This window comes from Stieleria tagensis (assembly GCF_024129865.1).
GTDB classification, from domain to species: Bacteria; Planctomycetota; Planctomycetia; order Pirellulales; family Pirellulaceae; genus Stieleria; species Stieleria tagensis.
In genome coordinates, this window is the sequence record NZ_JAMYFE010000058.1 from 1 (window position 1) to 115,343 (window position 115,343).

Genomic DNA, 115,343 nt, shown 5'->3' on the forward strand with positions numbered 1-115,343 from the left:
CAAATGAAGTTCGGACAACGGCAACTGAACGTCGTGACTGCGTTTGCGATGACCAGTATCAGCCGCGAGTTGTGGGAAGATTCGCCCGACTTGCTGGCCAGTCAACTTACGGGTTGGCTCTCGGCGACGATGGCAGCCCAAATCGACAAGTACGGGCTCCAGGGTCACACCGGAGGCCGTCCCGTGGGGATCTTGAACACGCCGGGCATCGATTCAACCAACAGCATCGGTGGCATCGACTGGACTGACGTGGCCGCGGCCGTGACATCGATTCGCAACGCGAACCATGAACCGAACGCTGTGATCGTCAACCCAACGATTCATGACGACCTGTTCAACATCCCGACCGGCGACGGCACCAACTCGGCCCGTGGTTGGTTGGAACCACCGCCGACCATCCGTGACAAGCAGTACTTGCATACGACCAACTGCCCATTGGAACAGGCCGTTGTGGGCGACTTCACCAAGTACTTGATGGGACTGCGAACCGGTTTCCAAATCGAAACCACGACAGCCGCCGGCGAAGCTTTTGCCCGCCACCAGGTCTGGATCAAAGCCACTCAACGATTCGATTTCACAACGCTGGATGACACAGCGTTTCACAACCTATCTGGAATCACCTCGTAGGTGTGTCTCCTGTCTACCCTCGCGCCGTGGGTCACACCATGGCGCGGGGGTGACTTCTATCAGCATCGGCAGGTTCCATGAGTGAGACACCATTGTGGGTTGCACCAGGGCAAAGCCCGGCCCGGATCCAGCGATCGAGCAAACTAACAGCCGACCAACGTCAGATGATGATTGACCGTGGGTTCGGTGAGTTCTTGCCCGCCGACGATGAATCCTCTGACGATGACATAAGGGACGCCCAGAGCGACCCAGCACAACCGCCGACCGATGAGGCGGACACGATACCCAAAGCGGCTACAGAGCCGCCCAGGAAGCCCAGACGCGGACGCAAGAAGGCAGGCGAGGGATGACACCCCCGGGGGGCCTTTATTCTCAGGGCACACCGGACGCGACCAATCGGTGCCCTTTTCTGCTCGCCTGTGCAGCAAAATGATTTTTCAAGTGCCGACCGAAAAGCCGTGAAATCCCACGTTATCGACCCTGACACGGCGTTCTTGGAAGCGAACCAGCTAGTAAACCGTGGATTGCCCGCCGGTGATGCCTGTCGGTTGGCTGGTTTGCCCAGGCATCTGTTCCGACATCGCACCAGCCGAAGATACACCGATTTCATTCCGACGCCAACGGACATTGAACGGGAGACGGCGCGGATGCGTGAGCATTGGAGCGATGAGCGGTTGTGTCGATGATCGAAGCACCTATCGAAGGTGTTAAGCGTGAGCGAGCGAACTGTCCGCAGTTGGCTTTCGCGCATCGACAAGGATGCAAAGGAGCACCGCAAGCGTCGCATCTTCGACATGTGGCTGGCGGGGAACACGCAACAGGAAATCGCCGATGCGGTGGGAGTGCCGAGGAAATCCATCGACGATGTGACAAGGAGTTTTGGCGAAAACGGCAGCATTGCCAATCTCGCCAAAACTGACCAGAACGCGGCGAACCATGAAACCGACTTCGAAACGCCGATCTACAACATCTGGAAACAGCAAACCAAGTCCGAAGGCTCTACGCCGGCGGGACAATTGGCATCGCGGTGTACCGCATCACCCGAACAGTTTTTCAGTATGGGAACCCCTGAGTCGCGGTTGCGTTTTCCAGCGACCACCGACTTACCACTAAATACTGAACAACCCTCAGATACTACATTTTCTCGTGACTGCTTGCAGTATCCGGTTGCACTCCGCTACCATGGAAACACGAAGAAAACGGGGTTTTTCAGCATGAAAGACCGGCTCAAAAAACTGTTCTTCTAATCCGACGGTCGGAGGTTCGAATCCTCCTGGGCGTGCTGGTCGGGGTGGGGATTCAATGCCGCGTGGCAGTGAATTCAGCCGGGTGGGTTGAAGAACAGTGCAGCTGCGGTCCCCTTGCGTCGCCAATAGTCTCGGGGGGCATAGCGGACGTTGGTCCCGCGGTTGGGATGGTGCTGCTGTCGAGGGTGCGAATTGGATCGAAAGTAATTCACGGTCGGCCGAGTGATCGCATCAATCCGCTCTTGGAAATAGTTGTGGAAGTCACCATAGGCGGGGACGCGGCGTTTGTAAGTGAACCGCCCACGGGAATCTCGGGGATGCTCGGATTCATCCCAGCCCGAGTCGGACGATTGTGCCGGCGCCAGCGAAACCATCGCTGCCCCCATCATCACCGCAAGAAATGACCGTTTCATGTTTTCTCTCTGTTGAGTGGCCCTGCCGCTGATCCTGCCCCATCGTAGGCGATTTCACGCCGCTCGTGCCGCAGCAAATTCCCCAACAGCCAATGCTTATCAATCGGTTTGGCGCTCACCGCCATCCGGCTGACGCGGTTTAGAAAGCCGCTTTCGCGTCAGGCATTGTTTTTTGGTAACCCGAAGCGTCAGTGAGGGATCCCGTTACCACCCTCAATCCCTCGCTCGCGCGTCGGGTTACCATTCCCACGCTGATTTGCCTGAGTCCAGGCCGACTGAACCCTGGCGGGCCCAGCTACGAAAGGGGTTGTGCCGACGTGCCTTCACGACGATCAACGCTTCGATTTCACAGTCCGGTTTCTGCCAACTTGTGTTGCAAATGCGTTTTGATCGCGGGCCATTCGGTTTGGGTGATTGAATAGACACAGGTGTCGCGGAGTGTGCCGTCGCTGTGGCGTTGGTGGTTGCGGAGCACGCCGTCCAACTTCGCTCCCAATCGTTCGATCGCACGGCGACTGGGTTGATTCAGAAACGAAGTCCGATACTCCACCGCGATGCAATCGAGTGTCTCAAAGGCGTGTTGCATCAACATCCGTTTGCACTCGGTGTTCAAACCGGTTCGTTGCACACGCCGGGCATACCAAGTCGACCCGATCTCCACGCGACGATTGCCACTGTCGATGTTCATGTAGGTGGTCATCCCGACCGGTGTCCCGTCGCTGTCAAGCACCGTGAACGGCAACATCGATCCGCGCGACTGTAGCGTGAGCCGACGATCGATCTCAGCCGGCATTCCTGCGACCGTCGGCACGCTGGTGTACCACAGTTCCCATAACCCGCCATCGGCGACGGCAACCGACAGCGCTTCACCGTGCTCTGGGCGCAGCGGCACCAATGAGGCATGGCGCCCCGTCAGGGTGACAGGTTCTGGCCAAGACATCCGCACACTCGACAAATTAGGCTTCGTGGATCCAATCCCGAGCGGCTTGCGCGTCGGCGACATCAAAGTACTTGATCTTAGCGGTCGTAAAGGGGCGGCAGAAGACTGACATCCCTTTCTCCCACTTCGACTCGCCAACAATCGCCAGCCGTTCGATGTCCGCAAAATGTTTGATGTCGAACTTGATGTCTTCCCACATCGCGCCCATTTCCCAGCCATGAAAGTCATGCATCTGGAACAGAATCCGAATCTTGCCGTACTTGGCAATCGCCGCTTCGGTGGCCGGCACAAATTCTTCGTAAGCTTCTTTGCTGAGTTTGCCAGTCACGCTGACTTCTAAAATATTTCGATCGGCGACTTCGGTAAGACTGAAAGACATCGCAGTGAACCTGGGATCGGGGGAGGGAAAGTTGGCTAGCCGTCAGGGGGTAGTTTGAGCGTTCGCTGGGATGTCCACAATGGGTTTGGATTCGCCAGCTTGTACAGCGAGCGCGTCGGCGCCGCCGACGATCGGCAGGGTGATCGAGGTTGCGTCCAGGTCGATCGTCAATTGCGTGCCGGGATCGGGGTGCAACGTGAAGTCGCGGTCGCTGGAAAAAATCATCAACCCGATCTGTTGGCCTTTGGCGATCACTTGGTCGTCCGGCTGAAGATCAAAACTCAACTCATAGAACTGGCCGGGGACCAGCGGTTGGCCGTCACGAATCGAAGCATGATTTTGCGGATCCGCCCAACCGCGTGTGATCACGTTGTCGGTGATCTTGGCTTTCTTGCCATCGTTCCACGGCAGTGACACCAGCCAGACGGAAAGATTTGCCGCGGGGCGATCGCAAGCTAGTTTGAGAGTGATTCGTGGGGTACCGGACAGATGCACCGGCTGTGTCAATTCAGGGCTGACGTAGATCAAACGGTGTTGCGTCCAATCCGCTTTTGCCAAGGCGTCACCGGCGAATGAGAAATTATCGATCAGCGTCTCGGTGCCTTGATCGGGCATCCGCTGGGTCGTCAATGTCCCGCGCTGTGGTGCGCCACCTTGCAAATAGAACGTGACAGGCTCGGCAGCGGGATGGGGATAATCATCGTAGGCCGTCGGTTCGTCCGGTTTGGCGTCTTCGCGTACGATCCAAGATTTGGCGTCTTGTTCGACATCATTTTCTACGCCATGCAAATAACGCGTGAACCAACGATTCATTTGTTTCATCGGCGGCTGTCCGCCGTGGCCGCCTTGGTGGTAGTAGACCTGGACCGGAACGCCTTTCGATTTCAGTGCCTGGACAATTCGCACACTGTGCTCTGGGACCACGTTCCAATCGTTGAAGGCATGAGCCATTAGCACGGCGGCCTTTAACGGTTCCAGATCGTTGATGTAATCGCGGCCGGCCCAAAAATCGTTGTAGTCGCCGTTGACGCGATCAAATCCATCGGCCATCGCTTTGTCGCGGACCTTGTCATTGCAGTGATCGCAAAATTCTGGGTTGCCACTATGAATGAAGTCGTACAGGCAATCGATGTCTTCCCCCATGTAGCCATAGGGATGACGCACCAGGCCGTTAGATCGATAGTAATGGTAATACGACGTGTTGGGCGCGACCGGAATGATGGCTTCTAACCCTTCCACACCCGTCGTTGCGGCGGCCAAAGGAATCGTGCCGTTATAAGACGTGCCGGTCATCCCCACCTTGCCGGTGCACCAATCGGCTTCGACGCGTTGATCCCCATCGGGCGTCGTGTAACCGGGGGCACGGCCACACAACCAATCCACCACCGCTTTGGGCGCCAAGGATTCATTGTCGCCACCAACGGTCGGGCAGCCTTGCGACAACCCGGTGCCGGGGGAACAGGAATGGACCACCACGTAGCCTCGTGGCACCCATTCTTTTTCATGTGATTTTGAAATGATCGGTCGCCGAGATTTCAGTTCAACTGGCGGGCAGTGCTCGCGCGGTGGCGGCGTTTGCCCCAGTTCTTGACGCGGATTCCAAAAGTACTCCGTGCCCGATGCGCCGGTGCCGGAAAAATAAGGGCTGGAAACGTAGACCGCCGGCAATTTCAACCCTTCACTTTCAGTTTGACGCGGGCGTGTGACACTGACGTGCATCCGATCCATTCGCCCGTCATCATCCGAATCAAATTCCGTCTCAACCCATAAATCATGACGAATCCAGTAGTCGGAATCTTCGAATGCTTTGACGACTTGGGCCTGGCCATCTTTAAACACCGGCACCGCTGGCTCGGCCGGTTCGCTATCGGATGCTACCGCCAGCGGGGCGATCAACCACACGGCCAGCACAACGTTTGACAATCGCATGACTGCAGTGCAGCCCGGGCAAGATCGAAGCATGATGATCCATTTCAAAGGGAACGGCTTGGCAGAAGGGCGCAAGATGCCGCGACAGTTTAGCCCAACAGCGCCAAACCGTTGGCTCCTCGGCCGTCGTTTCTACTGCAAACGTTCACTGAAAGTTCAACACGCGCTGCCAACGCAACGATAACTGCCCGTAGTCTCGGCTATCGACGTCACCGTCACCCTCAAAGTCAACGTCTGGTTGGAATCCATCATCGCCGTCGGCCAACAAAAATGCGGCAGCGAAACGCCCATAGTCGTGTCCATCCACGTCGCGGTCGCCGTCACTGTCGCCGAACAAGCGAAACAACTGGTCGGATGGCAAGTCGCCGAACTGAAAATCGGCCGGCAAGCGATCCACCCCGCTGGCCACCACGCGTAGCTGGTAATTCCCGTCGACCAATGAGTTTCCAGACGCTCGTGTCACTACATTGGGGCCGGGCAGAAAGGTGATCGTTGCCACGGTCACGCCGGACTGGTCACTGATCAGCGTTTCGGTCGCCACCAACGTCTGGTCGTCGCGATTGCGGACTTCGAATGCTGCCGGTGTGGCGCCCGCTTCTCCATCGAACTGGACAGTCAGGGATGTCAGTTGGCTGCGAGACGCCGAGGCGTCATTGACGACTACCGATTCGACGTTGACGACCGGTTCGATGATCGAAAAATTCGTGTTCGATAGATCAAAGAAAATATTGCCAATCGCTTGGACTTTGACCCGCGCTGAGGAAGTCAATATTTCAGGCACAACAATGCTCTGAGAACCATCGTTCTCGACGCCACTGGCAAGCACGGTGTCGAACTGGTTGCCACCATCGGTCGACAACAGAATCTCGACGAACGCCACATCAATGCCGTTGGCGTTGGTCCCGGCAACGTCCCATGTGACCGTTTGCGCCGTCCCAACCAGCCAATCAACGGCGGAATTGGGACTGGTCACGGCAAACGGCGTCCCCGTATCAACGACATTCAGAACCATGGAATCCGATGCTGTTCCGCCCCGAGAGTCATTGGCGTTCAAGCGGAAATTGATTTGCCGATTGGTCGTCGGCAGCTGTTCCCCGCGTGGAGCGGTGTTGTTCAGTAGCTCGCCTAAACGCGGCAGAGTGCGTGAGAGGTCCGTCGACTTGGGGTAAGAGCGAAACAGTGGCCCCAGCCCGTCATCGGGATCACTGAGTGCCTTTTGACCGCTGCCCAAATCGCGTTGTTCCCAGTTGTAAGTGACAACGTCGCCCTGCTGGTCGACTGCCGGCGGTGCGTTTAATTCAAAGGGGGTTGCCGCCGGGATCGTGTAATCGGGGCCGGCGGAAACATCCGGCGCGGTGTTCCCCGTGTTGGAAATCGTCCCCACGCCTGGAATGACGCGGGTCACATAATCAACGATGGCATCGTAACTGACGGAATGAAAATAGAAATCACGCGACGATTGGACGTTGTCGCTGCCACAGAACCCGCCATAGGACATCAATGTCGAACCGCTTCCCGGCTCCATCGAAAAATCCGCGTTCCACTGCGATGCCGAGCAGTACCCATTGGCACCGTTCCAGGTGTGTCGGCTGTTGAATTGATGTCCCAATTCGTGTGCCGGGGTTTGAGTGCTATGGGTCAGATTGTTTGAACTGACACCACGTGCTTTTTGTCCTGATCTGCCAGCCACGCCGACGAATGCCAGCCCACCGCCATCGGTCCCAAAAACGTGGCCGACGTCGTAGTTGGCATCGCCGATGACCGCATCGATGTTGATTTGGTTTTCATTCAACATCGCGTTGTTGTCACTGTTGGTGTAGGGATCCGTTGCTGCATCGAGATAGATGATCGACGAGTTGTCGACCAACTGGAATCGAATCCCCATCTCCTGTTCATACAATCCGTTGGCATCATTGATCGCGGTGATGATCGCCGCCTGAGCCCCTGCGATGGTGCCGCCATGTCGCGCGGTGAATTCGCCGGTCGCTGCGACCGCCAAGCGATAGGTGCGCAGCTGGTCACCGGTCGTTTGCGTCAGCGGCGGATCGGCCGCCGGCGCGGAATCGGGTGCTGATGATGCGTCCGCATGTTCGTCGTGCAAGGGATCGGCCGGCACCGCATCAAGGTAATAGCTGCGGTACAACGGGTCATCGCCGCCGGTCGATGCACTCTGGCCAGACGAATCAACCATCATGGGATTGACGAAATAGACACCTTCTGTCGAACGGATTTGGGCGTGCATTCCGTCGGGCGTCACCGTGACACGCACGTTGGCTGCGGCGCCATCGATTGCCAACCCGCTGTAGGTAGCGACTTGAGGCAACCGCTGCGCCAACGACTGATCAACGATCGTGGTCCGCACGAGTTCAAACTGTTGAATGCGTCCGTCCGGCATCGGCAGCGATAGTTCGCCGTGCAATCGATTCGGACGCAAATCATCCGGCTCACGCGGCCCCAGCCAAAATTCAGGCGGTGCGGATTCCAGATGGTTTTGCAAGCGTTCGCGATTCAATCGAAAGGACGCAAACTCCGCCAGCGCGGAGGCATCCGAATGGTCGAGCGGGTCCGCCGCCACGCTATTCCACAGTGAATCGATCGTGTCGGCGGCCAGCATCTGGCGGGTTTCCAACGTTTCCAGCAGTCGACGTAGCGGTCGACGGGATGATTGGAAGCGGATTCGTCGGTGTTGCAACGGGATTGCCAGGGGAAACCTGGGGAGACTGGACAGAAAACGCCATGATGATAATGAATTCTGCCATTCAGGTGTGCAGATGGCCACCCCGCCCAAGAAAAGTTCCCTCTACGGACATCCTGGTCGATCAGCTACAATGGATGGTCCCCCGCCTCCCTAAAACACTTTGCGTCGCTAGCTTCAATGCTGGTGAGCAAAGCCCGCCCGCCCCACCCGCTCTGCCGGCCGCCTGATTGCCCAAGGAGTGAAAACGGAATCACATGAGATTGCGAACGATTCTTGCTTGCTGCGCTTGCTTGGGAGTTGCGTTTGCGACCTCCGCAGCCGACTCTGACAGTGCCGCCAACGATGTGAGCACCCCAGTTGCGGTGGAAGCTACGGCGGTTGAAGCTGCGCCCACCGAAGCAGCCCCAGCCATGCAGGCTGAAGCGGCGTTTGAATTTCTGCAAAACTACTGCATCGATTGCCACCAGGGCGAAGAGGCGGAAGCGGGGCTGGATTTTGATGCCTACACGACGGCGGCCGACGTTGGCGGCGCGATCGAAGCCTGGAATCGGGTTGCTGATCGCGTCCAGGAAGGTCAAATGCCGCCGGAACACAGCGAGATTCCACCCAACCCAACTCGCAAGGCATTTGTCACCTGGATCCGTCAAACCATCCACGCCGCGGTCTGTGACGACGGAGTTTCGCCCGGGCGGCCGATGCTGCGGCGATTGAATCGGACGGAATACGCCAACACCGTTCGCGATTTGCTGGGGATTCACATCAACGCTGGGCATGCCCTGCCGGACGATGGTGCCGGCGGCGAGGGGTTTGACAACGCAGCCGAAACGCTATTTATCTCGCCGATCTACGCCGAAAAATACCTCGCCGCAGCTCGATCCGCGCTGGGGCACGCTTTGAAGGACCCCGGAGCCCGCGGCAAGATCATTGTCGCCACTCCCGACGACAAACGCAGTCCCCAGCAGGCCGCGCGCGCAGTGCTGGAAAAATTCCTGCCACGTGCGTTTCGCCGACCACTACGCGACGGCGAGATCGATGAATACCTGGTTTTATTCGACTCGGCCTATGCCGCCGACCCTTCCTATGAATCGGCCGTTCAGTTTGCGCTCGAAGCCAGCATGGTGTCGCCAAAGTTCGTGTTTTTGTGGGAGGAACCGAACCCAACCGACCAGCCGGTCCCGGTCACTCAACATGAATTGGCATCGCGGTTGTCGTATTTCCTATGGGCTTCGATGCCGGATTCGGAACTGCTGCGATTGGCCGATCAAGGCAAATTGGCCGACGAAGCCGTTTTGGCGGAACAGATCAAGCGTATGTTACGCAGCGATGTCGATCGCAACGGCTTGCGACGCGGTGCAAAGGTGCGTGGGTTTGCCACCAGTTTTGTCGAACAATGGCTGGGAACCCGAGCACTGGGGCGGGAATTCAAACCCGATGCATCCGTTTCACGGCGCTACGACAGCGAACTGGAAGGCGGAATGAAATACGAGCCGATCTTCTTTTTCGAAGACCTGCTAGCCGACAATCGATCGCTTTTGAATTTGATCGATTCGGATTTCACCTACGTCAATCGGCGATTGGCAGACCACTACCGCGTCAAAGGAGAATTCCGCGAGCAACCCAAAAAAGTCGACTTGCCCAAGGACAGTCATCGTGGCGGATTGTTGGGGATGAGCGCGGTGCTGGCTGTGTCCTCGTTTCCGCATCGCACCAGTCCGGTGCTGCGCGGCAAATGGATCTTGGACACATTGCTGGGAACACCGCCACCGCCGCCACCACCGAACGTGCCTGAATTAGAAGAATCGGCGGCCACCGACCAACCGGCATCACTGCGAGAACGTCTGGAGATTCACCGCGCCGACCCGACCTGTGCGTCCTGTCACTCGATGATGGATCCATTGGGGTTTGGTCTGGAGAACTACGATGTGCTGGGACGTTGGCGGACAGAAGTGGATGAGATTCCGATTGACGCCAGTGGCGAACTGCCCGGTGGGATCGAATTTGTTGGTCCCGAGCAATTGAAAGCACTGCTGATGGAGCGGAAGCAACAATTCATCCGCAATCTAACCTCGAAAGTGCTCGGTTTCGCGCTGGCCCGCGGATTGACCAACGACGACGATTGTGTGGTCGAAGCGATTGGCGAGAAACTGGCACAGGACGATTACAAGGCACAAACTTTGGTCCGAGAAATCGTTCACAGCATCCCGTTCCGCTACAAACAAGGTCGCGACGCAAGTATCGGCCTAGAATTAGTCACCACGCCCCACCGGTGACCCCCGAAAGGTCGCCACCCAAACGACGCCGACGACGACGCAGCCCTCCGACGACACAGCCCACCGATCAGGATTCCGAAACGTGAACATCAACGCCAGCAAACGCACCGTTTTTTTAGATGATGATTCCAACCGCCGACTGCCGTTGTCGCGGCGCACGTTGCTGCGTGGCGTCGGGGCGGCGCTGGCACTGCCCTGGCTAGAAGCGATGATGCCCACCGGTGCGGTCGCAGCCGAAGCCCTGGCGGCGGAATCCGATGGCGCCCGTCCCAACGATTCGCCACTGCGGATGGCTGCCCTGTTTGTGCCCAACGGAGTCCGCCAAGACATGTGGACGCCGACCGGCGAAGGCCGTGAATTTGAACTTTCGCCGAGTTTGGAACCGTTGGCAGCGGTCAAAGATCAACTGTTGGTGCTGTCCAATTTATGGAACCAGGCCAGCAACGTAGGTGACGGCCACTATGTCAAAACATCTGGCTTCCTGACCTGTACCACGATCAACAAATCATTGGGCATCGACCTGAACTGCAACGGTCGGTCAATGGACCAAGTCGCAGCGGACTACTCCGGCGCGTTCACTCCGCTGTCCTCCTTGGAACTGGGTATCGATCCGGTCACCACCGGCGTCGACACCAATGTCGGTTACACGCGTGTCTATGGGTCGCACATCGCCTGGAGCGGGCCCACCAGTCCGCTGGCCCGAGAACTGAATCCGCGGTTGGTGTTTGATCGACTGTTTCACGCAGCGAATCCGAAACAGGGAAACCAAAAACGGGATTCAATGTTATTGGACCGCGTGCTCGGCGATGCCAATGAATTGAAGCGTCGGTTGGGCGCCGCCGACCGTCAACGGATGGATGAATACCTGCAATCGGTTCGCTCGATCGAACAGCGATTACAAAAACAAAACGACGGCAGCATCAATCGCTGGCAACCGCTGGTTCAATTGGATGTCAAACAACGCCCACCGGAAGAGCGACCGGATCAATACGTCCAACAGGTTCGGCTGATGTTGGACATGATCGCGTTGGCATTCCAAACCGATACCACGCGGGTTTGTACGTTCATGTTTGGCAATGCCGTCAGCGGACGAAATTTCTCGTTCCTCGACGGTGTGACCGGCGGCCATCACGACACATCGCACCATCAAAACAACGAAGACAAACTGCGTCAGTATCAACTGATCAATCGTTGGCATGTCGAACAGTACGCTTATTTGCTGGGCAAACTGCGTGACATGAAAGAGCGTGACGGTACGGTGCTGGACAATTCCATGATTCTGTACGGATCAGGGCTGCGAGACGGCAACAGCCACAGCCCCCATAACCTGCCGATCTTACTAGGCGGTAGCGGCGGCGGTCGAATCGCCACCGGCCAGCACCTGTCATTCGGCAAGGACACACCGTTGGCCAATCTGTACGTCGCCATGCTGCAGGCATTTGGCAGTGACAAGAAGAGCTTTGCCGACAGCACCGATGTGCTGCCAGGCGTGCTTGTCTAACTGGTGCGGAGGAGGGACCGGCAGATAAACGCAGCCCGACGCGTGAGTGGGGGCTTTAGCCGGTCGCACGTTGGTGTGGAGGATTTATTCGACCGGCTTTGTGCTTCGCAGAAGACCCTCACCGGGGTCGGATAAATCCTCCACACCAGCGCCGTTGAAGTTGCGCGATCGCACTCACCCATCGGTTAGGCACAAGGGCCTCATTCGACAGGTTCGATTTCGGCGATCACTTGACGGGCACGCTCGGCGTCGGACTCCAGCGTCTGGATGCGAACCACCCCTGGTGCTTCGGCGCGGAAACCAGAGGTGAATCCGCCGGTCGCGATGGCGCGTATCCCGGCATCTTTCAAGACAGACACCAAGATCGTTGCCGCCACTTCGGAGCTCCGCTCGGCAACGGTTTCCAATTTGGCTTCGTCCAGGTTTTCCGATGGATTCATGGCATGATCTTGGTGGAGAGTGTGATGTCAAACGGGCCGTTTACTCAAAGACGACTTTGGCCAAATAAATGGCCGTTTTCTCTTCGTGCGATGAGTAGTAACTGACCCACAGCATATCATCTTTCCAAACGAGTCCGGCATAGCTGGTGTCGCCGCCCGAGGGCAGCGTCAAACACTCGGTCAACGTTGCGTTTTCAGGATCCAACCAAGTCAGCGACGTGCGCACTTTGCCATCGTACAAACGAACGGCCGCCAGGATTCGCCCGTCTGGCAATTGAATCATATCCGGACCACCGATGCGAGCGTTCATGCTGGTCCATTGCCATTGGTCATAGGGAGGATTCGACTTGCCCAAGAACGCCATCTTGTCGCCGGTCTCATGCCGAAACAAACACAGCGCCGAATCATCTTCCAAAAACAGGATCACATCCTCGCCGACGCCGCGTTCCAAATTCACTTCGGGGATCAGTGCGTCGTAGTTTGCGCCGTCGCTACTGCGATAAAACCTTGCCGAACGTTTTTCGCGTTCTCGGCCGGTGGCGTAGCCCATGCTGTAGCAAACATCATTGTGCCATTGGGCGCGCCACAGCCAGAAACCTGGATCGCCGATCCGCTTGCCATCGGTCCATGAGTTTCCCTGGTCGGCGGAGAACCAGACCATCGAATGGTAACGGATCGGTTGGTCGGCTTGCATGCCCGCACCGTTCAGCATCAAGCGGCCGTCCGGCGTGACAGACAGTTTTGCGTCACGCAGATCTTCCACGGGGTCCGTGACCAAGGCGATCGACGTCCACGTTTCGCCGTCCTCGGATCCCAGTATCCGCAATGACCCATCGGGGGAAACATGCCGGCTGCCCTCGCGAAAGACACAGTACCAACGCCCCTGATGAAACAGCAAATCCGTGAATGCATTGTGCGGTGCCTGATCCCAAATCCGTTTGACGCTGACCAATCGCGGTTGCGACGGGCCGCCCGGATCGGCTTGATCATCTGATTCGGATTGGGCGATCACAATCGGTTGCATCCCGATCGGTGCAACGAGAGCCAATAGGAACAGTGTCGATTGCAACAGAAAATTTCGAGTCGTCGAGTTCATCAGCGGTTTTGCCTGCAGGGTGGGGGAAGGAGGGAAGCTTTGAAGCCAGCGCTTTTGCGTGGGGCATTGGTTTTTGCTAACCCGACGCGTCAGCGAGGGATCGCGTCAACCGGCGAAATCCCTCGCTAATGCGTCGGGTTAAGATCCAAGCGAAACTTCAAAAAAGGGGGGGCAGGGGAAGGCGGGCAGGTGGGACGGGACAACGTGCGTCGCCCAATTTTCTGCGAGGCATCACTACAGAAACAATCGCAGCAAGCTCAGCAGCGCACGACAAACCACTATACTGCAACGATGGATCAAGCGATTGTCATTCGAGTGTTGTTGACCGAGCGAGCGAAATTTTTGGCGCATGCTTGGTCCATCCTGCGCGATGAGCATGCTGCCGAGGACATCTTTCAAGAGGTCATGTTGCTGGCGGTCGATCGCAGCGACCAGATCGACAGCGAGCCGGCGCTGATCGCCTGGGCCAGAACCGCGACCCGGTATCGTGCGTTGCATTGGATTCGCGACCGGAAACTGGAACACTTGACACTCAGCGAAGAACTGTTGGCATCGCTGGAGACGCATTGGGAGCAATCGGACGACAGCACCAGTGAAGAAACGATTACGGCGCTGCGAGCATGCATTGAAACGATGACACCGCGTTCCCAACAGATCGTGGCGCTTCGTTACGGGCAGGGCTTGAGCGGCAAACAGGTCGCCGCAACACTTGACCGCAAGGCACAGACGGTTTATATGGCTCTTAGCCGCATCCACCAAAGGCTTAGAGATTGTGTCCAGTTACGTTTGACAAAAAACATCTAAATGCCACAGAAAGCCCACGATTCACCGAGCCGGAACGATAGTGATAGCGATTTCCTGTCGCTTTCGCTGCAGTATTTGGAAGGTGAATTGGAAGCCGCGGATGTTCGGCGGCTTGATCGGATGATGAAATCGGATCAGCAAAAACAAGCATCGTTCGTGACGCTGTGCATGCAGTCGCAATTGCTGCGTGAACCGCTACGTCATCGATTGAATGATTCCCAATTGGCCGAATCCGAGTTGTTCGAATGCTCGTTTCAGCCACCCGTTCCAACCTCATCGGTCGTTGACGATTCACGTGCCGAAGCGCTGGCCGGTTTTCCCTACGTCTGGTGTGCGCTAGCTGCGGTTGTGTTGTTGGCGGTTTCATTGACGTGGCGGATGCAGCCCCAGCCGATCACTGAATTCGATCGCATTCGCACCTCCGACGTCGTGGCCGTGGTGTCCAACGCCGTCGGCCAGGTCACGATCAACGGCAAACCCGTTCACTCCGGCAGCAAGGTCTATGCCGGCGTCACACTCCGCACCGTCAGTTCGACGTCGTCTGCGGATTTGATCTATCCCGATGGCACCACGTTCTTCATGGCGGGTCCGGCGACCTTGCAAGTGAACGGTTCCAGTGGGCAAAAGAAGCTGTTCCTCAGCAACGGCAACCTTTGCGCGACCATTCACAAGCAGCCATTTGGAAAACCCACCCTGATTTCCACGCCCGATTCCGAGTTGGAGATGAACGACACCAACTTTGGCATGTCGACATTGCCCGAGACCACCGAAGTCATGGTGACGAGTGGTTTGGCGACGCTGAGACGCACGCGTGACGGCGAAATGATCGAAGTCCGTTCGGGACAATTCGCCCGCTCGGAATCATCCGGCGGCAAACTACAGATTGAGTCTCGTCAGGGCGTTCCCGTTCAATGGCAGGCCCACCTGAACGCAAAACGGATGGAAGACTGGCCGATTGGGATGTTGGTTCAATCCGAGATTTCCGGTGCTGCGATGATGACCGCTACCGACGACGCGTCAGAGTTTTATTCCTTGGCGACCCCCAAGTGTTGGACCAGCGGAATTGTTCAAATCACGGAAACGAGCGTGCTGAACTTGCGCATCAGAATCGCCAAGCCGGGGTTCTATCAAATCATGATCGGGGTGCGAGGGTTTGATTTCAAACCGACCGCGCTGACGGGGAACTACGAATACCAAGAGCGAAACTTTGATCAAGTGCCGGCCAATCAGTGGCGAAACCTGTCGATTCCGCTCAGTCAGTTCAAAAAGGCCGGTTCCGACGGCAACCAGTTTTTCAAGGATCGCCCGGCCGTCTCGCCGGCGGCGGGAGACGTGGTGTATTTCGTCTACATTAGCTCTCAAACCGTCGACCGCGGAATCATGATCGACGAAATGTCGATCACCCAAGAGCCACCCGCGGCCCAGACCAACAGGCGCCGAGCTCGCAAAGCTCGTGATCAATCGGACCGGGTTCGCAGAGACCGGCGACAAAAGGCCGGAACAAACTGCCGCCGGGCTCGGAGAGCCCTCAAACTACCCCAATTGGTCTCGCAGTAGGCTGCGAAACGGACCCGACGTATCAGTCGGGCGCCGCTCAAGGGGCCGGTAAATCGCGTCATTTTGCCAGGGAGTGACGATCCACGCCGATGGACTTCATAAATTCTTGATTTTTGATGTCGACATCTGTGGGGTCTTTGGGATTACCACTGGGAAACCAGTCGCAGCCTCATGCAGAAACAGCCTCCTCTTGGGGAATTCGCGGCGAGCTTTCGCCGAACCATATGCACTTTTGTGCACATGGATTCGCCATTGATTGCTTCGTCGATGAATTTTTTCACCCCGTGACAGAGCCAGCGTCTGTCAATGAGATCCATTCTCAAGAAATAACGTTCTTTTTCATTGCTAATCAGACGTTTTTTGTTGTTGTGGAATATCCGGTTCTATAGACTGCGATTCAATGGGGCGATCCGCCCCTTCCCGCCGCGCCTAACGCGCATTTACTTTCCTGCCATTAATTTTGTGAGAACGCGATGAAGAGAAGGCTTAAGCCGACGTCCGGCTTTACGCTCGTTGAGCTACTGGTCGTGATCGCCATCATTGGGATTCTTGTGGGGCTGCTGTTACCGGCAGTCCAAGCGGCTCGCGAAGCTGCTCGACGGATGAGTTGCAGTAACAATTTCAAGCAACTCGGGTTGGCCATGCACAACTACCATTCGGCCTTTAAACAGCTTCCGCCGCACGGCGGGGGAACTGGAAAGGGTCTTGAAACGCCACCTGCATGGTGGCGTGCCAGTGACACCGCAAACCGGTTGAGTTTGAGTGTTCACGTGCCGATGACGGCTTACTTCGAGCAACAAGGTTTGTGGGAACAAATCTCGAACCCCAGCACTCAAACCGTCACCGGTGCACCACCACCCAACGGCGTGTGGCCGGCGATGGGGCCAAGCCCCAAGTCGTATTCAACCAACCCTGGCTACATTCCTTGGCAAACCGAGTTGCCGATGTTGCGTTGCCCCAGTGACCCCGGACAGGGATTGCCAGGACGCGGGCGAGTCAACTACGGACCTTGCTTGGGTGACGCGCCGCGAAGTTATATCACCGCGCACTATGATTTGGCGGAGATGATTCCCAGCACCAATGTGGGAAATGTCCGCAATGCCAAATCGGTTCACCGCGGATTCTTCGCTCCCTATTCCGAATTCAAATTCCGCGACGTGCTGGACGGATTGTCCAACACCATTGCGATGGCTGAAATCGTTTCCAACTTGGGTGACAACGCCATCAATGGTTCGCTTTCCTGGGACGCTGGCGGTGGCGGCAACGATTCCGCGGACGACCCGTTGCACTGTGTCAACTCGATGGAAATTGACCCCGCACGACCTCAGTTCTGGTGCAACGCCACCACCAGTGCCGGTTGCACCCCGCCGGTCAGCATCGTCAATGGCGAAACCAATGGACGCGGTATGAGCTGGGCGTCGGCATTCCGATTGTCAATCTCAGCGGTGTTCACCGTGCGTCCGCCCAACAGCGAGTTGTGCATCGGACAATGGGCTGACGGTACCGGACCATTTGGTCCCAGCAGCCATCACCAAGGTGGCTGTCACATCCTGATGGGTGATGGTGCAGTGACATTCATCAGCGATTCGATCGAAGCGGGCAACCAGAGCTCGCCAGTGCCAAGCAACGTCACCCCGGGCATCGAAAGCCCATTCGGGTTGTGGGGAGCATTGGGAACAAAAGCCAGCAAAGAGGTGATCCAAGAATCATTCCAGTGAGCCTGGAGTGAAGTTTGTGAAACCTATCCCTTGAGCCAACTTGTCTCTTCCGGCCAAGCCAGGAGAGGCAAGTTTTTTTTCTGTTTCGTTAAAATCACCCTTTCGAACAACACACTCTTTGATCTTCTGATGACAAAATACTTCGTCTATTTCGCTTTCACCGTTTGCATGTGCACGCTGTCTTTCACTGGTTGTGGATCGTCCGGTTCGAGCGTGGTCGCGCCGCCAGCCGATTCCCAACCGGAAAGCGATGTTCCCGTGCCTGGCATGAGCGAAGAAGAGTACGCTCGAGAAATGCAAAAAGCGAGCCCGAACTAAGCTGCCCAGGACAGGTGATTGCCAGGCGTGATGGACAAATTCATTTATCCCGGCCTGCTTGTGGCAATCCTGTTGCCTTGTGCTTGGCTTGTAAGTGCCTTGCCGGCGGATTCGCATTTGCGAACCGCCGCGCAAGTCGGATCGGACGATCGCACCCACGACAATTCAGCGGCTCACTTGGTTGGAAAACAAGTTTGCGCCGAATGTCATGCCGAAAACTTTCGCTTGCACCAACTGTCCGGTCACGCGGACACGTTCACGGCAAGTAACGCCCCGAATGTCTTGAAACGGTTTGCCGACAAAACCGTCGATGCCGGCCAAGGATTCGGATTCTATCACTACCAACCCACCGATCAGGGATTGGTCGTTGAGCACCAGAAGCGCGCGGTGAATGCTGACCAAGCAAAGCCGTTGTTGTTAACACAGCCGGCTGCCACCGAGCCCTCTCAGCTATTGTTTCCCTATGCTCTCGGTTCAGGTCGCAATGCGATCACCCTATTGGCGTTGGTCCCCGACGGTAACAAAGGCACCGATGCTATCGAGCACCGTGTGTCATGGTTCGGATCTCACGGTGAATTCGGGTTCACCCCCGGTCACATGGGCCACGTCCCCGCATCGCACTGGGAAATGTTTGGCAAAACGCAGCGCGGAGAAAAAATGCAGCGCTGCGTCGAGTGCCACACGACGTCTGGGCATGTCGCCAATCAAGGCATTCAAAACCTGGTCGCAAACGTGAACTGTGAAAAATGTCACGGCCCCGGCAGCGAGCACGTCAAACAAGCCAGACTTTCGGACACACCGCCGCCCTACTCGGTCGGACGTGACGATTGGGATCACGAATCAGAACTTCAACTCTGTGGCGATTGCCATCGATTGCCACGGCACGTCGATCCCAAACAGTTGCGTGATTACTCCAGCGAAATGCTACGTCTGCAACCAATCGGCATGCTGCGCAGCGAGTGCTATCTGGAATCACCAGGCAAATTGATGTGCTCGACCTGTCACAATCCCCACCAGGACGCGAAAACGAAATCGGAACAGGACTACATCCAAGACTGCCGAAACTGTCACCAACCGCAGCACGCTGATCAGGTGGTCTGTCCCGTGTCACCAACCGACGGTTGCATCGAGTGTCACATGCCGGCGATCGTGGTCGAACAGGGCATGGTGTTTCATGACCATTGGATTCGTGTGCGTGATGAACCATAGCGACGCCCCGAAACGACCGGACCGAGTGCCCCTGTCATTTGCATGGCTGGGAATTGTGATCGCGGCATTGGCCGGATGCACGCCCAAACCAACCACAATACCGGTCGACCAGAGTGCCACCGAGTCCGTGAGGGCCGAGCCCACCATCACCCTGCGCGACGCGGTCGTGGAACTTGCCCCAAGCTCTGCCACAGACGCCGAGCATGATTTGCAGCCCGCCGCTGTCGATCCGATCGCCCAGCCCACTCGCCAGCAACAATTGCAACGCGCGGTTGAACTGCAACAAGTGGCCGCGAAATCGCTGGCAGCCAACCAAATCGACGATGCCTATCGGTCGATTCGTCAGGCCCGGGCGCTGGACGACCAAAATCTCAATGGTATTTTTCTGTATGCCAGGATTTTGGGGGCCAGAAAACGTTTCCCCGAGGCGATTCGAATGTTGGATCGACTTGCCAAATCCGATCCGACGGTACGCCTTCCCGCTCTGGGACAAACGGCACAGTGGATGGTCAATGCCGGTGATTGGCAACACGCCGAACAGCGTTACCGCAGCCTGCTGGAAGTGGCGCCCAATGCAGCGATCGTTCACAACGAACTGGCGGCGTTGCTAATGCGACAGGGCAGACGTTTCGAAGCTCAGCCGCACTTGAATGCGCTGTGCCGCCAAGGTGACATCGACGAGCGGTGGTTGCGCTCGCTGCTCTGTATTGCCACCGCCTTTCCCGCTGATGCGCGTGCCCCTCAACTGGAGCCGATCGGTCGATTGGGCCAGGCAAGATTTTATCTTAGTCAAGATCAGCCACATCAAGCGACCGAAGTCCTGAACGGACCAACTCTCGATCGGATTGATTTTCCACGGCAAGAGCAAGCGTTATTGGCACGCATCGCAGCCGTCACAGACCAGGACGACACAAATAGGGATGGATCCGCCGACTCAGCAAACCCCGACGCTTGGCTGGCACGGGGCATTTTCCTGGCCGCGCATCAGCATCATGAATCAGCGGTACGATGTTTTTGCGAAGCGGTGTTGCAAGACAGCACCGATGCCACAGCTTACCAGCGTTTGGCTGATTCGCTGTCGGCGCTGGGGCAAACCGAAAACGCCGCGCGGGCGATCAGACGATCCGAACAAATCCGACGGACTCAATCGATCGGTTCCCAGTTGGCGGATTCCCCAGCCCCAGACGAGAAGTTGGTCGACGAATTGGCTGTACTTTTAGACCAATTGAATCGTCCCGTGGAAGCGATCGCGTGGCGGGCCGTGAATTTGGCGTATAATCACGCTTCCCGCCCTGACGTAGATCTTCGACAGAAGATGTCGCAGCTCAACCAACAGCGTTTGAATCTGTTGAATACAGCCTCCCCCGCCTCGGATCATTCGTTTGTCGTATGCGGTGTCGATCTTGACACGCTACGTGACAAACTTGATTCGCAATGACTGACCCGCCGATGAATCCCGCTTTGAATCTTAGTCGTCGCCAAATCCTGGCTGCCGCTCCTGCATTTCTAGTGCCGCTGACCGGCTGGTCCACAGCGGTCGGTGCGGGGCCCAACGCCAAACCTCGCATTCGCATCGGTCAAATTGGCACCAAACACGCCCATGCTGAGGGCAAACTGCAAACGATCCTCAAACACCCCGAAACATTTGAGTTTGTCGGTTTAGTTGAACCCGATGCCCAGCGACGTCAACGACTGCAACAAAAACCGCTGTATCGCGATCTGCCATGGGTCAGCGAGGACGAACTGCTAGGGAGTGATGGATTGCAAGCCGTTGCCGTGGAAACGCAGATCGCTGATCTAGTCCCCACCGCCATGCGTTGCCTGAGCGCAGGGATGCACCTGCATTTGGATAAACCCGCCGGCGAATCACTGCAGGCCTGTCGCGCGATGCATGATCTGGCCACCGACCGTGGACGAACGATCCAGATGGGATACATGTTGCGATACAACCCGGCATTTCAATTTGCCCACCGTTTGGTCCGTGATGGATGGCTCGGCCAGATCACCGAGGTCAGCGGAATGATGGGCAAATACATGGGTGATGCCGGCCGAATTGAATTGGCACAGTACAGCGGCGGCGGCATGTTCGAATTGGCCTGCCACCTGATCGATCAACTCGTCTCGTTGCTCGGACCGCCAGAGAAGGTCACCGCGCACACGCGGCGGACATTCCCCGAAAAAGACAGTTTCGCGGATAACCAAATGGCGGTGTTTGATTATCCGCAAGCCATCGCGACGATCCGCTGCAACCACATCGACCCGATGGGTGGATCGCGTCGGAGTTTCTCGATCACCGGGACTGAAGGCACGTTTGCAATTCGCCCCTTGGAACCCGCTCCCGTCGCGCGACTGGGGCTGGATCGGCCACGGGACGGTTACATCAAAGGCTACCAAGAGGTTCGTTTTGAAAAACCGGCGGGCCGCTATGACGCCGAATTCCTGGATTTGGCAGCCGTGATCCGCGGCGAGAAAACACTGGACTGGGATGCTGCGCATGACGTCGCAACTCACGAAGCCATCTTGCGTAGTTGTGAGATGCTGGACTCGTCGTCTTAAATCATGAGGGACTTTTGCTTTGAATCTGCGCCCCCCGACCGGACCATCAACGCCAATGTCATTGTGGCTGTTTGGTCTGCTGATGAGTCTTGCAACCACCACTCTGCTAGCGATCGAAAGTGGTATAGATCAAGGCGGTGCGGAACTTGGGGGCGTGGATCAATTTGACAGAACGATCGCCCCGCTCTTGGCCAAACATTGCCTGGGGTGTCACAGTGGCGATCAACCGCAGGGCGAACTTGATTTATCCAGTCGCGCCCGCGCGATACGTGGAGGCGAATCCGGCGCTGCGTTGGTACCTGGCGATTTAAAACACAGTCTCTTGTGGGACAAAATCGAATCGGGTGAGATGCCACCGGAAAAAGACATCCCGGAACCCGAGCGGGATTTGTTACGGCGGTGGATCGAATCGGGCGCGGCCTGGGGCAGTGATCCGATTGATCCGTTCCGCTACTCCAGCGATGCCCGCGCCGGAAACGACTGGTGGTCGCTGCAACCCATCAAGCGTCCGCCGATACCAAACCAACCCACCGCGGCCACCGCAATCGATGCCTTTGTTCAGCAACGCTTGCAGAACGCCGGGTTACCGCCCTCGCCGAGCGCGACGCCGCGTGAGATCATCCGCAGAATCAGTTTTGATTTGTTGGGTTTGCCGCCCGAACCGTCCGCCGTCACGGAGTTTCAAATTCAATACGAACGTGATCGCGAATCCGCGATCACGGATTTGGTCGAGCGGATGTTGGCGTCCAAGCACTACGGGGAGCGTTGGGCACGGCATTGGTTGGACGTCGCTCGCTTTGGTGAAAGCCAAGGCTATGAGCGTGACCACTTGCGAAACGATTCATGGCACTACCGCGACTGGGTGATCGACGCATTCAATCGTGACATGCCATACGACCAATTCGTTCGCTTGCAGTTGGCCGGCGATGTGATCGATGACCAAGCCCCACAAACCATCACCGCGACCGGATTTTTAGTCGCGGGCCCGTGGGATGCCGTCGGCCAATCGCTCGCCAGCCCGGTGATGAAAGCCGTGGTCCGCCAAGACGAAATGGAAGATTACGTTGGCACGATCGGCCAAGCCTTTCTGGGGCTGACGATCAATTGTGCACGGTGCCACGATCACAAATTTGATCCGATCACTCAGGAGGAATACTACCGAGTGGCTGCCGCCTTGGCCGGTGTCCACCACGGATCGCGTCAGGTTAGCAGTGCCGAAAATCGCCGGCGTGTCAAGGAACTAGCCGATCAGATTCGCGAACAACAAGACGCAGTGGCAGCACTCGATGCAACGGTGCGTGACCAGTTGATTGCCCGTCGCAGCGATTCGGAGATAGACCTGCCGCCGCGCATTGCACCAATTGCACGCTGGGAATTTCGAGACGATTTGAACGACACGATCGGCGGTGTCCCGGCGACGGCGCACGCCCCGGCAAGAATCGCAGATGGTCGGCTGATTCTAGATTCCGGTGGCGGCATTGCTCGGACAGAATCACTGGACATCGACCTCCGTGAAAAAACGCTCGAAGCCTGGGTCAAACTCGACAACTTGCAACAGACCGGCGGCGCGGCGATGTCAATCCATGGCGACGACGGCCGCACGTTTGACGCGATCGTTTACGCCGAACGTGAATCGCAACAATGGATGGCGGGAAGCGATTTGTTCAAACGCACCCAAAGCTTCTCTGCGCCGGCGGAAACCCAGGCCGATCAACAGTTCGTCCACGTCGCCATCACCTGGGCAGCCGATGGCAGCATCACCGGTTACCGCAATGGCGAACCCTATGGTGTCGCCTATCAAGCTGAGTCGCCGCTGCATTTTGAAGCCGGAACCTGGTATGTGATGTTCGGTCTACGCTGCCAACCGGCCGGTCCCGAGCGACAGCTGAGCGGATTGCTGGAAACCGCACAACTTTACGACCGTGCCCTCAGTCCAGATCAGGTCAAAGCTTCCTACGTTCAAGAACAACTGTCGCTAACGCACGACCAGATCATCGCCGCGATGACCTCGGCCCAGTTGGCCCAGCGAGAGTCATTGCTGGCGTCGATCGAGCATTTGCAATCGGAACGACAACGCCATCGCCCGTACACCGTCTATGCGGTCAAACCCAAACCTCCTGAGCCGACGCACTTGCTGGCACGCGGAAACCCCGGGCAACCGATCCGCGCGGTCGCGCCGGGCGGAATCGCCGCAGTCACAGGTGTCAAAGCCGACTTTGCCGTGGGCCAGGATGCCAACGATGCCGACCGACGTGGCGCGCTGGCCGACTGGATTGCAAATGACCAAAACCCACTTCTTTCTCGAGTGATTGTCAACCGTATCTGGCATCATCATTTCGGATCAGGACTGGTCAATACACCCAACGATTTTGGTTTCAGCGGCGGACACCCTAGTCATCCCGAACTGCTGGATTATTTGGCCGCTGAATTGGTCGATAACGGATTCCGACTCAAACACATTCATCGCCTGATCGTCACTTCGGAAACCTACCTGCAATCCTCGCGACCGCGAGAGGACGGTTTGGCGATCGATGGCGACAACCGACTGTTGTGGCGCAAATCTCCGCAGCGGTTGGACGCCGAAACATTGCGTGACACGATTTTGGCAGTCAGCGGTGAACTCAATCGCCAATTTGGCGGACCACCGTATCGCGATTTCACGACCTTTGTTTCCAATTCACAATTCTATGAAATGGTCGACATAGATTCGCCCGACGTCTATCGACGCACGCTCTATCGCACATGGATTCGGTCCGGACGCAATCACATGCTGGATGTGTTCGACTGTCCTGATCCATCGACCACGGCTCCCAAACGATCGGTGACAACAACACCCTTGCAAGCCCTGACGTTGATGAACAATTCCTTTGTCCTGCGAATGGCGGATCGATTCGCCAGTCGGGTTCAGTGGGAGTCCGACGATCAAATCACCGAACCGCCCGGTGCGGTATTAGAGCGGATCTACCGCCTGGCCTACGGGCGCTCGCCTGCCGACGATGAACGTGCCACGGCAACCGAGTTTATCGAATCGCATGGTCTGTCTGCGTACTGCCGCGTCATCCTTAACAGCAATGAGTTCATCTATGTCGACTGAACCGTCACGCCGCGACATCTTGCGATTCTCTGCACAGGGAATCGGCGCGATCGCCCTGGGCGAACTGCTGGTGCGTGACGGTGTGGCGCAAGCCGGCAGCGTTGCACCACAGGCCACCGATCCCTGGCCGCATCATCCGGCAATCGCCAAACGTGTGATTCACATCGTGTTGTGCGGAGGACTAAGCCAGGTCGATTCGTTCGACTACAAACCGGAGCTGGAAAAACGACACGGCAAGTCGTTGTCATCTGACAAGAAGCCCGATGTGTTTTTCGGCAAAGTCGGCTTGTTGCGCAAGAGCGACTGGAAATTTCAACAGCGCGGTGAAAGTGGATTGTGGGTCTCCGATCTGTTTCCACACCTGGGAAGAGTCGCCGATGAATTGACCGTGATTCGTTCGATGGTGGCGGAAACAGCCAACCACACTCCGGCCACCTTTCAACAGGGCACCGGATTTCGGTTGAATGGATTCCCCACAGTCGGATCATGGTTGTCGTTTGGAATGGGCTGCGAGACCGACGAATTGCCGGCCTATGTCGTCATCCCCGATGCGCGTGGTGTCCCAGCGGGCGGTTCGATCAATTGGTCCAATGGTTTTTTGCCGGCCCGGCACCAAGGCGTGACGGTGCAAAGTTCTGGAACGCCGATCCAAGACATCTTTCCGTCGCAGGAACTGAATCCACAGACAGAACAAGCCAGTCGCGATCTGTTGACCCGAATGAACCGGCGACACCTACAGCAGCGAGGTGCAAACGATTTGTTGTCCGCTCGCATCAGCAGCTACGAATTGTCACGGCGAATGCAGCGTGTCGTCCCCGAAGTCACCGAGTTGGCGGCTGAGACCGCAGCGACTCACACGTTGTATGGCACCGATGCGGAACCGACCGCATCGTTCGGACGCAGCTGTCTGTTGGCCCGCCGAATGCTCGAGCGCGGTGTTCGCTACGTGCAACTGTTTTCTGGCGGTGCATTTGGATCGCCGCGGATCAACTGGGACGGCCACGAGAACATGATTCAAAATCACGGCCGCGAAGCAGCGCGGATCGACCAGCCCATCGCAGCACTGTTAACCGATTTGCGTCAGCGCGGCATGTTGGATGACACGCTGGTGTTGTTCACATCCGAATTTGGTCGCACACCATTCACGCAATCGGCGGCCGACGTGGTCGGTCCCGGTCGTGATCACAACGAAAAAGGATTCAGTGTTTGGATGGCCGGTGCCGGTCTGCGTCCCGGAATGGCTTATGGTCAAACCGATGAAATCGGCTGGCAATCCGTCGAAAACCCCGTCGAATGGTACGATTTCCATGCCACACTGTTGCATCTGCTGGGAATGGATCACACCCGGCTGACGTACTATCACAACGGTATCCAGCGACGCCTGACCAACGTCCATGGCAAACTGATCGACGGCATCCTGGCTTGAGTGGAATCAGCGTTCACGTTGGCCCCGTCGAACGCACTCGAAAACCATGCAACTCCCCATGCGACATGTGAGTTTTGAAATTGCGATTTCGCTTCAGGCATGTTTTTCCTAACCCGACGCATCACGGGTTGTTGGTTGAATCATCCGGCACGCGTTAGCGTCCGGTTCCTCGGACTTTGCAATGCGAGTCACGAGGAACCGTGAGCGAGCGTTCAACGGCTGATCGTTCAACCGACGCCATGCCAACTCAATCAACAAGCCGGTTAGCGAAAGATTCCGTGAACACGCTAAATCCCTCGCCTATGCGTCGGGTTGTGATGACAAGCGCTGACTTCAAAACCAACGCGTCCGGTATTTAAATCGACAGCCCACGTGCGGAAGAGTGAAGATGCGTTTTCGCGCATCGGTAAAACGTTTGAGCGAGAGTTCTCTTCAAACCTGTCATTTGCATTGACTCGACCGCTAGAGTGATTTGTCCCGGTTTCGCTGCAATGGAGCTCGACACGCGCCAGCCGCACCGTGCTGTGGAATACACCGTGCTGTGCAATACACCATGCTGTGCAATAATGCATGCTCGGAGACGGATCCTGTTCCCATTGCTCTCCTACTAAAAGACCAAATCCACACCATGTCTCGACTCGGCATTGCCTTTACCATCGGCTGGATCTTCATGACACTGACACCCCCCCTCGGTCTGACCGATGAGCCCAGCGTTGTCGCCACGGACGATCCCTACCTGTGGCTGGAAGAAGTTGAGGGCGATAAAGCTCTCGATTGGGTTCGAAAACGTAACGGACAGTCGACCGAGTTGATTCAGTCTGCGTCCACGTTCAAGCAGTTGGAGTCAGACTTGTTGGAGATTTTGGATTCTGATCAACGGATTCCAGCGGTGCAAAAGCGCGGGGAGTACTACTACAACTTTTGGCGAAACGGTGAACACCCGCGCGGCGTCTGGCGGCGAACCACCATGGACGAGTACCGAAAGGAAGACCCTAAGTGGGACATTATTTTGGATCTGGACCAGGTTGCCAAAGACGAAAATGAAAACTGGGTTTGGGGCGGCGTTTCAATGCTGCGACCCGACTACGACCTGGCGCTGGTGGATCTGTCGCGCGGCGGTGCCGACGCAACCGTGACGCGTGAATTCGATGTGAACCAGCGCGCGTTCGTCCAAGATGGATTCAGCCGACCGGAAGCCAAGGGCGGTATGGAATGGATCGATCGAGACACGGTGTTCATTCAGACTGATTTTGGCGAAGGCACGATGACCGAGTCTGGTTATCCACGGCTCGCCAAAAAATGGAAACGCGGCACGCCCATGGAATCAGCCACCTTGGTGTTCGCAGGCCAACCGACCGACATGAGCATTGGTGCGTCGCACGACGACACGCCGGGGTACGAACGGAATTTCGCCTACCGATCGATCGCGTTTTACAACAACGAATTGTTTTTGCTGCCGGATTCTGGGGAGCCGATTCAAATCGAGGTGCCCAACTCGGCTGGTAAACGTGTCGTTCGTGATTGGCTGCTGCTGGAACTGCGCGAACCCTACACCGTCGGTGAAATTCAGTACGCGGCAGGCTCCCTCATCGTCACGAATATTAATGACTTTCTGAAGGGAGAACGTGACTTCGTTGTCCTGTTCGAGCCCACCGATTCAACCGCCCTGTCGGGATTCGGATTCACCAAAGACTACGCCTACTTGAACATCCTGGAAGATGTCAAAAATCGCATTCAAATTCTCAAGCCGACCGATGACGATTGGCAGCGAATGCCGCTGGTCGGTGCGCCACAGTTCGGAACGGTTGGAATTCGAGCGGTCGATTCGGACGAGTCCAACGAGTACTTTTTGACGACCACCGATTACCTCACTCCGACGACGCTGTTGATGGGTGAGATCGGTTCGCAACCGGAAACGTTGAAATCGCTTCCGGCGTTTTTTGATGCCAGCCAACTTGAAATCAAACAACACTTTGCGACCAGTAAAGACGGTACCAAGGTGCCGTATTTCATGGTCGCTCAGAAAGACCTAGCGACCACGGGCGATCACCCCACACTGTTGTATGGCTACGGTGGGTTTGAGATTTCGCTGCAGCCCAGCTACAGCGCCAGTGTCGGTCGGGCCTGGACAACACAGGGCGGGGTCTATGTGGTTGCCAACATTCGTGGCGGCGGTGAATATGGCCCCCGCTGGCACCAAGCCGCACTCAAAGAAAATCGCGTTCGCGCCTACGAAGACTTTGCGGCCGTTGCCAAGGACTTGTTTGATCGAGGCATCACATCGCCACAAAAACTGGGGATTCAGGGCGGATCTAACGGCGGACTGTTGGTCGGCAACATGGTGACTCGCTACCCCGAACTGATGGCCGCCGCGGTTTGCCAAGTGCCGCTATTGGATATGCGGCGCTATCACAAATTGCTGGCCGGCGCCTCTTGGATGGCCGAGTATGGCGACCCGGATGATCCCGAGCAGTGGAAGTTTATCCAAACGTTCTCGCCCTATCAGCGTGTGCAACCCGAGACGAAATACCCGTCGGTGCTGTTCATGACGTCCACGCGAGACGATCGCGTGCATCCCGGTCACGCGCGGAAAATGATGGCACTGATGGAGTCCCAAGGTCACGATGTCATCTACTATGAAAACATCGAAGGGGGGCATGGCGGAGCAGCCAACAACGCCCAACGCGCCCGCATGCAGGCATTGGCGTACACGTATCTGCAACAAAAGTTGATGACTGATCGCAGCCAGTGATTGCGGCAACACCGGCCGATCTGAACTCTGGCGCCGTAGCTGGACCGGCCACGGTTCAGACTTCCCAGGCACACCGGCCGGTCTGAACCCTGGCGGGATCAGCTACGAAGAGAATCGATCCCAACGCCGTAGCTGGACCGGCCACGGTTCAGACTTCCCCTGCATCCCAGTCCGGTCTGAACCCTGGCGGGATCAGCTACGAAGAGAATCGGCTCCAACGCCGTAGCTGGACCGGCCACGGTTCAGACTTCCCAGGCACGCCGGCCGGTCTGAACCCTGGCGGGATCAGCTACGAAGAGAATCGACTCCAACACCGTAGCTGGACCGGCCACGGTTCAGACTTCCCAGGCACGCCGGCCGGTCTGAACCCTGGCGGGATCAGCTACGAAGAGAATCGGCTCCAACACCGTAGCTGGACCGGCCACGGTTCAGACTTCCCCTGCATCCCAGTCCGGTCTGAACCCTGGCGGGATCTGCTACGAAGCGTTCACTGTATTGCTTGCATTGCAATTTGGGTTTCTCCGTTGCTGGAGACGTGATCTGGGATTGATCAAGGTGCGCTCGATGGCTGATGATAACGGGACTGAAACACCAACCCCCCATAGCGGCGCGACGCTCCGTGGCAATCTTAATCAGCTGTGAAACCAGTGGCACCGCGCTGCCGAAATTGGCGGCCACGGAGGCAGCGATTGCGCCCGACGAAAACCAGTGGCGGGGAATCGACTCCGATTCGATCGATCATTGTGCCGGCGAACTCGCTGGACGATTGGCATCAATGATCAATATGCCGTTGATACGCAACCCATTTTGCAATGCGCTGATAGATGTCAGCCGTTCGCTGCACCATCGTCAACTCTACGGGGCGCTCTCACAGGATTGGAGCGACGTCCAGAAGCAACAGTTGATCGATCTGGTCCATACACCCTATCGCCGTCGCATCGAATCGGCGCTGCAACGTATCCTGCAGCAATTCACATTTGTGATTCATCTGTCGGTGCGGACGTTTGATTCACAAGTCAGCCAGACACCGCGGCGTGGCGACATCGGCCTGCTGTATGACCCGTCGCGGGAAGCCGAAGTCGATTTCTGTTTGGATTGGATCGATGAACTCTACGACCTATACCCACATCTGCGAGTCCGTCGCAATTACCCGCGGCGAGGAACGGTCGATAGTCTGCACAAGGCACTGCGGAGAAAATTCCCCGCCGATCAGTACCTTGGAGTGGAGGTGTGGCTGAATCGTGCCTGGGCATCTCGCGATGTGGCACTACGCGACGAGGCGTTGAGGCACTTGGCGGCGTCACTGCGTGAAACCGTGGGCGTGCCGAGTAGCGAAGCGGCTTAACTCCGATTGCCTGGTTAGGCGGCGACGCGTTGGATTGGTTTTGCGTGGGCGACTTCCTGGGCCAAAACTTCTTCGGCCAGGCTTTGGTAGTCCACCGCGCCGTTGCTGCCGGGCGAGTACTGGAAGATCGATTGCCCGAAACTGGGTGCTTCGGCCAAGCGGATGTTGCGTCGAATCCGGGTGTCAAAGAATCGCGCCCCACGAAAGAACTCGCGTCCTCCCTTGGTGGCTTGAAAGAATTCTTCGATGTCCGTGCTGACTTCGGCAGCCAGACGGGTGTTGGAGTCGTACATGCACAGCATGACGCCCGACAAACGCAATTGTTCGTTCAAACGACGCGAGACGATTTCGATGGTCCGCAGCAGTTTGCTCAACCCGTGCAGCGCCAAAAAGTGAGGCTGCAGCGGCAGGAAAACCTCTTTGACGGCGACCAGCGCGTTGACAGTCAGCACGCCTAAGCTGGGGGGGCAATCTAAAATCAGATAGTCGTATTCTTCCGGGTCATCTTGCAGTTTGTCGCGCAAGATCATCTCCCGTCCGACTTCTCCGGCCAATTCTAATTCCGATGCGGCCAGATCCAGATTGGCTGGGACGACTGACAGGCGATCGGAAACACGTCGTCGCGATTCGGCGATCGTGGCTTCACCGCACAGCACTTCGTACATGCTAGGCTGGCCGCCGACGGCGGTGATTCCCAGGTGCAACGAGGCGTGTGCTTGTGGATCCAGGTCCATGATACAGACGCGTTTCCCCGAATCGGCGAGCGCCGCACCCAGGTTCACGGTGCTGGTGGTCTTGCCAACGCCGCCTTTTTGGTTGATCACTGCAATCGAGCGCATGGTTTCTTTCCTCAAACTTGGGGTGGCTGTGTGTGGAGGGACATCAAGCCGCGGCGCGGCTGGCAGTGCCAGCTGCTGAATCGCCGTTGTTGGCCAGGCGCAGGTTTCCGTACGCCAGCAATACGTCGTGTAAATCCGCGTCGATCACGACCGTGTCGTCCGCAAAATCACTCAACCAGGTACTGTTGCGCTGTTGAGCACTCAGCAGCAGAGGGACGAGTAATTTCAGGGGGACAGAGCGGGTTTTATTCGGTCCCGTACCGGCAATCAGGTCCAATTCTCGCATCCAGCGAGGATCCGAAGCATCAGCCTCGGTCTGCGGGGTTGCCGAATCATCGGACCAGATTTTCCAGCCCGCTGGCAGTTGCTGATCTAAGTCGCTCATCAAATCCACTAATCGCTCGGAAAACGTTTTAATGCGTTGGTCGGCTGCACCGACGGCTATCCAGCAACGGTATCGACTTTGACGACTGGGGAAGTAAAGACGAAATAAACGATTTTGCCGGTTATCTAGTTTCACGGCTTCCCGATCGCTTCACCGCAGCGACTCGGTTGACATTCGGCCCGCATGGCGCTATTCTCGCGCGGCGAGCCTGGACGCAACAAAGACGCGGATTGACGCCGACGCTTTGGGAATGCCCCGGATCGCACCCTGTGCGGAATTCCCGCCGCGGACGTCTGGCATCGGATGAACAGTTCGGCGACGCGGCACACGAACAAACCTGGATCGCCACCCCTGACAGAATTGGCTGGGGGACGGGCGTCCGGACCAACACCGAGACCGACCGATCATGGCCGTCGATCTAGAAGCAATCGCCCGACGCGGGCGATGCGATGCATCGAGTCTGAAAATTGCCCTGCCGTTACTAGAACAGGGTTACGAAGCTCCCTTCTTGGCGAGGTACCGCCGCGATGAACTCGGAGGGCTGGATGAATCCACCCTCTGGAGTTTGAAGGCGGCTGTTGATGCCGAGCAGAAACTGGCGGATTTCCGCGACGAATTGCGTGAGTTGTGGGAGGCGACGAAACTGGCCGACCCCGCGATCGGTGATGCGATTCGCAAAAGTGGATCCAACCGCACACTGCAGCGTCTCAACAAGCGGCTCCGTCAAGAAACCGCTTCGGGTGCCGAATCCGACGCCAATCGCTTGGCCGTGCGAATGCTGAATCCGGAAAAAGATGATCCCAGCGATCCGGCCGAAGTCGCCGCGTTGATGGAGTCGATCACCGATCCCGAAGCAGCCGTCGCCGGATTGGCAGAAGCCTTGCCCGCACGCCTGGCTGGTGACCCACGGGTGATCAGTGCCGCCGTTCGGTGGTTGAGCCGAAACGCCAAGATCCATATCTCCAATGTCCACGATCCGCACATCGGTGCCGGTGAAGAGGAATCCGAGAAGAAAAAGTCCAAGGGCGAGAAGAAAAAAAAGCGGAAACCGAAATCCGACAGCTCGTCCAGCCAAACCGCAGCGACCGACGGCAATTCGCCAGACAACACGCCAGCGACTGATCCCAACAGCGCCCCACCGGCGGACACGGTCAGTGCCGAGTCAAACGCAGCGGGGCCGACCAACGATTCCCCAGCCAACGATTCCCCAGCCGACGCCAGCGACGCCCCTGCCGCAGTTGCACAGGCCCCTGCACCAACCGTCGAATCGACTTCCGAACCCGGTTCCGTAGCCGAATCGAACGTGGCTGAGAGCAGCGAGCCCAGCACGCAGGAAGGCGGCGAAGACCCCAAGAGCGGTCAAGAACAAGCGAACCAGGACGACGAAAAGACGGGTGAAGAAACACCGGCTGAATCGGTGTCCGCAGATTCGCCAGCTGAGCAACCCGAAGCAGCCCAGTCACCCGAAACGGCCCAGTCGCCGTCGAGCGAAGTTTCAGCGACTGCTGATACAGCGTCTGAAACCACGCCAGCGGGAACCGCAGCGGCTGTCGAATCCGATGTGGCGGGCGCGTCACAGTCGGCCGCAGAGGCCCCTGCAACAGCCGCGGAAGATCTACCGGGCTTCCAGCCGGATCCGAGCGAAAACAAGCCTGCTGCAAAAAAGAAAGCGGAAAAGAGTGCCGCGCCGAAAAAGCAAAAGAAAATCTCGCCACGTCAGCGTCGTCGACGTTGGCTGGTCAGCGTGCTGAAGCCACTCGAAGGCAAACGGTTGCCGGCGACAAAGTTGAGCGCCTTTCAGGTCGTGATGCTCGGCCGTGCCCTGCGCAGCCAAGTCGCGGTGTGTGCGTTTGAATATGACGCCGCCAAACTGGTCGGCGAGATCAAGCGAACCGTGATCGGTTTAAACAGTGGACTGGAATCGGTGCTTGGCGACGTGGTGATGCAGCACGAAGCCGACATCCGCGAAGCCGCCGAAGCAGCCTGGTGGGACGAATTGCACGAGCGGGCCTCGGCGCGTCTGGTCAGCGTGGTCGCCGATCACCTGCGCCGTCACGTCAATCGTGGGCCGGTCAAATCCAACGTCGTGATGTCGATCGACGCAGTCGGCCCCAAAACCGCCGCCACCTCGATCGTCTCCTCCGATGGTCGCGTGCTGCATGGCGAGGATCTGCCCTGCCAATTGTCCGGCAGCGTCCGCGGCCAGACGGTGGCCAAGATGGGCGAGCTGATTCATCAATACCATGTGGATCTGGTGATCGTCAGTAACGGCCCGGCCCGCCGCGCCTGTCTGATTGCACTTGGCGATCTGATCGACCAGTCCCCCGACAGCTCGATTCGCTGGACGGTTGCCGACCGCTCGGGTGCCGACACGTACGCTAGCAGCGACGTGGCAAATTCTGAAATGCGATCAACACCGCGGCGTTTCCGCGCCGCAGCATGGATCGCTTTTTCCGTCCTGCACCCCGCCCAAGCGTTTGCCAAAGTCGATCCATTGCGATTGCGTCTGGCGTCGTTCCAGAGTGAATTGTCGGAAGACGCACTGGCGGTCACGCTCGGCCACATCATGGCCAGCGGCGCGTCACGCGGCGGTGTCGATGCCAACGCAGCCCCGCTGGGATGGATCGAGCAACTGCCGGGCATGAACCACGACGTGGCTCAGGCCCTGGTCGCCAAACGCGAAAACAGCCTGATCAAATCGCGCGCCGAACTGGCGGAGTTGGATGGATGGGAATCGGCAGTGCAGAGTCGCCAAGCGATGCCGTTTCTGCGTGTCTTTGAAAGTGACGAAGCACTCGATGGCACATTGATTCACCCGGACGACTACGCGCTGGCCAAGAAGCTCGCTACGGCACTCGAAATTGAATTGCCGCCCAACGCGCCGCCGGATTACGAAGCGCCCAGCTACGAAAAAGCTGCGGAGGCAAAAGAGCCCAAGCTGGTTGATGCGACTGCCCCCACGCAACCTGCCACCGTCGAAGATTTTGATCACGCCGGTGAAAAGGCTGGCGAATTCAAATTGCCCGAGGGAGAATCGGAGCAGTCCGAAACCGCCACCGACGCGAGCGCCGATGCCCACGCCAGCTCGGAATCGACCGACAGCGACGCGAGCACCAACGAATTGGCGGCCGAGACAACGGAATCGGAAACACCAGCCGGCGAAGCTGAAACTGGCGAAGCTGAAACTGGCGAAGCGACGGAAACCGCCGAAGCAACTGCGGAGACCGAAGCGCCCACCGAGACTGCTGCGGCCACTCCGCAGCAACCGGCGGCTGCCGCCGAGCCGGTCAAACGTCCGCGTCCAGACCAAGCCAAGATTGACAAGTGCGTCAAGGAATGGCAAATCGGTCGACACCGTGCCAACCAACTGGTTGGCTGGCTGTGTGACCCGTTCGGCGAAACCGTCAACAGCAATGCCCCTCCCGGGGTGTTGTCCACGATGCCGACGCTGAAATCACTGCAACCCGGCGATCAAGTGGTCGGTGTGGTCGTCGGCGTGATGAGCTTTGGAGTGTTCGTCGAACTGGCGCCTGACTGCAGCGGTCTGATTCACGTCAGTCGATTGAGCGACGGGTTCGTCGAGGACTTAAATGAAGCCATTCAGGTTGGTGATGTTGTCACCGCTTGGGTCACCGGTATCGATGAAAAACGACGCCGTGTCGGCCTGAGTGCTCTGTCGCCCGAACAAGAGCAGCAGATGGAACAAAACCGCCAACAACGCGGCAACCAAGGCGGACGTGGCGGAGTCCGACGCGACGCAAGATCCGGTGGTCAAGGCGGACAAGCTGCCGCCACCGGCGGTCAAAGCCGAGGTGGGCAGTCGCGAGGCGGCCAAGGCGATTCCAGACGTTCCGGCCAAGGCGGACGTGGACAGGGTGGACGTGGGCAGGGCGGCGGACGAGGCCAAGGTGGCCGCGGCGGCGATAGTCGCGGTGGACGCAAACCACGCCAGCCTGAAACGTATCGGGTGGTCGCCAAACAAGAGGCCAAACCGATCTCCGATGCCATGCAGAAAGGCGTCGAACCCCTGCGGTCGTTTGGTGACCTGATGCAGTTCTACACCAAACAAGACGACGGCGACGCAACGTCCAAGAAAGTCACACCCAAACCGGCCAAGCCGGTCGCGGAAACCAACCCGCCAAAACCGGACGCTGCTTCCCCGCCAGCTGGCGATGCACCGCCAGCGGTCGCCAGTGACGCGCCCGCCCAGCCAGCTCCCGCCCAGCCAGCTCCGGCACAGCCAGCTCCGGCACAGCCCACCGCACCGGCCGGTGAAACGTCCGACGGGAGCGACAATGCGACGGGGGCGCCCGAATGAGCGATGATTTTAAGTCGCGTTTTGAGTCAGCGATTCAGCGCGGCCAACGCCGCCGAGAACATTCGGCGGACGAAGCCAAACGCAAGGAATTGACTGAAGAGGAACTGCGACGATTGCACACATCGTTTCGGCTGTCGCTGTCGGAACGGATCGAAGCCAAGGTCAAGAATGTGATCGATGCGTTTCCTGGCTTCCGTCAAGAGGCGCTGTTTGGTGAAGTCGGCTGGGGAACGGCCTGCTATCGCGATGACCTGAACATCCAAAACGGCCGCCGATCAAACCAGTACAGTCGGTTTGAGATGGTGATTCGACCCTACAGCGATCTGCGTGTGTTGGACCTGAAGGGCAAGGGAGCCGTCAAGAATCGGGAACTATTTAACCGCAGTCTGTTCCGCAAAATCGACGAAGTGGATGTGTCCGAGTTCGAAGACGTCATCGACGCTTGGACGATCGAATACGCCGAACAGTTCGCCGCCCGAACCGCCTGAATCCAAGCCATCCAGCGGCAGCGCTGAACCCGGATTCGACTGCAGAATCGGCCCACCGGCCAGGCGGTTTCCCACACGGAGTCTATTCACTCGTGCAAGTCAAACAGTTGAACCATGTCGCTTTACACGTCGCCGACGTGCAGCGAAGTGTTGTCTTCTATCGCGATGCAATGTGCTTGCCCGTGATGGACCGTCCGGCGTTTGATTTCCCCGGTGCCTGGTTCCGCTTGGGCGTCGACCAAGAACTGCATTTGATCGGAGACCGCAGCCAAGCGGTTCATTCCAGTCATCGCGGCACTCACGTCGCCTTCGTCGTCGACGACCTGGACGCATGGGAAAAACACCTGGACCAGATGGACGCCAACCGGTTGCCGCGACGGATTCGGCCCGACGGGGCACACCAGACATTCGTGCAAGATCCCGATGGCCACTGGATCGAGTTGTGCGTGCCAGCGGCGCACTGATTGCAATCGCTCGATGCAAATGAAATCAGCTGCGTGCAATCTTATTCGGCTCGCAGCAGTTCCAGAATTTTGTCGTTGCCTTCGGTCTGGGCAAAATCGGCGGCCGATTCACCGTCGGCATCCACCAAATCGCGTTTCGCGCCGCTAGCCAACAGCACTTTAACGACCTCGATGTTCCCCAGTGCCGCGGCCATCATCAACGGTGTGAAGTGCTCTCCGGAATCGACCGCGTTAATGTCGGCACCGGCGTCCAACAGCAATTGGACCGTCGTCGGATAGGGGCCACTACTGGCATGGATCAATGGTGTCTTGCCTTCGGCATCGCGGACATCAACCGTGGCATTTTTCTTCAGCAATAGTTTCACGATCTCGTCGTGCCCGTTGTACGCCGCCATTGCCAGTGCGGTGAAACCGTTGACATCGGCATCATTGACGTCGATGTTGTCATCCAAGCAGACCTGGACGACACGCTGTTTGCCGTTGAGCGCCGCATCACGAAACGCTTCGGGGCTGTACAGCGGGTCGGATGGCTTGGAACCGTCGCTGGTCGCAGCCGTTTCGGTCTTTGCAGCCGACTCGGTCTTTGCAGCCGGTGTGCTGGCGTCCGCCGTTTTGCCTGCCTGAGAGTCCGCCGAACTGGCATCCTGTTCGGTACTGTCGACGGCCGGTGTCCCGGTCGCGGCCGGCTCAGTCGATTGCACGGCTGTGGCTTGGTCGGCCGGCTTTTCACAACCAAGTGACTGTGAAAGTGCAATCAAGGCGACGAGCGAGCAACAGAGCGTGTGTTGATGAATCGAAAGAATCGGCATGGTTTGCATTGAAATCGGGCAATGAGTGGGGAGTGACCGGCTGTGTCACCGGGCTCGCGAAGATAGGGGTACCGGCAGCGGACGAAAACGCCCTGACGGTGAGTATCCCATAATTTCTTCACGGAGGAGCGATCCGATGGCAAAGTTTTACGTGCAATGTGGTTCAATCGATTTGGTGATTTCGAGCGATTCGGTGGACTCTGCGGCCATGGCGATCATCGACCGGGTTCTAGCCCCCCATCTATGGATCTATGACGACCAAGGACTGAGCGAGCTGGATTGCCATCAGCATTTGATGTTGGAGGCATTGTTGCACCTGCCCACGCAGATCTGCGTCAGCCAGCAAGGATTCAATCGGAAAGACGCGGAAATCGTCTCCGTCCCGGAAACCATCCAGACCTGGCACGCGTTGATGATCGGGATGCAGCGGCTATTTGCGGCAGCGGGTTTGGAACGCAGCGTGGCCGTGTTGGCAGGTGCCCGTGTGATCGACCAAGCTGTCAAATCCCCCCGTTTACCTCGCTAGGCGCGGATCGTTCATGACATTGGCATTGATCAACGCAATTTCATCGTTGATAACATGTTTCGAGACGCTGTGGTCCGAAAACATCCAGCGTCAATCAGACCGGCCGCGGGTTAGCGTCCGGTTCGTCGGACGTGGCAATTTGAATCACCAGGCACCGTGAGTGATGGCTCAACGGCTGATGAATCATCCCAAACGAGCGCTGTGGCGTGCAGGCGTCCACAAGCCCCGCGACTGGCTCGCCAACTCCTTGGCAGCCTGATACCTTGATGGTGACAGATGCAGTTCATCAGTCACCACTCAATCGCTCTGGCGGAGTCAAACAGTGCAGCAAGTCAAGATTTTCAAATCCGTCGATACTGAACTCGACGACCTAGAAAAGCAGATCAATCGGTTCATTCGCAAGCACGGCGTCCGCGTGTTGTCGGTCACCGGCAACCTGTCCAACTCGCCCTCCGCCGGGAACGGTCCGATGAACACCTTCGCTGCCGGCGATGTGCTGATCATTCTGACCTACGAAATCGATGCGCCGCGCACCTAGACTGCTTGAGCGGAATACGGAATGAGTAGTGTAGAACAGAGCGTCGGGGTCGATGTGGGGGGGAATCCGCCACTTGATGCGATCGAGAAAGCCATTTCGGTGCTGGCCAATACCCTGGACCAACGCCGGGATCGACCAGTGACGGTGTCGGATCTGGCCGCCAGCGAGGGTGACGATCCCCTGCAACCTTTGTTGCTGGGATCTCAAAAAGCTGGCATCACGTTACAGGAAGCACCGATCGGATCTGTCGGCGAAATGTTTGCCATCGTCCGGCAGGGATACCCGTTGGTGTTCAGCTTGACCAACGATCAGCTGATCGTGTTGCAACGGCCCGACGCTGGCAAGATCGAAGCGGCATTGATCACCGATGAATTGAATCATTTAATTTTAGGGAAATCGCACCTCCGCCAGATGTTGGGCGACACCACCGGCGTGCGCATGTTCGTGGCCAAGAAAGAATTCGAATGCGAGTCGCTCTCGATGGCCGCCAATCCACTGAAGCACGAAAAATCAAAAAAATATCCCGATCCGCTGCATCGTCTGATCGCGCTACTGCATTTGGATCGCCGAGATATTGAACTCGTTGCACTGTTCGCCGGCGTCTCCGGCGTGTTGGGGTTGGCAACACCGCTGGTGGTTGAAAGCCTTGTCAACGTGGTCAGCTGGGGGATCTATTTTCAACCGCTGATGGTCTTGGCCGGGATGTTGTTGATCTGCCTGGGCATCGCGGGGTTCCTCAAGGTATTGCAGACCTGGGTGGTTGAAATCATCCAGCGCCGACAATTTGTTCGCATCGTCAACGATCTTGCCCATCGTTTTCCGCGCGCCGACCAGCGTGCCTTGGCGGGGGCGTATCCGCGTGAGCTGGCCAACCGCGTGTTTGACATCGTCACCATTCAAAAAGCCACTTCGGTGCTATTGCTGGACGGTGTTTCGATCGTGTTGACGACAATCATTGGGCTATTGCTGTTGGCGTTTTACCACCCGTTTCTGTTGGGATTCGACATCGTGTTGGTGATCACGATGGTCAGTATGACTTGGTTGCTCGGACGCAGCGGTGTGCGCACCGCGATCGACGAATCGGTTTGCAAATACAAAGTGGCCCACTGGCTGCAGGACATCATTGCGATGCCCACCGCGTTCAAAACCGGTGGCGGTGAACAACTGGCGATCCAACGTGCCAACCAATTGACCGCCGATTACATCAATGCCCGCAAACAACAGTTCGGCGTGGTCGTTCGCCAAGTCATCTTTGCCGTTGGGTTGCAGGTGGTCGCTTCGACCGCGCTGCTTAGTCTTGGGGGATGGCTGGTGATCGATGGGCAACTAACACTCGGGCAATTGGTGGCCAGTGAGTTGGTCGTGACGGTGGTGGTCGGTGCCTTCGCCAAAGCCGGCAAGTCGTTGGAAAAGTTCTACGACTTGATGGCGGGAATTGATAAAGTCGGCTATTTGTTAGACATACCGCCTGACCCACGCTGTGAGATCGGGGAAATACCGAGCGGACCGGCCGGTGTCGATTGGACCGATCTGGTGTTTGGGTCGCCCGGTGGCAGATGCACAGTGTCCGCCTCGCGCATTGATCCCGGGACACGGGTTGCCATCGTCGGTACCGCTCCGGATGCTCAATCGCAGTTTGCCAGGGCGGTCGCTGGCCTGGCCTCGCCTACCGCCGGAGTGATCCAAATCGCCAGCTACGACGCGATCGAAGCGGCGATTGCAGTACCAGGGCAACTCAGCGGCTATGCCGGACAACCCTCCATTTTCAGCGCCACGCTGCGGGAAAACATTGACTTGGGACGTGACGCCGTGCCACAAAATCGCGTTCGCGCTGCGATCCGAGATGTCGATTTAGAAGACACATTACGGCGACTGGATGACGGTTTGCAAACGCGACTCTTGTCCGATGGACAGCCGCTATCCAATTCCCAGCAAGCCCAATTGATGATCGCCCGAGCGATCGCATCCAGGCCCCGTCTACTGGTCATCGACGGCTTGTTGGATGGTTTGGACAAATCCACCCGCCGCCGCGTTTGGGATCGGATCGCTGATGACCAAGCCCCTTGGACCCTGCTGGTCGTGACGCAACATGACGACGTCGCCAGCTGGTGTGATCGCCAGATCCCGATTGAGAGACACCGATGATCAAGATGCCCGAATCCGTCGATGATTTCCCCTCGCTACAGATGGTTCGCACCGGCCGAATCGTGCGGATCATTGGCAAGGTGACATTCGTCGCCCTGATCATCTCGATTTTGGCGATGGTGTTCGTGCCCTGGCGGCAAACCGCGCGGGGAATGGGGATGGTGGTGGCCCTCGACCCCCAACAGCGCCCACAACCTCTGCTAAGTCCCTCCAAAGGGGTGGTCAGTTTTGTCAAGCCCGACCTGCGCGAAGGCAGCTATGTGAACGAAGGCGAATTGCTGCTGCGCTTGACTCCGTTTGCGGTCGACGGTGTCATGCAATTGGACACTCAGATCATCGCCATGGAATCCAAAGAGGTTTCGGCGTTAGCGAGTTTGGAGGTTGCCAAACAATCCGCGGAGCTACAGATCAGCAGCGGGCAACGGATGGCCGAATCATTGAAACAAGATTACCAGGCGGCACAGCAAAAATGGGAACAAGCCAAGAACGAAGTCACTTCGCTGCAAGCCGATTTGGAAGACAAACGCAATCAGTTGCAAATCGCTGAACAGGTCGCTGAGAAAGGATTGGTATCCCGCGAAGAACTGTTTTCCAAACGACGCGCCGTGGAATCGCAATCGGCCAAAGTGCTGAAGGCCGAGAATGCCGTTCAAGAAGTCTTTGCAGTGTTGCGTTCCAAGGAAGAAGAGATTGAGGCAAAAAAACAAGAAATCGACATCAAGAATCGATCCGCCAGTCAAAAGGTCTTGGAGGAAATGCAGAAGATCAACACGATCGAAAAAGAAATCCTGGATCTCCGCAACAAGCGCGGCGAACTCGATCGACTGGAGGTTCGCGCCCCCCGATCCGGCTACATCCAACAGTGGTTCGGCGTCGAAGGTAGCGACACGATCAAGGAAGGAGATCAGCTGTTCGTCATCGTGCCCGACGCCGATGAATTGTCGGTGGAGATGAAGGTCAGCGGTAACGACATGCCACTGATTCAACCGGGAGATCGTGTTCGATTGCAATTCGAAGGCTGGCCGGCGGTGCAATTTGTCGGCTGGCCCTCGGTTGCCGTGGGAACATTTGGCGGTAAGGTCAACCGAATCTTCCCAACTGATGATGGCAAAGGCTACTTTCGCGTCGTGGTCACGCCCGACAGCCATTTTCAGCGAGAGGAAGGTTGGCCGGATGACCGATACCTACGTCAAGGTGTACGGGCAAATGGTTGGGTTTTGTTAAAGCGAGTGCCTCTCGGCTACGAAATATGGCGTCAATTAAACGGATTTCCACCGATCGTCGCAGAGGACACTCCCAGCGAGGCAAAAAGCGACAAAGCCCCCAAGGTGAAGTTGCCAAAGCCCTAACTGGCTGCCGAACGGTTTGGTTCCGTTGCGTTTTCATGTGCGCAGTGCTGCCGGCATCCGCAGCGGTTGCTCAGCAGCCCCCCCAGCCGCAGAGCAGTGAACCCGTCGAGCAACGTGACGACAAATCGTTTGCCGCGTTTCTGGCCGAGGTTCAGAGTGAAGAGGTGGAGCCCGGACAGGCAGAGAGGCAGTCGTCACCGGCAGACCCAGATTCGCCTGCTGCGTCAGAGACAAACGAACTGGGGGACACGCTGACCTTGGCTGACGTCGTCGCCAGTCTGTATCGGTCGTATCCAGAAATCGAGCAGAGTCGGCAATTGCAAACCATCGCCGCGGGCGATTTGACGTCTGCCTACGGCGCCTATGACACAAAATTCCAAGCGGAATCGTTAAGCGAACCGTTGGGGTTCTACAAAACCTATCGCAACGGTCTAGCAGTGGCCCGTCAAACCTGGTGGGGCGGCTATGTTTCCGCCGGCTACCGCATTGGGCGCGGCGACTATCAACCCTGGTACAAAGGGCGGCAAACCGACGATGCGGGAGAATTCAAGTTGGGTGTCGCACAGCCGCTGTTGCGTGGACGTGCCATCGACCCTCAGCGTGTTGCCGTCTTTCAAGCATCCTTGCAACAACAGGCCGCCGCGCCGCGAGTCCGACAGAGCATCCTGGATATTTCGCGACAGGGAATCGACCTGTATTGGCAATGGGTCGCTGCCGGCGCCACCCTGCAAGCACAGCGAGAGCTATTGGAACTGGCTGAGAAACGTGGCGAACAGTATCGCGTCGGTGTCACGGCTGGCAAGTTTGCCGAAATCGATTTGATCCTGAATCAGCAACTGATCGCTGAGCGCCGAGCGGCGCTGCTCAAGGCGGATCAGAAATTTCGCGCCACCGGATTCAAGTTGGGATTGTATCTGCGAGACGATCAAGGCCAGCCAATGCCCCCGCAGATCGATTGGTTGCCGATGCAGTTTCCGAAAATTGAAAGCCAACCCCGTTTAGATCTGGCCACGGAACTTGCCGGCGCCATCGCGCGTCGGCCGGAGACCGAATTGCTGCGTTTGGAATATCGTAGCGTCGATTGGGACCGCCGGCTGGCACGCAATGACACGTTGCCTCGAATCGACTTTGTCACCGAAGCTTCCCAAGACATGGGAGCACCAGCCACCAAAGCGGACGACAAGGGAGAGTTTGAACTGGTGATCGGGTTCCGCAGTGAAGTTCCGATACAACGTCGCAAGGCCCGCGGTAAAATCCAATCGACGTCCGCAAAATTGGTCCAGATCAACGAAAAACTTCGGCTCACACGCAACAAGATTGCAACCGACATCCAAGTCCAATCCAACCGTTTGGAACTGGCGTTCCAGATCGTCAACCAGACCGAAGCCGCGCTGACGGCCGCCATCGAGACGCTGCAACGCTACCGGTTTGCGTTTGACACTGGAAAAATCGATTTGATTTATTTGAACTTGCTGGAAACCAAGGCGAATGAGTCGGAGATCAAATTGGTCGATGCGCAACGAGAATGGTTTTCAGCGTTGGCGGAATTGCAACTGGCACTGGGGCTCGATCCGTTGGACCAAGCGATGATCATTTCGATGCTGCCCGAAAGCAACATGCCGGGCCCAGGCAAATTGCCTGTTCCCCGCCGCTTGGATGCGAATCAATTTGAAACCGACTGGCAACGTCACCGCCGCAATCAACCTTAAGATTGCCGGAACATTTCCCCACTGACTTTCCCGTAGCTGGACCGGCCACGGTTCAGACTCACCCTGTATCCCAGTCCGACTGAACCCTGGCGGGATCAGCTACGAAGAATCCACGTCAACCCCGTAGCTGGGCCGGCCACGGTTCAGATTTCCCCTGTATCCCAGGCCAACTGAACCCTGGCGGGATCAGCTACGAAGAATCCACGCCAACCCCGTAGCTGGACCGGCCACGGTTCAGACTCACCCTGCGTCTCAGGCCGACTGAACCCTGGCGGGATCAGCTACGAAGAATCCACGCAACCCCGTAGCTGGACCGGCCACGATTCAGACTCACCCTGTATCCCAGTCCGGTCTGAACCCTGGCGGGATCAGCTACGAAGAATCCACGCCAACCCCGTAGCTGGACCGGCCACGGTTCAGACTCACCCTGCATCCCAGGCCGGTCTGAACCCTGGCGGGATCAGCTACGAAGAGAATCGATCCCAACCCCGTAGCTGGACCGGCCACGGTTCAGATTTTCCCTGCATCCCAGGCCGGTCTGAACCCTGGCGGGATCAGCTACGAAGAATCCACGCCAACCCTGTAGCTGGACCGGCCACGGTTCAGATTTCCCCCTGCATCCCAGACCGGTCTGAACCCTGGCGGGATCAGCTACGAAGAATCCAGGCCAACACCGTCGCTCACCCCAATTTCCAGGGCGATCGGTATTCATAGTGCAATAACTTGTTGGCTTCGTCGTCGTCGATGAAAGACTCCGATTTGGCATCCCAATTCAGGCGGCGACCGACTGTTTGCGAGATGTTCGCAATCAAACTCATCGTCGTACTGCGATGACCGATCTCGACATCGGCATTGGGCAACTCGCGGCTCTTGATGCAATCCAGGAAGTTCCGAGCATGGTCCTCGGTCAACACTGCGTTGCCACCGGTGACAGCCTTCTTGATCGGTTTCATGCGTGGGCCGCGCGGAGCGAACTGCCCGCCGGTTTCAGGAATGATCTCGTACTCGCGCTCGCTGACATAGCAGGTGCCGTTGGTGCCACGCAGTTCGATTTCGCCTTGTTGGATCGCTGCATTGCCACTGGTTTCGTATTGACCAAAGATCGCTAATCGTCCCGATTCAAACTCAAACGTCACCTGCATCGTGTCGGGGATGGTGCGGTCATCGTCGACGGCATAGTTGCCGCCCATGGCGCACACGCTCGATGGTGCCTCGTCGCCCGTGCACCAGCGGATGGCATCCAGATAATGCACGCCCCAGTTACCCATCTGTGAGGAATACTTTTGCCACCATCGAAACTTGTAGGGTGCAATGTTGCTTTGATAGTCACGCTCGGCGCGGGGTCCCAGCCACATGTCCCAATCCAATGTCTCCGGCGGCGTCGATGGACCGACTTTGCCGATGCCGCCGGGAAACATATTGCTGGTTCGGAAGGCGCGACTGACACAGACTTTGCCGATCAACCCGTCGCGAATCTGTGGCGCCAATTCACGATACAACTTGCTGCTGCGGCGGTGTGTCCCAACCTGGACGATTCGATTGTTACGACGTGCCGCATGAACCATCGCTCGGCCTTCGCGAACCGTGACCGAAAGCGGTTTTTCCACGTACACATCTTTACCAGCGTCGCATGCCGCGATGGCTTGAATCGCATGCCAGTGGTCCGGCGTGGCGATCACGATTGCATCGATGTCATCGCGATCGATGACCTGGCGGAAATCGCGGTACGGTTTCGGCTTGCCGTCTAACTTTTGAACGGTTTTGTCCAGCGTCACCGAATCGACGTCACACACCGCGACGATTTCACAATCCTTGTGCGGCAGGAACGCATCGATCAGCTGACTGCCTCGGTTTGCGGTCCCGATGAACCCCAAACGAACGCGATCACCGGCAGCAGCCACCGCCGAAGTGGCGGCAAGGGATGCAGCGGCTGTGACAGCACCAGTGAACTGACGTCGATTTGGCATCGGGCTTTTCCTTGAAGGTGTCGGTGGAATCTTACAGGTACTCGCGGTTTTTGACCAATCCTGGCATCGGCACGCTGTAGGTGCCATCGGGTTTGGGCTGCAAGGGTGACTCCGAATCTTGCGTCAGATCGGCAACACCGGGGGCGAATTCATGCGTGTGTTTCATGAATTCATCAAGCGTGATCTCTTGACCGGTGTGCGCGGCCATCCGCCCCATGCTGGTCACCGCACTGGCCATCACGCCCCGTTCGACTTCGTTGTAGGGCGTGTCGTTTCGAATCGCCGTGATCAAATCGTCCCATTCCAACTGGTACGGATTCGGTTCGGGTTGCGGGTACTCCCAGACCAAATTGTCTTTGTCGAAGTTTTGCCCGCTATAGATCCGGGACTTCGCCGGCGTGTGCGAAGCGGTCGAGATCACGGCAGTGCCTTTGGTGCCGTGCGCAAAACTGGCAAATTCACGTTTGCAGCCCGGCATGGTCCTACCGTCGACAAACAATTTTGCCCCATCGTCAAAGGTGTACTCGATCGAGTAGACGTCAAAGTTTTGATCCACATCTTCACCACGATAGTGGCGCCCCCCACAGGCGATCGCGCTGACCGGCCAAGCGTTCTTCATCCAGCAAGATTCGTCGATGTTGTGAATCAGAAAATCACTGACCGCACCGCCGCTGAGCCACAAAAAGCCATGAAAATGTTTGATCTGGTACATCAGGTCGCTCAGGTCACCCGGATTCGGGGGTGCGGCGGCCGAGCCGGTCTGGCCTGACATCCGGTACGCTCGCAACATCATCAGATCGCCGATTTCGCCGTTTTGAATCCGATCAAAGAGCTCTTGCCGGGCCACGCAGTGACGGCACATTAGCCCCACGGCAACTTTCAAATTCTTTGCCACCGCGGCTTTGTTGATCCCCAGCATTCGCACCGACGTTGGCGCGTCGATCGTGACCGGTTTTTCCATGAACACGTTCAATCCGCGTTCGATTGCATAGCTGTATTGCACCCAGCGAAACGCTGCCGGCGTGGTCAAGATCACCACATCACCTGGCTCCAAGGCGTCCATCACTTGTTTGTAGGCGTCGAAACCGACAAACCGTCTTTCTTCCGGCACGTCGACTTTGGAACCCACTTGTTTATGGGTCGACAAAGACGCGTGAGTGCTTTTGATCTTGTTCTCAAACACGTCTGCCAAAGCGACCAATTGGATCGGCCCGTTGTCGACCGACAGCGCGTTCAATGCAGCACCGGTGCCCCGCCCGCCACAACCGACCAGTCCGACGCGAATCAAGTTGTCTTCCGCCGCATGCACCGTTTGCCCCGCAGCAGCGGCCAAGGTGGTCGCAGCGGCTGCCGCGTGGGTCGTGGTTTTTAAAAACTGGCGTCGTGTCGGTTGCGTCATCGTCGAGGTCTCTGGCTGTTAAAAAAGGGAGGGATCGTTCAGCAATTTTGTATCAACGGGCAAAACTAACGATTCATTCTTCGGGATCTAACTGTTCCGGTTCAGATTTATCCCATTTGGCTGACTTGGCATCTGCGTCGGGGGCGACCAAGGGTCGCACGATTCGGAAGCCGACCGACTGGGCGTCGGTGTGGTACCAAATGCTTCTGGGAACCTGTGGATCTTGTTGTTTCCATTCTTCGTCGGATGGTTTTCTCGCGGCGCTGCGGAGCACTTCGGGGTCGTCATCCCAACCACCACCGCGAACAACCCGCGGATAAAGTGTCTTGGGAATCACCAGTGGATCCACCGTTTCGGTGATCGAATCAAATGGCGTGTACTGATCCAACACCCATTCGGAAACATTGCCGTGCATGTCGTACAACCCCCAGGCGTTGGGCTGCTTTTGGCCGACCCGATGGTAGGTATCGTCACTGTTATCGAAAAACCATCCATGGTCCTCCAGTTGATCGGGATCGTCGCCAAAACAGTAGGAAGTGGTGCTGCCCGCGCGACAGGCGTATTCCCATTCGGCTTCGGTCGGCAATCGATAGTAGCGACCTGTTTTTGCCGATAGCCATTTGCAATACGTCCGGGCGGCGTGTTGCGTCATGCAGATCGCGGGAAAATCTTCCCGCCCACGCCCAAAACTCATGTCGGTGTAGGGTTCGGTCGGTTTCGACACACCGTCCACAGCCAAATCGCGTGCTGTCGGTTCAAGCGACAACAACTTTCGCATCCGCTGATCGATTTCCTCATTCCAGACATCGTATTGATCCCAAGTGATCTCACACTTGCTCATCCAAAACGGTGAAATCGTGACCTTGCGTTGCGGCCCTTCGTCGTCGCCGCGATCCGGTTCGGTGTCGGGACTGCCCATCATGAATTCGCCGCCTGGAATCGGGACCAACTCGATCTTTAGCTCGGTATGCTCGATGGGTTCCGCATACGCTTTCATTTCAGAAGCGTTGTTGGCGTTTGCGTTTTCCACCGCCAAGGCTTCGACCGGGGTGTCTGCGTGGACCGTTGCGGTGGCTGCCAACCATGCAACAGTGATCGTCAGCATCGCAGGCAACAGGCGAGCTAGGATGGATTCGTGGGGGTGCAATCGAGCGTGTTTCACTGGTATCGATCAAGTAAGCGAGAGGAATTCGAAACGAGAGAGTTTACGACGGTGGAAGCGCGCCAAGTCATTCGATGCAATACAGGCGTTTGTCGCTTCGCAGCAACAACCGATTGCCGACAATCGCCGGAGTCGCGTTGAATCGTTCGCTGTCATCACCGAGCACGTTGACGGCCAATTCTTTGTATTCGGGCGCGGCGGCCAAGACTAACACGCCTTTGTCCCGGGTCGTCAAGAACAGCTTGGAACCGTCACTGACGATCGAACCGTAGACACGACTGCGAGTTGGCATCCGCTCGCGAAACATTTCCTCGCCATCGGCAGTGCGCAGGCAAAGTGCGATTGATTTGTCGTGCGACCAATACAAATGATCGCCCACAACGATTGGACTGGTCACGTTGGCGCCGCGTGATTGGTGCCAAACCAAATGAGATTGAGACACGTCGCCCCGACCACCGGGACGAACGACCACGGTTTGATTGGAACGCCCACCGCTGCAATACAACAGTCCGTCCTGGGCGACGACACAGGGAACCACATAGTCGTCGATGCCATCACAATTCCAAAGCCGCTGGCCTGTGGCGGGATCGAAACCCAAAATCGTGTCTTGTTGATTGAGCACCAATTCGACGCTGCCGCTTTCAAGTTGAATTAATGTTGGTGTCGTCCAAGCCTTGGTGATTCCGTCGGCTTGCCAGCGAGTTTCTCCGGTGGACTGATCCAGTCCGAACAGAGTGCCTGATTCGATTGATGCGTTTTGGATCACCAGGTCTTGATAAAGAATCGGACTGGCCGCAGCACCAAAGCCGACCGCCTGGGTCCCCAGACTGCGTCGCCAGCGGATGTCGCCGTCGTGGGAAACCGCCACGATTCCCGAGGGACCAAAAAACGCATACACACCGCTATCATCCACGCAGGGCGTCGGCGATGCGTAGCCATGTTCGGCAACGCGTTTGCCCAATGCCTGTTCTTCGGCGGCGGGTTTGACGGGGCAGTCCCAAATCAGTTTTCCGTCATCCAGCGAGAGGCACAATACATGCAGCATCAACGCATCGCGATCACCGGGGGCTTCGACGTCCATCGCATATCCGGTGTAGGCCGTCAAAAAAACACGGTTGTTCCAAACCACGGGACTGCTGCTGCCTTTGCCAGGCAAATCAGTCTTCCACGCCAAGTGCTCGGTCTCACTCCAAGTCGTCGGCAAATCGGCTGGAACGACACCGGAACCATCAGGGCCGCGAAAACGATTCCACTGCTGTGCCTGGGCGGTTGCGGGAACGATCAAAAACCAGCTGGCCAGACAAACCAAACTGCATAGAAAAAGACGAACCATGCGACGCTGGAAAATTGAAGGACGAGACGGGGAGGGAACTCAGGCGGCCAGATCGGCCATCGGCGGGAAGTCGCTATTTTACCAGGATCAATGGGCACCGGGGTGAAGTATTCAGGCGGCGATGACAGTCATTCCGGGCTTGTTTCCGATTCGCTACAATTCAGTCGCGTTCCGTCTCGGGGCGACACTTTCATTCGACACCGTTGTATCGCTGGAAAAACATGTTCAAAGGGCTAGGGAATCTCGGCAATATTGCGTCCATGATGGCCGCTTTCAAAGAGTTGCCGCAGAAAATGCAAGAACTGAACGTGAGGATGAAATCCGAGCACGTCAGCGGGACCTCCTCCTGTGGCCGCGTTCGCGTGGTGGTCAATTGCGTCGGCGAAGTGCAAACCGTGTCGATCAACGACGAAGGGATGGACAGCAACGACACTGCTCAGGCAGTGCTAGAGGCCACCAACCAGGCGAGTGCGACCGCCAAACAAACCTATGCTGATTCGATCCGTGAGATGGTCGCCGGCATGAATCTAGACATTCCCGGCATCGAAGGGCTGCTAACGTCCTTCACCGGCGGTTGATCAAACGAGATTATCGAAGTGGAAAAGCACGCCGGCGCGGTTTCAGAACTGGTCGACCAACTCGGACGCCTGCCGGGCATCGGCCGGAAAAGCGCGGAACGATTGGCATTTCACCTGTTGCGTGTCCCAGAAACCGAGGCGTTGGCACTGGCTGATGCGATTCGCCGGATTCGCAATGACGTGCGCTACTGCAGCGCCTGTTTCAACCTCTGTGAAGACGATTTGTGCGCGATCTGTCGCTCGGATCAGCGTGACACCACACGATTGTGTGTCGTCGAACAACCGCGTGATCTAATGAGTCTGGAGCAATCCCAGGCATTTAACGGGCTGTATCACGTCCTGCTCGGGCGGATCGCCCCGCTCGATGGAATCGGCCCCGATCAATTGACGATTGACGCGTTGGTCGATCGGGTGCGGCACGGCAATTTTGTCGAAATCATCATGGCGACCAATCCGACCGTCGAAGGCGATGGCACCTCGCTGTACATCAGCAACCAGCTGAGCGAGTACCCCGTCCAGATCACCCGCCTGGCACGCGGCATCACCGCTGGAAGTGTCCTAGAGTACGCAAATCGCGAAATGATCGCAGATGCGCTCACCGGCAGGCAAAATTTGTAGAGATTGGCACAAGATATGCTTGCCGAAGTCATAAAATAGGTATGATGAGGGCGTGCCCAAGGATGCCGGCATGTCGCTGCACGACGTAACTGCAGCACCCAAAAGAGCGTCTGATTTGTCAATAACGAATCCCATGAGCGGAATGCGAATGTCGATGGGCCTGCAGGCCCGCATGGTCCAAACGCAAAAACTTGCGCCACGGATGATCCAGTCGATGGAAATCTTGCAATTGCCGATGCTGGCGTTGCAGGAACGAATCGAACAGGAAATGAATGAGAATCCGTTGCTGGAACAGCAGGACACTGATCCTAGCGATCCGGACGACATGAACGACGCGCCCAGCGCCGACACCCGCAGCGAAGACGAAAAAGAGTTGGTCGTCAAAGACGAAGGCGACAACTCCGACGACTTCGAACGTCTGCAAAACATGGTGGCGGAACTGCCGAGCACCTTTGACGATTCCTTCCGTCGCTCCTCCGGTGGTATGCAGGACGAAGCGGATCGCCGCCACGACCTGATGGCCAACGCCCAGTCGCGCCCCGAATCGTTGAACGACTATCTGCTTCACCAATTGGCCGAAATGGACATCGACGATGATGTCGAACGACTGGCCGAACGAATCATTAGCACGTTGGATGCCCGCGATGGCGGCTACCTGCGGACCCCGCTATCAGATCTGCTGCCGGGCGACCATAGCGTGGAGGATTACGAAGTCGCCGAGCGTGCCTTGGCCGTCGTGCAATCTCTGGAGCCGACCGGAATCGCAGCCCGCAGTCTGAGCGAATGTTTGTTGGCTCAGCTGCGCCCCGAGTTTCCGCACTACGAAGAGATGCAGAAGCTGATCAGCGAATACCTGGAAGACCTGGCAGCCAACCGGTTGCCGCAAATCCAAAAAGGCACCGGGTATTCGATCGATCTGATTCAAACCGTTCGCGACGAATTACAGATTTTGAACCCCAAACCCGGCGCCGCGTTCATGGAAACGTACGTGCCGAACGTGACACCGGACATCATCTTGGAACAAGACGATGACGGAGAGTACAAAATCCGGCTGGACGATGATCGTGTTCCGACCTTGTACATCAGCGAATACTATCGGCGCCGCTTGCAAGATCCCAGCTGCACCACCGACGAACGCGAGTACATCAAACGCAAAATCAACAGTGCCCAGTGGTTGATCGAATCGATCGAGCAACGGCGCAGCACGCTGACCAAAGTTGCCGAAGCCATCGTCGCCCATCAAAAGAAGTTCTTTGATGAAGGCCCCGAAGCGATCGAACCGTTGAAGATGCAACAGATCGCCGAGATCGTCGGCGTTCACGTGACCACCGTCAGCCGTGCGGTCAACGACAAATGGATGCAAACCCCACGGGGCATTATTCCTCTGCATCGATTGTTTGTCGGCGGCACCCAAACCGATGACGGCGAAGACGTGGCTTGGGATACGATCCGATTGAAGTTGCAAGAGTTGATCGACAGCGAAGACAAACGCGATCCGCTAAGCGATGAAAGCCTGGTCAAAAAATTGGCGGAAGAGGGAATGACCGTTGCCCGTCGCACCGTGACCAAGTATCGCAAGCGAATGGGGATCCCCAGCAGCCGCCAACGCAAAGATTGGTCACTGACCAAAAAGTAATCCGCCGATGACGGCTTCCCCTGACGATTCCGCCGAATCAACCGATGGCCCAGCGGCCGTTGGTTTTGAGCACGCCGCAGCCAAAGTCCGATCCTTTCCGACGACGCCCGGCGTGTACTTGATGAAGGACGAAGCCGGTCGCGTGATCTATGTCGGCAAAGCGAAGAATCTGCGCAGCCGCGCCGGCAGTTACTTTTTAAAAGCTGCTGCCGAGGACGCCCGCACCGCGACCTGGATTCAGGAGATCGCAGACATTGATTTCATGGACTGTGAAAGCGAAGTCGATGCGCTGCTGATGGAGGCTCGGCTGGTCAAGGACATCCAGCCCAAACACAACAAAGATCTGAAAGACGACAAATCGTTTCCCTATCTGATGATCACCACCCGCGAGGAATTCCCACGCGTCGAGGTCACACGGGAACCGAAATCCAAAGGCGTCAAACTGTACGGCCCGTTCCCCAGCGCCGGGGCGCTGCGGGGCGCTATTCAAGTCCTGCAGCGAATTTTTAAATTCCGTACCTGTTCGCTGGACATCACCGAGTCGGACGAAAAATGGAAATGGTTCCGCCCCTGTCTGTTGGCCAGTATCAACCAGTGCACGGCGCCCTGTAATTTTCGCATTGGCAAAGACGAATATCGCCGCGACATCAAGCGTTTGCAAACGTTTCTCGAAGGCGGAAAAAGAAAACTGCTGCGAGAGATGAATGACGAGATGCTGGCCGCCAGCAAAGAACTGGATTTTGAGCGAGCAGCAGTGCTGCGCGATGAAATCCAAATGCTGGAGCGATTGGAAGAACGCGGTGAGCTGGAGACGCATGCCCAACCAGAAGTGTTTTACATCGACCCCCAAAAGGGACTCACGGGGCTGCGCAAAGTGCTGGGATTGGCCGAGACACCGCGCGTGATCGAAGGCGTGGACATCGCGCATTTGGGCGGTGGCCAGACCGTCGCCAGTCTGGTCCAGTTCATTGATGGGCTGCCATTCAAGCCGGGTTACCGACGATTCAAAATTCAAGATGTCGACGGCATCGACGATTTCCGCAGCATCTACGAAGCCGTCTCGCGGCGGTTCCGGCGACTGAGTGACCAGCAGGAATCGTTTCCGGATCTGCTACTGATCGACGGCGGCAAAGGGCAACTTAATTCGGCCATGGCCGCGTTCCGCGATCAAGACATCACTCCGCCGACCGTGATCTCGTTGGCCAAACGCGATGAAGAAATTTTTCGCCCCGGTGACAGCGAACCATTGCGGTTAAGCAAGAGTTCGTATGCACTGCGATTGTTGCAATACGTCCGAGACGAATCACACCGATTTGCACAGCACTATCACCACATCCTGCGCAACAAATCAACTTTCGATCGCTAACGTTCGAAACAATCGCCGCCCCAACCCCGTAGCTGGACCGGCCACGGTTCAGACTCCCCTTGTGCCCCAGGCTGTCTGCTAAAATTTCCCCAACACCGTAGCTGGACCGGCCACGGTTCAGACTCCCCCAGCATCCCAGGCCGGTCTGAACCCTGGCGGGATCAGCTACGAAGAATCCAGGCCAACCCCGTAGCTGGACCGGCCACGGTTCAGATTTCCCTTGCATCCCAGGCTGTCTGCTAAAATTTCTCCAACACCGTAGCTGGACCGGCCACGGTTCAGACTCCCCCAGCATCCCAGGCCGGTCTGAACCCTGGCGGGATCAGCTACGAAGAATCCAGGCCAACCCCGTAGCTGGACCGGCCACGGTTCAGACTCCCCCAGCATCCCAGGCTGTCTGCTAAAATTTCCCCAACCCCCGTAGCTGGGCCGGCCACGGTTCAGACTTCCCCAGCATCCCAGGCCGACTGAACCCTGGCGGGATCAGCTACGAATCATGAGAGGCATTTCGCCCATGACCAAGCACGACTACTTGCGACGTCTGGAACCGGAGCATTATTGCGGTGAGGCGTGGGTCCACTGGTCACTGACAACGGAACATCGATCGACGGGATGGTTAACGCCCAAATTTCTCTATCGGTTTCGTGAAATCCTGACTCACACCTGCTTTCGCTATCGAGTTGCCTGCTTCATCTATTGCCTGATGCCCGACCACGCGCACCTACTCTGGCATGGGCTGTCGATCCGAACAAATCAACTCATTGCGATGGAGTTCTTCCGTAAACGATCCAACGAGTCATTGCGTCGAATCGGATTCGAGTGGCAGCAGCAAGGGCACGATCGCGTACTGCGGGAAAAAGAACTCCAAGAAACGAATCTCGAAGGAATCGGTGAGTACATCGCACGCAACCCTGAACGGAAAAAACTCGTTCCCGTTGATCACTTCGCAGACTACAAGTACACCGGATGTTTGCTACCGGGTTATCCCGAACTTCGGTTGTTTCAGCCCGATTCATGGACGCGAGTCTGACGCGCGATGGCCTATCTCAAGCGGACCGAGGTGTTCAATCAGCCCGGCGCGGATCCGCGCTCTCCAACACCGTAGCTGGACCGGCCACGGTTCAGATTTCCACTGCATCCCAGGCCGGTCTGAACCCTGGCGGGATCAGCTACGAAGAATCCAGGCCAACCCCGTAGCTGGGCCGGCCACGGTTCAGATTTCCCAGGCACGCCGGCCGGTCTGAACCCTGGCGGGATCAGCTACGATTCTGACTGCGGAACTGCATCCGCTTGACGCTATAGGGTGACGGGATCGAACAGGTCGTCGATTCGGCCAGTGCTATCGGCAAACGTCTCGAGTGGGACACCGGCTTTATTCAGCAAGGTCAGATGCAGGTTCGACAACGGCATCGGTTTGTCGTATCGGATGTGTCGTCCACCTTGCAGGCCCGCCGCGCCACCGCCGGCGACTAGAATCGGCAGGTTGGTGTGATCGTGAGCATCCGGATTGCCCATTCCACTGCCGTACAAAAACAGTGATCGATCCAACATGGTCGAGTCACCTTCGGGGATTTTTGAAAGCGATTCCAGAAATTCGGCAAACAGCGACACATGAAACTGGTTGATTTTGGCGACCTTGGCCAGTTTTTCAGGATTGTTTCCGTGGTGCGTGGTGGGGTGGTGCGGGTCGGCAACACCGATTTCCGGATACGCTCGATTGCTGGCTTCACGAGCCAACTGAAACGTCGACACACGCGTGATATCGCCACGAAATGCCAACGTCTGTAATTCGAACATCAATCGTGCGTGTTCGGCGTACTCTGCCGGCACGCCCACCGGTCGATCCAGATCCGGCAATGGGTTGTCCTTGGCGGACGATTCGGCACTCACGATCCGGCGCTCCACCTCACGAATACTGGTCAGGTAATCATCGACAACGTTGCGGTCGTTCGCGCCCAAGCGGTTTTGCAGTCGCTTCATTTCCACGGCGATCGAATCGAGCAGGCTGGCCCGCTTGCGCAGCGCGGCCCGTCGTTGTTGGACGTTGCCGCCGTCACCAAACAACATTTCGAACACCAACCGCGGATGTGATTCCGACGGCAGCGGAGTGGTCGGCGAAGACCACGACAGGTTGTTTTGATAGACACAGGCGTAACCATTGTCACACTGACCGACGGTGTTGGCCGAATCCATCGCCAACTCCAGCGATGCCAGTGGAGATTTTGATCCCAATTGGCGCGCAGCGACTTGGTCAACGGTCGTTCCCAAGAAATAGTCGGTGCTCTCGGTCAATTTTGCACGTGCGGCACTCAGGAAGGCCGAGTTGCTGGTCGCGTGCGATCCTGGATAGGCGTTTTGCAAATCCATACCTGTCATCACGGTCAATTGATCTTTGACCGGTTCCAACGATTGCAGGCTGGACGGCAATTCACCCAGTGCGCCACTGTCGCCTTGCGGTGTCCATTCGGCGGGATTGAAACCCATCGGAATGTAGACGTAACCGATCCGTTGAATCGGCGTCGGCGTTGGGAGAGCCCCCGCGCTGGCGCCGGGGATCATCGCATCGAGTAACGGCATTGAGATGGCCACACCGCTGCCGCGCAGCAGCGTCCGACGGGAGAGCGTTTTTGAGCTAAGACTCATCGACTTGTTCGCATCAGGAAAGGTGGACTGTGAGTGATTCCAGACACCAGGTCTGAAAAACGATAATGATCTTGTGCCGCAGCGGTGACGATTTGTCGGACGGCGGGACCGTCGTCATGGGTGACCGGACGACCGACCGCATAGGTCACTAATTTTTCCGTCAGTGCGGTGACGAATAATGCAGGACGTTTCAGTATACCCTGCTCCAACTCCTGCACGCCAACCACTTCTTGCCCGTCCGGTAGACGCCCGCTCGCGTCGACAGGCTCACCCTCCACCGTCATTCGCCAACGACCGACCGCGTCATAGCGATCCAGGGCAAAACCGACCGGATCGATTAAATCATGACAACTGGCACAGGCGGCATCGGACCGGTGCTGCGCCAATGCATCGCGGAAGGACAATGGTTGGGCGGATGATTTCTCTTTGATCGTCGGCACGTTTGGTGGCGGTGGCGGTGGCGGTGTGCCCAGCACATTTTCCAACACCCAGGCACCGCGAATCGTCGGCGACGTTCGTGTTGCGTAGGACGTGGCCATCAGCACACTGCCCTGGCGCAGTAGTCCACCGCGATGCCACTGCGGACGCAATTCGACCTGACGAAAGTGGCTGCCGACGACACCTGGGATGTCGTAATGCATGGCCAAGCGATCATTTAGAAACGCATGCTTACTGTCGATCAATTCCATCACGCTGGCGTCGCGGGCGATCACATCGGCAAACAGCAATTTGGTTTCTTGCGCGAACGCTTCTCGCAAGTTGTTGTCGAAACTGGGGAACTTACGAAGATCCGGTGTGATCGACGGCAGATTTCGTAGGTACAACCATTGATCGGCAAAGTTGTCGACAAGTGATTGGCTGCGCGGATCAGCCAACATCCGCCGCGTCTGGGCGTCCAACACCTGCGGATCAGTCAGCTGTCCAGATTCGGCCAGCGACAACAGTTCTTCGTCCGGCAGACTGCTCCACAGAAAAAACGATAACCGGCCGGCCAATTCTACCGGATGGATCGGATAGGCCACGCCAGGTGGCAGATCGGCAGGCTGCTCGATCGCGCGGAACAGAAAATTCGGGTTGACCAAAATGCTGGTCAATCCGGCTTCGACACCCGCCTCAAACCTCGCTTGCAACGTTCGCGCTTGTTGGTCCGGCATCAACTGCGAATACGATTGTTGAAAGAACTGCATCGGCACGGCAAGATCCGCCGGCTCGATCGGACGCCGATAGGCCTTGCGTAAAAGATTCGAAAACACCTGCTCCGCAGCTTCGTTGGCCGTCATGTTCGTATTCGGCCGCGCCACAAACACGGCGCGTCGACTTGCCGAATGTTCATCGTCGGCGGCACCCGGGCGGCGATCGTCGGGTGCGTCCTGGCTGTGAAACGGACCGACAATGGAGACTTCGTGAACCGCTGGCGTTTGCCGTGGATGACGGTGGCGGTTGTAACTGGCATCAAAAGGTTCGCGTTTGATTTCCAAAAGCGACGTCGATTTTTCTGGAAACGTCACACCGATCTGATGTGATCCGGCGGTCAATGTCACTCGCACGTTGAAATCGGCGTCATAAGTCGAGTGACCTTTGTTGCCGCGAATCGGTTTCAATTCAAAACGATGCTCACGCTGACGATCGACCAAGACGTCTAATTCGTGTGGCTCATTCATCCCTTCGATTCGTTCATCACGATCACGTGTCAAGCGAACTTGGATTTCGTACACCCCGTCGCGGGGAAAGTGATGCTGAACCAAAGTGCCACCACGGGTGCCCAGCGGCAGACCGGTGACATGACGCTCCTGACTTTGATCGGGTGGAACACGAATAGTGATCCCGCCAGGGGCCGACACAGAACTGCCAATTGCTGCACGGCTGATCTGCGTGGCGGCTGTCAAATAGCGGTCGATCAACAAGGGTGAAAGCTCACCGACGGTGATGTTGTCGAAACCGTCGCTCGATGAATCCGGCGGCAAGATTTCGCTGACATCCAACTCGACCGACAGCAGGTCGCGAATCGAATGCTTGTACTCCGTCCGCGTCAGTCGACGCAGCGGTTCGGTGACCCCCGCATAAGGATGCTCCGACGCACGGCGTTGCAAAATCCTCGCCATCGCATGCTCGACCGCCGCGTACTCGGATTCATCTGGCTGGCCATAGTCCGGCGGTGGCATTTGCCGACTGCCGATCCGCAGCAAAACTTTCTCCCAGGCTGCCACATCGATCTCGGCTGATTCACTGTCTTCGCCACTGCCCCCCAAGCCAAAATCACTCAGCTCAAAACCTCGCTCGGCATCCGCCCCGGTGTGACAATCCAAACAATGTTCGACAACAAATTGGGCGGTCAATGCCGAGTCGACTGAGTCATCGGGAGTCTGCGCTTGCAGCGGACGACGGTGGACGACAGCCAGACAAACCGCTAAGACGAACGCAATCCGCAATGATTGCTGGAGGGGCGATTGCTGGAGACGCATAGACGGATAATGGGACGCGAGCGGGAATGGGGAGGGAGGATTTGACTTTCTGTGTCGTAGCTGGGCCCGCCAGGGTTCAGTCGGTCTAAGCCCTGGCGGGCTCAGCTACGGGAACTGAACCATTTAATGATACACGATCCTGCCGTTGCGAGTCTACAAAGTGGCATTCTGGGTCATTGACAAATGAATTGCCCCCATTCCACCCTCACGACCTGCCCCATTCACTGAATCCGTGCCAGTCGACGTCTATTGCCTAACCGATGCACTCCATGCCAACGCATTGCGCTGCGGAAATGATCGTGCATTGATTTGGATCTCTCCGGCAGACCCAAATCACGCCCGGTCGGTCACCTGGTCAGAACTGAATCGTTGGGTGGGTGCGCTGGCCCGTCGACTTGTCGAAACGACCTCGATTAGGTTTGCCGACGATGGCGAGACCGAACATCGACGAATCAGTCACGCGGTTGAAAACCACTCTGACGATGTACTGATGGCACTTGCCTGCCAAGCAGCCGGCATCGTCGAATTCCCGATTGATGCATCCGGCGGCCAGCCCTATGTACAGGCCTGCCGCAACAGAGCCGACGCCGACTGGATCGATCAATCATCCAAGCACCAATTGGTTTGCCAGGCGTGGGAGCATCGTGACTGCGGCGATGTATCGCTAGGCACACCGACAGCCATCGCCCCGCAGCGGGACGCATTGGTGCTGTGGACCAGCGGCACGACTGGCGAACCCAATGGCGTGGTGTTGTCACACGCCAGTTTGCTGTGCAACGCGCAAGCCAAGCTATCGGCGGTCCCGCAAACGCGCGAGGATCGACGTTTAACGGTGTTGTCGATCGCACATGCCTATGCGCGAACCTGTGATTTGGGAACCTGGTTGTTGTCGGGCTGTGAATTGGCGATTGCGCGCGGTTACGAGGGTTGGACAGCGCTAGCCGAAACGTATCAGCCGACTCACTGCAACAGTGTCCCTAGTTTAGCCAGTCGTATCTTGCACGACGGGCCGCTGCCCGACTCATTGCGGGTGCTTGGATGTGGTGGCGCGGCGCTCGCGGCAGCCGACTTTGAAGCCTGGCGGCAGCGCGATGTTGCTGTCGTGCAAGGTTACGGACTGACCGAATCAGGGCCGGTGATTTCCAGTCAAACGCCAGCGGATTGCATCGCGGGATTTGCCGGACGATTGGTCAGCGGCTGGGAGCATCGGATCGAACAGGATCGCCTGTGGGTCCGCGGCGCACATCAAATGAGCCGTTACTGGATGGATCCACATTCGACAAAGCAGCGAATTGATGCCCAAGACTGGTTGGACACGGGTGATCTGGTCCGCATTTGCGACGACTCGGGTCAGCTACAGATCTTGGGACGCAGCGATGACCGGCTGGTTCTAAGCAACGGTTACAAAGTGGATCCGATGTGCATCGAAAAACGGTTGCAATCGATCCTCGGGGTGCGCACAGCGGTGATCACGATCAATCCGGACGGGCGGTCGGTTGACGCTTGGTTTGAAATGCAGGATGCGGGCGCGTCACCCCCGTCGACCGGCGCGATCTTGTCGACACACCCCAGCTGGGAACAACCGCGACAACTGCGAACGTTCACGATCCCGCCCCAGGATCGTGAGAGCCTGTTTAATCGCAAGGGGTCGATCCGACGCCAGCCGATGCTGCGATTTCTGAGCCACATCGCTCAATCGCAGTCGTGACAGGCGTTTCCGTTGTAGCGCCACGGGTTTCGTGATCGGGCATCACAGCGGTATCATACGAGTTGTGCGCTGGGAATCGGATGCGCCCCACGCAGAGTCTTCTCACCCGGATAACAACTACATGGCCGTCGACAACAAGACACTCTTTCCCAGCGAACTTCTGAGACGTCTGCACTCGCTGCACCTGCAAAAGGCAGATCTGAAATCGCAATTGGATCGAGGTCCGCGGCAGGTCAAAGCCGGAGAGACGATTGTCGCCGAGTGCAAACAAGTATTGGAAAATGCGAAACAGGCGGTCAAAACCGCGACGGTGGCCTGTGACGAGAAACAGCTTCAACTGAAGTCTCGTGAAGACCACATTGAGCAACTCAAAGCCAAGCTCAATATGGCAGCCAGCAACAAAGAGTTCAACTTGCTGAAGGAACAGATTGCCGCGGACGAACAGGCCAACAGCGTCCAGAGCGATGAAATCCTGGAAGGCTTGGAGCGGATCGACGAGCTTGGAGAAGCGATCCAACAAGCGCAGCAGGAATTGGAGCAAAAATCGAAAGAGCATGACGAGCGGGTGGAGAACATCGCCAACCGAATGGAAGTGGTTCGGGCGGACCTGGATTACGTGGTCAGTGAACTTGAGAAATCAGAAAAAGACGTGCCCGCGGCCGCGCGATCGGAGTACCGGCGATTGATCGAGGGCCGTGGTGACGAGGCACTGGCGCCGATCGAAGAAGATTCCTGTGGCGGATGCAACCAAACGTTGACCACACAAATGGTTGATCGTGTGCGTTTGGGTTTCCTGACTCACTGCCCGGCCTGTTCGGCATGGCTGTACCACACCTGAATCCAATGGGTCGCGGCCGATGATGGTGTTGGGAATCGTGGGATCGCCGGCAGGCGGCAAATCAACGGCGGCCTCGTTTCTGGCCGAGCAGGGCGCGCAGTGGATCAATGCCGACTTGATCGCCCGCGACTGCCTGCAACATGCTGACGTCATCTCTCAATTAACGGCGCGGTTTGGCAGCGGCTTGCTGACCGAACAAGGAACCATCGATCGCGCCCAAGTTGCCGATCTGGTCTTTGGCACCGATTCCGCAAAACGCGAAAACCTTGCCTTTTTGGAATCACTGGTGCATCCCCGCACCCGGATTGAGATTCGGCGCCAGCTGATTGCCGCCGCCCAGGATGGTTTTTCGGTGGCGCTACTAGACGTCCCGCTACTGTTTGAATCGGGATGGGACCGCGGCTGCGACAGCATTTGGTGCGTGCATGCTACGCGTGCCCGTCGACTGCAGTGGATCCAAAATCGCGGCTGGGATTCCCAGGAACTGGACCGACGCGAAGCCAACCAGATGCCAATAGAGTCGAAATGTCGGCTCAGTAATGTTGTTATGTTGAATGATGCGACCTTAGATGCTTTGCATCAAAATCTCCGACGTCACTGGGAACAGATCGCTAGAATGATGGACGCACAAACCCGACGGGCCACTGCAGATCGCTCCAGCCCAACGCGTCACTGTGTCACTGATCGGCCAATGCGTTGACCTTTTCTGCTGACGTCTTGCACCCGTTTGCGGTGGCCGATCGCTTATCCCTCTATCCCTCCCCACCTTTGCTCTCCGCTAGCAAGCTCCACTCTTCCCTTTTCCCCCGCGTCCCATCCGACGCAAGAATCATGCAATCCAACCGGCCCTCGGGCGATGACAACCGCGGTGGTGACCGCGCCCCCAAACGTCATGGCGGTTCACGCGACTTTTCCAACAATCGTCGCCCTCGTCAACAACGACACCCAGACAAAATCGTTGACCGTCGGATCCGCGAATTGGATGCCGAACGTGATCCGCTGTCGCTGCCCGAAGAAATCGTCAGCGAAGCCACCAAAGTCGGTCAGCGCGTCGGCATCCCGTCCGGTGACGGGGGAACGCAACTGAATTTGTCGCAATTGCAGGAGATGGATGAATCCCATCTGATTGAATTGGCGGTTGCCGAAGGCATCGAATCGGCCGACACGCTGCCCAAACAGGAACTGATCTTTGCGATCTTGAAAAATCGCATGAAAGTCGGTGGGTTGATGTACGGTGACGGGACGCTGGAAATTCTGCCCGATGGGTTCGGATTCTTGCGCAGCAGCAAACACCACTACGTCTCCTGTCCCGATGACATCTACGTCTCGCCCAGTCAAATCCGTCGCTTCGGGCTGCAAACCGGCAGCCATGTCGCCGGTCAAATCCGTCCGCCGAAAGAAAATGAACGCTATTTCGCGCTGTTGCGGATTGAAGCGATCAACCGCCGCGACCCGGCTCAGCGCAACGCAGCAATCGCCTTCGAGGACCTGACCCCGCTGCACCCCAATCGGCGGATCATGCTGGAACACCAGAGCAGCGAGTACTCGACTCGCGTCATCGACATGCTGACGCCGATCGGGTTCGGGCAACGCGGACTGATCGTCAGCCCGCCGCGGGCCGGCAAGACGGTGATGATGCAAAGCATGGCCCGCGCGGTCCTGGCTAACTATCCCGACGCCTATGTGTTCATTCTGTTGATCGATGAACGCCCCGAAGAAGTCACGGACATGGAACGCGAAGTCCAGGGGCCGCAGTGCGAAGTCATCAGCAGCACCTTTGATGAACCCGCACAGCGACACATTCAGGTCGCACAGATGGTGATCGAAAAAGCCAAACGAATGGTAGAAGCCGGAACCGATGTGGTCATCTTCCTGGATTCAATCACCCGCTTGGCTCGGGCTCACAACAGCGAAGGCGAATCGACCGGCAAACTGTTGACCGGCGGGTTGGATGCCGGCGCGATGCAGAAACCCAAAGCGATCTTTGGATCCGCACGGAAGACCGAAGAGGGTGGATCGCTGACGATTTTGGCCACCGCGTTGATCGATACCGGCAGCAAGATGGATGACGTGATCTACGAAGAATTTAAAGGCACCGGAAATCTGGAAATCGTGCTCGACCGCAACCTGGTCGACCGACGGATTTGGCCCTCGATCGACATCAGCCGCAGCGGCACCCGCCGCGAAGAAATGCTGCTGAATGAAGAAGAATTTGACCGCATTTCTTCGTTGCGTCGCGGATTGGCTGATTCTTCCCCGGCCGATGCGATGCATGACCTGGTCAAACGTTTGAAGAAGACCCAAAACAACGTCGAGTTTTTGTTGAGTGTAAAGGATGTTGACTGAAATCACCGGTGTGTCAGGCGAATTGCCGCCCGGAAAAATCGCGATCATTGCCAGCCGATATAACGCAGGCATCTGCGACTCGTTGGTCCAAGGCAGCATTGAAACGCTCACTGCAGCCGGCTACGACGACCAGCAGTATCAAGTCATTCGTGTCCCGGGGGCCTGGGAATTGGCACTTGTCGCCGCCGAGTTGCTCGATCAGTCCGACTGCATCGCCGTGATCACCTTGGGCTGTGTGATCAAAGGCGAAACCACACACGACGAACACATCAATCGCTCGGTCAGCGACGCACTGATGCGATTGGGGATCGAAACGCGAAAGCCGATCGGTTTCGGATTGTTGACCTGCAACACGCTCGAGCAAGCCCTGCAGCGCAGCGGTGGCACGGTCGGCAACAAAGGCAACGAAGCCGCCGAGGCCGTGCTGGAACTGTTGCGACTGAGCCCCAAATTGGATGCCAGCACACGTCCCGTTTAGGATCGCCGAATCACAAGCAGCATCGTAGCTGATCCCGCCAGGGTTCAGTCGATCGATCCGTCGCGCTGGTGTGGAGGATTCATTCGACCTGACCGTGGTAAACACACTCCCTACGTGCGCGGAACAGGTTTGAATGAGTCGCGGAGCGACGGAAGTGGTTAGCCTGGTGGCGTCAGCCCCAGGCATTGATCGTCAAAAAATATCAACGAGCCCCGGAGGGGCGGCAGAGAATGTCGTCGCTCAATCCAGGGGGTTCACCCCTGGCTAACTCATGACATCGCTCCGCGATTGAGCGCGCGCGATCGTCTCCGCGATTGAGAGGCGGCGGAGAACAGGTGTGATTGAGTCGCGGAGCGACGGGAGTTGATAGCCTGGTTGGCGTTAGCCCCAGGCACCCGATCGTCATAGAACACCAACAATGCCCGGCCAGCTATAGTCCTTTAGTGCTGTTGATACAGCGGCAGGTGCCGGTAGTAGACTTCCAAGCAGTAAATCGACAAACAGGTTGTGTACAACCGACCGCCGATACTCCAGCGGTCACGCTGGGGCGCCCAACTGCCGCGTTCCTTGCCCTCTTTGATCTGCAGCGCCGGCAGTTTGACTTTCATCTGGTCATTCCACTCGGTCCAATACTCGCCGCCGTAGTGATGAAACACTTGCGTGGCATAGTACCAGTAGTAAACGTTGTGGTTGCGGATATCCAGCGGTGCGTCGGCGAGCAACAGTTCCATCCCCTCCCGCATCGGAGCATGATCGCGAGGCCAACCCAGGTATTGGCGACACAGCAGGCCTTCGGCGGTCATCGTCGGCGTGGCGTTGTTGCTACCGGGTTGATAGGCATAGCCGGCGCCTTGGTAAACACTGGCGGAATCCAGGTATTCATTGACCAGGCGAAATTTGGACTCATTGACTTCTAATCCGGCCGACAGCGCGCTTTGGATGGCCATCACATACCAGCCGGTGACCGACGTATCGCCGGGTTCATTGGGCCGATAGCGCCAGCCGCCGCCGGACGATTGAGCTTTCATCGCATAGTCGACCGCGCGTTGGGCGTACGCGCGCAACCAGGAATCTTTCGTCATGCCGTACAGTTCACACAGCGCGATCGTGGCTTGTGCCTGGGCATAGGTCTTGTCATTGCCGCGGGCTTTGTCGGCCATGAATCCGCCACGGTCCTGCAGACTGACCAAATATTTCAAACCGTCATCGACCTCTTTGCGGTAGGGGCCTTCCAGGTGCGTGTTGCCGTCGCCGGCAAACGCCAACAGTGCCATCGCCGTTGCCGCAGGCGAGTTCTCGGTCATCCCGCCACCGGTGAAGGGACGCTGCAGACTCCAACCGCCATTGCTTTGTTGTTGACGTTTCAGCCATTCCAAACCCAGTTTGACCGCTTCGCGGGTTTCATCGGTGGCGCCGTACATCGCCATCAATGCCTTACGCATCGCACCGGTCCGGCCACTAAACATCGGCTTGGCGATCTCGATCGATTCGGTGCCCAACTGAACCGGTTCGATCGCGGACTCATCGGCGGGTTGAACCATTTCGAACAGATCCGGGATCTCGGTTTCCACCAGCGCGTCTTCGGTGGATTGATCCGCACTGTCGAGCATCTCACTGGTTTCCAACGACGACAGATCCAGTTCCACGGGGTCGTCCACCGCGTCGTCGCTGAACCCCATTTCGAGCACCAGGTTAGTGAACCCTTGACCAGCCGGTGAAGTGATCAAAGCTAGGATGACCAGCACGATCAAGTGCACCACCAGGCTCAGCAACCATGAGGGTGCCGATCGCGCGACCGGATCGCCGCTGTCTTGTTGGTCGCTGCCGGCTACCGTCGGCGTCTGGGTTTCGGCATCGAGCGGATCGCAATGACCGGCGGGAGTGATTTGGGGCAGACCGCCTCGCCAGCGGGTGCTGGCCGATCCGATCCCACTGCGGGTCGGCTGAGTGTCTGGCAGCGGTCGGACCGGCGCCAAGGTGGAACGTGGCGGCGGCGGGGGCGGGGGCAATGGTTTGGATCGGCCGCTGGAATCTGATCCTGGGTCACCGCCAGGCATGGTGTTGCCTTGGGTATCGATCATCAGGTTTGCTCTCCGTCGAGAACCATTGCCACCGGACGGGGGCGGGGGCGGAGGCGTTGGGACGGGCGGCATGTCAATCGATTGCAGAGTACGGGCGGACGAGGAGTCACTTGAACCAAGACTCTGCGACACGGTGGGTAGCCCGAAAAAAAGAAAAGACGGAGCCTGTGGGTGATTCCCTACTAAAACGAATTGTATCGGATTTGTCCATGCAGGACAAAAAAACGGGGCAAGTCTCCGAGGAACCGGAAACTCACCCCGCTCTGTTTGTCGCGTGCAGGTTGATTGGCCCGGCGGTCCCCTACGAAGCGGGACCTGCCAAGCCGAGTCAATTAGCAGCCGCAGGAAGGAGCGACTTCGCAACCACAGGTGGGTGCAACGTCACAGCTCGATCCACAGCTCTTTTTGCATCCGCCGAACAGCTTTTTCAGCAGTCCGCAGCCCGATTTCGAGCTTCCGCAACTCGGTGCAGCATTGCCACATCCGTTGTCGCAGCCGTTGCCGCAGCCGCAAGCGTCAGCCGGTGCTTCGCAGCAGCTAGGTGCTGGGCAGCAAACGGTAACAGGAACTTGCTTGCAAACGGTACGAGGAACGCATTTGGTGACCGTGTAAGGCTCGCAGACCTGACGGCATTTTGCGACCTTGACGGTTTTCGTGTAGCACTCGGTGCGGCACTTGTTGACACAAACGGTCTTGGTGCGGCACTCGGGAACCATCTTGCAAACTTTGTAGCTGCAAGTCTTGGTGCGGCACTCGGGAACCATTTTGCAGACCTTGTAGGTGCAAGTCTTGGTGCGAGGCTCGCAGACGTAGCTGCAAACGGTGTAGTTGCAAGTCTTAGTGCGGCACTCGGAAACCATCTTGCAAGTGGTGTACTTGCAAACTTTGGTGCGAGGCTCGCAGACATAGCTGCAAACGGTGTAGTTGCAGGTCTTGGTACGGCACTCAGGAACCATTTTGCAAACGGTGTAGTTGCAGGTCTTGGTGCGGCACTCAGGAACCATCTTGCAGACGGTGTAGTTGCAAACCTTGGTCTTGCACTCGGGAACCTTGCGGCACACGGTGTAAGGGATTTCACGCGTGCGGCACTCTTTACGATAGCGTGTGCAGGTGATTTCCTTTTGCTCGCAGGTCGGAACCCAGACTTTCTTGCAGATCGTCTTGGGGCAACCTTGAACGCATTCGGTGCGGCATTCGCCGGGGCAGTAGACGCAGCGGCAGGTTTCTGGATCAAACGTCCAGGTACCTGGTTCGCGAACGGTACGGCGCATCATCGGGCCGGGAACGGTTTCCGTTTGGGTTTCCCATGCTCCACCTTTGACCGTGATGGTCTTGGTGTAGGTTTCGGGAACCATGACGGTGTAGTTCTCGGTACGAACTTTTTGCTCTTGCACGGTGTTGTAAACCGTGTAGTTGATCGTACGAGTCTTGGTCTCTTGAACCGGAACCATCACGGTATAGTTGATGGTCTTGGTACGAGTTTCGTAAACCGGCTTGTTGACGGTGTAGTTGATCGTACGCGTTTTGGTCTCGTACACAGGCTTTTTGACCGTGTAGTTGATGACCTTTTCGTGAGTCTCGTAGACGGGCTTGCAAACGGTGTAGTTGATCGTACGAGTCTTAGTCTCGTACACGGGCTTCTTGACCGTGTAGTTGATCGTCTTCGTGCGAGTTTCGTAAACCGGTGTGTTAACCGTGTAGTTGATCGTACGAGTTTTGGTTTCGTACGTCGGCACCATCACGGTGTAGTTGACTTGCTTTTGTTCCGTGTAAGGAACAACGCGAGTCGCTTGGACTTCTTTGTCCTCGTAATACGTTTCGTTCCGTGTACGGTAGCGAGTCTCTTGGACTTGCTCGTAAACCGTTTCGGTGACGTTACGCATCACGGTGTAACTTCCACAATCGCCTGTTGACGCGTCGGAAGCACCTTCGACCACTGCACCCGCAGCAGCCGAACCATCAGCAACAACACCGTCACTGACAACCGAATCTCCGCATGAACTACAACCTTGGTAGCTAATTGCACCACAATAAGCGGCGCGAGCGGATTGGGCCCCCGATACGATCGCAATGATCGTCAACGCAGGCAGTAACCACAGCCTTTTCATCTCTTCTTTCTCCAGGAAACACTTTGGGTTGCAAAGGGACGCACTGGACGGTGCGAGACCCATTGCTCACACCTTCCCGCACTATTGACGTGCACGTGCACTGCGACGAAAGACCCCCCGTTTTGAGATGCTTTGGACAGTGCAAACCAAACTCAGAAGGTTGGTCTCACTGCCCTGGCGAACTCTTTTTCCCATCTACCAACACGAATGGTGGGAGGAAGATGGAACGGACACGCAAACTGTGCGTGACAACGAATTGGGTCCTTATGCCGTCAATTAATCGACTGCGTAAAAGGTTCCGACCAAGTAAACAGGCTCATCAAGGCAAAATAAGACGTCTAGGCTGTACGGGCGTGCCAACATTGCAATCCGTAACCGTTGTAGCGGTTGTAGTTGTCATCAGGCATGTAAAGCAGAGTGGGAACAGGGACAGACTCAAGTGATAAGATCCCGCATAACCCATGAACATTTCCAACCCCGCCACTGAGTATGACCTAGGCCGAAATCAGGGCGTTTTTACACCTGAATTTTGAAGCGGCGCCGTTGCGCAGGGCATGAGTTTTTCCCAACCCAACGCGTCGGATGAGATCCGTTACAATTCGGCAATGCCTCAGAACCCGGATCTCCCTCTCAAGTTCGTTGCCCCTACGGACACACCACGCTTGCCACGCCCGGCGGTGGGGCGGATGAGTTTGTATTTTCGTGAATTGCATCGATGGGCTGATCAAGGCCAGACGCACATCAACAGCAAACAACTCGGCGCACTCGTCGATGTTTCACCGGCCGTGGTCCGGCGTGATCTCAGTAGTCTGGGCACGATCGGACGCCGCGGCGTCGGTTATCCGGTTGCCAATCTGATCGAACAGATCGGCCTGACGCTCGGCAGTGGCGTGCAATGGCAAGTGGTCTTGATCGGCGTGGGCTCGCTCGGTCACGCCCTGCTACGCTACCGGGGGTTCGAACGATTGGGATTTCGCTTGACCGCCGCGTTTGATTCCGACCCCAATAAATTTGGGACCGAAATTGGTGGAGTTCCGGTGTGGAATTCGGCCACGATGACGGGCAAACTGGCCGAGCTCTCACCCGACCTCGCGATCCTGGCGGTGCCCGTCGAACAAGCCACGCTGGTTGCCGCTGACTTGGTCGCCGCCGGTGTCAGCGGCATTTTGAATTTCGCGCCAACCACACTGCGATTGTCCGGCAACACCGCCGTCGTCAACGTCGACTTGGCCAGCGAACTCCAACGACTAGCCTTTAGCGTTCAGAACCGCTAGCGATAGCCGTGAGATGCCTGTGGGTGAAGTTACGTTTTTATCTCAGCCCGATGCGTGACGCGAAAGCGCAACTTCAGCGGCGCTGGTGTGGAGGATTTGTCCGACTCGGGTGAGGGTTTTCTGCGAAGAATAAAGCCGGTCGGATAAATCCTCCACACCAACGTGCGACCGGCTAATTAGATCAACAGTCCGTGACGCGTCGGGATAGGAAAAACCCATGCCTGACGCGAAAGCGCAATTTCAAATCATGCGCTTCGGGAGACAATAGATTCTCGGCGGGCGAACTACTGCACGCGGACGTCAGCCGTCAAAATGGCTTTGGCGGTGACTGATTCTTGACCTGCGGTGGTGATTTCAACCGCGACTTTTTGTGGACCTGATGCCTCGGTCGCCATGAACGTGGCGTTGACGATGTGAACCGGTCTCGCAGCGGTCGCTTTTTGGAACGTCACCTCCCAACCCTTACAGGTGATCGATTCGATCGTGAACGGCACAGTGCCTTTGACGACCAACCGTTTTTCGACCTGCTGCCCGGGCTTCAGACTGCCCAAAGCGATGGCTTGTGGCGAAATACTGAGCGGGCTTTCAACGGTCCCTGAGACACGGAACGGAACGGCCGGTCGTTTGGTATCGTTGGTGATCACGACGATTTCGTTTTCAAACGGCCCGGTCGGTGCGTCTTCGCGAATCGCAACCATGAGTTCATATTCGGCGCGGCCGTTCGTGCGGCTGACCAACTTTTTCGACGGCACCAACCACGGCACGTTGCTGCGAACATCGGCAATGTCCCAGTCGCTGCGACCGGCATAGAGCACTCGTGAGGCTTTGGAACTTGTTTCGCCCTGTTTGACAGTTCCAAAATTAATCGCCCCGGGATGAAACACCATGTCGCTGCGGATGTAGCCGTCTACTTTCAACGTGACTTCGCCGTAATAGGGCTTGTCCACGACCACGGTCAGAGTGGCACCTTTCTTGCCGCGAAAGGTATCCGTATTAAATCTTGCCAAAATCGATCCGGTTTGTCCGGGCTGGATGTAAGACGTCTCGATGATCGGGGTAGTACAACCACAGCTGCGGCGGACCGTTTGTAGGTGCATCGGCTGGGTGTAGCGGTTGTAGATCGGGAACCGGAATTCCGTCTTGGAGTTGACCGCGACGGTTCCGAAATCGTGCGTTTTGACAGGAAACGCGTCGTCTGGCCAACCAGCCGAGGCCTCGAGAGTGGCATTTGCAACGGAAAATGCGATCGCAAAGCAGGCAATCGTGGTGGCAAGATTCACGCGGAACATGATTGAAATTCCCCCCCGGGTGGCGAATGTTTGTTGTGACAGTGATCGATCAGCGCGAAAACTCCACACGTTGTTCCCCGCTGGTGGGAACTGTAGGTCGCGTTTTGGCGTCGCCAGCGAGATTACGACAAATCCTCCACCCGTCAAAGTCAGCCCCACCAATGTGTTGGCTGGCCGCAGGTTCACAGGAAGGGGAAAATCGCAACCCAATCCATAGTGCACGAGCGTCCCCTACGCCCTTGAACGCAGAAAACACAGGCCACGTGCACTGTTTGAGATGATTACCGAACCGCCCCAACTGGGCAAGTCAAACCGCCCGATCTGAACAGTTTTTCCACAATAACCACCCATTAACGGGGTCGGGCTACAGCGTTTGGGTCAACCCTCCCGCGTAGGCTTGGCCGACCACCTGAGATCCATCATCATGTCGTGCATGCAAGACGAACAGAAAAACCCGTCTGAGGCCCCGGGGATCTCCGCCGCAGGCCATTCGGATGCGGAACGATTTTCGGCCGCTTTGGATCGCGTGCGGTGCGGCGACGACCAGGCGATTGCCGAGCTATGGAATGGGTATTTCCAGCGGCTTGTCCGCTTGGCCGCCAAGCGTCTGCCCTCGAATTTGAAGCGTGCCGGTGACGAAGAAGACATCGCATTGTCGGCCTTTCACAGTTTTATCGCTGGCATTCGTCGCGACCAGTTTCCGGATCTCAGCGGCCCGGACAACCTGTGGGGATTGCTCATCACGCTAACCGGGCGCAAAGTCAATGCCCATTTGCGGTTCCAAACCCGGCAAAAACGCGGTGGCGGTTCGGTCCGCGGTGAATCCGTGTTCATGGACCCCAGCGATGCCAAGCGGTCGGTCGGGATCGGCGGTGTTTCGGGTGCTGCCCCGACAGCGGATCTAAAGGCCGAGCTCGAAGAGGCTTGCGAGAGACTGCTGAACCAGTTGCCCGATGACCAACTGCGGCAAATTGCGGTGATGCGTATGGATGGATTTCTGGTCGACGAGATTGCGGACCGATTGGGGCTTAGCAAACGGGCGACCGAGCGTCGTTTGCAATTGATTCGGCGGACTTGGACCGAGGAAGCCCATTATGATGAAGATGAGTCTGACCATTCGGCGTGAGCGTGCATTCGGGTGAAAACGCGATGAAATTGGATGATCTTTCCGCGAAAGAACTCGCCGTGATCGACACGGTGTGTCTGAAGTTCGAGCAAAGCATCAACGCTGGCAGCCCGATGACGGTTGACGATGCGGTTGCCTTGTTCGAGACGCAGACCAGTGGCCCCCAGCCAGAACAAGTCGAACTGATCCGTCAAGAACTATTGGCGATCGAAGATGAATTGCGCCGGAAACACGAATCCGACGCCGTCGCCGCAACCGGCTATAGCGCACCGTTTCAGTCAAAGACGGGAATCAACCGGGGACAGTCCACGGCAGCAAAGCGACAACCCGCAGTGACGGTTGCCGGCGGTTCGGCTGCTGATGCGCCAATTCCTGATGCAGCGGATTCAAACGAACCGGTTTCAGTGACCCCGGCCACGCAGTGGATGGACCAGCAGAGTGTGCCACTTTCCGGTCCCGCGACATCCGCTGCCGGCTCGAATTCGCCGCCGACCGCATCTGCATCGCACCAGGCCCCGTCGTCGATCGGTCCCTACGCACTGAAAAACGTGATTGCCCGCGGCGGCATGGGTGTCGTCTATCGAGCGGTCGACACTCGGCTGGATCGCCCCGTGGCAATCAAAATGATGGGGTTCCCAAATCTTGCAATTACTGATCCCAAACGCAACGAGTTAGTGGATCGATTTGAGCGCGAAGCCAAGGCGGTTGCGGCGCTCTCGCATCCCAACATTGTCGAACTGTTCGATGTCGGTGTCGTCGATGCAGTGCCTTACGCAGTGATGGAACTGCTCAACGGCCAAACCCTAGCGGATCGGTTGCAATCCGGCCCTTTCACGCCGGACCAGACCCGCCAAATCGGCATGCAGATCGCCGGGGCACTGGCCACGGCGCACCAGTCCGGTGTCGTGCATCGAGATCTGAAGCCACAAAATGTGATGCTGGTGGACCAGAAAGATTCCGATGGCCAGCCCGGCCCTCGAATCAAATTGGTGGATTTTGGATTGTCTCGGGTCAGCGACTCGTTGTTGCCTGAGGAAGGCAACGCGGATCCATCCAAAACGCGAACCGGTACGATTTTAGGTACGCCTGGCTACATGGCCCCCGAACAGGCACGTGGCGAGTCGGCGACCAGCGCCGCTGACATGTTCGGTTTTGGATGTGTGTTGTACGAGGTGCTCAACGGGAAACCGGCGATCCCCGGCGACACCCCTGCCGATCGATTGGCAGGAACATTGCAGGGAGAAGTTCATCACGACACGCATGGCTGCCAACAGTCGCAACTGCTGTGTGAATTGATCGCCGAGTGTGTTCGTAAATCACCGACCGATCGCCCCGCGGCAACCGATGTTTATCAGCGACTGCGACAGTTCAATTCCAACCCATCGGTCAATCTATTGGGTTCCGGTGTTAACGCCGGCGGACTGGCCGGCGGCAGCGAAGAATGGTTGCGACGCCATCTTTTGACCACGCTTGCCGGCGGGTTGGTCGGTGGCATGTTGGGTGGTTTCGCGATCGATACGACTGCCAAAGGCATTGGGGATGTCAAATCGATTGCTGTGTTGACGCTGCGGGATGCGGACGGGCAACCGGCCGATCCGAATCACAATCGGATGCCATTGGCCGGGCGCGAACTGACCGTCGGCGAAGCTCTTTCGGCAACCTTGGTTAACGAACTGTCAGCCGTTGATGGATTGGCAGTCCTGCCCTATCGCCCCCTGACGGCTGAAACAACTGACGACTACATCCAACTCAGTCGCGAATTAAATGTCGATGCATTCTTAATCGGTTCGTTCAGCAGCCAGTCGATGGGGCAACGCAAAATCTGGGTGCTGAAATGGCAACTGGTCAATCCAGATGGCATCGTGTTCGACAGCGGCGAGTTTGTCACCGATCAGACCGGAAACAATCTGGGGGACCGCTTGCTTGCGCAAGGCGAAGTGGCTTCCAAAGTCGCAGCCAAGATAGGCTGTGCATTGGTCACCAGTTGCAGAGAGAAAAATCCGCCAAACGCAAAGGCGTACAGTTGCCTGGTCAAAGGCCAGGCCAATGCGGATGCCGACAGCACCAAGGGTTTGAAAGCCGCACTGCTGTGTTACAAAAGTGCCTATCGAGAAGACCCTCGGTTGATCAACGCCCTGGCCGCTGGCGCCGTCACGGCGTTGCATTTAGCTGCCCGCAGTGACAGTGAAGAGTCTTTTGCGCAGTTGGCAGATGCCACATCGATGATCACCACCACTCTGGAAAGCGACCCTCGCTCCTTTGACGGTCGATTAGCAAAAGCGATGCTCGAGTGGCAATCGCTCTATCATTTCGAAACGGCCTATCAGTTGTTCGAAAGTCTCGTGGGCAACGGCAGCTACGACATCCAGTTCCTGCACCAACGAGGATTGCTGCTGGCGGCCTTGGGCTTCGAAACCGCCGCCCGCGATTCGCTGCGGTCCGCATCGAAAATGAGTCCAATGTCGCTGCACATCAAAACCGATCGCTGCCGCGTCGATTGGTTCTTTAACTACAACGAAGGGGCCATCGCCGATGCGACCCGGTATCGTGATGAAACACCGGTCGGTAATCCGGCTCGAAAACTGGCCGTCGGTTTGCTGGTGGACATCTACGAACAACAACACCAGTACGAACTCGCCGCGCAGACGCTGGGCTGGGCAAAACGTCCCGATAATCGCGAGGCCTATTTTCAACAGCGCGAATCGACCCTGGCTGATTTGCCGTATGGCCCCTTTGGTGCGGCGCTCAATCGAGCGATTTTTGATCTCAGACGTTCCAGCCTGGTCGAACGGGACATGTTGGGGCGGCTGAACGAAAGCGGGGCGTTGATGTTCCCACTGCTATTGGCCAAACACCCCGCCTTCAAACCGCTGCGCGATCTCGATGCCGCGGCCGACTATTTGCCTTCGGTAGAGCATCTGCAACCGCCCAGCAGCGCGATTGAAATGTCCAGCTAGTGGAGCGTCAACTTTTTATAATCGGGTAGGCTTCCAGCCTGCCATCTGCACACCGGGTGAATCTTGGCTTTGCCTCGCCACCTCGACTCGGCGTGCATTCGAACTGCGTTTGACTCCCTATTGTTCCTAGAAACGACGCAATCGGAGGCCAATGGAGCTGGAATTGAGTTAGATTGCCGTTAGTCATCAACGGGGCAATCCGTTTTGAGCGAACAATGATCGGGCGCCCGGGCTCCATCGATTTGGTGGAAACCCAACCGGCCATCGTCTAGACTGTTCATCAGTCAACCCTTTTCAATCTGCTCAATCCGCGAATTCGCTTCCAACGGCATGCTGACCGCTGCAAAATCCCAAGCGCTCACGTTGCTTAACAAAGTCACGTGCCCTCACTGCTGGAATGCCTATGCGCCCGAGGAGTCGCTTTGGATATCGGAGCACCCCGATTTGCTGGGCGATGCGAAATTGGGCTTTCAGCACGCCAAGCGATTTCTACCGAGTCGTTTCACGGCGCAAGGGGACGCGATTGACGAAATGGGGCAACCGGCGACGCGATTGGCCTGTCCACGCTGTCACCTGCATGTGCCGCGTTCGATGTATCAGGTGCCCAGTCTGTTCTTCAGCATCTTTGGCGCGCCGGCCTGTGGGAAAAGTTACTTCCTGACATCGATGTCTTGGAAATTGCGCCAGACGCTGCCCAAGCGTTTCGCGGTCTCACTCAGCGACGTCGACGCCGAAACCAATTCCCGGATCCATGAATACGAAGAATTGCAGTTCATGAACCCGGACCTGGACACGCCGGTGGCGCTGGCCAAGACCGAGGAGCAGGGCGACATGTACGACACGGTCGACATGGGCGACCACAGTGTGTCGCTGCCGCGGCCGTTCATGTTTAATCTAACACCGCTGTCGAGCCACCCTCGCTACAAACGCAACCGAGAAATTTCCAAACTGGTTTGTCTGTATGACAACGCCGGCGAAAGCTTTTTCCCCGGCGCAGACAAAACGATCAACCCGGTCACGCGCCACCTGGCTTGTTCAAAGTGTTTGTTCTTCTGTTTTGATCCGACCCAGGACACACGGTTCCGACGCGCCTGCGAAGGCAAATCGGAAGACCCACAAATGGCTTCGCGGACCGCCCGCTTGGCACGTGAAACCACGGTCCGCCAAGACACGATCTTGCTGGAAGCGATCCAGCGTGTTCGCCGACACGCGGGCCTGCGCGATGACGAACTGCACCAACGGCCGTTGGTGATCATCGTCACCAAGTGGGATGCTTGGAAGAATTTGTTGCCCGATGTTTCGACCGAGGAACCTTATTTACCGGTCCCTGGCACCAAGTTTTGTTCGTTGGACAGCAAGCGGATCAAAGACACGTCGGAGAAAGTCGGCGAATTGATGGCTGAGATTTGCCCGGAAATCGTGGCAGCCGCCGAAGGTTTTTCGACCAGCCTGACCTTTATCCCCGTCAGTGCCAGCGGCAGCAGCCCCACTGTCGACCCAGAAACCGGGGCGTTGGGAATCCGGCCACGCGATATGCAACCGTACTGGGTGGAGATTCCGATGTTGATGGCACTGCACAATTGGGCGGGCGGATTGGTGGGAGCCACTGACGGGCGTTCGTCGTTACAAGACGGTCAATGGTTGACCGACGAAGATTAGTGCTTCATCCAGATTTGAATTTCGGGTCGACAATTCGTGGCGTAAGCTTCCAGCTTGCGATTCACCCGGTGTGGTGAAGGCAAGCTGGAAGCTTACCCCACTTTTAAAAGTTGACGAAGATTAGTGCAGCGCCAGTAGCGGTAGCCGGAAAGCTGGCGCTGGTTTCCGCGAGTTCGGAAACCGGGCTTCCAAAGCCCGCCTACGAGCATTGAAACTTGCGCAATCCGATAGAGAGAGAGAAAGGTTTCGCGGTCGCACGGCATGAGCACTGAATTACTTTACACCTCTGCGCCGCAAGGCTTGCGTCACGGCAGCCGTGGTTTTTGTACGGTCCTCACGACCGCCGGAATGCCGATCAATGTGATCGGTCGGCTGGAGTCGATTTCGGGCTACAGCCCCGTCTTTGCCAACGATAGCGCCCATGCAGCGCAAAATCCTGTCGCCTATTCGCACCAACGTTTGAATTTGGGCGGACAGCTGGTGTCGGTGCTCTCACGCGTCGCAGCCTATGGGACGGACTACTCCGGACGCAGCAACAAGATCGCTCACCACGTGACCGTCGATCCGACTGAAATGTCAGCCGCCGGACCGGCATGGGTGCTGCAACAACCCAGCGTGATTCGCAGCGAGTGGCTGGGGCAATGTGAAACGCCGGCGGTCGGACCAACGATCCCGCGCCACGATCAATCACCACGGATCTGTTCGGCTTGGAAAGGTGTTGTCGGCGATGCGGGTTGGGGCGGTGTGGTGGCCGAAGCGTTTGTTTCCAACGATGTCCAACCCCTATGGATCATCTATCCGATCGAACAGCGCGAGCAATTGCTGGAATTGGTGGACGAATCCATCGCGCTGTTGCCGGTCAACCAGCGTTGGCGAGCCACCTTCAACACCTATGCGGTCAATGTCCCGCCAGATGTGCAATGCAAGATTCGCTTTGTCCCGGTTGGTACCGAAGCGGCTCGGTTTGCGGCATCCAGTGACCGAGCGATCGATTTGACAAAAGCGCAGTCGATCACGACGGCTTCTCGATGGGTCGAACGCGCGCGAGGTGTCATCCGCGGCGAACCGGAAGCCGCTCCCACAAATTCCTTCACCGCCGTTCAAGATTCCGCACCCGAGCAATCGGTCGAATCGGCCTGGTCGCCACTGGACCAGACCGCAACCTCGCCGCCTGCGATCGAACAGCCACCGGAATTGCCAGCGGATTTTGGTGCCGCCGGTCAGCGCCGTAAAAATTGGGTGGTCGGCCTAGTCGCCTTTGCCCTGTTGTTAGGATTGGGAGCGACTTGGGCGGTCGCACGGCATCTGGCGGGGTTACCGATCCTGCCGTCAGATTCCCCTGAACTGCCCTCGCCCCCGGCACCGGTGGCTCCCGTCGAATCGCCTGTTCCGGCAACAGAAGCACCTTCACCGCAGCCGACACCACAACGTTTGGTGGTGATTCCGTTGCACTACGACCAAAAACAGATCCTTCGTTGGGCGAGCGAATTATCAGCCGCCAAATCCGATTCCGCTGACGCGGCCCTGCCGCAACCGATCGAGTTGCGGGGCAAGGTACGCATCGAATCGTCCGAGCAGAACTCGCAGACGGCGGGGCCAGCGGAGTCGACGTTGTTCTCCTGGGGCGGCGAGACGCGTTCTTTGGGGACGGAAACAAAATTGCGGCTCAGTACGAACTCCCTGGCGGAACGAACGGGAGAATTTGTCGTCCAATCGATTCCAGGGATACCGGAAATCGCTCCGTCAACCAAACTGTTCTGGGCCCCTGAACAGGACGATTTGATTGCGGTCGCCGAACTGGACTGGTCGCAACCGGCCGAACCCTTTACAGCACAGGCGGCGGCCTATCGGAATTTTTCCGTCGGCTTGGCCAAAATTTTAGAATTGGTGCAGGCGATCAAACAGGACAGTGGCGGATTACCATCATCCTTGCGTGTGCTGACGGAGTCGTTCCTGACGCGTTCACTGCATGGTGACGAGGCGTTCCTGCGTTCGTTGATTCGCAATCCATCGACTGGCGCTAGTTTGGCGGGCGAAGCAACGGCGCTGAGCGAGGCTCTGCAGTCGAAGGTGCAACGAACAACCGAACCGATTGAACAACAAGAACAGGCGGCATTGCTGCGTTTGGTCAGCAGTTGCGAACGAATCGCGCAGGCTGCGGATGAATTGAACCGATCGTTTTCCGCCCTGCAGACGGGGCAGACAATTGAGGTTCCGGATTTGCAATTTTTTGATGCGAAGGGTGTCTTGTTAAGACGCATTTCGCTTCGTTTTCGATTTTCCTGGTGACGATCCAAGATGCCTACCACCGTTGACAAGATTCGCCGCGCGCTCGAAAAACGCGACGGAATCGCCGAAGAGGAAATGCGTCCGTTGGCAGACGCCTTTCGGAGCCAAGTTCAGGAAGTCAATCAACGGCTCGATGATGCGGTGATGTTGCTCCGCAAAGGCTTGCGCAGTGAAGCCATTCAACGCGTCGAGATGACGCCCAATGCGCTCGATGCAGCCGCGGCGTTGGATTTTCCCGAATGGGACGAATGGAACGAGATCTTGCAGTTCATGGGCATCCCATTGCCGCCCAAATTGAACCAAGACTACGTCGCTCAAATCAATGAAGCGATCATCGAAAGTCTGCCACTCGATGCGCTGCTGCGACGGCACCGCCGATTGGCGATCGCCAAAGCACCACTTGGCGTCCGTTTGCGAACCTTGCGGCAAATCGCTCGAGTCGATTCGGGCAACAACGTGTGGAGCGAAGACGTCGAGTCGTGGGAGAAAGCTCGATTAGGCCAGATTGATGCGGAATTGAAACGCTCACTGGAAAACGAAGACGCGCGGTCGCTGTACCAACTGCACCAAGAACTCACCGGAGGGCACTGGCGGATTGCACCGTCATCCCGATTGATCGAACAGAGCTCGTTTGCCGCCGAAGCTCATGTGAGACAAAACCAGGAAGCCGAACTGGGCAAATTAGCGCCGCAAATCATGCAGGCCTTTGAGAATCGGGACGAAGCGAATGCGCGCGCCCTGCGGACGCAGTGGCAGACGGTACGGGCACGGTTCAACGTCAACGTCCCTGCACACCTCGAACAAAGTGTCTCTCCGGCGATGCAGTGGTTGGAAGATCTGGATCGCCAATCGGTGATCGAAAGTGAACGTCAAATGGCGATGGCCAATTTGCAGTCCACACTGGATGACGAATCGCCCATCGAAGACGTCCAACTGGCGGTTGATCAAGCCAAACGCTTTGGCCAGCCCTTGCCCGAACAACTCTCCCAGCGGGTCGAAGAACTGGCGGCAAAACCGCTTCGTCAGCGGAAACGCAAAACGATCTTGATCGCTGTTGCAGCCACCGCCGTGATCTTGGCCGCCATCATCAGCGGCGTGATGTTTATGGTCTCGGCCGGGAAAACCGCCGCAAGAGACGAAACGATCCAGCAAATGGAACGCTTCGTTTCAGAGGGGCAATTTGACGAAGCACTGAACTATTACCAATCGGTACAAGCCAGTCAGGGCGACGTCGCAAGTCACCCTAAAATGGTTGCCTATCGCGCGACCGCACAGCTGGCGGTCGACAAAGAATCGGCACGGGCCGAGCGGTTCCAAAAACTGATCGCTCAGGCCAGCCATGATGACCCGGCTTTGATCGACCAATCTTTATTGCCACAGTTAGACGAACTCGCATCGACCGCCGGCGAAGTGGCCCGAGTCGAGGAGCTGCGCAATCGAAAGTCTGATTTCCTGGCCGCAGAAACCTTGCGACAGTCTGACGAGATGATTGGCAAACTGGCCGAATTGCAACGCACGTTTTCACAATTGCAATCACGTGGCAGTGCGACTGAAAACCGCCGAGCGGTGGAGTCGTTGTTGTCCACGGTCGCCCGATTGCCGAACCAATTCCCACTGCGTTCCGATTCCGCGTTGGCCAAACAAGAAACCTTTCGATCGCTGGTTTCATCGACGTTGCGGCAAATGAAAAGTGACAACATGCTGACCGAGCAACGTGACGACGCAATCGAATCGTTGATCGGCGCGCGGTCATTGGAGGTGTACTCTGATCGGCTGCGAGACCTTTCGACGCAATCGGTGTCCAATTCAGGGTTTATCGAATTCGAAACGGTGTTGGATGAAGAAGAGCATTGGTTGAACGTCGATCGCACCAACGTCTGGTTGAACCAATTGGCCCAGAAATTGGATGCCGGAGTCACATCCAGTGAAGCGGTCGGGTTGACCGAAACGGCGAAAACGTTGCAATCAATCGTTAATCCCAATCCGGCGTTTCAGAAGATGCCCGGATTCTTTTCCGCGATGGCTGAAATCACCAGCCGGCGACGAATTTTGGACGCGGGCATTCAACGCATCGCAAGTCATCCACTGGCAAAAATCGTCACCCTGCCGATCGAGGACGACTCCAGTCGCACCGGAGTCATGCACTACTTGATTTACAAGACCTATGCCGAACAAAACGAAGACCGGATGAACCGTAGCGGCAGTATTGGCGTCGAAGTCGTCTCGGACTCCTTGGGTGGCGTTCGAAACCGAGCGTTCCAAGGCCCATTGCCAAAACTGTTGGACGAACCGATGAAGTCCATCGGTGAGGTGGTCAATAACAAGTCAAAGAATTTGATCCAGTATGACCAACAGTGGGAGCGAACGTTTCTGATCCAAATCAGCGAGGTGATGCGCCATGCTGAATTGGATGCCGTGATCAAAGAATGGTTGATTTACAATTTGCTGACGATTGCAACCAACGGTAGCGAAAACTTAAAGGCGATGGTTCCACAGACCATGCAGGCGCTCAATCGCCGGAGCGACGTCCGTGATCACTGGTATGAACCCCGCCCTGCCGACTCGGAATTGCCCGCCAGCTTGAGCCGCACAATACGATCGGAGTTGCAGATTGCCTACAAACGGCTGGAGGATCCCTTGTCCGAGTTCAAGGCGGTGGCAGAGCAACGGCTTGAGTGGGTCGGCTTTTTAGCAAAATCCAACGGGGGCCAAATCGAGTATCATTTTCGGCAAGCATTGCCGGAATATGACGGAACATTTTATGTTGCTGTTCCATCGCGAGAATCCGGTGCGGACACCGCCCTGTTTGCGGTCGGAGAACTCAGGCAAGGCCACGTTCAACTCAAGCCCAACCCGGTGTATCAAGTCCCAGGCCGCCCACTTTTTCTGCTTCCCAACTGATTCGAATGACTCAAATTGAACGCGTTTTCATCCGTTTTCGCGGCAGAACGATTGGACCACTGACGCCCGACAAGGTCAAAGACATGGTGCGTCGCGGACAAGTCACGCGGATGCATGAGTTGTCCGGGGACGGTCTGAGTTGGATGAAGGCCGACGAGTTTGGGAATTTCTTTCCCCGCGCCGCGGCGGTCAACAGTGAGTTGACGGCAGGGGCGTCGAGCGTTCCGCCCGGCGGCGCGGGTGCCGGTGCCACCGCTCCATCGGCCAATGACAATGTCAACGCCCAGTGGTATGCACACGTGAACGGAGAAAAACAGGGGCCGGTGTCGCTGGATCAAATGCGGCTGTACCAGGAAGCCAAAATTCTGAAAAAGGATTCGCTGGTTTGGAAATCCGGCATGGACGCATGGAAGCCGGCCGCCCAAGCGCTGCCGGAACTGTTCGGCGGCGCAGCCGTCGCCCAACCCGGCGGCATGCCGGCCACGGTGGGATCCGCTCCAGAGGACAGCGTTGCCAGCGGTTCACTCGCCGCCGAACTTTCTAAACACCACGGATTAGTACTCGCGCTGGGAATAGCATTGTTGATCATCGGTGCGGTGTTGGTAATCGCCCAGGCCTTGGAACTCAATCAGGGTGGCAGGCGATTGCGTTCGGATTACCTGTCCGCGGCACTGCGAATCCCCTTGGGCGGCGTCTTGGTGATCAGCGGAGCAATGGCGTTGCAAGCCGCGGGGAAACTGAAATCGGCCGCAGAATCGTCTACTGCGGCGACCGCCTTGGCCGCCGCAGAAGCACTCAACAAGTTCTGGTTATTCAGCGCGATCGGCAGTTTGATCTGGATCGGGTTGATGTTACTGATCGTCTGTGCCGCCTTTGCGACCGATGTCCCCGTGAACAACGTGTTGATGTAGCGATCGCCTCAGATGCTGTGTCACAGCCAACGTTTTAAAAAAACGTCATTTTGTTGCACGGATCCGGGTGCCGCGTGTCACTAACCATTAGGACACCATTTTTCTTCCGCTGTTTTGGCGAATTCCGATGCGTTTGACGTTGCGCACCCTGCTGGCCTATCTAGACAAGACACTTGAACCGCAAGACGCCGAAGCCTTGCGGAATAAGTTGGAACAAAGCAGTTTCGCGACTCAACTGGTTCAGCGAATCCACGACTCGCTGGCCAACCCGTTGCTCTCGGCTCCCGAACCGGATTCGGTTCACCCGATCGAAGACCCGAATATGTTGAGCAATTATCTCAACAGCACGCTTTCATCGGAACAGAATTCGGAGGTCGAAAAGGCCTGTCTGGAATCAGCCGCGCATTTGGCCGAAGCCGCCGCGTGCCACCAAATTTTGACGTTGGTGCTAGGCAAACCGGCCGATGTTTCCGAGGAATTGCGTCAGCGAATCTACGCGATGGTGGATGCCAATGGAAATCTGGCCGAAAACGAACGCGGTGTGATTCCGGGAAAATTTGGTGTCAGCGGTACGCCGGCAATTGCCGGTGAAATAGGTCCGCGTCATTCGGGAATCGAGATTCCCGGCGAACAGGTTCCCAGTCAACGGCCTGTCACCGATCCAAATCAGGGCGCATCGCCGGCGGATTTACCACCTGTTCCGCCACTGCCAGCCGGTGGCGACGTGCCGAGTGGATCGCCCAGCACTGCCGGGGCATCCGGACTGACTCCGCCGCAGATCGCTGCCAGCGTGCCCCCGGTGGGCGTGGATGATAGTGGCGTGTTCCAAGCGGCCACCAAATTGCGTGAGCAATCGCAACTGTTTGATGGATTGCCCGACGCGATGGGCGCATCACCAGCCATGCCCGGCGGTCAACCGCTGAGTGAATTGGAGAAATCTGATTTTTACGAAGGCGACGCGCGTGGTTCGCGCATCACACCGTGGCTGATTTCTTTTGCGCTTGTTGCGGCGTTGTTGTTTGCGATCAGCCAGATTTTTGCGCCATTGTTTCGCCCCAACGTTGCCTCGATGGACGATGAAAACGTGTCGCAGATTCCATCTGAGGTTGTGGAAACAGAGAGCGAGGTGGAAACACCAGCGACAACGGTCGACAGTCAACGCGAGGTGGCGACCACCAACGCGGCCCCAGTCGATCGATCGCCAGCGGCGCCGGCCGATGCGCCGTCGGATACATCGTCGACTGCGGTGGACGCAACCGATGCAGCGGAACCTGTTTCAACGCCCTCGGACTCCGATCCGGTAATGACCGATTCGGGCGATTCCGTGGCCCGTCCGACATCCACCGACGCCGTCGACACCGATCTGCCTGACGCCGATGTGACACTGCCGAACGCCAGTGAGATGGAAAACGCTGCGGATACAGCGGACGATTCCGATCCTGTTGGTTCCCCCACCGAAATGCCCGCCGAGACCATCGCGTCGTTACCGGAGACCGCTGATGTCGATACCAATGTCGACGCGGCGGTTCCAGCCACCGAGGGGCCGGCGATGGAATCAATCGATGCACCTGCGGAAAAACTACCGAACGTCCCAGGCGACGATCCCGCTGATGCTGCCGATGCCGGTGTCGCAACGTTGTTGTCGGAAAAGGCATTGATCGCGGTGCGGGGCGACGATGATGACTGGAAACTGATGCCTGCGGAGACTTCGGTGCTGGCAGGAACCAGTGTTGTTTGTGGACCGGAGTACCGGGCGACATTTGCGATGGCAAACCAGCCCGAACAGACAGTGACTCTGGTCGGCCCCACCGAAGTCCATTGGTTGGCCGCCGATCAAGCGGTCAACTTGGAAGTCCCGTTTGGTAAATGCATCGTTCATCTGGTTGACCCTGGTCAAGGCATCTCGATCAAGGTCGGCGAGGTCGAACTGGTGGCCCACACCGAATCCAATGACGCCGCGCTGGCGTTCAATATTTCACATCACCGAGCATTGGGCAGCGACCCAATGGTGCCGGAAAACCATCTGACTGAGATTGAACTGATCAGCGTCGCCGGAGATTTCACGGTGACGGGGTTGGACGAACAAGTCGAACTTGCCAGTGGTTCCCACATCACCTTCGATCCGGGCATCGCGATCGCTGGTCTGGATTTGGTCGAACCATTGGATCGATTGCCGGGCTGGATTGATGCGGAAGTGGACACCGGATCTCTGGAATCGGTGGCCGCGGCCGACCTGTTGGAACTGGTACGCACCGATGGCTCGGACTCGCTGTTGTTATCACTGCGCGTGGCGTTGGGATTCCGCCGCAATGAAGTTGCCGCATTGGCCGGAAAAATGATGCTGGCGCTCGGCGATGCATCGGCCTACTTTGGCGTCGACGGATTGCTGAGCAACCCGAAACAGCGGTTGTATTGGTCGTCACATCTCGATGCGATCCGCGAAACCGTCGCCCGCAGCGTCGAAACCGCCAAGGCAGTTCGCACCGCCATCTCGGGGCAAAATCAAGCGATGGATAACGCCGACGGCGACACACTGTTCCGATTGTTAACCGGATACTCCGCAGATCAGTTAAAAACCGGTGGCGATGCGGAATTGGTTGCAGGGTTAGAATCCGGGTCGATTCCGGTACGTGTCTTGGCATCGGAACACTTGCGCGACATCAGCGGAACAACGTTGTTTTTTAAACCGGAAGAGGAAGTGGCCAGCCGCCGCGAAGAGATCGTCAAAAAGTGGAAAGCTCGATTGCGTAAGGAATCGATTCGGTACCCTGCAGCGGAATGAGCCAGCGATATAAACCGCTTGCCAAAGCGTTGATCGCGGTCGTGGTCGCTATTGGATTGGTTTTGGCCGCGCGAAATGCGTTCTCGCAGTGGGCCGATCAACAACGCAGCGCGGAAGACCGTGTGGCCCAAATCGATCGCGAGTTGCAAGCGGCGACATCGGAGGTTCAACGAGAGAATCTGCGGTCACAGCGCCGCACAGCGCTTTCGGCAGTGCCTCGCCTGGCCAACCTGAACTGGTCGCGGATCGCTGCGGCCGGTTGTTGTTATGCGCTCGGTTTGATCCCCGGCGGTCTGGTGCTGTGCGAATCCACACGGGTGTTGGGCTACCGGGTGAGTGCCGGAAAGGCGATTGCGGCGCAGCTGGTCGGACACGTGGGGAAATATGTTCCGGGCAAAGCCATGGTGGTGGTGATCCGTGCCGGGCGTCTATCCAGTCTGGGTGTGCCGCTGGTCGTCGGATCGATCGCGGTCTTTTTAGAGACGTTGTTAATGATGGCCGTGGGCGCCGCCGTCGCTGGCTGCCTGGTGTTCTGGTTGCCAGTGCCACGCTGGGTTGCGTGGGTGGCACTGGCCGGAGGGATTGCTGCGACCGTGCCAACCCTGCCTCCCTGGATCAAATGGATCGTCGCGAAAATCAATGCAAAATCCGTCGCCTCGTCCCTTTCGGCGGCGCCCGAGCAGGAGCGAGAGGCGGTTGCCGCTGCGATGTCACCTGCCACGTCGCCCTCGACTGGTCAGGGCTGGAGATTCTTTGTTTCGGCGTGGTGCTGGCAAGGTTTGGCGTGGTTATTGATCGGAGCTTCGTTTGCGTTGCTGGTCGATAGCATTCCCGGCCGGCCGACGGAGATGCCTGCAGGCACGGTCTTTGCGGCCTCGGTGGCCTCGATCGCGTTGGCCATGGTCGCCGGTTTCGCGTCGCTGCTGCCCGGGGGTGCCGGAGTGCGGGAATTGACGTTGGCAATGGTTTTGGCGCCCGTGATCGGATCCTCGCACGCGCTGCTAGCCGCAATCTTGGCAAGACTGTTGTTTATTGTGGTGGATCTCGCGGCGGCACTGGCCGTGGCGACGTTGTATCGCGAGCAGTGACCCCAAACCGGCCGAAACCTGGACTGCTTTGATGGGTTTCAACATGATAAACTGGCGATGACGACCGGCGGCGTCCGCACTGCGTTACACCCCGGTGTGTCCACTCATCCCCCTGATCTTCCTTCAAACGTCCCGAATCGCTTGGCTGTTAGTGAATCCACCGCGTTGCGTTATCAGCAGTCGGACCCCGATGTTCGGCTGATGTTACGTGTGCGAAATGATGATGCGGCGGCGTTCGAGGAACTGGTGCGCAAGTACCATCCGCGGCTGGTTCGATTGATGCGAACAATCGGACCGAGAGCCGATTTGGCGGAGGACCTTGCTCAAGACACGTTCATGCGGGTCTTTCGGGCGCGTCATCGTTATGAAGCCGGTGCAAAGTTTTCGACTTGGTTGTTCACGATTGCAGCCAATGTGGCCCGCAACTCGGCTCGCAGTTTGGGGCGTCGCCAGGAGGTCAACGAAGTCGACGCACCGGCAACGGCCGACGGATCGCAGGCCGTTGGCATTTTGGCCGCAACCGCGCTCGATGCCAGCAGCCTGATGCCGGCTCGGTTGGTCGAAGGCAGCGAACGTGGCGAGATCGTTCGCCAAGCTGTCCAGGTGTTGGGAGAACGTCAACGCACGGCGCTGATGTTGTCTCGATTTGAAAATCTGAGCTACGCCGAAATCGCTGAAACAATGGGGTTAACCACCAAAGCGGTCAAGTCGTTGCTCAGCCGTGCCAGGGTTAATTTGCGAGAGATCTTGCAACCGTACATCGACGCGGGTGTCATCCCGAATGAAGGCAGCCATGAGTGAAAGCGTTTTGCTAACCGATGACCATCCAGTCGATCCAGACGATGAATTGCTGGTCGCGTATTTGGATAGTGAACTAAGCGATGCCGAACGCGACTTGGTGGAGAAGCGTTTGGTTGGTGAACCCGCTTTCCGGCGACGACTGCAGACCCTGCAAACCGGGTGGGACTGGCTAGATGATTTGCCGAATGAATCATCCAATGAAAAACTGGTTGAATCGACCATCGAAATGGTCGCCGCCGATATCACTCCGAACCAAAAACGATCCCAAAATTGGCTCAGCCAAAACTGGAAGCCGATCGGCTTGATCGCATTGTTGATGGGCTGTTTTGCAATCGGATTGATCGGATCAGCGATCGCCAAACGACTTTCGCTACGGAACGAGTTGTCAGAATTGGCCATCGCCGAAAACTACGAAGCGTATCGGTTGGGCAGCGATTTCGAGTTCTACCGCCAGTTGCGAGACAATCCACAGTGGAGCGCGATGTTGAAAGCGCTCGAACAAGTCGGCGAACGCTCGATGTCGCCACCGAGCACGGTCGTCGACATTCCGCTGGAAGAACGTGCCGATAAAATCCCAAATCTTGCCAGTGATGAACGCTCACGACTGGAATCTCGCTGGTCGGTTTATCAGGGCACTAGCGAAGCCGCACGAGAAAAAATTCGTGCGACCGCTGCGGCTGTCGATCACCAGCCGGATCGGGATCAATTGCTGAAAACCATGAAAGCACTCGCCGCTTGGCGAGAAAACTTGGAAGCGCCCGTGCGAGATCGCTTGCAGAGCACCGATGCGACCGTGCGTGAACAAGCCATGCAAGAAGCGATTGCAGCCACCATGTCGTCCTTGGCTAGACAATCCAGCTCGACCATCTCCGACGAGACATCGAATCGAATTTATCTGTGGTTGCAGCAGTTGCTGGCCAATCGGCTGGAGTCCGAACCGGGGTTACAGCGAACGGTTGAACTGCTCAGCGACCGAGGACTCTCAGAGGACAGAATTCAAAATCACATGATGTGGTTGATGGTCGATCACCGCGAAGATCGTGGACGGCCACCGGGTTTTGGCGGTCCCGGATTTTTAGGACCACCAGACGGTGACGCAGATCGTCGCGATCGGCCGCGTCCGCCAACCGAGATCAGCGACGAAGAATTGATCGGATTGACGGACTTGTTGGACGACGTCGCCTTCGCAAATTTAGAAGCCTTGACCGATCTGCCGTCGCAGTTTGTTCGTCAAGCCGCCGTGATTGATACCTTGCGCAGTTGGGCATTGGACTCCATCCGCCGAAACTCAGGCTTCTCCGATTCTGAAAAACAGACTCGAATGGATCTGTTTCGCCAGCGCGAAGATCAAGACGCTTTTGATCTGCAATCACCAGAACTGATCATCGAACGGTTGACTCCCCGCTCGCGCTGGGGTCGCCGCCCAAGATCACGCTAGCACCGCTCGAATCCAACCGGTTGGAGTTCAACCCTAGTGTTTAATGCTAGCGCCGTTGGAGTTCACGCTTTAGCGTGTCGGGCTGGTTTTCCGGGGGCGAGTGCGTGAGCAACCCTAGGGGCGCCCGTCGAATTTGGCAAAGATCATTTTGCCGGCATTGGTTTGCAAGGTGCTGGTCACACGGACTTCCAAGTCTTGGCCGATGCGATTGCGCGCCCCTTCGACAACAACCATCGTGCCATCGTCCAAGTATCCGATTCCCTGTTCGGCGCCTTCACCGGGTTTGATAATCTTGCAACTGAAGGACTCGTCGGGCAGATAAACCGGTCGCAGGGAATTGCTTATTTCGTTCAAATTGATGACCGGCACATTGTGCAATTTGGCCACTTTGTTCAGATTGAAATCACCGGTCACCACTTTGCCCTCGAGGTGCTTCGCCAACAGGACCAGTTTCAAGTCGACAGTTTGGCCGGCCAATTCCGGCAACTCGCGGTCAAAGATCATCAGATCGACGCTATCGTCGGCTCGCATCCGGTTCAACACGTCCAATCCACGACGTCCGCGGACCCGACGCAATTTGTCGCTGCTGTCGGCAATCGCTTGCAATTCGCTGAGTGCAAACCGCGGCATGATCAATTGATTGTCGAACACGCCGGTGTTCACTAAGTCTGCAATTCGACCGTCAATCACCACACTGGTATCCAACACGAGCGGTTTGAACCCTTTCACCTCGCGAACGAATTCGACATACGGAATCAGAAAGCGGAAGTCGTCTTTGGTTTGAATCAAGACGCTGACGCAGACATAGCACAGCACCATACCCATGATCAGCTTGACCGCATTGCCAATCAGTAGTGCTTCGGCAAACAGCGGTGCGATTGCGATCCACAGAATCCCGCTCAGCAAAATCCCGACCAGAACCCCAAAGTAAACCGCAGAGATCGAATCAATGCGTTTACGCGGAATGAAGATGTCGACCATGATCGCAGCGACTGCGATCCCCATCGTGCCGACGAACACCACGTAGGGGTTGATGTTCGCGTCACTTGGCAACGCGGTGTTGATAATCCAGGACACCCCGCCGGCACACAGCAAAAACACACAGCGGAGGATGATCAATTCCATCAGACTTCTTCGCCAAATAGTTGGGATTAAAACTTGCCGGGGGGCACAACATCACACATTGGCCTTCCCGACGACGCCCAGTTTAGAGGCGCCGAGGAACGCTACCCAAGGGGAGACGAAGGACGAATACACGGCAGGCGGGGAATGTGCCCTAAAAACTGCAAAAACCATCCCAATCCGCATCAAAAACCCAGCCGCAGGCCAGGCGAAACCTGACGGCTGGGAGAATTCACCGGACCTACTCGCGGCAATATTTCAGTGCCAGCAAGCTGTAGGCTGTCACCAGGTTGCGATTGCCTTCCATCCAACGCCCGCTACCGTCGTTGACCCATGATCCGTCAGCTTGCTGCTGCGACGTCAGCGTTGTGGCTAGCTCGCGTTTCCAATTGTGATTGTTCCCGCTAGCGTCCGTCAGCACACGGATCTCGGCGGCATCAAGTGCTTTGCCAAACGTGTGGTAGTAATAGTACAACCCCTGCTGCCCGATCCCCGGATTCTCGCTCAGCGAGTAATTCTTTTGGATGAAGTCCATCGCAGCGGCCACCCGCGGGTCATCCGCTGTGAGTCCGGCATAGATCATGCTTTTCAGCCCCGCATAGGTCATCGAACCGTAACTTCGTAGCGCCCCACCATTGTCTTGCTGGGGGTCGACGACCTTCGTTTCGCCGCCGGCGGCTGGCGTGTAATAGAACCCACCATCGTTTTCTTTGTCAGCGTGCGGAGTGTCGTTCCCATGACCGGCCAGGTTTTGCGTGCGAGAGACAAACCGCAACGCCTTTTGAATCGCTTCGTCATTGGAATCATTGCCGAGATCGACCAACGCGTCCAACATGAACGATGTGTTTGACAAATCCGGTCGCGAGTGGCTGCCATAACCGGCGCCTCCATAGGCCGGATCGGAGGGCTCGATGCCTTCACTTTCGTCCCACTGAATGCCTTTCAGGAAAGCCTCGGCACGCTTCAGCTGGCTTTCATACTGCCCCTCCTGGTTGGCTGCCACCAAGGCGCCCACCGCGACCGAGGTCTCGTAGTTGCGGTGTGTCGAACCCTTGGCATAGATTCCACCATCCGGCTGCACGTTCTCTAAAATCACCGCAATCGCTTTCTTGATCGACGGCGAATTCACGTCAGTCGGGCGATGCTCCAAAATTGCGCGGACACACAACCCGGTCACCGCGACACCGCTTTCGGGGCTGAATGCTCCGTTGTCGGCCTGGCCACGATTCTTCAAGAAGCCGATCGCCAAATCGACGCTCTTGTCGATCGCTGCATTGGTCTGCTCCGGTGACTGGAACGCGACCTGCGCGGCCTGTTGCCCAGAGGCCGCCGACACAGTTCCGAAGATCAGAGTGGTCGTCAAGACGCACCTGCGAATGGAAGTCAGTAGGCTGCGACTCGCTATCATGATGTTCTCGCTTGCGAAAGGTTTTTCAATGAAGTTGCCGGCGGCTAGATTCCGATCGGCAGACATCCGGTAAACACAGTATGTGCTGCCTTCATTCTATGTTAGTGACAATCAAATGGAACCGAGTCTTTGTAGTCGGGCGCTATGCGCCAGGCTGACTTTCGATGCCGAATGGTGCACCCGTTCAGTGATCGGATTGACCGAATGACTGTAATAAAAGCTGCATTTCGCCCGGCGGTTGATAACCGATCTTGTGGGCCACGATGTGCCCGTCTGGATGGCCGATCAACGTTGTCGGATAGGCCGGTACGTTGATCCGGTTCAAGACGCTGGCGTTTCGATCGGGTGTTAATCGGATCGCAACATAGTGCTGTTTCACCCGCTGTAACACGCCGCCGTTACACCAGGTGTCACGTTTCATCGCGTCACAATAATGACAGCGTCCAGAAGTGATGAAAATCAGCATCGGGCGGCCCAGCCGTTTGGCTTCGCTCCAGCCCAATTGAAAGTCTTCGTGCCACAGGATGTCCTGCGATGACTCAGCCGACGCACTTACCAGTTGCGGCAGCGGCGCCGGCTGATCAGCCTGGACGTTGGCGGCAAAGAACGTGGCAATCAATGCCAGCAGTGACGGGACTGGTAGCCAGACCCGGTGCACCATGAATCGTGTCATGGCGAAACTCACGATAGAAAAGGATGAACAAAAGGTAACTCACTAGGCCGCAAAGTCTAACTGACCCGCACAACCCAAGCACAGAACCAATCGCCATCCCCCTGGCAGGAGTGGGGCGTCCACTCGAACCGGGCTCTGTGGAGCCCGGTCGCTCGTGCCAATGCCGATGCCGGCGGATTATTCGTCGCCGGCTTTGCGGACGACCTTGTCGATCAATCCGTACTCGCAGGCTTCCTCGGCGCTCATGAAACGGTCACGATCGGTATCCTCTTCGATTTTCTCCAAAGAGTGACCGGTGTGATCGATCATGATTTCGTTCATACGTTTCTTGATACGACGCAGTTCTTCGACATGAATTTCGACTTCCCGCGCGGTGCCTTGCATCCCGGCCAGCGGTTGGTGAATCATGATCCGCGCGTTGGGCAGCGCGAATCGTTTGCCCGCGGCACCAGCGGTCAGCAGGACGGCGCCCATCGAAGCGGCTTGACCGATGCAGTAGGTCGCCACGTCACAGGAAACAAATTGCATGGTGTCGTAGATCGCCATGCCGGCGGTGATGCTGCCACCGGGGCTATTGATATACAAGTGGATGTCGGCTTTGGGATCATCACTCATCAAAAACAGCATCTGGGCGACCAGTGCGTTTGAGATTTGATCATCCACCTGTTGGCCGAGAAAGATGATGCGATCTTTCAGCAACCGACTGTAGATGTCGTAGGTACGTTCTTCGCGGCCGCTCTTTTCGACGACGTAAGGGATCAGAGGCATATCGGTGTTCTTTTAGAATGGACTGGATGGGAAAACGGGATGACCAACCGGTTGTCGCGTTCGCAGGGCGACGTGGATCGGTGCTGTCGGATCAATCGTCTTCTTCTTCATCGACCAGTGGTTTGGTCAAAATGTCGTCGACCAATCCGTACTCCTTGGCCTCTTTGGCGCCCAAGAAAAAGTCTCGGTCGGTGTCACCGGCGATCTTTTCAACCGGCTGCCCGCTATGGCTGGAAATGATTCCGTTGAGCACATCGCGATAGCGGAACATTTCGGCCGCTTGGATCTCGATGTCACTGACTTGGCCGCCCACACCGCCCATCGGTTGGTGCATCATCACACGACTGTTGGGCAGGCAATAGCGTTTGCCTTTGGTTCCGCCGACCAGCAACACCGCGGCACCGCTGCAGGCTTCGCCGACGCAGTAGGTCGCGACCGGGCACGACAGGATTTGCATGGTGTCGTAGATCGCCAGGGTCGCGGTCACGCTCCCACCGGGCGAGTTGATGTAGAAATGGATGTCTTTGCGACGGTTTTCACTTTGCAAATACAGCAGTTTCATCACCAATTCATTGGCATTGCCGTAGTGAATTTCGCCCTGCAGAAAGACAATTCGGTTTTCCAGCAGCAAGTCACCCAACGTCAATTGACGCTGGCGTTGATAATTCTGGTAGGCGTGACTGGCGGAAAGTTCGCCGCCGGAGATCTGGCTCGCGGCAAACGGGTGCGTTAGCGGTGAATCCATAAAGTGTCTTCTGGAGTTAAAAAGCTGCGGGAAGCGCATCGCGTTGGCGGGCCGACCTGTTGATGCAGATCGGAACCGCGATGACCTGGTAGTGTTCGCTTCAAAAACGAATCTGACAAGACCAGTGCCGATGGTTGCAAGATCACTCTGTCAGCCAAACGTCACGCCGCAAACCATAGCAAATCCAATACCAATGCATCCACAGCGGATGAATCTTGCCTATCTTGCCAGATACCCTGCGTCACCAAAGCGGCCGGCGCAGGCAGCTGGCTCACAGACGCGTGAGTTTTGAGGGTGCGTCTTTCTAGTGCCCAGCGGGCGACAAAATGACTGCCGGCGGCGTCAGTCGCCGGATACAAAACCACGGCAGCAAAAACCGCCTCGGCCAAAGCGTAAAGCTGAGGAAATCCGCCGCCAACGCCGGACCTCGGTCAAGTTGGCACATTCCAGCGTGCCACTGTCGGATACCGGCCTGCCACCCTGGCAATTTGCAAGCTCGCCAGCCACAGGCCTAGAATGCCGCAATCGGCGGCAGCCGCCTGCCGACTTTTACGATCTCGCTAGAGGAAGTGTTGAAACAGACCGATGTCAATCAAACGCAGCGACAAATGCAAGTGCCCGACCTGCGGAAAACGGTTTCGGATGGACGAAACCAACGCGCCACCGTTCTGCTGTGATCGCTGCCGGTTGATCGATTTGGGACGTTGGCTGGACGAAGACATCGGATTACCGCACGAAGCGGACGAGTCGCCCAAGACCATCGATCCGCGGTTGGTCGACTAGCGACCTTTACATTTTGCCCGAGACCGGTGAAACTGTCGTGCTTATCAACGAAGCCTTTCCCGTCGCCCAAACGGGGAAGGTTTCTTTTTTCAGCGACCAGTGGAGACTGTCATGGTTGAATCGGTTCCGATGACCCGCGAGGGATACAACAAGATCAAAGCCGAAATCGAACACCTTGAAAATGAAGTGATGCCCGAGATCGCGGATAAGATTGCCACCGCCCGCGAAGAAGGTGACCTGAAGGAAAACGCCGAATACCATGCCCAGCGCGAAAGCCAGGGCAAGACGCAAGCGCGGATCAATCTGTTGAAAGACAAGATTGCTCGCGCTTCGATCGTCGACATGTCGGAACTGCCGCGTGACGAAGTTGTGTTCGGATGCACGGTGACCGTGGAAGACCAGGCCGACGGAATGGAAGAGCAATTCACATTCGTCGGTGCAGGTGAAGACGATTACAAATCTGGCAAAATTTTGGTCACCAGCCCGATCGGAAAAGGATTGTTGGGCAAAAAAGTCGGTCAAACGGCGGAGATCGATGTTCCAGCCGGAAAGATGACGCTGAAAGTCGTCAAGATCGAATTTGCAGAGTAAGCGCAGTTGCGACCTAGCGATCGTTGATCGATCGGACCACTTCATTTCTTCCCCGCCAGGTTTCACCTGGCCTACTGTCCGGCGTGATGGCCAACGACGACGATCCTGTTGAAAACGATTCGACTGCCGACGTCCAACAGGATGAAGGCCCGGGGTGTATGCCGGCACTGCTGGCCATTGCGGCGTTGATGGGGATTGTCGGGTTTATCTTCTGCGGCGTGATGACCTGGCTGATCTTTCAAAAGCAAGATGAACTGGCTCTTCGATCGATGCGAGGAAGTTTTATCCCGGCGGTCGAGCAGAGTCTGCTTGAGCCAAAGGAAAAAGCCGGTGCGGTCAAATTGCTCGGCGAATTTGCTGACGAAATCGAACGCGGACAGTTGGAGGGATGGCAGGCATCTGGGGTGATGCAACGACTGACTCGCTTGCCGATTTTGCAATGGGGACAGATTCGAAAAGTGGAACGATTTGTTGATTCCCACACCGACGATTTCCCACCCGATGCTTCGATCCAATTCGATCGATTGCGAAAGGGCGTGGAAAGCAACCAGATCACAACACTTGACTTTGCCCATATCCTCTCTCCGGTGCTGCAAACCGATCCGTCGCTGTCGGATTCACCACTGGTGGAAACCTTGGACGTCAAATCCGTTGGCGAAGTGGTCAAACGAGCCCGGATTTCGGCCGAGCGAGCCAAGGTCGACCAAACACCTAAGAACGACGTCTCGATCGATACTCTGATCCGCCGCGAAATCACAAACGGGATCGAGCACGGAACCTATTAGCAGTCGGTCGACAACAACCGGCCGCGTGAAATGCATTGGTTCAAGTGATTCCTTCGTCGTCAGGTGACACCTGGCCTACTGCCCACTGCCCCCAGAGTATCCGTCGATGGTCAAACGAAAGGTTGTGGTGGTTGGTGCCGGCCCCGGTGGACTCGCCGCGGCCATGCAATTGGCACATGCCGGCTGTGACGTCACGGTCTTGGAACGTCGCGATCGTCCCGGTGGTCGGACTTCCGCAATCGAATCCGACGGCTTTCGTTTTGACTGTGGCCCCACGTTTTTTCTGTACCCGCGAGTGTTGCAAGAGATCTTCGCCAGCGTCGGCTACGACCTGATGAAAGAGGTCCCGATGGTGCGTTTAGAGCCGCAGTATCGACTGACATTTGGCGGCGGTGGTCAATTGGATTGCACCGCGGACATGGATGAAATGGATCGCCAGATCCAGCAATTCTCACCTGCCGATGTCGGTGCGCTGCGGCGCTACATGGACGACAATCGAGTCAAATTGGCCAAGTTCCGTCCGATACTGGAATCTCCATTTTCATCCCCCGCCGACTTGATGCGCAGGTCGATGGTCGGCGCAGCGCCTCACCTGCATCCGTTTCGTTCCTTGGGCAAAGAACTGCAACGCTATTTTTCCGATCCTCGGTTGGTGATCGCGTTTGCGTTCCAATCCAAATACCTGGGCATGTCGCCGTTCAATTGCCCCAGCCTGTTTAGCATCCTGTCTTTCTTAGAATACGAGTATGGGGTGTGGCATCCGATCGGTGGATGCAGTCGCGTCAGTGAACGGATGGCGGAGATCGCGCAGGATCTGGGCGTCAAATTTCGTTTCAACGAACCGGTACGCTCGGTTTCGCTGGACGGTCGCGACGTCCGCTCGCTGACGACCGACACGGCGACCTACGACGCCGACGCGTTTGTGATCAATGCCGACTTTGCCGACTGGATCACCCGCACGGTGCCCAACAACAAACGCAAGCGTTGGACAGATGAATCCATTGCCAAGAAACGGTTCTCATGCAGCACGTTCATGCTGTACCTGGGGATCGAAGGCCAATATCCCGATCTGCCGCACCACAGTATTCATATCAGTGCCGACTATGAAAACAATTTGCGTGAGATTGAACAGTCACACACGCTCAGCCAGGATCCATCCTTCTACGTCCAGAATGCCTGTGTCACCGACCCCTCGCTGGCCCCTGCCGGACACAGCACGCTGTATGTCTTGGTGCCTGTGACCCATCAAACCGGATCGATCGACTGGGAGCGTCAATCGCCGGCGTTCCGTGAATTGACCCTCGACCGTTTAAGTGCGATCGGGCTGGGCGACATTCGCGATCGCATTCGGTTCGAGCACGTCCTGACGCCTCAGACTTGGCAAACCGACTATGCGATCTACAAAGGCGCGACGTTCAATCTGGCACACAATCTGGGGCAAATGCTGCACAATCGACCGCGCAACCGCTTTGAAGATCTGGGCCGCGTCTATTTAGTCGGCGGCGGCACCCATCCCGGCAGCGGATTGCCGGTGATCTATGAATCCAGCCGTATCACCAGCAAGCTGTTGCTGGATGACTTGGATAAGCGTCTGAGTGACTCACCGCTCTCTGTGTGACGGCCATCACTGCTGGACTTCGACGGGCATTTTGGCATTCATTTTTGTCTGCCAGGCTTTTAGTTTGGCTCGCAACTCAGTGGTCTTGGCCGGATTCGATTTTGAGAGATCAGTTGTCTCGCCAACATCCTGCGACAGATCGTATAGCTCGACCCGATCATCCTCATAGAACTCAATCAGTTTCCATTGGCCATCGCGGATCGCCGCGCCAGGACGCCAGGTTGATCCGTGGTAGTGTGGATAGTGCCATACCAGCGGCGCGTGCTCGATTTCCGCCGCGCCTTTCAACAGTGGAACCAAACTGACGCCGTCGACATGCAATTCGGGCGCAGCCGGCATCCCGGCCAGTTCCAACAGGGTCGGAAAGAAATCCATGCTGATGACTGGAAAATCGCACTCACTGCCCGGTTGGGTGATTCCGGGCGCGCGGACGATCATCGGTTCACGAATCCCACCTTCGTAGCACCAGCCTTTGCCACTTCGCAGCGGCAAATTACTGGTCGGGCCGGGTTTGCGGACGGTACACAACCCACCGTTGTCGGAAAAGAAAATCACGTTGGTGGTTTGCTCCAGTCCCAGCCGCTGCAGCGTTTGCATCAATCGGCCGACACTGTCATCGACCGCAGCAACCATCGATGCATAGTCGGCATTGTCCTGACGTGATCGCGACAGGCCGTCGCCTTCTTTGGTCGCCGGCGACTCGGAATCGCCGTACATCGATTCAACTTTGTCACGGTAGTGCCCCACACGTTTTTGATAGGGCTGGATCGGCGTGTGAACATTGTAGTAGGCCAGGTACAACAGGAACGGTTTCTCATCGCCGTGGTCTTCCAGAAACTGCACCGATTCATCTGTCAATCGTTCTGTCAGATATTCGCCGCGCTGTTTATCCGGCAGCATAGGATTTTTGAACGGCGAATAGTAACCGCCGGGAGGACTGCCTTTGTGATGCCCGCCGACGTTGAAATCAAATCCTTGATCAGTTGGAAATTTGCCGACATCGCCCAGGTGCCACTTGCCGGCGAAGAAATTTTGATAACCGCCTTCACGAAGCTGTTCCGCGATGGTGACTTCCTCGAGCGCCAAATCATCACGATCATCGATCTGTTGGAACCGATGCCCAGGGTAGCGCGACGCATCGGCGCCGGGAATCCAATCCGTGATGTCGACGCGCACCGGATGCCGCCCGGTCATGATGCTTGCGCGTGTCGGCGAACAAACCGGACAGGCTGCGTAGCCGTTGGTGAATCGCATTCCCGACTTGGCCAAGGCATCGATATGAGGCGTTTCGTAGAACGTGCTGCCGTTGCATCCCAAATCGGCCCAGCCGAGATCGTCCACCAACAGGAACACAAAATTCGGTCGCTCGGCCGCACCAGCCGACAGAGACACGAACAATGCCGTCGCCACAGGAATGATGAGTCGAGCAAACATCTACAATGCATACCTTCAAACAGGATTTCAACGCGATACGACGATTCTCTCCCCACCGTAGCTGGACCGGCCACGGTTCAGAATCCCCTGAACCCCGGCCGACTGAACCCTGGCGGGATCAGCTACGACGATACTCCTCCAACCGTAGCTGGACCGGCCACGGTTCAGCATCCCCTGAACCTTGGCCGACTGAACCCTGGCGGGATCAGCTACGACGATACTCCTCCAACCGTAGCTGGACCGGCCACGGTTCAGCATCCCCCGAACCCCGACCGTCTGAACCCTGGCGGGATCAGCTACGACAATTCACTCCCTACACCGTAGCTGGACCGGCCACGGTTCAGATGCTCCCGAAACCCGACCGTCTGAACCCTGGCGGGATCAGCTACGACGACTCACTCACAACCGTAGCTGGACCGGCCACGGTTCAGAATCCCCCGAACCCCGACCGACTGAACCCTGGCGGGATCAGCTACGACGACTCACTCACAACCGTAGCTGGACCGGCCACGGTTCAGATTCTCCCGAACCCCGACCGACTGAACCCTGGCGGGATCAGCTACGACGACTCACTCCCAACCGTAGCTGGACCGGCCACGGTTCAGATTCCCCCGAACCCCGGCCGACTGAACCCTGGCGGGATCAGCTACGACGACTCACTCCCAACCGTAGCTGGACCGGCGACGGTTCAGATTCCCCCGAACCTCGACCGTCTGAACCCTGGCGGGATTAGCTACCGAAGCGATCGCTGGTTGGAATCGACCATCATAACTCATCCGCTCTCTCGCTGGTGCTCGGTCCCGACGGTTCAGCTATGCTGAGGGCGTTGCCTGAATCCCCTCTCATTTCCCGCCGGACTGATTTGATGCGCCGACGATTTGCCCGTTTGACTCCCCTGTTGCTAGTGCTGTTTGGCAGCATCGCCATGGCACGTCCCGCTCGTTGCCAATCCCCACCCAACATTGTCTTTGTGCTCTGCGACGACCATCGGTTTGATTGCTTGAGCGCAGCGGGACACCCGTTCATTGAAACGCCGCACATCGATTCGATCGCGCAGCAAGGGGCGATGTGCACCAATGCCTACGTCACCACCTCGCTGTGCTCGCCGAGTCGAGCCTCGATCCTGACCGGCCAATACGCGCACAATCACCGTGTCGTCGACAACTACCATCCGGTCGATCCATCACTGGTGTTTTTTCCACAACGACTGCAAGACGCTGGCTATCAAACCGCGTTTTTTGGGAAGTGGCATATGGGCGGCCACATTGATGACCCGCAACGTGGGTTCGACCACTGGGTTGGATTCAAGGGCCAGGGCACCTATTGGCCCGACGGCCATGGAACCACTCGTGAAGTTCCCCAGACGACCTATGACGGGTTTAACATCAATGGGAAACGAGTCCCACAGAAGGGATACATCACCGACGAACTAACCGACTACGCACTGCAGTGGCTTGGCCAACGGGACAGTGAAAAACCGTTCTTTGTGTACGTCAGCCACAAAGGCGTTCACTCGGATTTTGTTCCCGCCGACCGTCACCGCGGCCGCTATGAAAACGAACCGCTACCGATCACCATTCCCACTCCCGAACAAATGGTCGCCGGCAATCTGCCGATGTGGGTACAGAATCAACGCAACAGCCGACACGGAGTCGATTTCGGATACAACTTGCCAGACTTCTCGCCGGCTGTGTATTACCGTCGCTATTGTGAATCGGTGCTGGCAGTTGACGACAGTGTTGGACGATTGAACCAGTATCTGATCGATGCCGGGCTGCACGACAACACCGTTTTCGTCTACATGGGTGACAACGGTTTCCAATTCGGCGACCACGGATTGATCGACAAACGAGTCGCCTACGAAGCGAGCGCGAAGGTCCCGCTGCTAATCAAATCGCCTGGAAAAATCCCTACCGGCGAGCTCTACACCGGCTTGATTGGCAACATCGACATCGCGCCGACCTTGCTGGAAGCGGCCGGCGCCAAACCACTGGCCGCTACCGACGGGATCAGCTTGTGGCAATCGCTGTGTGGCAATCCACAATCCGGCGACTCTCGTGAGCATCTGTTGTATGAATACTATTGGGAGCGAAATTACCCGCAAACGCCCACGCTGCACGCCGTCATTGGCGGTCGTTGGAAATACATTCGCTGCCATGGACTGTGGGATCGCGACGAGCTCTACGACCTGGAACGCGATCCGGACGAGATGAACAATTTGATCGAATCCCAGTCGCATCAGCCCCAGGTCGAAAAGATGAATGCGTTGCTTTGGAAACTGTTGCAAGAGAGTGATGGTAGCGAGGTTCCGTTGCTGGAAGACCGCGGCCCCAAGTTCCCCTGGCGCCATCCGGGGCATTCCCAGCAAGCCGGATTTCCCAAGTCGTATTTTCGCACCACGGAAAACGGTCCGACAGAAAACGTCCAGCCATGACGACCGGTCATTCTGAGCTAAGCGCAGCGCGTGATGAGTGCCGTGTATCGCTCGGGAGGCCAGATAGATCGCTGACGCGTCGGGTTACCGTAAAAGCGCTGGCGCCCCCGTGATCGTACCTTGGTCGGCGGAGCGAATCACCACAATCCGACACCCACGCACCGCTCGTCGCTACCCCGCATCGCCGAGTTCTAACCGATGCCCGTAGCGGCGCATCAGTTGTTTTCGCAGCGGAGCCCATTTGGGGTCTGACAATTCGGGGTCCTCGTCGATCGTTTGCTGAGCGATCTGACGAGCGACCTGTAGGATTTCTAAATCGTCGATCACATTTGCGATTCGCAGCGGCGGCAACCCGCTTTGGCGCGCCCCAAGCACGTCGCCTGGACCGCGCAAGCGAAAATCGGCTTCGGCCAGCTCGAATCCGTCCGCGGTCGTTTCGAACACCTTTAATCGCTCGAATTCCTCCGCCGTCTGACTGCCGTCGGTGAATACACAAACATGTCCCGGATGCACGCCTCGCGAGATCCGTCCACGCAATTGGTGCAGTTGGGCCAGCCCAAAACGCTGGGCTCCCATAATGGTCATCACGGTGGCATTGGGAACATCGATCCCCACTTCGATCACCGTGGTGGTGACCAACACGTCGATTCGTCCGGCGGCAAAGGATTGCATCACCGCTTGTTTTTCATCATTGGATAATCGGCCGTGCAACAGACCGACGCGACGATTGGCAAAGATCTCTTCACTTAGCTGCTGATAGATCGTTTCCACCGACGAAACATCTTCGTCACCGGCCGCTTCATCCTGATCCGAATCGGCGGAATCACTTTCACGGGAAGATTCATCGGAGACTGCCGCATTGACGCGGGGTGCGACCACAAACACCTGGCGTCCCTCATCCAGTTGTTCTTCGACAAACTTCCACCAACGTTGACGCCATTCCGGTCGTCCCAGGTAAGTGTTCACCTTGCCCCGCCCCGGCGGTTTCTCACGTAGTGTGGTCAGGTCTACGTCTCCAAAAATCGTCATCGCGACTGAGCGTGGGATCGGTGTTGCGCTCATCACCAGGTAGTGTGGGTCGACACCACCGCTGCGCAAGGTGACACGTTGGCGAACGCCGAACTTGTGTTGTTCGTCGATCACGCACAGTCCCAATTGTTTGAATTCGATCCCGTGCAACAGGGCCTGAGTCCCGATCACGAGATCAATCTCGCCATTGGCAGCCTTCTGCAGCGTCTCGCGGCGTTCGGCGGACGTCAACGATCCGCACAGCAATCCGATACGAACTCGGCTGTCATCCAACATCCCTGACAGCGTGCGATGATGTTGTCTGGCCAGCACCTCGGTTGGCGCCATCAACACCGCCTGATGACCATTGCCGACGGCCAGCATCATGGCATAGATTGCGATCACGGTCTTGCCGCTGCCGACATCGCCCTGCAACAGGCGGTTCATTGGAAATTGGCGTCCCATATCGCGCCCGATCTCGTGCATCGCTCGCCGTTGATCCGTCGTCAGCTCGAACGGGAATCGATTGGTGATCCGGGCATCCAATTTCGGCGTTGTTGGCAAAGCCGCCGAACGCAACTCGGTCGTCAACCGCCGCCGTCGCATGGCCAGCGCCAATTGCATCACCAACAGTTCTTGAAAGATGAAACGAGTTCTCGCCGCGGTCAAATCGCTGCGATCCGCTGGCCAATGGATACTTTCAATGGCCGCTTGAATTTCTGGCAACGGCAATCGCAGATCGATTTCGGCATCACGCAGCGCTGCGGTCGCGCTATCACGCAACTCAACCGGCAACACCTCGGTCAGCGATTCGGACAGGGCATCCATCGCGGATCGAACGAAACGTCGCATTTCATCCTGTTTGACGCCTTCGGTGAGTGGATAGATCGGCAAGATTTTTGGTTTATCGATCTGTCCGTCTTCGTCCAACAAGACGACTTTCGGATGCACGAATTCCCACCGCAATCCGTTCAATTTGGGTTCGCCGCTGATCATCACTTGTTTGTCAAATGTGATCTGTTCGGCGCGAAACGGTTGGTTGAAAAACAGGATCCTCACAGCGCCGGTCTCGTTCTCAACCACAGCGGCGAATACCGATTTGCCTGGGGTGCGAGACACAATCTCGGCATCGGTGATCATGCCAACCAGCGACGCGGATTGGCCTTCGCGCAGTCGATCCACCGAACTGGGAGGAGCGGGGAATTCGTAGTCGCGGGGAAAGCAAAACAGCAAATCGCCGGCGGTACGAAGGCCGATTTTCATCAACCGTCCGCCGCGTATGGCCCCTACACCCGGCAAATACTGCGCAGGCGTCGCGAGTGTCGTCTGGGTGGGTGCGTTTTCCATCGGTCTTTCACAATATAACAGTCGCAGCGGCGTGAAAAGCTTGATTGCGTGTTGGCAAGGGCTCAAACTGTTGACTCTGTCGTCGGACGGGTGTTCCAGTTGCCTTCCTCTTTTCAGTGTCTGTGAGGCCATGACTGATTCTCAAGTGCCAGACCCCACCACTGAACCCACCACTGACTCGACGCGTGTTGGCGACACCCCCTCCGCTGCGTCGCACCGTCCTTGGCGAGCACCGCTGATCGCCGCGGTCGCGCTGGCCGCTCTGGCGGTGGTGCTAAATTGGCCATTGGCCTATGTCGAAACAGCCACAATCGGTGACGTCGAATTGTTTCCCGATTTCAAACTCAGCCAAACCCCGTTGCCGGTGATGGCCGGCTGGCCGTTCCGCTACAGCATTCGCTACCAAGAATCCGGCACATCGCCGGGGCTGAGTGTATTTTCCATCGGCGCACTGCTTCGCAATGTCACCGTGGCCCTGTTGGCGATCGGATTGGTTTGTTTCTACGTCTATCGACGCGGAAAGTCGACGGTGGTCGCCGACAGGAAAAAGCTGCGAATCAGCATCGGCGATTTGTTGGTGTTGACGATTCTGATCGCATTGCCATTTGGCATGTGGCAATCGTTGAAACGCGGCAACCAGCATACGGGGCAGCTTGTCCGTGAGTTTGCCAAATCCGACACCGCGGTGCGTCGCTCGACATGGGTGCCGGCAATCCTGCAGCCCCGCCTGCCTACATCAGTGCTGGAAATGCTGCGGCGAATCCGCGTCGTACGACTTGAAAATCCCAGCGACGCACTGGTTCAATCGGCTGTCCAAATCCCAACGCTGACCGGTCTGCGGATCGGCGGTGGGGACTACGACCTGGCATCACTCGCGCCCCTTGGCAATTCCATTCATTTGACCGACCTACGACTTGCCGGCCGGGAACTGGACGAATCAACGCTGCAGTGGATCACGTCCAAGCGGCGATTGCACACGGTCAACCTCATGCGCACCAATCTGACCACCGAAGCTGCCAGAGCGTTGGGGACACTGCCCGATCTGCGACATCTGAATTTAATCCACACCGAAGTCCAGCTTGCCGATCTGGGCAAACCCGACTGGTCGGACACGATCGAAACACTGGAACTACCACATCCAGAACGAGGCGAACACGATCAGATCGAGATCGATGGCTGGCCAAATTTGCGTCACTTGGTGATCAATGAATATGACACCCCGGTCAATTCCGCAACGATGAAAGTGCGGTTGGCCAATCTGCCGCGATTAGAAACGCTGACGCTTGACCAATTTCAAAAATTCGATTTGGAATTGGACGAACTGCCGAAATTGAAATCCGTCAAAAATGAATTGAGTCATTGGGATGCTCGACTGCCGCACGGCGGGTCGGTGCCCGGACAAAACTGGCTGGAGCGGTTTGCCGGTTCGGGATTGCCAAACCTACAAGAACTGAGTTTTTTCTGTGTCGACCTGAAATCATTTTCGCTTCAGGGGCCGACCAAAATCGAGACCATGGGGGCGGGCGTTTACTATCGATCACTGAACCGATCTCGTATCAACAATCCGTACGAACGTGAACTGAGTCCCGAAGCGGCAACCGCGTTGATCGAAGGAATTGGAAACAGCACCGGCCCGGCGGTGATTGATTTGGACGCTGTCCCACTAGCCGGTGTCGATCTATCACCGTTGGCCAAGAACAAACAGTTGACCCATCTGTTGTTAGCTGCATCGGGCACCGAGTGGAAACAGTGGAAATCGCTGGAATCGATGAAGTGGCTGCGGCAACTGCGATTGACCAACAACCCGGTCAATGAAACGGTGGTTCGCTGGATCATTGGCGCCTTTCCAAATTTAGAAACATTGGAATACGGCCAGGACACAACATCCGGCAGGTACCGTTCCAATAGCGTCTTTATGACCGGTTCGATGGACTCGGTTGCGATCGAGTATGTCGGTCATGACAACCTGACCACGATTCTGCGACATGACGGCGATTTCAGTTACGTCGAATCGATCAAAATTGTCGACATGCCGAAACTGGAAATGTCCGTGGAAGCGGACTGGGTGGAATCGCTGAAAATTCAAAACGCGCCGCGACTCACGGGCATCGCCATCAATGGACCGTTGCCAGCGGACGCCCAAATCAGCGAACAAAACAACCTGGCGTTCTTTGCGGTTGGCGGCCCGACTGTCAGCGACGCGATCGTCGAACCGATCTTGGGCAGCACTCGGATCGGTGTGCTAACACTCGCCTATCCCGTTGTTTCCGCCGAACTGTTAGCAAAGTTGCCGGTCGGTGGGACCCACGCGTTGTCCTTGCCCGGTTGTGAAGTCGACGATGCGGTCGTCGAACAGTGGCCCAAACTACCGCTGCTAACACATTTGAATTTGGCCAACACCCAAATCACAGCCGCCAGCCTGCCTAAACTTTTGGATTCCCAAAACCTGTCGTCCCTGGTACTCGATCACTGTCCGATCGACGCCGATTCCTTGGCGGCAATTGGCAGTCAATTTTCGCTGCAACACCTGTCGGTTGCCGGTATCGGTATTCCTCGAACGATCCTTGCGAAACTGCTGCAGGAAACGGAACTCAACACTCTCAATTTGTCTGACACAGATCTGAGTGACGATCTGTTGAAATTGATTGCCGACAAAGGATCCAAGCTCAGACATTTGACGCTGCGCAACGTCACTTTCAATGACGAATCGTTGGCCAAGGCACTTTCCAGTCATCGCCAGCTGAACGTTGATTTAACCGATAGCCCGATCGCTACGCAGTTGCAAATCAAATTATTGAACGAACATCGGCTGAGATCGTTGGCCGATTGGCAACAGAGGATGCATCTGCAAGCGATTTCCCAACAGCAACAAATGGGATACACGATGACCCCGGGTGTCTTCACGGATTTCAAACCGCCATCTCTGGTCGTCGTGGAAGACTTTGCCCCCGGCGGTCAGTACTCAGCCGATGTGATCCGTGCCATGGGAACCGGGCCGAATGCCATGATGACCATCGGCGGTGGCAACCCCACAAACATCACTATCACCCCGCCTACATCGTCGACCCCGACCGCTGTTCAATTCGGTCGCTGGATCGGCCGGTTGTACAGTGGCAACGTCAATCCCGCTGACCCTGTCAACGACACGGTCGATGCAGCGGCGATCGACAGCGAAGCAGACGGAGACGACCAATGAGCGGGCACAATCGAATCGCACCGCTGTTGGTCGCTATCCTGCTGATACTCGGCGGGGCGGGGTGTGACCAACCAATCTATGACGTCGTCGTCGATTCACCGACCGAATTGGCGTTGGACCTGGTCGACTCGCAAGACGCAATCCGCCACGACTGGCCAATACGTGGGACCGTGATGGCGATCGCCAAACCACCACCGATGGCCTACTTAACCTCGTATCAGGAACCCATCCAAGTTGCGCCGCTGAACCAATGCGATCCGAAAGTTTGGCAATCCCCGTCGTTGTCCGAACCGGTTCGTACGGTCTTGCAAACATTGCTTTCTCCGCTACCGACGCAGATTGATTGGAGCGGTAATATCCCGGCACAGGAGTTTGTCGGCGCCCAAGGATTTGACCTTTCAATCGATGGCAAACGGTTGGTGACGATCACGCCGGACCAACATTTTGCGCTCTACAACACTGCCGATGGTCGTCTGATTGGAAAACGGGAATTGCCCGGGGACTGGTCCGATGCCGCAGCAATGGCGATTCGATTCGCCCCCCAATCCAATGATTTTCTGGTCGCATCAACGGCAAAGATCTGTCGGATCAGCAGTCAAGATGGCGCACCGGTCGGCGAGATCGAAGGACCTGGGGAGCCGATCAAAAAGTGGCTGGTTGCCGATGACGATTCGTACATGTTGATGTTGACGGAATCGGGAAAGCTATTTGGCGGCGACCCGGATCTACAGCGGTTTGAAGTGTTGGAATTGGAGGGTGCCGAATCGCAACCGAGCTATCACGACGTCGGAATGAGTTTCGACGGCGTCCGAATTCTGGTGACCGTGGACCAACGACCGCGCACCTACCTGCAAGAATCCGGCCGCATCGTTGACTTTGTCGAATACCCCGACACCGTTTTTGATCAGCCACCAACGATCTGCGGCGGGGCCCGGGACGATTTTTGGGCGACACCCAAAACCGCGTTTTTCACTCGCGCAGTCGTCGGTCCCAACAGCAATGCGGAATTCGGAATCGACAACACCACCGCTCGAAAAATTGCACTCGCCCCGGAACGTGAACCCGGAACGCGGTCCCTGTTCTGGCAACCGGCTTGGTTGAATCCGGTTCGGGAATCACACGGCAAAGCCGGCGAGTGGGCCATTGGACTGAGCCGCCGACCACACCAAGGAAAATGGCAATGGGTGATCCACGACATCAATATTCGAAATCGTTTTAATTCCGTCGCCAGACCGCTCGATCATAAACCCGACCGATTCATCGCCAATCGATTCGGCAGTTCGATCGCAGTCGCCGATCAAAGCGGATTGCACTTGGCCAACTGGATTCCCTGGCGAACACGCAGCGGAGTTCAAGCAACCCATGACATCGGCCTGTTCTTTACCGAAGGCGACCTCGATGATTTTGAAGCGACCTGCCAAGTGCTTCATGACCAAGATTACTGGTCACACATCGGCAGTTCGTCTGACTTCCTTGCAAATCTGCTGCGAACGGCATCGACGAACTGGGCGGTCTGGTTGGAACGTCAACAACTCGATGGTGACGATCTGGATTCAGCGATCGCGGAGCGGCTAAAGGTTTTGGAGCAATGGCACCAACAGGATGGTTTTTGGGCACGAACCGTGCATGCGAATTTATTGCACCGACAATCCTGGCGTGCCCGCGAAGCCCAAGACGGTTTGGGCGGTGATCGGTTCACGCGTTACCGAGAACGTCGCGTGCAAGCGATGGAAGAAATGAAGGCGCTGATCGACAACGAAACACGCCCCTGTTCGTTGACGTTGATGACCTATGTCGGATCGTTCTTGGAATCGAGCGGCCAGTTGGAAGAAGTCGATGCGATTTGTCGCCGTACCGTCGATTTGTTTCCGCTTGGCACCGGACTAGCGCAAACCGTCGGCTTTAAACTAGTCCCCCAGTGGCATGGTGAAGTCGGCGATATGCTGAGCTATTTGTTGTCCCATTCCCGAATGTACGAACTGCCCTTTGCCGGGCACGTCTACGCGGAAAGTGTCGGCTATCTGGGGGTTCAGCTGGATACCAACGCCTATCACTGGCGTTCCTTCGATCCCAAACTGATGGGCGATGGGATCGATCTGGCAATCGAGCAAGGCATGTCAACCGAGACATGGTTTTTCAATTGCCAGTCCTTTTACAAACAGTTGAAGAACGCCCCCGGCCGAGTCGATCAGATGGCAAACTACATCATGCAGACCAACGCGGTGGTCCCGCAAAATCGTCAATTTATCGGCGGTCAAGAGTTGTACGCGGACCAAGATCGCTGGGAGCGATTGCTGGGGGAATTGGAATAAGAACTGACCGGTTCACCCTTAGAACTGGCGGGTAAATCATGGCGGGGCAGCTCTCTGACGCCGGGCTCTGGGAACCCCGAATCCGTGGTCGAGCAGGCAGCAACCTTCTGCCGCAGTAGCCCGCTCCCGTTGTTACGGGCTAGGAGGAACGGACCCAAACGGGTTAGGATAGCGGCCTGTCCCCGGGTCGCCGGTGGCAAACCGCCCTCTCGTCCGCCTTCTCTGCGATGAACCCCCAGGTATTGGAACCATGGAGTTTCTTAGTGATCTGCATTTTGACGATCCACTGCTAAACATGGCAACGGTGCTGGTTGCAGGCATCATTGGGGGGGAGATTTTTGCGTCGATTCGCTTGCCCAAAGTCACCGGCTGGATCGCGACGGGAATCTTTTTGCGTTGGGTCGCCCTGCCCGGCATGGACACGCACAGCGATCCACAGTGCTTGGATCGTTTTTTGCCCTACATGCACTTTGTACTGGGCTTCATCGCGTTCACCGTTGGCGCCACGCTTTATTTCTCAAGCCTGCGCAACACCGGAAAACGAATCGGTCTGTTGTTGCTGGGCGAAATCCTGATCACACCGATTATTGTGGGTGTCGCGCTGTTTTTCGTTGCCCCCTTTCTGCCTGGCGGGGAAGAGATGACGAAGCAACCGGCATTGTTGCTGGCGGCCATCGCGATTGCCGGTGCGCCGGGAACCACCGTACTGGTGATCCAGGAAGCCCGTGCGCGAGGAATCTTGACGCGAACCCTGCTGGCCGCGATCGGCTTGATTGACATGATCGCGGTGGCTGCATTCGTGTTTGTGACGACGGTACTGATTGACAAAGCCGGTTGGTCACATGCGTTCCAAAGCGTTTTGGTTCAGTTTGCCATCACGCTGGCCATCGGTGGCTTTTGCGCCATCACGGCGATCCTGTTGACCAGAACGTTTGTCAGCCCAGCGTTTTTGGGGCCGACGATGGTGGCGGTCGTGTTGGGTTCCTGGGGATTTGCCGCCGGATTCGGAACTTCGGGTGGTATCTTGGCCTGTACCTTTGCCGGAATTGTGGTCACCAACCTGCGACACGACTTGGTCCGATCCTGCGAAGCCTACCTGCAAACGATTAGCGGCGCCCTGTTCGCGCTGTTCTACACGTTCGCCGGAATGCGTCTCGATTTTGGATTGGTGCCCCATGCGCTGGCATTGGTTCTGCTGTACTTCACCGCCCGGTTGCTGGGCAAGTGTTCCAGCTCGTTCCTGGCGATGTGGATGGCCGGTGCTCCCAACAACGTCCGCAACTATTTGGGGATTGCTTTGTTGCCGCACGGTGGTGTTGCGGTGGGGTTGATTTTGGTCACCAGCGAAAACCCTGCGATCAGTGAAGAGATTCGAACCTTGGTCAACACGGTTGGGTTGTCTGCGCTTGCGATCAATCAATTGTTGGGGCCAAGTGCAACGCGGTTTGCATTGGGACAATCCGGCGAAGCTCAAAAGGATCGCGCTCGATTACTGGATTTTCTACAGGAACATCGCATCAGTGTCGGTTTGACCGGCAATGATTGGGAAACCGTCGTCCGCGAATTGACCCAACAGTTGTTCGCGACATCCACGATGGGGATCGATCAGGAAGACTTTGTTCAGCGAGTGATCCAACGCGAATCCAATCACTCGACCTGTCTGGGCAAGGGGCTGATGATCCCTCATGCCATTTTAGAGAAAGGCGAAGGCGACGAAATTCGCGGCGTGCTGGGGATCAGTTCCGAAGGACTGGGATTCGAAACGCCTGACGGGCGACGTGTTCACGCCGTGTTGCTGCTGGCGACGCCCGAGATGGAACGCAAACGTCACCTGCAGGTTTTATCGGCCTTTGCAACGGCGATCACCCGCGATGCAAACTTGGCCGAACAACTGTACCACGCCTACAGTCCGGCGCACGCCTACAATGTTCTGCACGCCGATGAGCAAGCCGACATCAACTATTTTCTCGAAGACGCTGCCGACAAAGCCGGATTGCGAGAGGCAGAGTTGTCACGTCCGCTGATGGCCAAGGCGAACGTCGTGGACCAGCCGATCGATCCAAAGATTGCGACGCAGGATCTTTGACAAGATCCACTACCGCTGCTAGACGTTTGCTTGGCCCTTGATCGTGCGCTGCGCGATCTCCCAGGCATCGTTCAAGTGTTCGCGGTATTCAACCGGCGACAACAACACGCCTGTCGCTGCACCGTCGACGGAAAGTTCAATCATCCAGCCGCGATCGTAGGGGTCGGCGTTGATCAACGACGGGTCGGCCACCACGTCTTCGTTGATTTTCGTGAACACACCGGCCAGCGGAGAATACAAATCGCTTTCTGCTTTCTTGCTTTCGATGGCACCGATCATCTGTCGCGCTGCGACCGTCGACGGCGGATCGATTTCCCAATCCAAGAAATACACGTCTTGCAGCAACCGCACCGCATAGGCCGATAATCCGAACCGCCAACACTGCGTCGACGTCGACCCCGGATCCATGTGTTTGGCCCACATGTGGTTCTTGGCGTAATGGCGATCGGTTGGAAACGTGGCCTGGAACTCTCCCATCGCGAACGAGAACGAGTCGCCGCTAGGTGTATCGGACATTCTGATGTTCCGGCTCGAAGAACAATGGCAACATGGCGTCGACACGCAGCAATCCGAAACGGGTCAATTCAACCCGATCGTCGTGGACCGTCGCCCAGCCCTCGTCAACATACTTGTCCCACTGCGACTGCCAATGGGAAACGATATCGACACCGAATTTCTGTTGGAAATAGTCGCGTTCTAGATAACCACGTTTGAGCAACAGAATCATCTCACGAATCAGTTTTTGCTCATCACTGGGTACAAATCCTCGTCCCAGCGGCAATTGGCCGGATTCGACCGTCGACAAATAGCCCTCTAATTCGGCGACGTTCTGGTAGTGGACTCCACTGGCGTGGCCGAAGCTGGCGATTCCGGTGGCCAGCAAGTCGGCCCCCTTCCACAGGTTGTCACGATAGGAAAAGTTTACTTTGGACGGATCCTTGACCACCGTGTAGGCGCTGCTGACGCTGTATCCGGCATCCAAAAATTCATTGAACGCATAGTCAACCCAAGCCCGTTTGGTGGCCCAGTCGGCTACCGGACTGGAGGAATGATTGTCCAACATGTCTTTGCTGATCACGGTATTGAACGGCAATTCCATCTGATAGATCGTCACACTTTCGGGTGACATGTCGATCGTTTGACGAATGTTGTCTTTCCAATTGTCCCAGGTTTCGCCGACCATTCCGGAAATCAAGTCGATGTTGACGTTGGGGAATTCCGCTTCCGCGATCCATTCCCAGGCGCGAAACACCTGTTTTGACAAATGGGCACGCCCGTTTTCTTCCAACAATTTGTCAGAAAAGTTCTCGATCCCCAAACTGATCCGTGTCACGCCCAATTCTTCACGCAGCGTTTTGACTTTGGTCTCGCTCAGTGTTCCCGGTTCGCATTCAAACGTCACCTCTTCGGCACCGTCCCAGGTGATGTGTTCGCGCAATCGGCCGGCCAGTTTTGTCAGTTGCTTGGGCGAAAGAAAACTGGGTGTTCCGCCGCCGAAATAGACGAATCGGAACGGGCGATCGTTCATCACAGCCAATTGGCTGACCATCGAGATCTCGTTGCACAGTGCATCGACATAGCGCTGGACCTCGGGGGCTTTCACATCGGTGAAGACCTTGAAGTAACAGAACTTGCAGCGTTTGCGACAAAACGGGATGTGCAGGTACAAACCCAACGGCGTTGTTTCCGTCGGCGGGCTCTGGAGCGCGGTCCGAACGTCGCCCAGGAAGTCTTTTTTCCATTGGCTGTAAGGGGGATAATTCGAAATGAAGTAACTACCGACTTCGGTTTTCGAATCACTTGCGGCTGAAGACATAGAGCGGTCTGTGCGATTGGCGGGAACTGCGTGATCGATTGGAACGCTATTGTAGCCACTGGTCACCCTCCAGGTCATCAGTGACTGCGGATGACATCGATGGTCCGCAACAGGTCATCCGGCAGCGGGGCTTCAAACGACATCATTTGCCCGGTTTGCGGATGGCATAGCGTCAGCCGTTTGGCGTGCAGAGCCTGGCGAGTCAAAACTGGGGGGCTATCGTCGACCGATCCTTTGCCCTGCAACCAGGATTCGCTGGCCATCGCGTGCCCACCGTACAAGCGGTCACACAGGATCGGGTAACCCAAATGGGCCAGGTGGACGCGGATTTGATGGGTTCGACCGGTTTTCGGTTTGACGCGAACGGTGGTGAACCGCCCGTGCCGCTCGATGACTTCGTAAAACGTGCTGGCCGTCTTGGTCGTCGCGTGATTTTCGCGGATTGCCATTTTGTCCCGCTGATACGGATGGCGACCGATCGACGCTTCAATGACATCGCGATCACGGTCGATCCGGCCGACGACGATCGCAAAGTATTCCTTTTCAACCTCGCGATCCTGCCATTGCTGGGCCAGCGCAACATGCACCGCGTTTGTTTTCGCGACCACAATCACTCCGCTGGTGTCGCGGTCCAATCGGTGCACGATGCCGGGGCGGGTCGGCCCACCCACATCCGAAAGGGACTGAAAGCGATAGGCCAGAGCGCTGGTCAACGTGCCGATCCAGTTGCCACGAGCGGGGTGCACCACCATCCCCGGTGGTTTATTGACGACGACAAATCCGTCGTCTTCGTACAACACATCCAAAGGGATATTTTCCGGCACCACATCGTCGGAAAATTCTTCCGGCAATTGAAAGCGGATCGCCTGACCGGGTTTAATGCGAAAACTCGGACGCACCACCCGCCCGTCGACCTCCGCCCCGTCGTCCTGAACCGCCTTGCGAATCTGGCTGCGGCTGAAACCGTCGCAGGCGGATGTCAGAAACAAATCGATCCGCTGGCCGTTGGCTGAATCCGGGACGACAAAATCACGACGAACCGGATCCTCGATCGGTGTAGCGTCAGCGGCGTGTTCAGATTCAGTCACTCGGTGATGCTACTGAGATGCTTCGGAATTCGAATCATCAGCCGACTCTTCATTGGTCGATCCGGTCGGCTCGGCTGCTTCGTCACTGGTCTTAGACGCGCCATCGGCTGGAGTCTCGCTGGGCTCTGCGTCGGTCGCCGCGGCGGGTTCGGCGGGCTGATCGGTTGACTCGCTGGAATCGGCTGCTGGCTCGGCGTTCATTTCCGCCTCGTTGCCGGCCTGTGCATCCTCCGGCAATTCCAAACCGCCTTCGACGGCATCTTGCGGCTGATCCGATGCTTTCAAGTTGTCGCCCAAATCCAGATCAGGCAGCTCCAAATCGGGCAGATCCGGCAATCCTGATGCACCCGGCAATTCGGGCGGCAACGACGGATCGGCGGGCGAGAAATCTTGTTCGGAGAACCACGCCAGGAATTCGTCCGATTGGGGATTCGCCAACCGAGCGATCCGCTGTTTGGCGATTTCTACCATCTGTTCGGATTCGTTAGCATCCACCGTGCCCTGATAGGCCTGCTTGGCCTCCTCGACTTCACCCAGCGATTCGGCGGCCATTGCCAATCCGAAATTGGCTCGCGACACCAAGATCGTGTCTTTGGAGGCCCCACGGGCACTGGTGAATTGCTCTTTGGCTTGACCGAGCAACGTTTCGGCTTCGTCACGGTCTTGGTACAGCGAATTGATGCCTTGGGCCAAGCTATCGTTGCCTTGGAACAATAGCGACCAGGCCGCGGCCACGGTGTCGGGATATTGTGAGGCGACTTCGGGGTTTTCCATCAATAATTGCAATGTGGCGTCGGCCCGTTTGGCAGTTTGCCCGCTGGTGTACAGCCCGATTCCGACCAAAGCCACGACGACGGCAACCACACCCGCCAAAATCAGCTTCGAATAGGGTTCCACTTTTTTGAAAACGCTCGCGAGATTCTCTGCGACCAGATTCTGCTCGAGCTGTTCCTGGCGATCTTTCATGTGTACTGAAGCCCGCGTTTTCTAAACGATCGGGCC

83 protein-coding genes are annotated in these 115,343 nt (G+C 56.9%); 53 read left to right on the forward strand and 30 right to left on the reverse strand.

What is annotated here, in order from left to right; genetic code table 11:
* The 3 genes from NHH03_RS14315 to NHH03_RS14325 all read left to right on the forward strand — a co-directional run.
* Window positions 1-627, forward strand: a 627-nt coding sequence (locus NHH03_RS14315) for a phage major capsid protein (RefSeq protein WP_253157215.1), incomplete at its 5' end; no start/stop codon positions are given.
* Between the two features lie 458 nt (window positions 628-1,085).
* On the forward strand, window positions 1,086-1,313 hold the full coding sequence (locus NHH03_RS14320; RefSeq protein ID WP_253157217.1) for a hypothetical protein: 228 nt from the start codon (window positions 1,086-1,088) through the stop codon (window positions 1,311-1,313).
* 27 nt (window positions 1,314-1,340) lie between these two features.
* Window positions 1,341-1,874, forward strand: coding sequence for a helix-turn-helix domain-containing protein (locus tag NHH03_RS14325; protein ID WP_253157219.1), 534 nt, complete (start codon window positions 1,341-1,343; stop codon window positions 1,872-1,874).
* A 74-nt stretch (window positions 1,875-1,948) separates the two neighbouring features.
* Here NHH03_RS14325 and NHH03_RS14330 read toward each other — a convergent pair whose 3' ends face one another.
* The 5 genes from NHH03_RS14330 to NHH03_RS14350 form a co-directional block, all read right to left on the reverse strand.
* Window positions 1,949-2,287, reverse strand: coding sequence for a hypothetical protein (locus NHH03_RS14330; RefSeq protein WP_253157221.1), 339 nt, complete (start codon window positions 2,285-2,287; stop codon window positions 1,949-1,951).
* A gap of 346 nt (window positions 2,288-2,633) precedes the next feature.
* A complete protein-coding gene (locus NHH03_RS14335; RefSeq protein ID WP_253157223.1) occupies window positions 2,634-3,227 on the reverse strand; it encodes a GNAT family N-acetyltransferase in 594 nt (197 codons plus the stop codon).
* Between the two features lie 16 nt (window positions 3,228-3,243).
* Window positions 3,244-3,606 (reverse strand): SpoIIAA family protein, encoded by a 363-nt coding sequence (locus tag NHH03_RS14340; RefSeq protein WP_253157225.1) that lies wholly within the window; start codon window positions 3,604-3,606, stop codon window positions 3,244-3,246.
* A gap of 42 nt (window positions 3,607-3,648) precedes the next feature.
* Window positions 3,649-5,568: a Xaa-Pro dipeptidyl-peptidase gene (locus tag NHH03_RS14345; protein ID WP_253157227.1), complete on the reverse strand. Its 1,920-nt coding sequence runs from the start codon at window positions 5,566-5,568 to the stop codon at window positions 3,649-3,651.
* A 112-nt stretch (window positions 5,569-5,680) separates the two neighbouring features.
* Window positions 5,681-8,227, reverse strand: coding sequence for a reprolysin-like metallopeptidase (locus tag NHH03_RS14350; protein ID WP_253157228.1), 2,547 nt, complete (start codon window positions 8,225-8,227; stop codon window positions 5,681-5,683).
* Window positions 8,228-8,487: 260 nt separating this feature from the next.
* Between NHH03_RS14350 and NHH03_RS14355 the strand changes: the two genes are divergently transcribed.
* Together NHH03_RS14355 and NHH03_RS14360 are read left to right on the forward strand one after the other, a co-directional pair.
* Window positions 8,488-10,503 (forward strand): DUF1588 domain-containing protein, encoded by a 2,016-nt coding sequence (locus NHH03_RS14355; protein WP_253157230.1) that lies wholly within the window; start codon window positions 8,488-8,490, stop codon window positions 10,501-10,503.
* An 82-nt stretch (window positions 10,504-10,585) separates the two neighbouring features.
* Window positions 10,586-12,004: a DUF1552 domain-containing protein gene (locus NHH03_RS14360; protein ID WP_253157232.1), complete on the forward strand. Its 1,419-nt coding sequence runs from the start codon at window positions 10,586-10,588 to the stop codon at window positions 12,002-12,004.
* A 200-nt stretch (window positions 12,005-12,204) separates the two neighbouring features.
* Here NHH03_RS14360 and NHH03_RS14365 read toward each other — a convergent pair whose 3' ends face one another.
* On the reverse strand, window positions 12,205-12,444 hold the full coding sequence (locus tag NHH03_RS14365) for a putative signal transducing protein (protein WP_253157234.1): 240 nt from the start codon (window positions 12,442-12,444) through the stop codon (window positions 12,205-12,207).
* A gap of 40 nt (window positions 12,445-12,484) precedes the next feature.
* Window positions 12,485-13,540: a sialidase family protein gene (locus tag NHH03_RS14370; protein ID WP_253157235.1), complete on the reverse strand. Its 1,056-nt coding sequence runs from the start codon at window positions 13,538-13,540 to the stop codon at window positions 12,485-12,487.
* A gap of 204 nt (window positions 13,541-13,744) precedes the next feature.
* Between NHH03_RS14370 and NHH03_RS14375 the strand changes: the two genes are divergently transcribed.
* The 11 genes from NHH03_RS14375 to NHH03_RS14425 all read left to right on the forward strand — a co-directional run bounded on the left by NHH03_RS14375 (window position 13,745) and on the right by NHH03_RS14425 (window position 30,319).
* Window positions 13,745-14,344, forward strand: coding sequence for a sigma-70 family RNA polymerase sigma factor (locus tag NHH03_RS14375; protein WP_253157237.1), 600 nt, complete (start codon window positions 13,745-13,747; stop codon window positions 14,342-14,344).
* Window positions 14,345-15,901: a FecR domain-containing protein gene (locus tag NHH03_RS14380; RefSeq protein ID WP_253157239.1), complete on the forward strand. Its 1,557-nt coding sequence runs from the start codon at window positions 14,345-14,347 to the stop codon at window positions 15,899-15,901.
* A gap of 473 nt (window positions 15,902-16,374) precedes the next feature.
* Window positions 16,375-17,619: a DUF1559 domain-containing protein gene (locus tag NHH03_RS14385; RefSeq protein ID WP_253157241.1), complete on the forward strand. Its 1,245-nt coding sequence runs from the start codon at window positions 16,375-16,377 to the stop codon at window positions 17,617-17,619.
* Window positions 17,620-17,748: 129 nt separating this feature from the next.
* Window positions 17,749-17,937, forward strand: a complete 189-nt coding sequence (locus tag NHH03_RS14390) for a hypothetical protein (RefSeq protein WP_253157243.1) — start codon at window positions 17,749-17,751, stop codon at window positions 17,935-17,937.
* Window positions 17,938-17,967: 30 nt separating this feature from the next.
* Window positions 17,968-19,146 (forward strand): multiheme c-type cytochrome, encoded by a 1,179-nt coding sequence (locus NHH03_RS14395; RefSeq protein WP_253157245.1) that lies wholly within the window; start codon window positions 17,968-17,970, stop codon window positions 19,144-19,146.
* Window positions 19,136-20,584 carry a tetratricopeptide repeat protein gene (locus tag NHH03_RS14400; RefSeq protein ID WP_253157247.1) on the forward strand — a complete coding sequence of 483 codons (1,449 nt, stop codon included), beginning with the start codon at window positions 19,136-19,138 and terminating at the stop codon, window positions 20,582-20,584. Before NHH03_RS14395 ends, NHH03_RS14400 begins: the two co-directional genes overlap by 11 nt.
* Window positions 20,581-21,702 carry a Gfo/Idh/MocA family protein gene (locus tag NHH03_RS14405; RefSeq protein ID WP_253157249.1) on the forward strand — a complete coding sequence of 374 codons (1,122 nt, stop codon included), beginning with the start codon at window positions 20,581-20,583 and terminating at the stop codon, window positions 21,700-21,702. Before NHH03_RS14400 ends, NHH03_RS14405 begins: the two co-directional genes overlap by 4 nt.
* Before the next feature lie 55 nt (window positions 21,703-21,757).
* Entirely contained in the window at window positions 21,758-24,796 is a 3,039-nt protein-coding gene (locus NHH03_RS14410) for a DUF1553 domain-containing protein (RefSeq protein WP_253157251.1), read from the forward strand.
* Entirely contained in the window at window positions 24,786-26,222 is a 1,437-nt protein-coding gene (locus NHH03_RS14415) for a DUF1501 domain-containing protein (RefSeq protein WP_253157253.1), read from the forward strand. Before NHH03_RS14410 ends, NHH03_RS14415 begins: the two co-directional genes overlap by 11 nt.
* A gap of 628 nt (window positions 26,223-26,850) precedes the next feature.
* Window positions 26,851-28,974, forward strand: coding sequence for a prolyl oligopeptidase family serine peptidase (locus NHH03_RS14420; protein ID WP_253157255.1), 2,124 nt, complete (start codon window positions 26,851-26,853; stop codon window positions 28,972-28,974).
* 619 nt (window positions 28,975-29,593) lie between these two features.
* A complete protein-coding gene (locus NHH03_RS14425) occupies window positions 29,594-30,319 on the forward strand; it encodes an N-formylglutamate amidohydrolase (protein WP_253157257.1) in 726 nt (241 codons plus the stop codon).
* 14 nt (window positions 30,320-30,333) lie between these two features.
* Here the strand turns inward: NHH03_RS14425 and NHH03_RS14430 are convergent, their stop codons facing one another.
* Both NHH03_RS14430 and NHH03_RS14435 read right to left on the reverse strand, forming a co-directional pair.
* The gene (locus NHH03_RS14430; protein WP_253157259.1) at window positions 30,334-31,158 is read right to left on the reverse strand and encodes a ParA family protein; all 825 of its coding nucleotides are present in this window, start codon (window positions 31,156-31,158) and stop codon (window positions 30,334-30,336) included.
* A gap of 43 nt (window positions 31,159-31,201) precedes the next feature.
* Window positions 31,202-31,543, reverse strand: coding sequence for a hypothetical protein (locus tag NHH03_RS14435; RefSeq protein WP_253157261.1), 342 nt, complete (start codon window positions 31,541-31,543; stop codon window positions 31,202-31,204).
* A 406-nt stretch (window positions 31,544-31,949) separates the two neighbouring features.
* Here NHH03_RS14435 and NHH03_RS14440 point away from each other — a divergent pair, with 406 nt between their 5' ends.
* From NHH03_RS14440 to NHH03_RS14450, 3 genes are all read left to right on the forward strand, one after another.
* A complete protein-coding gene (locus NHH03_RS14440; RefSeq protein WP_261364279.1) occupies window positions 31,950-35,861 on the forward strand; it encodes a S1 RNA-binding domain-containing protein in 3,912 nt (1,303 codons plus the stop codon).
* Window positions 35,858-36,349 (forward strand): hypothetical protein, encoded by a 492-nt coding sequence (locus NHH03_RS14445; protein WP_253157262.1) that lies wholly within the window; start codon window positions 35,858-35,860, stop codon window positions 36,347-36,349. Before NHH03_RS14440 ends, NHH03_RS14445 begins: the two co-directional genes overlap by 4 nt.
* A 92-nt stretch (window positions 36,350-36,441) precedes the next feature.
* The gene (locus tag NHH03_RS14450) at window positions 36,442-36,813 is read left to right on the forward strand and encodes a VOC family protein (RefSeq protein WP_253157263.1); all 372 of its coding nucleotides are present in this window, start codon (window positions 36,442-36,444) and stop codon (window positions 36,811-36,813) included.
* A 41-nt stretch (window positions 36,814-36,854) separates the two neighbouring features.
* Here the strand turns inward: NHH03_RS14450 and NHH03_RS14455 are convergent, their stop codons facing one another.
* Window positions 36,855-37,622 carry an ankyrin repeat domain-containing protein gene (locus NHH03_RS14455; protein WP_253157264.1) on the reverse strand — a complete coding sequence of 256 codons (768 nt, stop codon included), beginning with the start codon at window positions 37,620-37,622 and terminating at the stop codon, window positions 36,855-36,857.
* 136 nt (window positions 37,623-37,758) lie between these two features.
* On the opposite strand from NHH03_RS14455, the gene NHH03_RS14460 reads away from it, so the two are divergent.
* From NHH03_RS14460 to NHH03_RS14480, 5 genes are all read left to right on the forward strand, one after another.
* Complete coding sequence (locus NHH03_RS14460) at window positions 37,759-38,148, forward strand: hypothetical protein (protein WP_253157265.1); 390 nt, start codon at window positions 37,759-37,761, stop codon at window positions 38,146-38,148.
* Window positions 38,149-38,470: 322 nt separating this feature from the next.
* Window positions 38,471-38,686 carry a hypothetical protein gene (locus NHH03_RS14465; RefSeq protein ID WP_253157266.1) on the forward strand — a complete coding sequence of 72 codons (216 nt, stop codon included), beginning with the start codon at window positions 38,471-38,473 and terminating at the stop codon, window positions 38,684-38,686.
* Window positions 38,687-38,707: 21 nt separating this feature from the next.
* Window positions 38,708-40,831, forward strand: a complete 2,124-nt coding sequence (locus tag NHH03_RS14470; RefSeq protein ID WP_253157267.1) for an ATP-binding cassette domain-containing protein — start codon at window positions 38,708-38,710, stop codon at window positions 40,829-40,831.
* A gap of 5 nt (window positions 40,832-40,836) precedes the next feature.
* Window positions 40,837-42,180: an HlyD family secretion protein gene (locus NHH03_RS14475; protein ID WP_253157268.1), complete on the forward strand. Its 1,344-nt coding sequence runs from the start codon at window positions 40,837-40,839 to the stop codon at window positions 42,178-42,180.
* A gap of 35 nt (window positions 42,181-42,215) precedes the next feature.
* Window positions 42,216-43,889: a TolC family protein gene (locus tag NHH03_RS14480; protein WP_253157269.1), complete on the forward strand. Its 1,674-nt coding sequence runs from the start codon at window positions 42,216-42,218 to the stop codon at window positions 43,887-43,889.
* Between the two features lie 680 nt (window positions 43,890-44,569).
* On the opposite strand, the gene NHH03_RS14485 is transcribed toward NHH03_RS14480, so the two are convergent.
* The 4 genes from NHH03_RS14485 to NHH03_RS14500 form a co-directional block, all read right to left on the reverse strand.
* Complete coding sequence (locus NHH03_RS14485; protein WP_253157271.1) at window positions 44,570-45,856, reverse strand: Gfo/Idh/MocA family protein; 1,287 nt, start codon at window positions 45,854-45,856, stop codon at window positions 44,570-44,572.
* 31 nt (window positions 45,857-45,887) lie between these two features.
* Complete coding sequence (locus tag NHH03_RS14490; protein WP_253157273.1) at window positions 45,888-47,255, reverse strand: Gfo/Idh/MocA family protein; 1,368 nt, start codon at window positions 47,253-47,255, stop codon at window positions 45,888-45,890.
* A gap of 73 nt (window positions 47,256-47,328) precedes the next feature.
* Window positions 47,329-48,417, reverse strand: coding sequence for a formylglycine-generating enzyme family protein (locus NHH03_RS14495; RefSeq protein ID WP_253157275.1), 1,089 nt, complete (start codon window positions 48,415-48,417; stop codon window positions 47,329-47,331).
* A 67-nt stretch (window positions 48,418-48,484) separates the two neighbouring features.
* The gene (locus tag NHH03_RS14500; protein ID WP_253157277.1) at window positions 48,485-49,750 is read right to left on the reverse strand and encodes an outer membrane protein assembly factor BamB family protein; all 1,266 of its coding nucleotides are present in this window, start codon (window positions 49,748-49,750) and stop codon (window positions 48,485-48,487) included.
* 221 nt (window positions 49,751-49,971) lie between these two features.
* Here NHH03_RS14500 and NHH03_RS14505 point away from each other — a divergent pair, with 221 nt between their 5' ends.
* From NHH03_RS14505 to NHH03_RS14525, 5 genes are all read left to right on the forward strand, one after another.
* Window positions 49,972-50,328, forward strand: a complete 357-nt coding sequence (locus tag NHH03_RS14505; protein WP_253157279.1) for a YbaB/EbfC family nucleoid-associated protein — start codon at window positions 49,972-49,974, stop codon at window positions 50,326-50,328.
* An 18-nt stretch (window positions 50,329-50,346) separates the two neighbouring features.
* Window positions 50,347-50,946 carry a recombination mediator RecR gene (recR, locus tag NHH03_RS14510; RefSeq protein WP_253157281.1) on the forward strand — a complete coding sequence of 200 codons (600 nt, stop codon included), beginning with the start codon at window positions 50,347-50,349 and terminating at the stop codon, window positions 50,944-50,946.
* Window positions 50,947-51,079: 133 nt separating this feature from the next.
* Window positions 51,080-52,582, forward strand: coding sequence for an RNA polymerase factor sigma-54 (gene rpoN / locus NHH03_RS14515; protein WP_449339287.1), 1,503 nt, complete (start codon window positions 51,080-51,082; stop codon window positions 52,580-52,582).
* 7 nt (window positions 52,583-52,589) lie between these two features.
* Window positions 52,590-53,948 carry an excinuclease ABC subunit UvrC gene (locus NHH03_RS14520; protein WP_253157282.1) on the forward strand — a complete coding sequence of 453 codons (1,359 nt, stop codon included), beginning with the start codon at window positions 52,590-52,592 and terminating at the stop codon, window positions 53,946-53,948.
* 514 nt (window positions 53,949-54,462) lie between these two features.
* Complete coding sequence (locus NHH03_RS14525) at window positions 54,463-54,978, forward strand: hypothetical protein (protein ID WP_253157283.1); 516 nt, start codon at window positions 54,463-54,465, stop codon at window positions 54,976-54,978.
* A 266-nt stretch (window positions 54,979-55,244) separates the two neighbouring features.
* On the opposite strand, the gene NHH03_RS14530 is transcribed toward NHH03_RS14525, so the two are convergent.
* Both NHH03_RS14530 and NHH03_RS14535 read right to left on the reverse strand, forming a co-directional pair.
* Entirely contained in the window at window positions 55,245-56,591 is a 1,347-nt protein-coding gene (locus NHH03_RS14530; protein WP_253157284.1) for a DUF1552 domain-containing protein, read from the reverse strand.
* Window positions 56,588-59,053 (reverse strand): DUF1592 domain-containing protein, encoded by a 2,466-nt coding sequence (locus NHH03_RS14535; RefSeq protein WP_253157285.1) that lies wholly within the window; start codon window positions 59,051-59,053, stop codon window positions 56,588-56,590. The genes NHH03_RS14530 and NHH03_RS14535 overlap by 4 nt, the downstream gene beginning before the upstream one ends.
* Before the next feature lie 232 nt (window positions 59,054-59,285).
* Here NHH03_RS14535 and NHH03_RS14540 point away from each other — a divergent pair, with 232 nt between their 5' ends.
* The 5 genes from NHH03_RS14540 (at window position 59,286) to ribH (ending at window position 64,423) form a co-directional block, all read left to right on the forward strand.
* Window positions 59,286-60,761, forward strand: a complete 1,476-nt coding sequence (locus NHH03_RS14540; RefSeq protein ID WP_253157286.1) for a class I adenylate-forming enzyme family protein — start codon at window positions 59,286-59,288, stop codon at window positions 60,759-60,761.
* A 121-nt stretch (window positions 60,762-60,882) separates the two neighbouring features.
* On the forward strand, window positions 60,883-61,599 hold the full coding sequence (locus NHH03_RS14545; RefSeq protein WP_253157287.1) for a zinc ribbon domain-containing protein: 717 nt from the start codon (window positions 60,883-60,885) through the stop codon (window positions 61,597-61,599).
* Window positions 61,600-61,618: 19 nt separating this feature from the next.
* The gene (coaE, locus tag NHH03_RS14550; RefSeq protein ID WP_253157288.1) at window positions 61,619-62,299 is read left to right on the forward strand and encodes a dephospho-CoA kinase; all 681 of its coding nucleotides are present in this window, start codon (window positions 61,619-61,621) and stop codon (window positions 62,297-62,299) included.
* Between the two features lie 131 nt (window positions 62,300-62,430).
* Window positions 62,431-63,945 carry a transcription termination factor Rho gene (rho, locus tag NHH03_RS14555; protein WP_449339289.1) on the forward strand — a complete coding sequence of 505 codons (1,515 nt, stop codon included), beginning with the start codon at window positions 62,431-62,433 and terminating at the stop codon, window positions 63,943-63,945.
* Window positions 63,938-64,423: a 6,7-dimethyl-8-ribityllumazine synthase gene (gene ribH, locus NHH03_RS14560; protein WP_253157422.1), complete on the forward strand. Its 486-nt coding sequence runs from the start codon at window positions 63,938-63,940 to the stop codon at window positions 64,421-64,423. The genes rho and ribH overlap by 8 nt, the downstream gene beginning before the upstream one ends.
* A 440-nt stretch (window positions 64,424-64,863) precedes the next feature.
* On the opposite strand, the gene NHH03_RS14565 is transcribed toward ribH, so the two are convergent.
* Together NHH03_RS14565 and NHH03_RS14570 are read right to left on the reverse strand one after the other, a co-directional pair.
* A complete protein-coding gene (locus NHH03_RS14565) occupies window positions 64,864-66,504 on the reverse strand; it encodes a prenyltransferase/squalene oxidase repeat-containing protein (protein ID WP_253157289.1) in 1,641 nt (546 codons plus the stop codon).
* A gap of 332 nt (window positions 66,505-66,836) precedes the next feature.
* Complete coding sequence (locus NHH03_RS14570; protein WP_253157290.1) at window positions 66,837-68,612, reverse strand: hypothetical protein; 1,776 nt, start codon at window positions 68,610-68,612, stop codon at window positions 66,837-66,839.
* 554 nt (window positions 68,613-69,166) lie between these two features.
* Here NHH03_RS14570 and NHH03_RS14575 point away from each other — a divergent pair.
* On the forward strand, window positions 69,167-69,886 hold the full coding sequence (locus NHH03_RS14575) for a redox-sensing transcriptional repressor Rex (protein WP_253157292.1): 720 nt from the start codon (window positions 69,167-69,169) through the stop codon (window positions 69,884-69,886).
* A 284-nt stretch (window positions 69,887-70,170) separates the two neighbouring features.
* On the opposite strand, the gene NHH03_RS14580 is transcribed toward NHH03_RS14575, so the two are convergent.
* Window positions 70,171-71,175, reverse strand: a complete 1,005-nt coding sequence (locus tag NHH03_RS14580) for a DUF1573 domain-containing protein (protein WP_253157294.1) — start codon at window positions 71,173-71,175, stop codon at window positions 70,171-70,173.
* Window positions 71,176-71,599: 424 nt separating this feature from the next.
* Between NHH03_RS14580 and NHH03_RS14585 the strand changes: the two genes are divergently transcribed.
* The 10 genes from NHH03_RS14585 (at window position 71,600) to NHH03_RS14630 (ending at window position 89,127) form a co-directional block, all read left to right on the forward strand.
* Window positions 71,600-72,301 (forward strand): ECF-type sigma factor, encoded by a 702-nt coding sequence (locus NHH03_RS14585; protein ID WP_253157296.1) that lies wholly within the window; start codon window positions 71,600-71,602, stop codon window positions 72,299-72,301.
* Window positions 72,298-75,258, forward strand: coding sequence for a serine/threonine-protein kinase (locus NHH03_RS14590; RefSeq protein WP_253157298.1), 2,961 nt, complete (start codon window positions 72,298-72,300; stop codon window positions 75,256-75,258). The genes NHH03_RS14585 and NHH03_RS14590 overlap by 4 nt, the downstream gene beginning before the upstream one ends.
* Before the next feature lie 330 nt (window positions 75,259-75,588).
* Window positions 75,589-76,917: a hypothetical protein gene (locus NHH03_RS14595; protein ID WP_253157300.1), complete on the forward strand. Its 1,329-nt coding sequence runs from the start codon at window positions 75,589-75,591 to the stop codon at window positions 76,915-76,917.
* A 261-nt stretch (window positions 76,918-77,178) separates the two neighbouring features.
* Window positions 77,179-79,206 carry a GAP1-N2 domain-containing protein gene (locus NHH03_RS14600; protein ID WP_253157302.1) on the forward strand — a complete coding sequence of 676 codons (2,028 nt, stop codon included), beginning with the start codon at window positions 77,179-77,181 and terminating at the stop codon, window positions 79,204-79,206.
* A 9-nt stretch (window positions 79,207-79,215) separates the two neighbouring features.
* Entirely contained in the window at window positions 79,216-82,107 is a 2,892-nt protein-coding gene (locus NHH03_RS14605) for a hypothetical protein (protein WP_253157304.1), read from the forward strand.
* Window positions 82,108-82,112: 5 nt separating this feature from the next.
* Window positions 82,113-83,018 (forward strand): DUF4339 domain-containing protein, encoded by a 906-nt coding sequence (locus NHH03_RS14610; RefSeq protein WP_253157306.1) that lies wholly within the window; start codon window positions 82,113-82,115, stop codon window positions 83,016-83,018.
* A 127-nt stretch (window positions 83,019-83,145) separates the two neighbouring features.
* On the forward strand, window positions 83,146-85,800 hold the full coding sequence (locus tag NHH03_RS14615; protein ID WP_253157308.1) for a hypothetical protein: 2,655 nt from the start codon (window positions 83,146-83,148) through the stop codon (window positions 85,798-85,800).
* Window positions 85,797-86,888, forward strand: a complete 1,092-nt coding sequence (locus NHH03_RS14620; protein ID WP_253157310.1) for a lysylphosphatidylglycerol synthase transmembrane domain-containing protein — start codon at window positions 85,797-85,799, stop codon at window positions 86,886-86,888. Before NHH03_RS14615 ends, NHH03_RS14620 begins: the two co-directional genes overlap by 4 nt.
* A gap of 165 nt (window positions 86,889-87,053) precedes the next feature.
* Window positions 87,054-87,689: an RNA polymerase sigma factor gene (locus tag NHH03_RS14625; protein WP_315861456.1), complete on the forward strand. Its 636-nt coding sequence runs from the start codon at window positions 87,054-87,056 to the stop codon at window positions 87,687-87,689.
* Complete coding sequence (locus NHH03_RS14630) at window positions 87,682-89,127, forward strand: anti-sigma factor family protein (RefSeq protein WP_253157314.1); 1,446 nt, start codon at window positions 87,682-87,684, stop codon at window positions 89,125-89,127. Before NHH03_RS14625 ends, NHH03_RS14630 begins: the two co-directional genes overlap by 8 nt.
* Window positions 89,128-89,241: 114 nt before the next feature.
* Here NHH03_RS14630 and NHH03_RS14635 read toward each other — a convergent pair whose 3' ends face one another.
* The 5 genes from NHH03_RS14635 to NHH03_RS14655 all read right to left on the reverse strand — a co-directional run bounded on the left by NHH03_RS14635 (window position 89,242) and on the right by NHH03_RS14655 (window position 93,843).
* The gene (locus NHH03_RS14635) at window positions 89,242-90,252 is read right to left on the reverse strand and encodes a PIN/TRAM domain-containing protein (protein ID WP_253157316.1); all 1,011 of its coding nucleotides are present in this window, start codon (window positions 90,250-90,252) and stop codon (window positions 89,242-89,244) included.
* Window positions 90,253-90,490: 238 nt separating this feature from the next.
* Window positions 90,491-91,612, reverse strand: a complete 1,122-nt coding sequence (locus NHH03_RS14640) for a hypothetical protein (RefSeq protein WP_253157318.1) — start codon at window positions 91,610-91,612, stop codon at window positions 90,491-90,493.
* Window positions 91,613-91,841: 229 nt separating this feature from the next.
* Complete coding sequence (locus NHH03_RS14645; protein ID WP_253157319.1) at window positions 91,842-92,330, reverse strand: thioredoxin family protein; 489 nt, start codon at window positions 92,328-92,330, stop codon at window positions 91,842-91,844.
* Window positions 92,331-92,507: 177 nt separating this feature from the next.
* Window positions 92,508-93,098, reverse strand: coding sequence for an ATP-dependent Clp endopeptidase proteolytic subunit ClpP (clpP, locus tag NHH03_RS14650; protein ID WP_253157321.1), 591 nt, complete (start codon window positions 93,096-93,098; stop codon window positions 92,508-92,510).
* A gap of 91 nt (window positions 93,099-93,189) precedes the next feature.
* Entirely contained in the window at window positions 93,190-93,843 is a 654-nt protein-coding gene (locus NHH03_RS14655; protein WP_253157323.1) for a ClpP family protease, read from the reverse strand.
* A gap of 585 nt (window positions 93,844-94,428) precedes the next feature.
* Here NHH03_RS14655 and NHH03_RS14660 point away from each other — a divergent pair.
* The 4 genes from NHH03_RS14660 (at window position 94,429) to crtI (ending at window position 97,620) form a co-directional block, all read left to right on the forward strand.
* A complete protein-coding gene (locus tag NHH03_RS14660) occupies window positions 94,429-94,626 on the forward strand; it encodes a DNA gyrase inhibitor YacG (RefSeq protein WP_253157325.1) in 198 nt (65 codons plus the stop codon).
* 111 nt (window positions 94,627-94,737) lie between these two features.
* Window positions 94,738-95,217: a transcription elongation factor GreA gene (gene greA / locus NHH03_RS14665; protein WP_253157327.1), complete on the forward strand. Its 480-nt coding sequence runs from the start codon at window positions 94,738-94,740 to the stop codon at window positions 95,215-95,217.
* An 86-nt stretch (window positions 95,218-95,303) separates the two neighbouring features.
* Window positions 95,304-96,002 (forward strand): hypothetical protein, encoded by a 699-nt coding sequence (locus tag NHH03_RS14670; protein ID WP_253157332.1) that lies wholly within the window; start codon window positions 95,304-95,306, stop codon window positions 96,000-96,002.
* A gap of 106 nt (window positions 96,003-96,108) precedes the next feature.
* Window positions 96,109-97,620 carry a phytoene desaturase family protein gene (gene crtI / locus NHH03_RS14675; protein WP_253157334.1) on the forward strand — a complete coding sequence of 504 codons (1,512 nt, stop codon included), beginning with the start codon at window positions 96,109-96,111 and terminating at the stop codon, window positions 97,618-97,620.
* A gap of 6 nt (window positions 97,621-97,626) precedes the next feature.
* On the opposite strand, the gene NHH03_RS14680 is transcribed toward crtI, so the two are convergent.
* Window positions 97,627-99,054, reverse strand: a complete 1,428-nt coding sequence (locus NHH03_RS14680) for a sulfatase (RefSeq protein WP_253157336.1) — start codon at window positions 99,052-99,054, stop codon at window positions 97,627-97,629.
* 865 nt (window positions 99,055-99,919) lie between these two features.
* Here NHH03_RS14680 and NHH03_RS14685 point away from each other — a divergent pair.
* Window positions 99,920-101,488, forward strand: a complete 1,569-nt coding sequence (locus NHH03_RS14685) for a sulfatase family protein (RefSeq protein WP_253157338.1) — start codon at window positions 99,920-99,922, stop codon at window positions 101,486-101,488.
* A 171-nt stretch (window positions 101,489-101,659) separates the two neighbouring features.
* Here the strand turns inward: NHH03_RS14685 and recG are convergent, their stop codons facing one another.
* Entirely contained in the window at window positions 101,660-103,843 is a 2,184-nt protein-coding gene (recG, locus tag NHH03_RS14690; protein ID WP_253157339.1) for an ATP-dependent DNA helicase RecG, read from the reverse strand.
* A gap of 130 nt (window positions 103,844-103,973) precedes the next feature.
* Between recG and NHH03_RS14695 the strand changes: the two genes are divergently transcribed.
* From NHH03_RS14695 to NHH03_RS14705, 3 genes are all read left to right on the forward strand, one after another.
* Complete coding sequence (locus NHH03_RS14695) at window positions 103,974-107,039, forward strand: hypothetical protein (RefSeq protein WP_253157341.1); 3,066 nt, start codon at window positions 103,974-103,976, stop codon at window positions 107,037-107,039.
* Window positions 107,036-109,351 (forward strand): hypothetical protein, encoded by a 2,316-nt coding sequence (locus NHH03_RS14700; protein WP_253157342.1) that lies wholly within the window; start codon window positions 107,036-107,038, stop codon window positions 109,349-109,351. Before NHH03_RS14695 ends, NHH03_RS14700 begins: the two co-directional genes overlap by 4 nt.
* A 250-nt stretch (window positions 109,352-109,601) precedes the next feature.
* Entirely contained in the window at window positions 109,602-111,437 is a 1,836-nt protein-coding gene (locus NHH03_RS14705; RefSeq protein ID WP_253157344.1) for a PTS sugar transporter subunit IIA, read from the forward strand.
* An 18-nt stretch (window positions 111,438-111,455) separates the two neighbouring features.
* Here the strand turns inward: NHH03_RS14705 and NHH03_RS14710 are convergent, their stop codons facing one another.
* The 4 genes from NHH03_RS14710 to NHH03_RS14725 form a co-directional block, all read right to left on the reverse strand.
* Window positions 111,456-111,953: a glycine cleavage system protein H gene (locus NHH03_RS14710; RefSeq protein WP_253157345.1), complete on the reverse strand. Its 498-nt coding sequence runs from the start codon at window positions 111,951-111,953 to the stop codon at window positions 111,456-111,458.
* Window positions 111,937-113,253, reverse strand: a complete 1,317-nt coding sequence (locus NHH03_RS14715; protein ID WP_253157347.1) for a coproporphyrinogen-III oxidase family protein — start codon at window positions 113,251-113,253, stop codon at window positions 111,937-111,939. The genes NHH03_RS14710 and NHH03_RS14715 overlap by 17 nt, the downstream gene beginning before the upstream one ends.
* A gap of 77 nt (window positions 113,254-113,330) precedes the next feature.
* On the reverse strand, window positions 113,331-114,341 hold the full coding sequence (locus NHH03_RS14720) for an RluA family pseudouridine synthase (RefSeq protein ID WP_253157349.1): 1,011 nt from the start codon (window positions 114,339-114,341) through the stop codon (window positions 113,331-113,333).
* A gap of 9 nt (window positions 114,342-114,350) precedes the next feature.
* Window positions 114,351-115,307 (reverse strand): tetratricopeptide repeat protein, encoded by a 957-nt coding sequence (locus NHH03_RS14725; protein WP_253157351.1) that lies wholly within the window; start codon window positions 115,305-115,307, stop codon window positions 114,351-114,353.
* Between the last annotated feature and the right edge of the window lie 36 nt (window positions 115,308-115,343).

Bases quoted from the DNA above. Each gene is read 5' to 3' on its own strand.
- NHH03_RS14330 (WP_253157221.1), bottom strand. From the start codon at position 2,287: ATGAAACGGTCATTTCTTGCGGTGATGATGGGGGCAGCGATGGTTTCG.
- NHH03_RS14335 (WP_253157223.1), bottom strand. From the start codon at position 3,227: ATGTCTTGGCCAGAACCTGTCACCCTGACGGGGCGCCATGCCTCATTG.
- NHH03_RS14340 (WP_253157225.1), bottom strand. From the start codon at position 3,606: ATGTCTTTCAGTCTTACCGAAGTCGCCGATCGAAATATTTTAGAAGTC.
- NHH03_RS14345 (WP_253157227.1), bottom strand. From the start codon at position 5,568: ATGCTTCGATCTTGCCCGGGCTGCACTGCAGTCATGCGATTGTCAAAC.
- NHH03_RS14355 (WP_253157230.1), top strand. From the start codon at position 8,488: ATGAGATTGCGAACGATTCTTGCTTGCTGCGCTTGCTTGGGAGTTGCG.
- NHH03_RS14365 (WP_253157234.1), bottom strand. From the start codon at position 12,444: ATGAATCCATCGGAAAACCTGGACGAAGCCAAATTGGAAACCGTTGCC.
- NHH03_RS14370 (WP_253157235.1), bottom strand. From the start codon at position 13,540: ATGAACTCGACGACTCGAAATTTTCTGTTGCAATCGACACTGTTCCTA.
- NHH03_RS14380 (WP_253157239.1), top strand. From the start codon at position 14,345: ATGCCACAGAAAGCCCACGATTCACCGAGCCGGAACGATAGTGATAGC.
- NHH03_RS14385 (WP_253157241.1), top strand. From the start codon at position 16,375: ATGAAGAGAAGGCTTAAGCCGACGTCCGGCTTTACGCTCGTTGAGCTA.
- NHH03_RS14390 (WP_253157243.1), top strand. From the start codon at position 17,749: ATGACAAAATACTTCGTCTATTTCGCTTTCACCGTTTGCATGTGCACG.
- NHH03_RS14395 (WP_253157245.1), top strand. From the start codon at position 17,968: ATGGACAAATTCATTTATCCCGGCCTGCTTGTGGCAATCCTGTTGCCT.
- NHH03_RS14400 (WP_253157247.1), top strand. From the start codon at position 19,136: ATGAACCATAGCGACGCCCCGAAACGACCGGACCGAGTGCCCCTGTCA.
- NHH03_RS14405 (WP_253157249.1), top strand. From the start codon at position 20,581: ATGACTGACCCGCCGATGAATCCCGCTTTGAATCTTAGTCGTCGCCAA.
- NHH03_RS14410 (WP_253157251.1), top strand. From the start codon at position 21,758: ATGTCATTGTGGCTGTTTGGTCTGCTGATGAGTCTTGCAACCACCACT.
- NHH03_RS14415 (WP_253157253.1), top strand. From the start codon at position 24,786: ATGTCGACTGAACCGTCACGCCGCGACATCTTGCGATTCTCTGCACAG.
- NHH03_RS14420 (WP_253157255.1), top strand. From the start codon at position 26,851: ATGTCTCGACTCGGCATTGCCTTTACCATCGGCTGGATCTTCATGACA.
- NHH03_RS14430 (WP_253157259.1), bottom strand. From the start codon at position 31,158: ATGCGCTCGATTGCAGTGATCAACCAAAAAGGCGGCGTTGGCAAGACC.
- NHH03_RS14435 (WP_253157261.1), bottom strand. From the start codon at position 31,543: ATGAGCGACTTAGATCAGCAACTGCCAGCGGGCTGGAAAATCTGGTCC.
- NHH03_RS14440 (WP_261364279.1), top strand. From the start codon at position 31,950: ATGGCCGTCGATCTAGAAGCAATCGCCCGACGCGGGCGATGCGATGCA.
- NHH03_RS14445 (WP_253157262.1), top strand. From the start codon at position 35,858: ATGAGCGATGATTTTAAGTCGCGTTTTGAGTCAGCGATTCAGCGCGGC.
- NHH03_RS14455 (WP_253157264.1), bottom strand. From the start codon at position 37,622: ATGCCGATTCTTTCGATTCATCAACACACGCTCTGTTGCTCGCTCGTC.
- NHH03_RS14460 (WP_253157265.1), top strand. From the start codon at position 37,759: ATGGCAAAGTTTTACGTGCAATGTGGTTCAATCGATTTGGTGATTTCG.
- NHH03_RS14470 (WP_253157267.1), top strand. From the start codon at position 38,708: ATGAGTAGTGTAGAACAGAGCGTCGGGGTCGATGTGGGGGGGAATCCG.
- NHH03_RS14475 (WP_253157268.1), top strand. From the start codon at position 40,837: ATGCCCGAATCCGTCGATGATTTCCCCTCGCTACAGATGGTTCGCACC.
- NHH03_RS14480 (WP_253157269.1), top strand. From the start codon at position 42,216: ATGTGCGCAGTGCTGCCGGCATCCGCAGCGGTTGCTCAGCAGCCCCCC.
- NHH03_RS14485 (WP_253157271.1), bottom strand. From the start codon at position 45,856: ATGCCAAATCGACGTCAGTTCACTGGTGCTGTCACAGCCGCTGCATCC.
- NHH03_RS14490 (WP_253157273.1), bottom strand. From the start codon at position 47,255: ATGACGCAACCGACACGACGCCAGTTTTTAAAAACCACGACCCACGCG.
- NHH03_RS14500 (WP_253157277.1), bottom strand. From the start codon at position 49,750: ATGGTTCGTCTTTTTCTATGCAGTTTGGTTTGTCTGGCCAGCTGGTTT.
- NHH03_RS14505 (WP_253157279.1), top strand. From the start codon at position 49,972: ATGTTCAAAGGGCTAGGGAATCTCGGCAATATTGCGTCCATGATGGCC.
- rpoN (WP_449339287.1), top strand. From the start codon at position 51,080: ATGAGCGGAATGCGAATGTCGATGGGCCTGCAGGCCCGCATGGTCCAA.
- NHH03_RS14520 (WP_253157282.1), top strand. From the start codon at position 52,590: ATGACGGCTTCCCCTGACGATTCCGCCGAATCAACCGATGGCCCAGCG.
- NHH03_RS14525 (WP_253157283.1), top strand. From the start codon at position 54,463: ATGACCAAGCACGACTACTTGCGACGTCTGGAACCGGAGCATTATTGC.
- NHH03_RS14530 (WP_253157284.1), bottom strand. From the start codon at position 56,591: ATGAGTCTTAGCTCAAAAACGCTCTCCCGTCGGACGCTGCTGCGCGGC.
- NHH03_RS14535 (WP_253157285.1), bottom strand. From the start codon at position 59,053: ATGCGTCTCCAGCAATCGCCCCTCCAGCAATCATTGCGGATTGCGTTC.
- NHH03_RS14545 (WP_253157287.1), top strand. From the start codon at position 60,883: ATGGCCGTCGACAACAAGACACTCTTTCCCAGCGAACTTCTGAGACGT.
- coaE (WP_253157288.1), top strand. From the start codon at position 61,619: ATGATGGTGTTGGGAATCGTGGGATCGCCGGCAGGCGGCAAATCAACG.
- rho (WP_449339289.1), top strand. From the start codon at position 62,431: ATGCAATCCAACCGGCCCTCGGGCGATGACAACCGCGGTGGTGACCGC.
- NHH03_RS14565 (WP_253157289.1), bottom strand. From the start codon at position 66,504: ATGATCGATACCCAAGGCAACACCATGCCTGGCGGTGACCCAGGATCA.
- NHH03_RS14570 (WP_253157290.1), bottom strand. From the start codon at position 68,612: ATGAAAAGGCTGTGGTTACTGCCTGCGTTGACGATCATTGCGATCGTA.
- NHH03_RS14575 (WP_253157292.1), top strand. From the start codon at position 69,167: ATGAGTTTTTCCCAACCCAACGCGTCGGATGAGATCCGTTACAATTCG.
- NHH03_RS14580 (WP_253157294.1), bottom strand. From the start codon at position 71,175: ATGTTCCGCGTGAATCTTGCCACCACGATTGCCTGCTTTGCGATCGCA.
- NHH03_RS14585 (WP_253157296.1), top strand. From the start codon at position 71,600: ATGTCGTGCATGCAAGACGAACAGAAAAACCCGTCTGAGGCCCCGGGG.
- NHH03_RS14595 (WP_253157300.1), top strand. From the start codon at position 75,589: ATGCTGACCGCTGCAAAATCCCAAGCGCTCACGTTGCTTAACAAAGTC.
- NHH03_RS14600 (WP_253157302.1), top strand. From the start codon at position 77,179: ATGAGCACTGAATTACTTTACACCTCTGCGCCGCAAGGCTTGCGTCAC.
- NHH03_RS14605 (WP_253157304.1), top strand. From the start codon at position 79,216: ATGCCTACCACCGTTGACAAGATTCGCCGCGCGCTCGAAAAACGCGAC.
- NHH03_RS14610 (WP_253157306.1), top strand. From the start codon at position 82,113: ATGACTCAAATTGAACGCGTTTTCATCCGTTTTCGCGGCAGAACGATT.
- NHH03_RS14615 (WP_253157308.1), top strand. From the start codon at position 83,146: ATGCGTTTGACGTTGCGCACCCTGCTGGCCTATCTAGACAAGACACTT.
- NHH03_RS14620 (WP_253157310.1), top strand. From the start codon at position 85,797: ATGAGCCAGCGATATAAACCGCTTGCCAAAGCGTTGATCGCGGTCGTG.
- NHH03_RS14630 (WP_253157314.1), top strand. From the start codon at position 87,682: ATGAGTGAAAGCGTTTTGCTAACCGATGACCATCCAGTCGATCCAGAC.
- NHH03_RS14635 (WP_253157316.1), bottom strand. From the start codon at position 90,252: ATGGAATTGATCATCCTCCGCTGTGTGTTTTTGCTGTGTGCCGGCGGG.
- NHH03_RS14645 (WP_253157319.1), bottom strand. From the start codon at position 92,330: ATGACACGATTCATGGTGCACCGGGTCTGGCTACCAGTCCCGTCACTG.
- clpP (WP_253157321.1), bottom strand. From the start codon at position 93,098: ATGCCTCTGATCCCTTACGTCGTCGAAAAGAGCGGCCGCGAAGAACGT.
- NHH03_RS14655 (WP_253157323.1), bottom strand. From the start codon at position 93,843: ATGGATTCACCGCTAACGCACCCGTTTGCCGCGAGCCAGATCTCCGGC.
- NHH03_RS14660 (WP_253157325.1), top strand. From the start codon at position 94,429: ATGTCAATCAAACGCAGCGACAAATGCAAGTGCCCGACCTGCGGAAAA.
- greA (WP_253157327.1), top strand. From the start codon at position 94,738: ATGGTTGAATCGGTTCCGATGACCCGCGAGGGATACAACAAGATCAAA.
- NHH03_RS14670 (WP_253157332.1), top strand. From the start codon at position 95,304: ATGGCCAACGACGACGATCCTGTTGAAAACGATTCGACTGCCGACGTC.
- crtI (WP_253157334.1), top strand. From the start codon at position 96,109: ATGGTCAAACGAAAGGTTGTGGTGGTTGGTGCCGGCCCCGGTGGACTC.
- NHH03_RS14680 (WP_253157336.1), bottom strand. From the start codon at position 99,054: ATGTTTGCTCGACTCATCATTCCTGTGGCGACGGCATTGTTCGTGTCT.
- NHH03_RS14685 (WP_253157338.1), top strand. From the start codon at position 99,920: ATGCGCCGACGATTTGCCCGTTTGACTCCCCTGTTGCTAGTGCTGTTT.
- recG (WP_253157339.1), bottom strand. From the start codon at position 103,843: ATGGAAAACGCACCCACCCAGACGACACTCGCGACGCCTGCGCAGTAT.
- NHH03_RS14695 (WP_253157341.1), top strand. From the start codon at position 103,974: ATGACTGATTCTCAAGTGCCAGACCCCACCACTGAACCCACCACTGAC.
- NHH03_RS14700 (WP_253157342.1), top strand. From the start codon at position 107,036: ATGAGCGGGCACAATCGAATCGCACCGCTGTTGGTCGCTATCCTGCTG.
- NHH03_RS14705 (WP_253157344.1), top strand. From the start codon at position 109,602: ATGGAGTTTCTTAGTGATCTGCATTTTGACGATCCACTGCTAAACATG.
- NHH03_RS14710 (WP_253157345.1), bottom strand. From the start codon at position 111,953: ATGTCCGATACACCTAGCGGCGACTCGTTCTCGTTCGCGATGGGAGAG.
- NHH03_RS14715 (WP_253157347.1), bottom strand. From the start codon at position 113,253: ATGTCTTCAGCCGCAAGTGATTCGAAAACCGAAGTCGGTAGTTACTTC.
- NHH03_RS14725 (WP_253157351.1), bottom strand. From the start codon at position 115,307: ATGAAAGATCGCCAGGAACAGCTCGAGCAGAATCTGGTCGCAGAGAAT.